Source organism: Pseudanabaena sp. FACHB-2040, from assembly GCF_014696715.1.
Classification (GTDB): Bacteria; Cyanobacteriota; Cyanobacteriia; order Phormidesmidales; family Phormidesmidaceae; genus JACVSF01.
The window spans coordinates 230,190-340,777 of record NZ_JACJQO010000006.1; the positions used below are offsets into that span (position 1 = coordinate 230,190).

90 protein-coding genes, 2 tRNA genes and 1 pseudogene (1 of these 93 only partly in view) are annotated in these 110,588 nt (G+C 54.3%); 42 read left to right on the top strand and 51 right to left on the bottom strand.

Going from position 1 to position 110,588, the window contains the following annotated elements; all coding sequences use genetic code 11:
- The 3 genes from H6G13_RS10445 to H6G13_RS10455 form a co-directional block, all read left to right on the top strand.
- Positions 1-178: the end of an SDR family oxidoreductase gene (locus H6G13_RS10445; RefSeq protein ID WP_190483146.1), read on the top strand. It extends 710 nt beyond the left edge of the window; 178 of the gene's 888 nt are visible here — the last part of the coding sequence; its start codon lies off the left edge, out of view; its stop codon occupies positions 176-178.
- 386 nt (positions 179-564) lie between these two features.
- Positions 565-810 carry a hypothetical protein gene (locus H6G13_RS10450; protein ID WP_190483147.1) on the top strand — a complete coding sequence of 82 codons (246 nt, stop codon included), beginning with the start codon at positions 565-567 and terminating at the stop codon, positions 808-810.
- Positions 811-818: 8 nt separating this feature from the next.
- Entirely contained in the window at positions 819-1,550 is a 732-nt protein-coding gene (locus H6G13_RS10455; protein ID WP_190483148.1) for a TVP38/TMEM64 family protein, read from the top strand.
- 184 nt (positions 1,551-1,734) lie between these two features.
- Here H6G13_RS10455 and H6G13_RS29395 read toward each other — a convergent pair whose 3' ends face one another.
- On the bottom strand, positions 1,735-1,845 hold the full coding sequence (locus H6G13_RS29395) for an NAD synthetase (RefSeq protein WP_190483149.1): 111 nt from the start codon (positions 1,843-1,845) through the stop codon (positions 1,735-1,737).
- Between the two features lie 66 nt (positions 1,846-1,911).
- Positions 1,912-3,096, bottom strand: coding sequence for a caspase family protein (locus H6G13_RS10465; protein ID WP_190483150.1), 1,185 nt, complete (start codon positions 3,094-3,096; stop codon positions 1,912-1,914).
- A 185-nt stretch (positions 3,097-3,281) separates the two neighbouring features.
- Here H6G13_RS10465 and H6G13_RS10470 point away from each other — a divergent pair, with 185 nt between their 5' ends.
- Entirely contained in the window at positions 3,282-4,691 is a 1,410-nt protein-coding gene (locus H6G13_RS10470) for an AAA family ATPase (protein WP_242028254.1), read from the top strand.
- Positions 4,688-7,633 (top strand): hypothetical protein, encoded by a 2,946-nt coding sequence (locus H6G13_RS10475; RefSeq protein ID WP_190483151.1) that lies wholly within the window; start codon positions 4,688-4,690, stop codon positions 7,631-7,633. The genes H6G13_RS10470 and H6G13_RS10475 overlap by 4 nt, the downstream gene beginning before the upstream one ends.
- Before the next feature lie 50 nt (positions 7,634-7,683).
- Here the strand turns inward: H6G13_RS10475 and H6G13_RS10480 are convergent, their stop codons facing one another.
- The 3 genes from H6G13_RS10480 to H6G13_RS10490 all read right to left on the bottom strand — a co-directional run bounded on the left by H6G13_RS10480 (position 7,684) and on the right by H6G13_RS10490 (position 10,942).
- A complete protein-coding gene (locus H6G13_RS10480; RefSeq protein ID WP_190483152.1) occupies positions 7,684-8,310 on the bottom strand; it encodes an NADPH-dependent F420 reductase in 627 nt (208 codons plus the stop codon).
- A 27-nt stretch (positions 8,311-8,337) separates the two neighbouring features.
- Entirely contained in the window at positions 8,338-9,342 is a 1,005-nt protein-coding gene (locus tag H6G13_RS10485; RefSeq protein WP_347277464.1) for a gluconolactonase, read from the bottom strand.
- Between the two features lie 124 nt (positions 9,343-9,466).
- Positions 9,467-10,942: an aldehyde dehydrogenase family protein gene (locus tag H6G13_RS10490; protein ID WP_190483153.1), complete on the bottom strand. Its 1,476-nt coding sequence runs from the start codon at positions 10,940-10,942 to the stop codon at positions 9,467-9,469.
- 223 nt (positions 10,943-11,165) lie between these two features.
- On the opposite strand from H6G13_RS10490, the gene H6G13_RS29110 reads away from it, so the two are divergent.
- Positions 11,166-11,870: a winged helix-turn-helix transcriptional regulator gene (locus H6G13_RS29110; protein WP_190483154.1), complete on the top strand. Its 705-nt coding sequence runs from the start codon at positions 11,166-11,168 to the stop codon at positions 11,868-11,870.
- 29 nt (positions 11,871-11,899) lie between these two features.
- On the opposite strand, the gene H6G13_RS10500 is transcribed toward H6G13_RS29110, so the two are convergent.
- Together H6G13_RS10500 and H6G13_RS10505 are read right to left on the bottom strand one after the other, a co-directional pair.
- On the bottom strand, positions 11,900-15,826 hold the full coding sequence (locus tag H6G13_RS10500) for a hypothetical protein (protein WP_190483155.1): 3,927 nt from the start codon (positions 15,824-15,826) through the stop codon (positions 11,900-11,902).
- A 192-nt stretch (positions 15,827-16,018) separates the two neighbouring features.
- The gene (locus tag H6G13_RS10505) at positions 16,019-17,047 is read right to left on the bottom strand and encodes a hypothetical protein (protein WP_242028256.1); all 1,029 of its coding nucleotides are present in this window, start codon (positions 17,045-17,047) and stop codon (positions 16,019-16,021) included.
- A gap of 188 nt (positions 17,048-17,235) precedes the next feature.
- On the opposite strand from H6G13_RS10505, the gene H6G13_RS10510 reads away from it, so the two are divergent.
- From H6G13_RS10510 to H6G13_RS10525, 4 genes are read left to right on the top strand one after another with little or no spacing between them, the layout of a single operon-like run.
- Positions 17,236-17,850, top strand: a complete 615-nt coding sequence (locus tag H6G13_RS10510; protein ID WP_190483156.1) for a CDP-alcohol phosphatidyltransferase family protein — start codon at positions 17,236-17,238, stop codon at positions 17,848-17,850.
- Complete coding sequence (locus H6G13_RS10515) at positions 17,841-18,794, top strand: phosphatidate cytidylyltransferase (protein ID WP_190483157.1); 954 nt, start codon at positions 17,841-17,843, stop codon at positions 18,792-18,794. The genes H6G13_RS10510 and H6G13_RS10515 overlap by 10 nt, the downstream gene beginning before the upstream one ends.
- On the top strand, positions 18,791-19,450 hold the full coding sequence (locus H6G13_RS10520) for a lysophospholipid acyltransferase family protein (RefSeq protein WP_190483158.1): 660 nt from the start codon (positions 18,791-18,793) through the stop codon (positions 19,448-19,450). The genes H6G13_RS10515 and H6G13_RS10520 overlap by 4 nt, the downstream gene beginning before the upstream one ends.
- A 42-nt stretch (positions 19,451-19,492) precedes the next feature.
- The gene (locus tag H6G13_RS10525) at positions 19,493-20,353 is read left to right on the top strand and encodes a class I SAM-dependent methyltransferase family protein (RefSeq protein WP_190483159.1); all 861 of its coding nucleotides are present in this window, start codon (positions 19,493-19,495) and stop codon (positions 20,351-20,353) included.
- A 157-nt stretch (positions 20,354-20,510) separates the two neighbouring features.
- On the opposite strand, the gene H6G13_RS10530 is transcribed toward H6G13_RS10525, so the two are convergent.
- From H6G13_RS10530 to H6G13_RS10540, 3 genes are all read right to left on the bottom strand, one after another.
- On the bottom strand, positions 20,511-21,830 hold the full coding sequence (locus H6G13_RS10530; protein WP_190483160.1) for a dihydrolipoamide acetyltransferase family protein: 1,320 nt from the start codon (positions 21,828-21,830) through the stop codon (positions 20,511-20,513).
- 140 nt (positions 21,831-21,970) lie between these two features.
- Entirely contained in the window at positions 21,971-22,423 is a 453-nt protein-coding gene (locus H6G13_RS10535; protein WP_190483161.1) for a YlqD family protein, read from the bottom strand.
- A 116-nt stretch (positions 22,424-22,539) separates the two neighbouring features.
- Complete coding sequence (locus H6G13_RS10540; RefSeq protein WP_190483162.1) at positions 22,540-24,513, bottom strand: long-chain fatty acid--CoA ligase; 1,974 nt, start codon at positions 24,511-24,513, stop codon at positions 22,540-22,542.
- Between the two features lie 305 nt (positions 24,514-24,818).
- Between H6G13_RS10540 and H6G13_RS10545 the strand changes: the two genes are divergently transcribed.
- Positions 24,819-25,103 (top strand): DUF427 domain-containing protein, encoded by a 285-nt coding sequence (locus H6G13_RS10545; protein ID WP_190483163.1) that lies wholly within the window; start codon positions 24,819-24,821, stop codon positions 25,101-25,103.
- 455 nt (positions 25,104-25,558) lie between these two features.
- Positions 25,559-26,746, top strand: a complete 1,188-nt coding sequence (locus H6G13_RS10550; protein ID WP_199305837.1) for a bifunctional sterol desaturase/short chain dehydrogenase — start codon at positions 25,559-25,561, stop codon at positions 26,744-26,746.
- 108 nt (positions 26,747-26,854) lie between these two features.
- Here H6G13_RS10550 and psaI read toward each other — a convergent pair whose 3' ends face one another.
- The 4 genes from psaI to H6G13_RS10570 all read right to left on the bottom strand — a co-directional run bounded on the left by psaI (position 26,855) and on the right by H6G13_RS10570 (position 29,860).
- Positions 26,855-26,968, bottom strand: a complete 114-nt coding sequence (psaI, locus tag H6G13_RS10555) for a photosystem I reaction center subunit VIII (RefSeq protein WP_190483164.1) — start codon at positions 26,966-26,968, stop codon at positions 26,855-26,857.
- A gap of 110 nt (positions 26,969-27,078) precedes the next feature.
- Positions 27,079-29,043 carry a hypothetical protein gene (locus H6G13_RS10560; protein ID WP_190483165.1) on the bottom strand — a complete coding sequence of 655 codons (1,965 nt, stop codon included), beginning with the start codon at positions 29,041-29,043 and terminating at the stop codon, positions 27,079-27,081.
- 129 nt (positions 29,044-29,172) lie between these two features.
- Positions 29,173-29,529: a Spx/MgsR family RNA polymerase-binding regulatory protein gene (locus tag H6G13_RS10565; RefSeq protein ID WP_190483166.1), complete on the bottom strand. Its 357-nt coding sequence runs from the start codon at positions 29,527-29,529 to the stop codon at positions 29,173-29,175.
- Between the two features lie 106 nt (positions 29,530-29,635).
- Entirely contained in the window at positions 29,636-29,860 is a 225-nt protein-coding gene (locus tag H6G13_RS10570; RefSeq protein WP_190483167.1) for a Calvin cycle protein CP12, read from the bottom strand.
- A 340-nt stretch (positions 29,861-30,200) separates the two neighbouring features.
- Between H6G13_RS10570 and H6G13_RS10575 the strand changes: the two genes are divergently transcribed.
- Together H6G13_RS10575 and H6G13_RS10580 are read left to right on the top strand one after the other, a co-directional pair.
- Entirely contained in the window at positions 30,201-31,442 is a 1,242-nt protein-coding gene (locus H6G13_RS10575) for an FIST N-terminal domain-containing protein (RefSeq protein ID WP_242028257.1), read from the top strand.
- A 428-nt stretch (positions 31,443-31,870) separates the two neighbouring features.
- The gene (locus H6G13_RS10580; RefSeq protein ID WP_190483168.1) at positions 31,871-32,116 is read left to right on the top strand and encodes a helix-turn-helix transcriptional regulator; all 246 of its coding nucleotides are present in this window, start codon (positions 31,871-31,873) and stop codon (positions 32,114-32,116) included.
- Positions 32,117-32,124: 8 nt separating this feature from the next.
- Here the strand turns inward: H6G13_RS10580 and H6G13_RS10585 are convergent, their stop codons facing one another.
- From H6G13_RS10585 to H6G13_RS10635, 11 genes are all read right to left on the bottom strand, one after another.
- On the bottom strand, positions 32,125-32,682 hold the full coding sequence (locus H6G13_RS10585; protein WP_190483169.1) for a chemotaxis protein CheW: 558 nt from the start codon (positions 32,680-32,682) through the stop codon (positions 32,125-32,127).
- Between the two features lie 19 nt (positions 32,683-32,701).
- A complete protein-coding gene (locus H6G13_RS10590; RefSeq protein ID WP_190483170.1) occupies positions 32,702-35,926 on the bottom strand; it encodes a hybrid sensor histidine kinase/response regulator in 3,225 nt (1,074 codons plus the stop codon).
- 125 nt (positions 35,927-36,051) lie between these two features.
- On the bottom strand, positions 36,052-39,543 hold the full coding sequence (locus tag H6G13_RS28305) for a methyl-accepting chemotaxis protein (RefSeq protein WP_199305838.1): 3,492 nt from the start codon (positions 39,541-39,543) through the stop codon (positions 36,052-36,054).
- A gap of 31 nt (positions 39,544-39,574) precedes the next feature.
- Positions 39,575-40,102 carry a chemotaxis protein CheW gene (locus H6G13_RS10600; protein ID WP_190483171.1) on the bottom strand — a complete coding sequence of 176 codons (528 nt, stop codon included), beginning with the start codon at positions 40,100-40,102 and terminating at the stop codon, positions 39,575-39,577.
- Positions 40,099-40,485, bottom strand: coding sequence for a response regulator (locus H6G13_RS10605; protein ID WP_190483172.1), 387 nt, complete (start codon positions 40,483-40,485; stop codon positions 40,099-40,101). Before H6G13_RS10605 ends, H6G13_RS10600 begins: the two co-directional genes overlap by 4 nt.
- A gap of 134 nt (positions 40,486-40,619) precedes the next feature.
- Positions 40,620-41,663: a response regulator gene (locus tag H6G13_RS10610; protein ID WP_242028258.1), complete on the bottom strand. Its 1,044-nt coding sequence runs from the start codon at positions 41,661-41,663 to the stop codon at positions 40,620-40,622.
- Between the two features lie 964 nt (positions 41,664-42,627).
- Complete coding sequence (gene bcsA / locus H6G13_RS10615; RefSeq protein WP_190483173.1) at positions 42,628-45,240, bottom strand: UDP-forming cellulose synthase catalytic subunit; 2,613 nt, start codon at positions 45,238-45,240, stop codon at positions 42,628-42,630.
- Between the two features lie 11 nt (positions 45,241-45,251).
- On the bottom strand, positions 45,252-47,663 hold the full coding sequence (locus tag H6G13_RS10620) for a cellulose biosynthesis cyclic di-GMP-binding regulatory protein BcsB (RefSeq protein ID WP_190483174.1): 2,412 nt from the start codon (positions 47,661-47,663) through the stop codon (positions 45,252-45,254).
- A gap of 45 nt (positions 47,664-47,708) precedes the next feature.
- Entirely contained in the window at positions 47,709-49,028 is a 1,320-nt protein-coding gene (locus H6G13_RS10625) for a glycosyl hydrolase family 8 (protein WP_199305839.1), read from the bottom strand.
- 30 nt (positions 49,029-49,058) lie between these two features.
- On the bottom strand, positions 49,059-51,353 hold the full coding sequence (locus H6G13_RS10630) for a tetratricopeptide repeat protein (protein WP_190483175.1): 2,295 nt from the start codon (positions 51,351-51,353) through the stop codon (positions 49,059-49,061).
- On the bottom strand, positions 51,350-52,789 hold the full coding sequence (locus H6G13_RS10635; protein ID WP_190483176.1) for a porin: 1,440 nt from the start codon (positions 52,787-52,789) through the stop codon (positions 51,350-51,352). Before H6G13_RS10635 ends, H6G13_RS10630 begins: the two co-directional genes overlap by 4 nt.
- Positions 52,790-53,829: 1,040 nt before the next feature.
- Here H6G13_RS10635 and H6G13_RS10640 point away from each other — a divergent pair.
- Positions 53,830-54,585: a hypothetical protein gene (locus H6G13_RS10640; protein ID WP_190483177.1), complete on the top strand. Its 756-nt coding sequence runs from the start codon at positions 53,830-53,832 to the stop codon at positions 54,583-54,585.
- Between the two features lie 142 nt (positions 54,586-54,727).
- Here the strand turns inward: H6G13_RS10640 and H6G13_RS10645 are convergent, their stop codons facing one another.
- Together H6G13_RS10645 and H6G13_RS10650 are read right to left on the bottom strand one after the other, a co-directional pair.
- A complete protein-coding gene (locus H6G13_RS10645) occupies positions 54,728-55,774 on the bottom strand; it encodes a pentapeptide repeat-containing protein (RefSeq protein ID WP_190483178.1) in 1,047 nt (348 codons plus the stop codon).
- Between the two features lie 121 nt (positions 55,775-55,895).
- The gene (locus H6G13_RS10650) at positions 55,896-56,774 is read right to left on the bottom strand and encodes a hypothetical protein (protein WP_190483179.1); all 879 of its coding nucleotides are present in this window, start codon (positions 56,772-56,774) and stop codon (positions 55,896-55,898) included.
- Positions 56,775-57,135: 361 nt separating this feature from the next.
- On the opposite strand from H6G13_RS10650, the gene H6G13_RS10655 reads away from it, so the two are divergent.
- A complete protein-coding gene (locus H6G13_RS10655) occupies positions 57,136-57,870 on the top strand; it encodes a pentapeptide repeat-containing protein (RefSeq protein WP_190483180.1) in 735 nt (244 codons plus the stop codon).
- Positions 57,871-58,004: 134 nt separating this feature from the next.
- Here H6G13_RS10655 and H6G13_RS10660 read toward each other — a convergent pair whose 3' ends face one another.
- Complete coding sequence (locus tag H6G13_RS10660; RefSeq protein WP_190483181.1) at positions 58,005-58,373, bottom strand: hypothetical protein; 369 nt, start codon at positions 58,371-58,373, stop codon at positions 58,005-58,007.
- A 141-nt stretch (positions 58,374-58,514) separates the two neighbouring features.
- Here H6G13_RS10660 and H6G13_RS10665 point away from each other — a divergent pair, with 141 nt between their 5' ends.
- The gene (locus H6G13_RS10665) at positions 58,515-59,903 is read left to right on the top strand and encodes an alkaline phosphatase family protein (RefSeq protein WP_190483182.1); all 1,389 of its coding nucleotides are present in this window, start codon (positions 58,515-58,517) and stop codon (positions 59,901-59,903) included.
- Positions 59,904-59,908: 5 nt separating this feature from the next.
- Here the strand turns inward: H6G13_RS10665 and H6G13_RS10670 are convergent, their stop codons facing one another.
- Entirely contained in the window at positions 59,909-60,721 is an 813-nt protein-coding gene (locus H6G13_RS10670) for an SDR family oxidoreductase (protein ID WP_190483183.1), read from the bottom strand.
- A gap of 88 nt (positions 60,722-60,809) precedes the next feature.
- Here H6G13_RS10670 and H6G13_RS10675 point away from each other — a divergent pair, with 88 nt between their 5' ends.
- Complete coding sequence (locus tag H6G13_RS10675) at positions 60,810-61,169, top strand: MerR family transcriptional regulator (protein ID WP_190483184.1); 360 nt, start codon at positions 60,810-60,812, stop codon at positions 61,167-61,169.
- A 219-nt stretch (positions 61,170-61,388) separates the two neighbouring features.
- Here the strand turns inward: H6G13_RS10675 and H6G13_RS10680 are convergent, their stop codons facing one another.
- The 4 genes from H6G13_RS10680 to psaB all read right to left on the bottom strand — a co-directional run bounded on the left by H6G13_RS10680 (position 61,389) and on the right by psaB (position 64,614).
- Positions 61,389-61,565 carry a hypothetical protein gene (locus H6G13_RS10680; protein ID WP_190483185.1) on the bottom strand — a complete coding sequence of 59 codons (177 nt, stop codon included), beginning with the start codon at positions 61,563-61,565 and terminating at the stop codon, positions 61,389-61,391.
- 159 nt (positions 61,566-61,724) lie between these two features.
- On the bottom strand, positions 61,725-62,027 hold the full coding sequence (locus H6G13_RS10685; RefSeq protein WP_347277460.1) for a Uma2 family endonuclease: 303 nt from the start codon (positions 62,025-62,027) through the stop codon (positions 61,725-61,727).
- Positions 62,011-62,178 (bottom strand): hypothetical protein, encoded by a 168-nt coding sequence (locus tag H6G13_RS29400; protein WP_347277461.1) that lies wholly within the window; start codon positions 62,176-62,178, stop codon positions 62,011-62,013. The genes H6G13_RS10685 and H6G13_RS29400 overlap by 17 nt, the downstream gene beginning before the upstream one ends.
- A 219-nt stretch (positions 62,179-62,397) precedes the next feature.
- Complete coding sequence (gene psaB, locus H6G13_RS10690; RefSeq protein WP_190483186.1) at positions 62,398-64,614, bottom strand: photosystem I core protein PsaB; 2,217 nt, start codon at positions 64,612-64,614, stop codon at positions 62,398-62,400.
- 534 nt (positions 64,615-65,148) lie between these two features.
- Here psaB and H6G13_RS10695 point away from each other — a divergent pair.
- The 8 genes from H6G13_RS10695 to H6G13_RS10730 all read left to right on the top strand — a co-directional run bounded on the left by H6G13_RS10695 (position 65,149) and on the right by H6G13_RS10730 (position 74,124).
- Positions 65,149-65,997 (top strand): MBL fold metallo-hydrolase, encoded by an 849-nt coding sequence (locus H6G13_RS10695; protein WP_190483243.1) that lies wholly within the window; start codon positions 65,149-65,151, stop codon positions 65,995-65,997.
- Between the two features lie 302 nt (positions 65,998-66,299).
- Complete coding sequence (locus tag H6G13_RS10700; protein WP_190483187.1) at positions 66,300-67,340, top strand: mechanosensitive ion channel family protein; 1,041 nt, start codon at positions 66,300-66,302, stop codon at positions 67,338-67,340.
- Between the two features lie 76 nt (positions 67,341-67,416).
- Positions 67,417-68,772, top strand: coding sequence for a DUF2254 domain-containing protein (locus H6G13_RS10705; protein ID WP_190483188.1), 1,356 nt, complete (start codon positions 67,417-67,419; stop codon positions 68,770-68,772).
- 41 nt (positions 68,773-68,813) lie between these two features.
- Complete coding sequence (locus tag H6G13_RS10710) at positions 68,814-69,428, top strand: hypothetical protein (protein ID WP_190483189.1); 615 nt, start codon at positions 68,814-68,816, stop codon at positions 69,426-69,428.
- Between the two features lie 8 nt (positions 69,429-69,436).
- Complete coding sequence (locus H6G13_RS10715; protein WP_190483190.1) at positions 69,437-70,255, top strand: potassium channel family protein; 819 nt, start codon at positions 69,437-69,439, stop codon at positions 70,253-70,255.
- A gap of 548 nt (positions 70,256-70,803) precedes the next feature.
- Positions 70,804-71,700: a hypothetical protein gene (locus tag H6G13_RS10720; RefSeq protein ID WP_199305841.1), complete on the top strand. Its 897-nt coding sequence runs from the start codon at positions 70,804-70,806 to the stop codon at positions 71,698-71,700.
- Between the two features lie 120 nt (positions 71,701-71,820).
- Positions 71,821-73,221: an Nramp family divalent metal transporter gene (locus tag H6G13_RS10725; RefSeq protein WP_190483191.1), complete on the top strand. Its 1,401-nt coding sequence runs from the start codon at positions 71,821-71,823 to the stop codon at positions 73,219-73,221.
- 12 nt (positions 73,222-73,233) lie between these two features.
- Entirely contained in the window at positions 73,234-74,124 is an 891-nt protein-coding gene (locus tag H6G13_RS10730) for an HAD family hydrolase (protein ID WP_190483192.1), read from the top strand.
- A 66-nt stretch (positions 74,125-74,190) separates the two neighbouring features.
- Here the strand turns inward: H6G13_RS10730 and H6G13_RS10735 are convergent, their stop codons facing one another.
- Positions 74,191-75,420 (bottom strand): Ycf66 family protein, encoded by a 1,230-nt coding sequence (locus H6G13_RS10735; RefSeq protein ID WP_190483193.1) that lies wholly within the window; start codon positions 75,418-75,420, stop codon positions 74,191-74,193.
- A gap of 31 nt (positions 75,421-75,451) precedes the next feature.
- Positions 75,452-76,369, bottom strand: a complete 918-nt coding sequence (locus tag H6G13_RS10740; RefSeq protein ID WP_190483194.1) for a vitamin K epoxide reductase family protein — start codon at positions 76,367-76,369, stop codon at positions 75,452-75,454.
- Positions 76,370-76,672: 303 nt separating this feature from the next.
- Between H6G13_RS10740 and H6G13_RS10745 the strand changes: the two genes are divergently transcribed.
- A complete protein-coding gene (locus H6G13_RS10745) occupies positions 76,673-77,023 on the top strand; it encodes a hypothetical protein (protein WP_190483195.1) in 351 nt (116 codons plus the stop codon).
- 64 nt (positions 77,024-77,087) lie between these two features.
- Here H6G13_RS10745 and H6G13_RS10750 read toward each other — a convergent pair whose 3' ends face one another.
- Positions 77,088-80,624 carry a DNA polymerase III subunit alpha gene (locus H6G13_RS10750; RefSeq protein WP_190483196.1) on the bottom strand — a complete coding sequence of 1,179 codons (3,537 nt, stop codon included), beginning with the start codon at positions 80,622-80,624 and terminating at the stop codon, positions 77,088-77,090.
- A 262-nt stretch (positions 80,625-80,886) separates the two neighbouring features.
- Positions 80,887-81,405, bottom strand: coding sequence for an HPP family protein (locus H6G13_RS10755; RefSeq protein WP_242028259.1), 519 nt, complete (start codon positions 81,403-81,405; stop codon positions 80,887-80,889).
- 452 nt (positions 81,406-81,857) lie between these two features.
- Here H6G13_RS10755 and H6G13_RS10760 point away from each other — a divergent pair, with 452 nt between their 5' ends.
- Both H6G13_RS10760 and H6G13_RS10765 read left to right on the top strand, forming a co-directional pair.
- Entirely contained in the window at positions 81,858-82,454 is a 597-nt protein-coding gene (locus H6G13_RS10760) for a cold shock domain-containing protein (protein WP_190483198.1), read from the top strand.
- Between the two features lie 376 nt (positions 82,455-82,830).
- Complete coding sequence (locus H6G13_RS10765; protein ID WP_190483199.1) at positions 82,831-83,403, top strand: transposase; 573 nt, start codon at positions 82,831-82,833, stop codon at positions 83,401-83,403.
- A gap of 98 nt (positions 83,404-83,501) precedes the next feature.
- Here H6G13_RS10765 and H6G13_RS10770 read toward each other — a convergent pair whose 3' ends face one another.
- Positions 83,502-85,145, bottom strand: coding sequence for a thiamine pyrophosphate-binding protein (locus H6G13_RS10770; protein ID WP_190483200.1), 1,644 nt, complete (start codon positions 85,143-85,145; stop codon positions 83,502-83,504).
- A 159-nt stretch (positions 85,146-85,304) separates the two neighbouring features.
- Complete coding sequence (locus tag H6G13_RS10775) at positions 85,305-85,538, bottom strand: hypothetical protein (protein WP_190483201.1); 234 nt, start codon at positions 85,536-85,538, stop codon at positions 85,305-85,307.
- Positions 85,539-85,582: 44 nt separating this feature from the next.
- On the opposite strand from H6G13_RS10775, the gene H6G13_RS10780 reads away from it, so the two are divergent.
- From H6G13_RS10780 to H6G13_RS10790, 3 genes are all read left to right on the top strand, one after another.
- Positions 85,583-85,759, top strand: coding sequence for a hypothetical protein (locus H6G13_RS10780; RefSeq protein ID WP_190483202.1), 177 nt, complete (start codon positions 85,583-85,585; stop codon positions 85,757-85,759).
- An 82-nt stretch (positions 85,760-85,841) separates the two neighbouring features.
- Entirely contained in the window at positions 85,842-86,060 is a 219-nt protein-coding gene (locus tag H6G13_RS10785) for a helix-turn-helix transcriptional regulator (RefSeq protein WP_199305842.1), read from the top strand.
- Positions 86,061-86,209: 149 nt separating this feature from the next.
- On the top strand, positions 86,210-87,421 hold the full coding sequence (locus H6G13_RS10790) for a DUF1517 domain-containing protein (protein WP_190483203.1): 1,212 nt from the start codon (positions 86,210-86,212) through the stop codon (positions 87,419-87,421).
- 77 nt (positions 87,422-87,498) lie between these two features.
- Here H6G13_RS10790 and H6G13_RS10795 read toward each other — a convergent pair whose 3' ends face one another.
- The 3 genes from H6G13_RS10795 to H6G13_RS10805 are packed head-to-tail and all read right to left on the bottom strand — an operon-like array spanning position 87,499 to position 88,591.
- Positions 87,499-87,714 (bottom strand): DUF2283 domain-containing protein, encoded by a 216-nt coding sequence (locus H6G13_RS10795; protein ID WP_190483204.1) that lies wholly within the window; start codon positions 87,712-87,714, stop codon positions 87,499-87,501.
- Positions 87,711-87,965: a hypothetical protein gene (locus tag H6G13_RS10800; protein WP_190483205.1), complete on the bottom strand. Its 255-nt coding sequence runs from the start codon at positions 87,963-87,965 to the stop codon at positions 87,711-87,713. The genes H6G13_RS10795 and H6G13_RS10800 overlap by 4 nt, the downstream gene beginning before the upstream one ends.
- A 20-nt stretch (positions 87,966-87,985) precedes the next feature.
- Positions 87,986-88,591 carry a short chain dehydrogenase gene (locus H6G13_RS10805; protein WP_190483206.1) on the bottom strand — a complete coding sequence of 202 codons (606 nt, stop codon included), beginning with the start codon at positions 88,589-88,591 and terminating at the stop codon, positions 87,986-87,988.
- Between the two features lie 80 nt (positions 88,592-88,671).
- Between H6G13_RS10805 and H6G13_RS10810 the strand changes: the two genes are divergently transcribed.
- Positions 88,672-89,331 carry a Uma2 family endonuclease gene (locus H6G13_RS10810; RefSeq protein WP_190483207.1) on the top strand — a complete coding sequence of 220 codons (660 nt, stop codon included), beginning with the start codon at positions 88,672-88,674 and terminating at the stop codon, positions 89,329-89,331.
- A gap of 3 nt (positions 89,332-89,334) precedes the next feature.
- Here H6G13_RS10810 and H6G13_RS10815 read toward each other — a convergent pair whose 3' ends face one another.
- Together H6G13_RS10815 and H6G13_RS10820 are read right to left on the bottom strand one after the other, a co-directional pair.
- Entirely contained in the window at positions 89,335-91,221 is a 1,887-nt protein-coding gene (locus H6G13_RS10815; protein WP_347277462.1) for a DUF1989 domain-containing protein, read from the bottom strand.
- Positions 91,222-91,299: 78 nt separating this feature from the next.
- On the bottom strand, positions 91,300-92,736 hold the full coding sequence (locus tag H6G13_RS10820; protein WP_190483208.1) for an acyl-CoA dehydrogenase family protein: 1,437 nt from the start codon (positions 92,734-92,736) through the stop codon (positions 91,300-91,302).
- Positions 92,737-93,144: 408 nt separating this feature from the next.
- Between H6G13_RS10820 and H6G13_RS10825 the strand changes: the two genes are divergently transcribed.
- From H6G13_RS10825 to H6G13_RS10835, 3 genes are all read left to right on the top strand, one after another.
- Positions 93,145-95,949 carry a PAS domain-containing protein gene (locus tag H6G13_RS10825; RefSeq protein WP_190483209.1) on the top strand — a complete coding sequence of 935 codons (2,805 nt, stop codon included), beginning with the start codon at positions 93,145-93,147 and terminating at the stop codon, positions 95,947-95,949.
- A 141-nt stretch (positions 95,950-96,090) separates the two neighbouring features.
- Entirely contained in the window at positions 96,091-96,303 is a 213-nt protein-coding gene (locus H6G13_RS10830; protein WP_190483210.1) for a chlorophyll a/b-binding protein, read from the top strand.
- A gap of 56 nt (positions 96,304-96,359) precedes the next feature.
- A complete protein-coding gene (locus H6G13_RS10835; protein WP_190483211.1) occupies positions 96,360-96,599 on the top strand; it encodes a hypothetical protein in 240 nt (79 codons plus the stop codon).
- An 11-nt stretch (positions 96,600-96,610) separates the two neighbouring features.
- On the opposite strand, the gene H6G13_RS10840 is transcribed toward H6G13_RS10835, so the two are convergent.
- Positions 96,611-96,871: a hypothetical protein gene (locus H6G13_RS10840; protein ID WP_190483212.1), complete on the bottom strand. Its 261-nt coding sequence runs from the start codon at positions 96,869-96,871 to the stop codon at positions 96,611-96,613.
- 23 nt (positions 96,872-96,894) lie between these two features.
- On the opposite strand from H6G13_RS10840, the gene H6G13_RS10845 reads away from it, so the two are divergent.
- A complete protein-coding gene (locus H6G13_RS10845; protein ID WP_190483213.1) occupies positions 96,895-98,301 on the top strand; it encodes a PepSY domain-containing protein in 1,407 nt (468 codons plus the stop codon).
- A gap of 159 nt (positions 98,302-98,460) precedes the next feature.
- Here the strand turns inward: H6G13_RS10845 and fba are convergent, their stop codons facing one another.
- Together fba and H6G13_RS10855 are read right to left on the bottom strand one after the other, a co-directional pair.
- On the bottom strand, positions 98,461-99,543 hold the full coding sequence (gene fba / locus H6G13_RS10850; RefSeq protein ID WP_190483214.1) for a class II fructose-bisphosphate aldolase: 1,083 nt from the start codon (positions 99,541-99,543) through the stop codon (positions 98,461-98,463).
- Between the two features lie 219 nt (positions 99,544-99,762).
- Positions 99,763-99,834, bottom strand: a tRNA-Lys gene (locus tag H6G13_RS10855).
- Positions 99,835-100,217: 383 nt separating this feature from the next.
- Here H6G13_RS10855 and H6G13_RS10860 point away from each other — a divergent pair.
- The gene (locus tag H6G13_RS10860) at positions 100,218-100,730 is read left to right on the top strand and encodes a hypothetical protein (protein WP_190483215.1); all 513 of its coding nucleotides are present in this window, start codon (positions 100,218-100,220) and stop codon (positions 100,728-100,730) included.
- A 201-nt stretch (positions 100,731-100,931) separates the two neighbouring features.
- Positions 100,932-101,915, top strand: coding sequence for a porphobilinogen synthase (gene hemB, locus H6G13_RS10865; protein ID WP_190483216.1), 984 nt, complete (start codon positions 100,932-100,934; stop codon positions 101,913-101,915).
- 209 nt (positions 101,916-102,124) lie between these two features.
- On the opposite strand, the gene H6G13_RS10870 is transcribed toward hemB, so the two are convergent.
- From H6G13_RS10870 to H6G13_RS10880, 3 genes are all read right to left on the bottom strand, one after another.
- Complete coding sequence (locus H6G13_RS10870; protein WP_190483217.1) at positions 102,125-104,248, bottom strand: potassium channel protein; 2,124 nt, start codon at positions 104,246-104,248, stop codon at positions 102,125-102,127.
- A 122-nt stretch (positions 104,249-104,370) separates the two neighbouring features.
- Positions 104,371-105,840, bottom strand: coding sequence for a phosphoglucomutase/phosphomannomutase family protein (locus H6G13_RS10875; RefSeq protein WP_190483218.1), 1,470 nt, complete (start codon positions 105,838-105,840; stop codon positions 104,371-104,373).
- Between the two features lie 220 nt (positions 105,841-106,060).
- Positions 106,061-106,507, bottom strand: a complete 447-nt coding sequence (locus tag H6G13_RS10880; RefSeq protein ID WP_190483219.1) for a hypothetical protein — start codon at positions 106,505-106,507, stop codon at positions 106,061-106,063.
- Positions 106,508-106,893: 386 nt separating this feature from the next.
- Between H6G13_RS10880 and H6G13_RS10885 the strand changes: the two genes are divergently transcribed.
- The 3 genes from H6G13_RS10885 (at position 106,894) to H6G13_RS10895 (ending at position 109,825) form a co-directional block, all read left to right on the top strand.
- Positions 106,894-106,967: transfer RNA gene (locus H6G13_RS10885), tRNA-Pro, on the top strand.
- 1,137 nt (positions 106,968-108,104) lie between these two features.
- Positions 108,105-109,205, top strand: a complete 1,101-nt coding sequence (locus tag H6G13_RS10890; RefSeq protein WP_199305843.1) for a ParM/StbA family protein — start codon at positions 108,105-108,107, stop codon at positions 109,203-109,205.
- 113 nt (positions 109,206-109,318) lie between these two features.
- On the top strand, positions 109,319-109,825 hold the full coding sequence (locus H6G13_RS10895; protein WP_190483221.1) for a hypothetical protein: 507 nt from the start codon (positions 109,319-109,321) through the stop codon (positions 109,823-109,825).
- A gap of 568 nt (positions 109,826-110,393) precedes the next feature.
- On the opposite strand, the pseudogene H6G13_RS10900 reads toward H6G13_RS10895, so the two are convergent.
- Positions 110,394-110,588, bottom strand: a pseudogene (locus H6G13_RS10900) (photosystem II q(b) protein); the annotation flags it as partial.

Sequence of the window (110,588 nt, forward strand, 5' to 3'; positions counted from 1 at the left end):
GCTTGCCCAAGGTCTAAGAATTTTTGGGGCAACACCAGAGCAGGCAGCACAAGGCTATCCGATCAAACGAATTGTGGCACCCCAAGAGATCGCTAGCGTTGTCATGTGGTTAAGCGAATCAAGTTCCTGCGTTGTAGGCACTGATATTGATGTGACAGGCGGCTATTTAACGCAATAAGTTATACCAATTGCGAAAAAAGTGCTGCAGATAGGGGGAGGGAGAGCGGACGGGTAGATGAGTGGATGAGTGGATGAGTAGCGGCTAGTTAAAGAATTGGTGTTACACAGTTTTAGCCTCCTAGCCCTCCATCTTTTGGAAAAAAAGGAACAAAGCCCCAGAATATAACCTCTCCCCCTAGGCATACCCCTGCCAAAAGTAAGCAACAAGAAAGGAGATTCAAACGGCTAACAGAATTTGCACGCCCCACCCATCCACCCATCCACCCTTCTACCCCCACCTACCCTCAAGCTCTATCCCCAGCAGGAAACACCCTCAGCAGCAGGAGAGAGGTTGATTCAGGCTTTACCTGGTTAGCTAGAGAATAGTCTCTGCTATTGGCTTCAATGCAACACACAACCGCTACCCACGACCACGAACATCGCGAGAGAGAACGAATTCGGCGGCGGGATCTTCTCAATAGCCTAATGATTGGCACTGTGCTGGGTGCAATTTTGATTGGTGCTCCGGCTGGCTGGTTCGCCCACCGAGCCTATGCTCAGCAGCGAATGGCGCAGGTGCTCCTGTGCCGCCAGCAGAATTTTGGTCTTCCCGAAGCTCAGTTACAATCTCGTTGCGGCAATCCGCTCTAACGCACTCTATGAAATTTAGCTGGCTGCGCAGCCGTCGATTTTGGCTGCTGGTGCTGGTGGGTGTCTTAATTGCTGTGATTGGCAGTAGGCTACCTCTAGCTGAGTGGTTTGTTGCTGTCAACAGTGGTCTGGCATCACTGGGATCTTGGGCATTGCCTGCCTTTATCCTGGTGTATTTAATCGCAACTATTTTAGGCTTGCCCAATGTCCTGCTGATTTTGGTGGCGGGGTCGCTTTTTGGGCTGGTGCAGGGCGCGATCGCAGCTTCGATTGCCGATACGTTGGGTGCGATCGCATGTTTTTTCATTGGCCGCACCGTGGCCCGTAAACGGATCAAGCGCTGGATGGAGAAGCATCCTAAATTTGCCCAGATTGACCAGGCGGTTGAGCGCAAGGGTTGGAAAATCCTGCTGCTGACTCGTCTCTCGCCGCTGGTGCCCTCAAGCGTTTTGAACTACGGCTTTAGCTGCACCCAGGTCAACTTCTGGCAATATGCCTTCTTCTCCTGGATTGGCATGATCCCTGTGATCTTGCTCTACGCCTATCTAGGGTCGTTTGGTACCTACCTGCTCAATAGCGAAATCACAGTGGAGAAGATCGCGATCCAGGTTGTGGGTCTAGTGCTGGCGCTAGGGGCAGCGCTCTATGTTACGCGCCTAACCCGTCGAGCCATTATCCCCCAATGCCCGGAATGTCCTGAGGAGAAGCCGGCTGAAGCGGTCAAGACCAAGAAGCCCTAGCTCATGACCAGGTGGTTATTCTGTGGAGCTTGCCGCTTGCAGAGTGTGCAGTGCGGCAAGCTCCACAAAAGAGTTGTTTGACGAGATAGCTGCGTTGCGATCGCAACCAACAGCAACATGTCGTTTTAGCCTGCGAATGGCTGTTAGGTCGCGCAGCGCTTGACACCAACCTACATGAGATTGCCTACTTGTTGTTCATGCCGATAACGCCGTCGAGCAGCATCCAGAGGCCGCCCGCCAAAATTGACAGCGCCAATCCACCCAGTATCCAGTCCATCCAGGGGGCTGCTTCCATTGATCTAATCCCTATCTATCCGCTGCTTCCCACTCTAACTGCTAGCGGTCGAAGAAACTGCTTCGCCTAGCCAACCGTACCAGTGCGATCGCTGTCGATAGGCGTAACCCTACCCCCCGCAGGCTCAATTCGCGCAGGCTCTAAACGCTGGGGTTGGCGGTTGAAGGGAAGAGTATTGGGGGCCATGAGCCGGGCTTCAACCTGGTTGACCTCCTCATAGGTAAGTCCTAGCGTTTGTTGCTGGTGCCGCAGCCAGCGGCGCATTGATTTTCTGGGGGGATTTTCTAGCTCAATGGCCTCGGCAAAAATCTGCTCATAGCGCTGCAGCCGCTCCTGCCGCTCTTTATAGGGGCGCAGCACATCAGCTTCAATCGCCTGCCCCACCGACCCAGGAACCCCCAAGTTTTGCTGTAGGTAATTGAGAATCTGACGGCTCCGCTCAGAAATGTTGCCCTGGTCCTGAGTAACATAGTCTTCCACACTGCGCCGGTACTCCTGCTCGGGCCTAAACTGGGGGAGCTGAAATAGCTGAATATCAGCGCTCCGGCCTGGGGCAAAAAGCATTGCCTGCACAGGAGACTGGAGCTGATCCAGGCTCTGTTCAATATATTGGTGCAAATCGGCAGTAGAAACAAAGCCATCAGCACTCACATTTGCCAGCCCAGTAATCAGTCCTTCGATCAGGCATTGGGTATAGTCAGAGAGCCCAGTAGAGGCAAGCGACCAGCCTGCACCAAAACCATTTTGGGCCATCAGCACAGCCCGATACTCTCCTGCTAGCTGCGCTACTAGCCGATGGGTGTGCCCGCTACCAAGTGCTTCTGACACATCAGCACCCGTCACAGCCCAACGGGCATCAAAAATCATAATCTGTTCGCGGCAGTGGCTCGCGTTCAGCATACCTCGCAAGAAATCCTCCGAGACTGCCGTCGCCATCGGGTTATGCAGGTAAGTGTCGTATCCAGCTAGATAAAGCCCGCCCGTTGGCAGATCGATCAGGCCCAAGCCACAAAAATAGAGCAACCGCAGATCATCGGGCCGACAGTGAGAGCTTAGCCGTTCAATGGCCTGCCGGATCTGCTGAGTATCCGGATTTATCAAAGTTTCGACTGCATCTTCTGGAAACTGGCCGATGTCGGAGTGTAAAACCTGTTTAAGCGTCTTCAGGTTTTGCAGCGCCGGAGACTCCTCAGGTTCACCGCCCATAAAGCTGTAAACGTTGAGCCCGACCAGCAGTGCCTTTCTGCCCATGCTTGCTGCCCCCCTATTGCGAAATTTGTGTAGCCGACATGTTCAGCCGTCACATAAAGCTTTCGCAGGCAGGGTTTACCATTCAGGATTTTTGATCAGGATTATGAGAATTTTGCTGAACCTGTTGACTTAGGGTGAAGGTTGGATGTTGAAAGGTGGATGGGTTAAGGGGGGAGGAGAGGTGGATGAGTAGATGGGTGGATGAGCATCCCACCCCTCCTCCCTTCCCAAAAATCCTGCGATACCCTGGGGGTAAATCCTGCTTTGGCGTCTTTATGCTGGATCTTCCTCGCTTCTATCAGGCCTGCAACCCCAGTCGCCCTCTGGCGGTTTCTAACCCGGAGGACCAGCGCTACTTTATTAACTTCTCAGGGGTGCGGGGGGGCGATATTGTGCAAGAGTTGGGTCGCTCTATTGCCCTGCTTTATCCCAATCAGGCGACGGCTCAGCTATTCACGGGGCATGTGGGGAGCGGCAAGTCTACCGAGCTGCTGCGGCTCAAGGCCAACCTAGAGAGCCAGGGGTTTCATGTGGTCTATTTCCAGTCAGACCAAGACCTGGAGATGGGCAATGTGGAGGTGACGAACGTGCTGATGGCGATTACTCGGCGGATCAGTGAGAGCCTAGAGGGTATCGGCATTCGGCTGCGGCCTACTTACTTTGAGCGGCTGCTGGAGGATTTGTCGCAGCTGTTTCAAACGCCTGTGAATTTAACGGAGGTAAGTTTTTCGGTGGGCATGGCCTCGGTGACTGCCGAAGCTCGCGCCAGCACCGAGCGACTGAGCCAGCTGCAGCAGTACCTGGAGCCACGCACCCGCAGCATCATTGAAGCAATCAACAATCAGCTGCTGGGGCCTGCGATCGCACGTCTCCCCCAGCAGGGCAAGCGCGGTTTGGTGGTTATCGTCGATAACCTCGATCGCATGGATACTGTGCAGAAGGTGGGCAACCGACTGCAGTCAGAATATCTGTTTGTGGGGCGGGGAGAGCAGCTTAAGGGATTGGCCTGCCATGTGGTTTACACCATCCCTCTAGAGCTGGTGTTTTCGGATGAGCTGCCCCAGCTGATCAACCGCTTTGGCGATCGGCCTAAGGTGCTGCCGATGGTGCCTGTCCAAACCCGCGATAACGAACCCTACGAGCCGGGACTGGTGCTGCTGCGGCAGATGGCGCTGGCTCGCGCCTTTCCAGAGTTTTCGCCAGAGCAGCGGCTGGCCCACATCACTGAAGTGTTTGAAGACGAGGCTACGCTAGATCGGCTCTGCTACATCAGCGGCGGCCACATGCGCAACCTGATGCGGCTAATGTACGGCTGCCTGCTCAAGCAAGACCCACCCTTCTCCCGCGCCACTTTAGAAGCCGTGATCCGCAACGAGCGAGACGACCTAGCCAGCCTGATCGATGACCACGAATGGAAAATGCTGATGGAGGCGGTCGATCGAGGTCGGGTCAACACCAGCGATGACTATAACAAGCTGCTGCGTAGCCTCTACCTACTGGAGTACCGAGCCCCGGAGGAACGCTGGTTTGGCATTAACCCAGTGCTGACAGAGACAGACGCTTACCAGCGGCTGCGACCTCAGGTTAACCCATGACTGCTCAACTGCCCCTGCCCGATCTGCTGTCTTTTAATCAGGAGGCTTTGCGTGATTTGGAGCGTGCGATCGCACTCCAATCCAACCGATTTACCCTGATTTTGGTTCGCTGCAACTACCAGCGGCTGCAGAGCACCCTACTCGATCACCTGCTCAAGCTCTACCCCAACCTGCAAGTGCTAAATCTGTCCCAGCACCTGCCCAGCCTGCTAGAAGCCATTCAAATCCATCTGCGGCTCAACCCGTCCGATGCCCCCACGCCCATCGCTCTGATGGTAAGCGACCTCGATACCGTCGAAAACCTAGAGGCCATTCTCAAAGCAGCCAACCTGGCCCGCGACAGCTTCCGCGAACAGCTATCCCTGCCCCTAGTGCTTTGGATCGACGACTACGTACTCTCTCAGATGAGCCAGCTGGCCCAGGATCTCAAAAACCTAGGCCCCCCTACCATCCGCTTTGAAATGCCTCCCGACGAACTGATCGCCGGACTGCATCGCGAAGCCGACGAGCTATTCGTGCGCTTTCTCAAGGGCCTCCCCGATGCCATTCCAGCTAACCCACTGATCGATCTTTCAGGCACCAACCGCCTCGGCAACGAGCTCACCTACGCCCTACGCGACCTCGAAACCTACGGCAGCACCCTCAGCGCTGACCTCGACGCCAGCCTGCTCTTTGCCCAAGGGCGACAGGCCCACAGCCGCCTACAAATGGACGAAGCCAAAGACTGCTACGAAGAAAGCCTAGCCTACTGGAAACAACAAGCAGAAACCCCCGAAACCCAATCACCAGACCTACCCCCCACCTCCCCTCACCCATCCACCCTTCTCCCCTCACCCCCTACTCCGCTCCACAAAAAAGCCACCCTCCTTCTCCACCTCGGCTTCTGGTGGCGCAGTCTAGCCGTCCTACAGCGCGCTACCTATCAAGCTTCGCTAAAATCAGCCCGCCGCTACTTCGAGGCAGGACTGGCCTGTTTTCGCCAAACCGAGCAGCCAGAGCTAATCGCTCGCTTTATCCCCTCCCTAGCTGAGGTGCTGCAAAAGCAGCAGGACTGGACCACCCTAGAAACCGTTGCTCAGGAAGCGCTGACGCTACACCAGCAGACAGGCGACTGGGTGCGGCAGGCCCGCGATCATGGTTTTTTGGCCGAAGTTGCGCTCAATCGGCAAAATTGGCAAACGGCCCAGGCCGAAGCGATACGAGCCCTAGATTTGCTAGAGCAAACCGAGCAGCGCCTACAAGATAGCCCCGACAGCCCAGCCTTGGCCGAGGGTTTGCAGATTGCCAAGCGCTTTCAGCGGGGCTGGTACCGCTTCTTGCTGGGAGAAGCCCAGATGGAGCTAGACCAACCCAAAAATGCCATTTCGCTGCTAGACCAAGCCCGTCAAGAAGTTGATCCCGATGCCGACCTGATTCTCTACCTGCAGATTCTGGAGGAGTTGATTCACCACCACTATGAGCTGGGCGACTACCGCCGCGCCTTTGAAGTCAAGCTCGAACGCCGCCGGGTAGAATACCGCCACAACTTCAGGGCTTTCATTGGAGCGGGTGCGCTGCAGCCCCACCAGCGGTCAGTCACGCCTCCTCCCCCAGACAACACCACCACTGTCTCTGCAGAAATTGCCGCTTCGGGCCGTCAGCAAGACGTCGCAAATCTGCTCAACCGCCTGCAAGAAGCCCGCTACCAGATCCTCGTTATCCACGGGCCCTCAGGGGTAGGCAAAAGTTCCATCCTCAATGCAGGGCTCATTCCTGCCCTGCGTTCGCTAACACCCCAGGGCCGCACAACTGTCCCCATCCTGGTGCAGACCTATGGCAATTGGGAGCAGGGCATTGCCGCCGATCTAAGGTCGACTTTTCCTGGACTAGCAGCGCTACCTGCTATCAGCAAACTGCCGCTGGAGCCTGGTCAAGAGACGCCCTTCACAGAATATGACTTCTTCATTTCTGCGCTCAAGACGGCCACTGATAACAACTACTTCGCGGTGCTGATCTTCGATCAGTTTGAAGACTTTTTCTTTGAGCGGGATGAGTTGGCCGCTCGCCAGCCGTTTTACGACTTTCTCTCCCTCTGCTTAAAGCTGCCCTGGGTCAAGCTGGTGCTGGGCCTGCGAGAAGACTACCTGCACTACCTGTTAGAAATCGAGCGGCAGACCGATGTCAGCATTATTGATGGCGGCCTGCTCAGCAGCGACGTGCGCTACCCTCTGGGCAACTTCTCTCAGGCCAGTGCTGAGTCTGTGATTCGGCAGCTCACCGAGTCGGCCCAGTACTATCTAGAAGATGCCCTGATCCGCTGTGTGGTTAAGGAGCTAGCTAGAGAGACGGGCGACGTGCGACCAATCGAGCTACAGGTGCTTGGAGCCCAGCTGCAGCGGGAGAATATTACTACCTTCAAGCAGTACAAAGCTCTGGGTGAGCAGCCCAAAGAAAGGCTAGTACAGCGATTTCTCGCTTCCGCAGTTAAAGACTGCGGCCCACCCAACCGAGAGCTGGCCCAAGTCGTGCTGTATCTCCTGACTGACGAAGACAAAGAGGGTCGCCTCTACCGCCCTCTAAAGACGAGAGAGGACTTGGAGTACGATTTGTCTTTTTTAGACGTTGAGTTCATCCCTGACCAGCTCGATCTAGTGCTGTTTATTCTGGTGGGGTCGGGCCTGGTCTTTGAAATTCCTGAAGACCCCGAAGACAGCTACCAGCTTGTCCACGACTATCTAGTGAAGTACGTGCGCCAGGAGCAAACTCCAGAGCTGCTGCTGCAGCTGGAAGAAGCCCGAGAAAAGCAGCAGCAAACTGAAGCCGAACTCAGGCTGGTATTGCAGGAAAAGAACTTGATTTTGCTACGGCAGCTCAGGCAGCAGAAGCGAGGCATCGCATTCACGCTGCTGCTGCTGACCCTAGCGCTGCTGCTGGAGCTGACGACTTGGGTGACAGCCCAGTAGGGGGAAAGGAATCAGGAAAGAGAGGGAGCCGGAAAGCTTTATGCCTCGTCTTAGTGAAGCAGCTTCATTGCAACGGGGCCCATTTGCTGAGCGTAGGCTAGTTGAACTAGCAGCATCCCTGCAGGTTCGATGTAGCGGGCGTTGCGTAAGGGGCCTGCATCAATGGGGTCACACCCGGTTTCTCGCAGCAGGTCAGCGACGATGGCTTTAGCTTCTGTGTCATCGCCGCAGTAGAACACGCTGGGGGTCTGTCCACTAAGCTGCTGAGAGGGAGCGTGTAGGACTTCGGCAAATAGCGGCATGGCTTCTACGAGCCGAGCTTTTGGGATAAGTTTGGCGATCTCTTCAGCCGCAGAGGTGGTCGTGCCTACGGCTAACCCACTCATGTCGGGCAAGAGGGCATTGACGCAGCTAAACACAATCTTGCCGTCTAGTGAGCCTGCCTGCTGCAAAGCGTCTTCAACCGCTGCCCAGGCGATCGACAGCACGACAACATCGGCAAACTGTACCGCCTCTGAGGGGGTGCCCACCTGTACTCCGAGCCCAACTGATTCAGCGGCGGCCTTTAATTTTTCTGGGCTGCGGGAATAGCTGAACATGAGCTTGTGGCCGTTTTTAGCCCAAAACTTGCCCAGGCCCGTGCCCATATTGCCCGCGCCGATAATGCCAATTTTCATAGTGATTGTTCCTGGTTAGGGTTTGATTTAGTCTGTGGCTAATGCTGCTTTACCGACTTCTAAGCGCACCACCTCGGCGGGGACGACGCCTGTTGGGGGCGGCAAAAACATGCCGCCATTGGTAACGACATAGAGGGCGGTGCGATCGCAATCCATGCGACCAAAGGCCAAAGCTGTGCTGCCAGTCACGCCCTGTTCGGCCTGGGCAATTACGGTGATGGCCCCCTCGGGCGCAATTTGAATCACGCTGTTGTAGATGTGGGTCGTCCCGTACAGGGTGCCATCTGCGGCAAAGGCGAAGTCATCAATGTTGACCTCTTCTAGCAAAACTTCTGGTTCACCGGCTGCGCCTTGGCCGTCAATGGGAATGGTGAGCAGCAGCATCTGGTCTGTGTTGGAGACATAGAGCGTGTCTTCAAACCGCTTGAGTCCATTCACTGCAGGGATAGGACTGTCTGCGGAACGACGAGCCAGTAAAGGATGCTCTAGCCAAATCTCAACCCTGCCTGTCTCAGTGTCTAGCTGCCAGATAGCCCCGCGATAGGAGTCAGCAATTAGATAGCGATTGGCCGAGATTGGGGTAATGCCGTTCAAGAAAACGGCCTCGGGCAGGGTCGCCAACGTTGTGACGGTGCCATCTAAAGCAACTTGCGAAATTACCGGCACGTTCTCAGCAGTCCAACCAGTAACCAGCAGCGTGCCATCGGGCGCGAGGGTCGAAGCCCCACCTTCAGGGGCGATCGCAACTCCTGATACTTTGCCCTCTAAGGTGGCGAGTTCCGAAACAGTCCCATCGGGCGTGATTTTTAGGAGGGTGCCTGTTTCGTGACTGGTGACAAATAGCGTTCCATCGGTATCGATAGCGATATTTTCTAGGAAGGTGTTGACCGGAAACTGGGCCACCGTTGTACTGGGCACCAGCGCTACTGGATCGTCAGCAAAAATTGGCGGCAGTTCCTGAGCAGTGGCGACTAGGGGCAGTGCGATCGCACCCCCCAGCCAGCCCGTAAAGACAGCAGCCCAATGTTTCATTTTCATGACTTAGTTGCTTAGGATTTTCCGTCACATACTTAAAGCATTGTGCAAATGACTGATTCACAGCCCAGTAGAAGCTTTCAAGTCTTCTTGATTGCTGTGGTTTGAGCACTGCTAAATACTAAGCCAAGTTCAACCAAACAGATTTGTATTGGGTGTAGCTTTCTAGCGCTTCTGTACCCTGTTCGCGGCCATATCCTGACATCTTGTACCCGCCAAAAGGCGCATTAGGATGGTATTTATGCCAAGTATCCGTCCAGATCGTGCCCGCTTTAAGGTGGTCAGCTAGCCGCAGGGCGCGGCGAATATCGCTGGTTTGAATGCCTGCTGCCAGACCGTAAGGGGTATCGTTAGCAATCCGAATGGCCTCTTCTTCGCTGTCAAAGGGAATGAGCGGCACTACAGGACCAAAAATTTCCTCACGGGCGATTTTGATATCGTTAGTAGCATCGGCAAATACCGTTGCTTCAATAAAATAACCTTTGCTATTGATTTGTTGAGTACTGCCACCAGCGACTAGACGGGCTGTTTCTTTACCGCTATCGATGTAGCCAAGAATCTTTTCATACTCTTTGCGATTAGCAATTGGGCCAATCTGAGTGGCCGGATCGAGCGGATCTCCCAACACCGATTCTTTCGCCATAACAGCGAAGCGGTTGACAAACTCATCATAAATTGAGCGTTCCACCAGAATGCGGGAACCAGCAACGCACACTTCCCCCTTATTCCAAAAGATGCCCCAAAAAGCTGCCTGTAGGGCTGACTCTAGATCTGCATCTGCAAAGATAAGGTGCGGCGCTTTACCCCCTAACTCCATTGTGGTGTGCTTGAGCGTATCGGCACTGTTGCGGATGATGTTTTGACCCACCCCAGTAGATCCGGTAAAGGCAATTTTTTCTACCAAGGGGTGCTTCACTAAGGCATCTCCTAGAGAGCCACCTGGGCCTGTCACCAGGTTGTAAACCCCCTCAGGCAAACCGGCATCTAGGGCAATTTGCGCTAGCGCCAGAGCCGATAGGGGCGTATCAGAGGCGGGCTTGTGAACCACGGTATTTCCGGCGGCCAGGGCCGGAGCAACTTTAGAGCAGGTGAGCGCAAAGGGGAAGTTAAAGGGCGTAATAGCAGCCACCACACCGAGAGGCTCCCGCCGCGTTAATATCCGCACGTTTGACTCATAGGAACTACGGTAACTGCCGTTCATAGCGCTCATGGCCTGCCCCGCAAAAAAGCGAAATAGCCCAGAACAGTGGGGCAGAATGATCTCCATAAAATCTCGGTAGGGCATGCCCATGTCCATTGACTCACGCAATCCGATATCTGCACCGCGCTCGTCGATCAAGTCAGCCATGCGAAAGAGAATCTTGGCCCGCTCCTCATGGTGCATTCGCGACCACGGGCCTGACTCAAAGGCTCGATGGGCCGCTTCAACCGCCGCATTGACATCCTCAACCGTGGCTTTAGCGACTTCGGTAGTGACTTCTTCAGTCGTGGGGTCAATAATCGGCAGGATTTCGCCATTGGAAGCGTCTCGCCACTGATGATTGATCAGCAGTTGACCTTTTGGCAAGGGTTGACGTTGTGGTGAAACAATCGGCATAAGTTTTAAAGGAGAGGCTTGAGTGAGTAGAAAGCAGAGATAGAGAAGAGCGGTTGGCCCCATCCCCTGCGAAGTCTAAGGGTTTTAGAACTCGCTATAGTGGCATGGGCACTTTCTTAAAGATTGGAGAGAATTTGAAGATAAACAGCTTTGCAACGCTTCATTGAGGCACGCTATCATGCCCGTTCAATCGTTACCAAATGGATACCTTTAGACACTGAAGATGGCAGAAAAGCAGTACGGGTGCCCGGTCGAAGTAACGCTTGAATTGATTGGGGGAAAATGGAAATGCACCATTTTGTGGTGGTTAAGGCGAGGAGCCAAGCGCTTTGGGGAACTGATGCAGCTGATGCCGGGGATTACTCAAAAGGTGTTGACCCAGCAGCTGCGTGAGTTAGAAGCAGGCGGCTTAGTTCACCGACAAGCCTATCGGGAATCTCCGCCTCGGGTTGAATATTCGTTGACTGCCTACGGCGAAACCCTGCGCCCGATTACCGAATTAATGTGCGATTGGGGCAAAGCCCATGCACCAGGGTTTCAGTTTGGCATGATGGGGTTGACCGGCATCCGAATTTTGGTGATTGCTGACAGCTCAGAACAATCTCGGCTTCAGCGTGAGCTAGGGCAGGTTCGGCAGGCGTTGGTAAATACGGCCTCTGCTGCCGCTGCCCTCGCTGCCCTGAACCACAACCCGCCAGACATTGTGCTAGTTGATGTTCTCTGCAGCGACGACTTTAGTCTCTTAATTCAAGAAGTTAGGCAGCTAGAAACCAGGACTCAAAAATTGATTCCGGTCATTGCCCTAGTGCCTACTAGCGAAGATCTCGATCGCATTTTTGCCCAAGGGTTTCGCATTCATCTGGTAGAACCCGTTGAAATCTCTGAGCTAGTAGCGGCAATTGCTAACCTAACCGGGCGTTTGGGGTAAGTTTTGCTGCTTTTAGGCTCTAACGGCCTCTAAGACCACCGATCTAACTCCTGCACCCAGCCCTGGGTCAGGATGAGCCACTGGTCGCGGCGGCGCTCGAAGTCGGCGGCAATCCAGATCAGGGCGACGCCGACCACGATGCCGATTACCCATTTGATAAAGGGATAGGTCGCGTTTAAGAGCACAAGCTGGTTAATGGCATTGAGGCCAAAGATGACGGTGCCGATGTAGAGAAAGGCGCGGGTGCGCAGCAGCAGGCCAAGTGCGATCGCACCCAAGCTCCCCACGCCCACCGGCAGGCCCGTCCATCGTTCTGAAAACAGGGCCACGACCAAGATGATTCCCAGACCCATCACTCGAAACCAGTGGCGGGCTTCTCGGTGCTCGTCGCTCTGGAGAGCCGGATCAACCTGGGCCGCATACAGCAGCGCTAGCCCGCAGGGGCCAACCTGGGCCAGCCCGTCGGAGATTGAGCGCTCCCACAGCCAGTACCAAATCGCCCAGATGCCCAGCCCCACCGATAGATAAGACAGCCGCACCCGTCGAGATGACCAGGCCAGCCAGCCATAAAAGCCTGCCGTGATCCACAGCGAGGGTACGTGGTTTAAGCCGCCTGTGATAATCAAAGTTGCCAGCGGCAGAATCACCGCCGTCACTCGCCAGGGGCGTTGGGGCCAGCCCCAGCGATGCCAGGGTAGCCAGTAAAACGCTACGGCTAGACCGCAGGCGACCACTCCCCACCAAGGGTCTAGGAAAACCAGGCGGTAAAAAGCTAGGCGCAGATAGGCAATCCAGCCGACTAGCTCGACCAGCCCCAGATAAATCCAAAGCGGTTGGATGTCAGCCGCCGCTGGAAATCGTCCTTGCCAGAGCGCATAAAGCACAAAGCCCAGACCAATCGCTAGCGCCAACCAGGGGAGTCCCGGCCCGCCGCTAATCAGGGCAGACGCCGCCGACAACAGCATCAGCACACTGCCCACGACCCAATGCGCGTGAGCCGCTACCCGTAGCTCTCTCTGAGGCAGCCTCAAATGCTGCTCTACCCGTCCGGCAGAGAGGCGGTAAATGCCCATCAGCAGCAGGGCCACTCCGGCCAACATCACCAGCCCATCGGCCGCATACCCGCCACTGGCTTGGGAGAGCCGATAAACCACCAGCTCGTACCAGCCCAGGGAAATGCCTACCAGACCCAGCCACCGCAGCCAGGGCCGGCGCTGTCGCCCCACTTCTAGAGCAATTAGCGAAGCCGCTAGCGTGAGCCAGCCAGACCAGGCTGTAAAATAGCCCGTTCGCAGACCCAGGCTGAGCAGGGCATAGGCCAATCCCAAGTGATGCAAAGCCGGAAGCAGGGCGGGTAGACGCGATCGCAACCCATACCCCAGAGCCAGCGTGAGCCCTCCTAGAGCTAGAACTGCGATCGCAAGAGTCAATCGAGTGCCGTCCTGCCAGCGCAGCCCTTCTGCCAGCAGCAACACCGTAGCCCAGCCCAGGCTATAAACCGCCAGCGGCTGAGGCTGCCTCCAAAAGCGGCAGAAGAGCGCCCCGATCAATCCCAGCAGCGCCAGAGCGTAGGTCAGGTAGGCAGGCCGCAGATCGCTGTAGAGCAGCCCCGATTCTACCGTCAGCCCTAGGAGAACCACGCCGCTGAGGATAAAGCCCCAGCGATCGCACGCGATGCCATACAGCCCTTGCCAACTTTCGGGGACTGGCTCTAGCTCTACTGCCGACAGGCGACGCCAAGCCAGCCAGAGCACCAGGGTCACGACTGCCCCCACCAAGTACCAGTAGGTATTGTCGGGCAGCAGCCCCGGCACCCCGTCGTGCAGCAGACTAACCACCCAACCCAGAGCAAAGCCCAGGGTCAGCATTGCCACCCCCAACTCTTGCCGAAAACGGCTGTTGACGCCCGCCAGAATCGTCGCTGTGCCGAGCCCCACCAGCCGGGTCAGCGGCAAACCTAGAGTCAACGGAGCAGTCAGGCCGAGAGCCAGCACACTGCCGGAGTAGCCCCGCACCAGCAGCAGCACCAGGGGAATGCTCAGGCCCAGCAGGCTCAATCGAGTTTGAAAGTTAACCTCAATCAGCCGCTCCAGCAACAATAGATAGGCCAGTCCAGCCAGCAGCCGTCCCAAAGTCCAGGCGCTCTCCTGCCATAGGTTGCGCCGCCCCCGGCTGAGCAACAGTTCTGCGGCCATCAGGCTAAAGACCACAGCAGTCCAGCGGCTAGGCGAGAGTGCAGGCCAGCGATCGGCAACAATTACCGCCACGGTCAACAGCGCTAGAGCATTAGTGGCATAGACCCGCCAAGGCTGAAGCGGCTGGCGGCGCAGGGTGGCAGTCAGAGCAGTCATGCTGGAGGCAATGAGATTGAGCACCAGCACAGTTGAATCAAAGCTGCTGAGAAGCGTTAGCGCCCCGCCCAACCCGACTGCAATGCCCTCGCTGGCAGCGCCTAATGGGCGACGGCTGCTGCGGTAAAAGGTATCAGCGACCCCTACCATCAGCACCACGTAGGGAAATAGGGTAATGCCCAGCAAAAGATCAGGATTTTCAGCGGTGCCGGTCAGGTTAGTTAAGGGCATGACCAGCCGCGTTTGCAGGGCTAGGGGCACAAGCTCCCAGACCAGGAAGGGGATGTGCAGTGCGATCGCAAATGCCGCCACCAGATCCCAACGCCTGCCACCCTGTCGTAGCTGCAACAGCCGCAGGCCCAAACCCAAAATGCTGACCCCCAATGCCTGAGCAGGCCACTGGGCCAAAGCCAGCAGCCAGCCCCACCAAAGCAATGCCCGCCCACCCCATAGACTCCACTGGGCTAGAGGTAGACGGGGTTGAGATGGGGAGGAATTTGCCCCCTCCGCTCCGGCAACATCAGGAGCAGGCGGCGCGCCCCAGTGCCGCAGACCCAGCCACACGAGCGAAGCACCATACAGGCCAAAGGCTAGCCCTAGCTGACCCCACTGATCGGAGGGGAAAACAGTTAGCGATCGCAACAGCAGCAGCCCCAGCGCAAAAATCACCAGCAGCAGCGGCAGCCGTACCGAACGGCGATCAGAAACAGCTACCCGCGGATCGCTCAGCGTGGCTAGGGCACTGCCGGTCGCACCGACATAGGCAGCCAACAGCGGCACCCAGGGAAGCGACCAGCCCAAATGCAGATAGGCCAACCCCAAAAAACACACCCCCTGCACGAGTGGCGCAGACAGACGACGCAGCACCTGCAACGCCATAAGAGACAGCAGCAGCAGCGCGATAACGCTGACCAGCAGCCCCCCGCCCGTTCTCCCCACCCTTAAGGCATCGATAGCCCACCCATTGAGCGGCACCAGCAGCAGCGACATAATCTGCAGCGTTTTAGAAGTAAGCTGCAGCCGGGCATGGGTCGTACTCCATAGCCCAATGGCCCAAAAGACAGCAGTATAGGCCAGCAAAATCAGGTACTGGCCCACCGTATTGAACTGGCCCCACTGAGTAGCTGCCAGCACCGCCGAAGACAGCACCACCAAAAACACGCCCAGCCCCAGCAGCCAAACGACGCTGAGTTCGCCCATCAGCTGCTGCAGCCAAATATTAACCGGCTGGGAATGGCGGACACGAGGAGCGGGGCGTTCCCCTCGCTCCCGGCCTCGATTGGGCCGCCCCTGGGGCTGGGCCTCGGGCGGGAGGAAGCCTCTCAACGGTTCGGAGGAGGGCTCTGCAGAAGGCGCAGTTACTTCGTCGTCTGCGGGCCAGTCTGCTCCCAACCCTGCAAAGTCTGATTCTGATTCTGGGCCTGACGCCTGAACCACCGGAACCGGGGGTAGGGCGCACACTAGGCGAGACTGGCAGAGGTCACGCACCTGCTCTTCGGAGATCAGGCCGAGCGCTAACCAGGCTTCTAACCCGGCTAACAAACCCGATTGATCAGGAGATAGTTCAAGTTCAAGTCGAATCCGGGATTGAGGATTCTCGACCATGCTTTTCCCTTAACCGCCAGTCTCCCGATAATACCCTCGACAGGCTGAGCCATTCGTTAAGTCAACCATTCGCTAAAAAATATGTAGAGACGTCACTGATGTAGTGTTGCTGTTATTTGCAGCTGGGAATCTGAAAGACGTTACCGGCAATCGCTAGATTGGTTAACTCAAGTAACCAAAGAGCCAGAAGTACTACATCAGGATTTGCCGCATATCGAGCTGCTGAAATCGATCTACGGCTTGATACATCCAATAAAGCGGCAATTTAGGATCAGAGCTAGTTTTCTGAAATCCCAGAACTCGCGCCAGTTCTGCATAGCTGGGGTGAATAATCAGGGTATACATATCCCATAGATTGGGAAAGTCCTGCTTCATCTGTTCAAGCGTTTGCTGCGCGTCTTCTAACAAGCTAGTTTGAGCCTGTTTCTGATAGGTACTATCAATCATCCAGCTACGCACAAAAACGGACCGACATTCTTCATCGCCAGGTAAAGCCATTTCAAAGGGATCGGCTTCAGCTACCTGGCTTAGGTGCAGCCCTTGGCTGGGCGGGGCAAAGAACCTAACTTCCGATGCTCGCCGGGTCGGGTAGAGCGCATAGAAACCGACTGGATTTTGATTGTCACAGCGCCGCAATACGCGCATTCCGGCTGCATACTGACTAGCCCAGTCTCGCAAAATATTGGCAATCCGGTAGGGCAACGTATCTGTGTTGCGATTGAGCCAGTTATAGTTGCTGGCTAACAAGTTAGCGATAGGAATGGCATCGCAGCGTGGGTCAAAGACATCAGGTTTAACGATTGCTGGAGCATCCAAATCATCCCACTTAAGCAGCTCTGGCAAGGGCTGTATTTCAATTTGGGTGCAGTTGCCATCAAACTGTTTTTTGATCAGTCCCAGAGCAGCTAGCTTGTCGAGCATCATGCCAGCTGAGCGATCGCCGCCCCGCTCTTGATCGCCATAGAATAGCTCGGCTGCCTCGCTACAGCTACACTCAACCCAACCCTGGGGAAACGCCAATCCTGTCAAGGGCGGCTTGGGCAGCGCCCGCCGAGTTTGGCAATCTTTTAGGAATAGATAGAGCCAAAGTCGGATGAAGCACTCAGTCCGCCGCCGGGTCATGCCCACCCGCCGCATCATCAGCGACACATACTGTTGATGCAGGGTTGGGGGAAGCCATTGCGGTAAGACTTCGGGACGAAAGGCGGGAAATGCTGACATAGTGCCTACCGATGGGTGAATGCCCCTAACGCCGACTATAGCAGGGCTTCGAGAAAAACTTCGCACTACTTCGTTCTACTTCGTTCTCTTGCTTTTCCCTTCGGGGGCTGTGCAGGTTGCTCGATTGACTCATTCTCATTACAGAGGCACAGCTTGCATGATTGGCTCATGAGTTGTCTACAGGGCTAATGCACACGCTATATCAATGCAAACCGGCATTTCAAAATCGACTGCGGCCACTGGTTGACCAATTGGCGATCTGGCGGGTTTCCCCCAATCACGTCACGGTATTGGCACTGGGGCTATCTGGGGTTATGGGACTAGTCATCACAGCCTGCCCTCAATCGCCAGGGGTGCTTCTGGGCTTACCCGTCGTCCTCTTAGGGCGAATGGGGCTGAATGCAATGGATGGCATGCTAGCTCGTGAACAGGGTCAAACCACCCCTTTAGGATTTCTGCTGAACGAGTTGGGGGATGTTCTTTCTGATGCTGCACTCTATCTGCCGTTCTGCCTGATTCCGGGGGTTGCTGCCCCGTGGGTCGTGGGGGTTGTCATGCTGGCCATGCTGAGCGAAATGACTGGGGTATTGGGCCTTGCGATCGCACAGAAGCGCGGTTACGAAGGCCCAATGGGCAAGAGCGATCGCGCCTTCGTTTTTGGGGCTGTAGGGCTAGCGCTGGGGCTGGGCCTAGCACCGGGCACTTGGCTAACGGCTACCTGGGCCGTAGTTATCTGCTTGCATCTCTGGACTGTCGTCAACCGCGTTCAAGGGACTCTTCAGGAGGTAGCCCCGTGCAGCTAACCCTGCCTCTGCCGGTGATATGGACCCTGGCTGGCGTTTATGGTCTGCTGGCAGTGGCTACGGCGGTCATCTTTGGCCTGGCCTACTGTAATTCTGAAAAAGACTACAGCGAGTTGAAAGACCGCATCTGGTCGTGGTGGCTCATGGTGACGGTGTTTAGCCTGGCACTACTGCCCAATCGCACTGTTTCTATTCTCTTTTTTGCCTTTCTGAGCTATCTGGCGCTGAAGGAATATCTCTCCCTAATCCCAACCCGCTCTGCCGATCGCCATGTGCTGCTGTGGGCCTATCTAGCCATCGCGCTCCAGTATTTCTGGATTTACATCGGCTGGTATGGCATGTTTCTCATTTTTATTCCCGTCTATATGTTTCTGTTTCTGCCCATGCGCATGGTGCTGGTGGGAGAAACAGAAGGGTTTTTGAACGCCATCGGCACGCTCCATTGGGGGCTAATGCTGACCGTGTTTACCCTTAGCCACCTCTGCTATTTGTTGAACTTGCCCGCAACGGGGGATGCGATCGCAAATGGCACTAGCCTCCTGGTGTATCTGGTGCTGCTCACCGAAATCAATGACATTGCCCAGTACATCGCAGGTAAGCTATGGGGCCACCATCAGATAACGCCCAAAGTGAGCCCCGGCAAGACTGTTGAGGGGTTACTAGGAGGTCTTTTAGTAACAGCGGGACTTGCGATCGCATTGGCTCCCTGGCTAACACCGTTCAACCCGCTGCATGCACTCTGCCTGGGGCTGCTTCTCAGCCTGACCGGATTCATTGGCGATGTCACCGTTTCTGCACTGAAACGAGATCTGGGCATTAAAGACAGCGGCACTTTGCTGCCCGGTCATGGCGGCATTTTAGATCGCATTGACAGCCTCACCTACACTGCCCCTCTGTTTTTCCATCTCACCGTCTACTTCTATTACCGGGGGCAGTGGTTATGACCCGAGTTTGGAAAGTGATCTTTCTCCTCATGGCCAAGGCAGTAGTGTGGCTTCTTCTCGGCCTCCGCATCCAGCATCGGCAACGATTACCCCGCTCTGGCCCTGCTATCTTAGTGGCCAACCACAACAGCCATCTAGATACCTTTGTCATCCTGTCTCTGTTCCCGCTGTCAATGGCGCATCGCCTGCGGCCTGTAGCCAACGAGGAGTACTTCCTCAAGCAAAGCTGCTGGCTCGCCTGGTTCTCCCGCCACGTTTTAGACATCATTCCAGTTTCCTGTGAGCCAGAAGAAAGCCGCTCCCACCGGGCCAGTTGTGGCTACCGAACTTTTCTCAGGAGCTGTGCAGCAGCGCTCGCCCAAAACCAAATCCTGATTCTGTATCCCGAAGGCTCTAGGGGAAAACCAGAACACTTAGGCGAGTTTAGAAGCGGCATTGCCCACTTGGCCAAGCAGCACCCAGAAGTCCCCATCGTGCCCATTTTTCTGCAGGGACTGGGCAAAGCCTTGCCCAAAGGCGAAAGGCTGCTGGTGCCCTTTCTGTGCTGGACCTACATCGGCGAACCGCTCTACTGGAGCGGTCAAAAGAAAGCATTTCTCGAACAACTGACAGCGCACATACAGGCTCTATCAACAGAAAAAAAGCTTCTTACCTGAATGCAGTTCCGATTCCAATTCAGTCCTTAATTAGAGGTCAACATGTTGCAAAAATCACTTCCTGCTTACGAAGATCTTCTGCGCCCACTGCCCGCCTGGAATCCCAAAACCTGGTACTACAGATTGCTGGGTCTCTCCCTCAAAACAGCTGGCAAGTTATCCAGCGGCATTCGCCTTGGCTTTCGCTATGGGTTTGATTCGGGAGTCATGCTGGAATATGTCTACCGCAACCAGCCCAGCGGCATCACACCAGTAGGGATGTTAATTGATTGGATTTATTTGAACTCCCAGGGGTGGCGGGGTATCCGGCAGCGGTCAGAACTGCTAAAGAACACCCTGCGGCAGGTATTGCAGACCTACCGGCAGCAGGGGCTTCCCTGCAACCTGCTAGACGTCGCCTGTGGCGGGGGTCGTTACGATTTAGAGGTTTTGCAAGCGTTTCCCCCAGAAGCGATCAAGGCGACCCTACGCGACTATAAGTTAGAGAACGTCTCCAAAGCCCGTCAACTCGCCAGGCAGCTTGGCGTAGCGGCTCACATCGAACAGGCAGATGCCTTTAATGATGGCGACCTGAACCAGGTACATCCCCGCCCAACGGTCGTGGTAGTGTCTGGACTGCATGAAATTTTGCCAAACGATGCTCTGATCCGGCATCACTTTCAGCAGCTCTACCGCATCATGGATACGCGCAGCACCTTGATCTTTACCATTCAGCCCCACCATCCCCAGCTAGAGCTGATTGCCCGTACCCTACCCGCCCATACAGGTCGTCCCTGGGTGATGCGGCTCCGTTCTTGGGAACTGACTCACCAGTGGGCCGAAGCGGCAGGGTTCCAGAATTTTCAAGTTTGGATGGAGCCCAACGGTATTTTTGGAGTAGTTGTAGCAGAGAAGCAGCTCTAGGAGACAGGCTTCTTAGGGAATGGACATCTTGCCCGCCTGGAGCCTGGGACAGGCAAGACGCCTATCCCACAAGCATTGCCCAGGGCAATGCCCACTAGCCTTAATTCTGCGGATCCTGCATCAGGCGCATGCCTCTGCGCCCATCAAAGGTCATCTTCTACAGCGTCAGCGACTGCGGGTCATTTTCGATCAGGTGAGCCAGATCTTTTAGAAAGGCAGCGCCATCTGCACCATAGATAATCCGGTGATCGGCGGTGAGGTTCACCTGCATCTGCCGCTTCACGCCCATTAAGCCATCTGCCGTAGCCACTACCGTAGGCCGAGAAGCACCGATGGCTAGAATCCCACCCTGACCAGGAGGCAAAATCGCGTCAAAGCGATCTACCCCAAACATGCCCAGGTTAGACAGGGTGAAGGTGCCTGAATTGTACTCTTCTGGCTGAAGCTGCTTGCTGCGGGAGCGGGCCACCAAATCCTGCCAGCTACGAGATAGAGAGTAGATATCGAGCTGGTCAGCGCCACGTAGGACAGGCGTAATCAGGCCGCCATCATCCATCGCCACAGCGACTGCGACGTTGATACTGCCGTTGTACTGAATGCCTTGTTCGGTATAGGCCGCATTGACAATGGGGTGCTTCTTCAGCGTGACAGCGACGGCTTTAGCTAGCAGCGCCGTCATGGTGACGCCTTTGGACTTGATCTGCTTGTAGAGCGCATCCAGATTGTCGGTGGTAATGGTGTAGCCGACGCGGAAGGTAGGCACCGCTAAGCTGGCAACCATGCTGCGCACCACCGCCTGCTGCAGGGTGTTGAGCGCGACTACCTGACCGGGAACTGCTGGAACTGGAGCTGGAGCGGGAGCTGCCACAGCAGGCCGGGGAGCCGGAGCTGGGGCTGGCGCAGCCACCGCGGGGGCGACTGGAGCGGGCGCGGCCGGGGTAGGCGTTTTGCCAGCGGCCTGTTCGACGTCTTCAGCGACAATGCGACCGTGGGGGCCTGAGCCTTGCAGGCTGCTGAGGTCAACCTTAAGTTCTTTAGCCAGCTTGCGGGCTCTAGGGGAGACAATGGGGCGATCGCTGCGGGTTGTTGCAGCAGACGAACCGTTTTGAGCCGTTTCAGTGGCGACAGCCGCCGCCATTGTGGCCGCAGGTTCGGCGCTGTAGGCCTCAGCAGCGGCAGGCTCAGCCCCGCCAGCAGTACCAGAGGCAGCTCGCTGTTTGGCTTCTTCGATTTCGGCTTCGGTTTCGGCTAGCAGTGCGATCGCATGTCCGACCGGGGCCACGCCCCCCGCTTCGACGACAATGGCCGCCAAAATCCCTTCGTGGAAAGACTCTACGTCCATGTCTGCTTTGTCAGACTCCACGATCACCACCGTATCGCCCCTTTCAATCTTGTCACCAGGAGACTTGACCCAGGAGACAATCTTGCCTTCTGTCATGGTTGAGCTTAGGGCAGGCATGAAAACTTCACGAATCATGAGGTGACTTCCGAGACAGCCAAAAAACGACAAAACGGCAAAGACGCCAAGGATTCATTGTATCTCCTTGGCGTCTCTGTAATGGTTGTTAAACAACAAATTCCGGCAGAGACCGGCAGTTGAGAAACGGGCTAAGAGTGCTACAGCTCACCCCGAATTTCCTGGATGATGCCGTCTCGAATCAAGATCTCCACCTGGAGCTTTTGCACCAGGTTGTCGCCCACGTTGACGTTGAAAAAGCTCTCAACCTTGCCCTGCTCAACTTCGTTTTCTAGCTCTAGAGTCTGAACCTGTTGGAGCTGTTGCAGGGTCTGATTTTTCTGCTGCAGCAGTTTGCTCTTGTCCTGGTTTAGGCGGGTTTGCACCTCGCTAAACTGCTGCTGCAGAGCGGCATTGTCAGGCTGGGTTTCGGCCTGCTTCTGCAGCTCCGACATCATCCGCTGACCCTGCATTTCAAGCTGTTGGAGCCGACTGTCAACCTGGTTAATCTGAGTCTGCAACTGCTTTTGGGCTTCTTCTTTCCACAAGGGAGTAACAATCGCTTTGATGTTAACCACCCGCTTAAGCAGCAGTTGGGATTGCGCTACGTCCATAAAATCTTCGGCTGGGTGAGGAATTCGACAGGAGTTCAATGCTATGGTTACAGGCTCTGAGGCAGCCTGTACCAGTTGCTTGCGAGATTCGCCAAAACTTCAATGAAATGGCGTCTTTAGGCAAACATCGCGTCGATCATACCTCGATACCGTTCCGTAACGATGTTGCGGCGAACTTTTAGAGTTTGAGTCAATAGACCATTATCTATGGTAAACGGTTCGCTAATTAGGAAAATTGGGCCAATGCGATCGTCAGGGCGATAGCCAGGTCGGTTCTGCACTTCCCGGTTTAGCTCTGAGCGAAACAGCTTCTTCACCTGCTCATCTTCTAAAGTGATCAGCGTGGAGCCTGCCGGGGCCGTCGCTTCTTCATCGGGCAGGTCAATGAACAGAGACTGAGTGGCAGCCCACTGCTGCAGCGCCTCTAGGTTAGGCACGATGAGGGCTCCTAGCGATCGCTGATCTTGCCCGACTAGCATGATCTGGTCGATGTAGGCACTGCGCACACAGGCATCTTCAATCGGCTGGGGTTCAATGTTTTCCCCGTTGGTCAACACAATGGTGTCTTTGGCTCTACCGGTTAGCACCAGGTTGTAGTCGCGGGTAATCCAGCCCAGGTCGCCTGTATCAAACCAGCCTTCGGGGTTAATGGCCTTGGCCGTAGCTTCAGGATTTTTGTAGTAGCCAGACATGATCTGCGGCCCTTTGGCCAGCACTAGGCCCTTTTCGCCTTGGGGCAGATCTCTGCCGGTTTCGGGGTCAACAATTTTGAGTTCGGTATCGAGGATGGGTTGTCCGGCGGCTCCTCGCAGGTTGCGCCAGGGTCGCCGAGCCGAGAGCACTGGAGCCGTTTCGGTGAGACCGTAGCCTACAAGCAGCGGTACGTTAATCACCTCAAAAAACACATCGATATGACGGGCCAGCGAGCCGCCGCCGCTAATTAGCTGCTTAACCTCGCCGCCGGTCGCCTCTCTGACCTTGCTATAAACCAGCTTTTTCCCCAACAGGTGGCCGGGCCAGTTGGCCAAAGCTACCAGCCCCGCTACTAGCCGCTGTAAAGGCGATAGGTTGGGTTCATCGAGCTTGAGATCTTGATAACGCCAGAGGTTGGTGACGTAGCGGTTGCTGATGCCAAAGAAGGTGTTGATCAGCTTTTGCTTGTTCTCGGGCTGCTCTCGAAACTGCTTTTGCGCGCCTTCATAGATCGACTCCCACAGCCGGGGCACCCCCACCATGTACTGCGGCTTGACGCTGCGCAGATCGGCTTTGACGTGGCGAATGCTGGTGTAGGTCTGGGTGCAGCCCTGGGAGTAGAGGTAGTACTCTACGGTGCGCTCAAAGACGTGCCAAGAGGGCAAAATGCCTAGAACTCGATCTCCTGCCTGGGGCTGCACTACCCCGCCTAGCGTGTTGATCTGCTGCAGCAGGTTGGCGTGGGTGAGCATGACCCCTTTGGGCTTGCCAGTGGTGCCAGAGGTGTAGATCAAAGTCGCCAAATCCTTAGGACTGAGGCTGACGGCTGATAGCGGTCGGTTGTTGCCCAGCTCCAGCAGTTGCGGAAAGTTCACGACTTTAAGCTGGTCGTTAGCAGGAGGCAACTCGTCAGACAGCAGTACTACTAGGCGAATGGGCAGGCTATCGAGCCGGTCTCGCAGTCGATTAAACAGCTTGAGATCTTCGACTACTAAAACGGTGCTATCGCTGTTTTCAGCAATGTAGAGCAGCTCTTCTTTTTCTGCTGTGGCGCTACGAACAGCATCGACTCCACCAGCGGTCATGATGCCCTGGTCGGCAATAAACCAGCGATGGCTGTTGTCGGCAAACAACGCCACGTGGGCATAGGGCTCTACACCTAGGGCCTGTAGTCCACTGGCAAAGGTTTGAATGCGATCGCACAGTTCCCGATAGGTCAGCGAGGCAGGCGGTGTGCCATGAGGATCGTGCATTGCCATCGTGCCCCCAAACCGCTGCGCCGCAACCGGCCAAATCTCCGGTAACGACTGAGCCGTCTCGTAACGACGCTGAATATTAATAAAGCTGAGGTCGCGATCGTGGATCGATTTAAGGACGAGAGGACTTGGCGCGTTCATAGCACAAACACAGGTTAATGGGGGACCTTGCGGTTATCGTACCGCAGCTTAGGATCAGCCTAACTCTGAAGCAATTGCTCTGGAGGCGGGAGCAGGACAGATTTGGGAGTGGATGAGAGATCGCCATTCAAAAAACGTAGCCAAACCCCAAAAAACTTAATTCCCCTTCAAGTTTCCTAACCTCCTCACCACCCCCATCTCCCCCCCCCCCTCACCACCCCCATCTCCCCACCCTCCTCACCACCCCCATCTTCTCCAAATTTGTTACTTAATAAAGAGAAACAACTTATTCAAGGAAACCGATTATGACGAAAGCTATTTGGAAGGGTGCCGTAATTGCTGAGAGCGATCAGTGTGAAGTAGTCGAAGGAAATCAATACTTCCCCCCCGATGCCATTAAGCAGGAATATTTTCAGCCCAGCGATACCCATACCAGCTGCCCCTGGAAAGGAACTGCCAGCTACTACAGTGTGGTGGTAGACGGCGAGGTGAATAAAGATGCTGCCTGGTACTATCCCGAACCTAAGTCTGCTGCTAACAATATCAAGGGGTATGTTGCGTTCTGGCGTGGCGTGAAGGTTGAGGTCTAAGGTTTAGGGTTTAGGGTCTGCTGGGGTCAGTCGACCTCAGCCTTTATCGGCCTTAACTTTTGGCTTGAGGCCCTAAGCGGCTCTGGCACTATCCTGCTAGAAATCACTCACTAGGGCTATGAGGTTGAACCTACTGAAGGACTTCCACTCCTGAATCTAACTGGCCTCTTTTAGTCCAGTCCCCCCAAACCTGCTGCTAGGCGAGCTTCGCCTGGCAGCATTTTGCTATTTCAGCCTTGATCTTACGGAGTGGGGATTGAGCAACTGGCTGTTCCAATGAATAATGTCAGAGGATCTGTAACGGACTGTAACGCTCTGGTTTAGGCTACCCTGCGAAGGAGGGGCTTAATCACCGGTTAAGCCTACTTAAGGGGCAAAAACCGGGCAAAAAGAGCTGGTCTGGAAACTCTAGATTTTGAATCAATGGGCGCTGTGTGGCGTGAGGTATTGTCGGAATGGCATTGAGCATGTGGGTGGTGCAGGGACTTTGGGGGATAGTCTCGATCTTGCTGGTCGAGCTGGTGCGCGATGGATACCATGTTGTCAGCCATACTTGGCCGCCTTTGATTAGGCTGCACAACTGGCACCACAAGGCATTTAAGAAAGACTTTACGCCCGTCAGTGAAGAGATTTACCGCAAGGCCCAGATCTACAACGATGTACCAGAATCGCTAGTGATGATGACGGTGATGGGTGCGATCGCACTTCTCACCCCTCTCTGGGGCTTTTGGGTGGGCTTTATCTACGCCTTTGGCTTTTTGGCATCGGCCCTAGCTCGCTCCCAGGGGTGGCTGCTGGATACTGACCTAACCCATGAGCCGGGAGAGCTAACGGCCCTACCTGGCGGCTGGCAGGTCAACCGCACCTATCACTGGCGGCACCACTTCGACGACACCAACGCCTACTACGCTGGACACTTTACCATTAGCGACAAACTCATGGGGACTGCCGTTTCTCTCAAAGGCAAAACCGTTGCCGTTACCGGCGCGTCTGGCACCTTAGGGCGGGCGCTAATCCACGAGTTGGCCCAGCACAAAGCCAAGCCGATTGCCCTCACCACCTCAGAGCAGGCCGACCTGGGGGCAGGCGTGCCCATCGTACAGTGGAGCCCAGGACAGGAAAGCGAGCTGCGAGATCTGCTTAAAACCGTCGATATTCTTGTTATTAACCACGGGCTAAATGTTAACGGGCAGCGCCACCCCACCGCCATTGAAGCCTCGCTAGAAGTCAACGCCCTCTCAGGCTGGCGGCTGATGGAGCTGTTTTTCACCACGGTCGAAACCTCCCCCGAGCGCGCCACTAAAGAAGTCTGGGTGAACACCTCCGAAGCTGAGGTCAACCCTGCCCTCAGCCCCCTCTACGAAGTCTCCAAGCGGCTCATCGGTGAACTGATCACCCTGCGCCGCCTCGATGCTCCCTGCGTCGTGCGCAAGCTCATATTGGGGCCGTTTAAGAGCAATCTCAACCCGGTCGGCGTGATGGGAGCCGGATGGGTCGCTTGGGCCGTCGTCGCACTGGCAAAGCGCGACATCCGCAACATCATCGTCACAATCAACCCCCTGACCTATCTGGTCTTTCCCCTCAGCGAGTGGAGCAAGGCTCTGTATTTTCGGCTATTTACTCGTGGCGGCAGCGGCTCTTAGCAAGCAGAGGCTTAGCCAACAGAAAGGGGGGTGCAAAGTTTTACTTTGCACCCCCTAATAACCATGACTATGCGAAAAAGCAGAGGTATCGAGCAGGTTTAGGCTGCCTTAAGCAGCGGCATCATCTCGCTCAATGTACAGAAACAGAGCTGCCATCGCAACAGCAGGAAAGATAATGCCGACCATGGGCACCAGAATCGAGGGTAAAAAGGAAGCTGCCATAGGGTTTTTCCTATCTCAACATCAAAATCACAGCATTAGGGATCAGATTACTGCGAATTGCCGGTTTTACTGCAGTTCGTTTACAAACTTTGCGAATCTCTTAACACGCCCTACAAATCAAATTCGTCTAGCGTTGAGGTGCTGATCTCAGGGGGGATGACGGTGCGGCTAACGCTGGTCTTGTAGCTTTCCTGCTGAGTCACCATGTCAACTGCGATCGCTTCAAACCACGCCTCCAAACAGCCCATCGGAACCATGAGCTGAAGGCTGCCCTCTAGATTTCCCTGGCCATCGGGGCTGAGGTTAGTGATTTGTCTCGGCTCGTCTGCCAGAGTGCGGGTTTGAGGGTCGGTAATCCAAACCTTGAGGTAAAGCCGATTGGGGTAGTAGGGAATGCGCAGCGTAATCGATACCCGATCTCCCGATCGCAGTTCCCCTTCTGGCACCTCCAGCATCGGTGGCGGCGGGCTGAGAATGTCGTCTGTTTCGGGGGCGGCTTCCTCGGGGATGGGGGCAGGCGCTATTGGCTCCTCTGGATCTTCATAGATCACCACTTCACCGGCAAAAGGCTCTTGCCCTGCAGCATCTCTAGCAAAAGACTCTTCCCAGGGGTCGCTTAGGGGCGACAGATCAGTCGCAGGGGTGGCCAGATCTCTGGCAGCCTGAAGCTCGGCCTGACGGCGAGCAGTGGCTTCATGGGCCTCTATCGCCAGAGAATTAAGCCGCGACCAAAACCGCTCCTGCAGGTTTAGGGTGCGAAACTCGCTATCGATGAGGGAAAGGGGCTGAGGCTCGGCAGTCGGCACTAGGGCTGAGCTATCAGTCTCATCGGCGGGATTGGCTGCTGGCCGTTTTTTAGGGGCCGCTTTAGTCTGGAAGAACGGCAGAGTAGGCTCATGAGCCCCGGTTTCGGGGGGATCGGGGTGGTGAATTTTGGGCGGCAGGATTAATCCTACTTTAGGCCGCAGCAGAGTCGGCACGGCTCTGGGTGGCGGTTCTGGCAGGTCTGTTGTGGGTGGCGGTGGCGGGGCCAGATCTAGCCCAGCGATATTTCTAGCCGGGTCTTCCGGGAACGCCGCTGGATCGGGGGGAAAGACGATATCTAGGTTCTCATCGGTTTCGGCCTGATTTGCGATCGCATCAAACAGCGCCACCAAATCCACCGTTACCGTAAAGCGCTGCAGCGCCTTGACCTGGGCTGCAGCTCCAGCGGGCATCACCAAAATCAGCTCGCCCAGCAACAGCCGCGTCTCTAAGTCAACCGGCAGCGTCACCGGAATAGCAAAGGCAGCGGGCAGCGGTTGGGCCTCTAGCGGGTGCTGCAGCATTGTAATTACAGTGCCGCTTTGGGGGTCGAGCAGGCGCAGCGCCAGGGTTAAAGCCTCTACCGAACCTGTTGACAGCGCCTCCACGGCCTTGACCTGGCCTACCACCATCAGCACCTGCCCCTGGTTCACCATAAAGGCAGACTGAGCCAACTCCAAACGATGCGTTGTGCTCAAGACCAAACCCTGGGCAGCACTTTCCTCCCCGCTGACCATCGCTTCAGAGAGAGCCTGGTCAATCGCACCAAAAGCTTCTACCAAAGCCGTTTGGGAAATGAGCGCCGAGTCGGGGCTGATCAAAATGTCAGAGCTTGCCTCTGCGCCGGCAAAAGAAACCCGATCCTCCGAGGCTGAGCTATCAGCAGTCCAGTCTTCTGGAAACCACTCATCGCCCTCGTTAATTTCCTGCGGCAAAACCCTCAGCTGAATAGCGTACTGCCAGCCCGCAGCGTTGCCTGTCTGGCTGTCGTCGGCACAGTGAATCTCCCAAATGCCTGCGTTTAGCCAGGTAAAGGGCATGACCACCATCAAGCCCGCTTCATTGGTCTCACCTGTGCGCTTCATCAGCCGCCGCCGAGGCGTTGCCTGGTCTTGAATAAGCTGGCTAATGCGAACTCTGACTGGGCTCAAAAGCTGGCTGCTGTGGGCCATAACCCGGTAGCGCCCCTCTAAGATCTCTACCTGGGCAGACTCTAGGGGTAGCCATGCCTGATCTCCCTCTTTTTGCAGTAGAAACTCCCAGTACTCCATAATCCACCTGCAACAGGGACGGCAAAGACGATTTCAGAACACTCCTAAGAATATACTCCCTGTCAAAATCAATCACGTCGAGTTTGAGCTACAGCAGGGGGAGAGGCGTCTCCCCTTTCCCCCGTCTCCCTAAAGCCCCAATTTCTGCCGCAGTTCCTCATCCGTGCCGCGAAAACCTGCTAAAACAGCTTGACCCGCTTCTACAAAGAGGGGGCGCTTGAGCAGCATGGCATCGGCGGCAAAGGCGTCTACCCACTGGGCATCGCTCCAGGTTTGCTTTTCTGCTCCCAAGGCTCGGTAAGACTGGCCGGAGGTATTACGCAAGGGTTTAGCGCCCAAGGTGGCAACCCAGCTTTCGATCTGCGATCGCAAAGGCGGTGCTGCCTTGGTGTTGATAAATTCGTAGCTCACGCCCTGACTGTCGAGCCAGGCCAGAGCTTTTTTGCATGTGCTGCAAGTAGGGATGCCGTAAACGTGTAGGGTCATAAAAATTCGTGAAAAAGCGCCCCGTTAACCACAGGACGCTTCAACAAAAGATGCTTATTAGAGGCGGTTGCCGAAGCTTAAGGCCATTCACAGGACAAAGAACCGCTTAGGTGTCGTAGACGCGGCACTCGTCAGCTTCGGGGTTGGTGTCGCAGTACTTCTCAAAAGAAGACTTGACAGGGCCTTTGTCCCGCTGGTGGGAAGCTTCTGCCTGTAGCTCTTCAACGGCGTCCCAGGCAGCAGCACACTCTTGAGAACTAGAACCTGTGGCATCGCAGGCGGCGCGAGCGCTTTCAATTTCTTCGTGGATTTTGTTTTGGATATCGCTCATGGACTTTTAGGGGTGTTATTGATAAACAACAGGAACGCTTCAGGGAGATCGTCTCTAAAAGCGCGATGTCTAACCTGCAACTTCTCTGCCCAGTATAGTGTACTGGTTGGGTTCGGTATGGCCGTAAAAACCACACTGGCTAAGGCTTTATGTTTTTTGGGGCTGCAGATTGTTTTTAGGATGGTAAGAGAGAAGTAGGCCCCCGCCTTAACTTTCCTTAATCTTACCCTGCGATCGCAAATCGACATCTGTCCTGAGAAATGCCTAGTTCGGTCGTTTCAGGCTCTGTCAGAATCCCGTTAGAATCAAACATTGAGGTTTATTCAGAAGGTGCGCCAGCATGGATGAGACGTATGAACCCATGAAGTGGGTCAGCGCCCTATCTACTCGAGCCTCCCTAGAGGGCGCTGTTGGGGAGGTGGTTGAGCACATCCAGGCTCGCTTTTCAGGCCAGCCAGACCTGGGGTTGCTCTTTATTTCATCGGCTTTTGCCAGCGAACTTCCTCGGCTGTTGCCCCTGCTGCAAGAAGCCCTACCAATGCCTGCTCTGATCGGCTGTAGCGGCGGCGGGGTAATCGGCATGAGCCCCGACGATCTGGCCCTGGAAGTTGAGGGCAAGCCCGCCCTCAGCCTCAGTGTCGCCTCTCTACCGGGAGTCAAAGTTCACAGCTTCCATCTTCCTAGCGGAGCATTGCCTGACCTCGACAGTCCACCTGGCAACTGGATTGATCTAATCGGGGTAGACCCGGCAGACAACCCCCAGTTTATTCTGATGGCCGATCCCTTCGCCTCAGGCATCAATGATCTGCTGCAGGGTCTAGATTTTGCCTATCCCGGAGCCGTTAAGGTGGGTGGCTTGGCCAGTGCCAACGGCCTCAACCGCAGCAGCGGACTATTTTGCGATCGCACTCTGCACCAAGAAGGCATTGTCGGGGTCGCCCTCTGCGGTCACGTTGTTCTAGATACAATCGTGGCTCAGGGCTGTCGCCCGATCGGCAATCCCTACCGAGTTGCCGAAGCCGAGCGCAACATCTTGCTCAGGCTTGAAGACCCCGACAGCAATAATGAACTGCGCCCCCCGCTAGAGATTTTGCAGGAGCTGTTTCAAATCCTCAGCGAAGAAGACCGCAGCCTCGCTCAGCACTCTCTATTCATAGGTGTTGCCCAAGACGGCTTTAAGCTCACCCTAGAACACGGCGACTTCCTCATCCGCAACCTGCTCGGCGTAGATCCTAAAGCCGGGGCCATTGCCATTGGCGATCGCATTCGCCCCGGCCAGCGAGTGCAGTTTCACCTGCGCGATGCTCGAACCTCCGCCGAAGACCTAGAAACCCTGCTCAGCCGCTACCAACTCCAGTCGCAGTTTCAAACCGCCTCTCCAGTAGGAGCCCTGCTGTTTTCCTGCATGGGCCGGGGCGAAGGTCTATACAAAGAGCCCAACTTCGACTCCCGGCTATTTAACCGCTTCCTCGATCAGGTACCGCTTAGCGGCTTCTTCTGCGGCGGCGAAATTGGCCCCATTGGAGGAACCACATTTCTCCACGGGTATACCTCGGTATTCGGCATTTGTCGGCAGCCGTGAGGGAGGAGCAACCCCGTAGAGAAAAGACCTGGGGGTGCGATCGCATTTACCCGACCACCCAATTCCACTCACTCATCCACCCTAGGACGCTGCATCAAGCTGATCAGCTCATTGGGCTTACGAGTAGGCATTAATCGCGACCAACTCCTAATCTCCGTGATTTGGGCAGCGTGCAGCAAATGAATAACTCTCTTAACCCAACCCGGCGCACCGATCAAAATCATTCGATTGGTGTGTTTCTAGGTATTCGTAAACACCTCAATTACCGTGCTATCAAACGAATCATCAGATTGAGCAAGTTGATCTTCTGACATAGGGACAGCCCCTTAAAGGATGAGAGTGTACAAAATTTTGTACACTCTCATCCTAGCCCAATGTGCAGAATTTTGTACATTTACTTGGTTATGTTCCTTTGACAGTATTGGGGCATGGGTAAAGCAGGAAAAGCACTCAGGCAAGTGCTTGAGAAGTACAAAATCAGCCAAAACCGCTTAGCGGTAACAATGGGAATCGGGCGCTCTACCGTTAACCAATGGTTCAACGAGTCTAGCGATCCCTCTGCTGAAGCGGTCACTGAGATCTTTGCTGCCCTGGAAACCCTAAATCCAATCGCTGCAAGAGAATTTCTCACCCTCTACCTAGGCCGTCCGATCTTGGGGGACGACCCATCCTGAACTATTTTTTAGACATTGACTGGAGAGGGCGGCAGCAGCGGGGGCAAGACCTGCTCCAAATCCAGCAGAAAAATAGGATCCTCTTGTTGCGGTAAAGAAATAACAGCATTTACACAGCGCATCTGGCTCATGCTCAGAAAAGCCACCGAAATCGGGGCAAATGCCGATTGAGGCACCCGCCGAAGCACTGGGGCATGGCTCACCACCAGACCCAGCACTTCAGCAAGTTGGGGCAATTTAATAATCACCACATGGCGGGGGTCGATCAGTTCCGGCAAAGGTAGCTTGGCTGAATAACCGACAGCAGGTAAGACGGCCTGGGGCACATCTCGGTAGATGTGGCGCTCTAGATCAATCGTTGGCACCCGGTGGCCATCAATCAAAATCAGCCCCAAGCCATGGGCATGTCCGCTGCTGTGGACTGCAGTCAGGGGCACCACCTTTTGCGCCGTCTGAATTGGCAGGGCAAACCAATCCTGACGGACAGGAAAGGTGATCATTTGGTGAATAGGAGCCCTCGGCAGGGCCTTGAGGTTGCGGCGAGCAGCTCTTCTCGAAGAGGTCATGGTAAGGGCTCCGGCAAGATTAACTGACTACGGCCTGCTCAACAAGCGCTGCCAGCGTCTTGAGCAGAAACTGTTCGTTGTAGGGCTTAGTGAAGTAAGCAGCGGCACCTAAGTTGGCAGCCAGCTGCCGGTGTTTTTCGCTGCCCCGTGACGTGAGCATGGCAACCGGCAGTAAGTCATGGACCGGTTGGGCCTTAATTTGAGCCAAGAACCCATAGCCGTCGAGTCGCGGCATCTCCACATCACAGAGCACAGCATTAACCGTTAATCCTGCATTCAATTTGTCCAAAGCATCTTGCCCATCTTTAGCCTGAGCCACTTGATAGCCTGCTTTTTCAAGCGTCAGGGCCAACAACCGCCGCACATTAATCGAGTCGTCGATGACCAAAATCGTTGGCCTTTGGGGCCGCTTCAGCATCGTTCCTTGGAAAGGCGTACCAGCAGCTTCCGAGGCTGGCAAATACCCAGCCATTGCGGGCCGATTAGAAACAGGTTGATTGGGTTGCTTGCTGTCGCCATTTACCTCAAGGCTGGCCACCCAGTAGAGCAGTTCAGGCACATTAACCAGGGGCACCACCTGACCATCGCCCAAAATGGTGCAGCTGTTAAAGCCAGGAGGCATAGGCAAGTTGCCCTCAATCCGGCGAATCGCCACCTCTTGCTCACCCCAAGACCGCTCTACCTGAATGCCAACCAGCCGACCGTTATGTTCGACCAGCAGCACTGTAGGAGCAGAAATAGTCGGCGCAATTTCTGGGGTTTCTAGCTGCACCGGGCAGTTAAAGACCAGCCAGCGGGCCAGGGGCACCAGCTGCACAATCTGGTCTTCCCACTCAAACATCTCTTTGCCTGCGGTAGACATAATCTGCTCTGAGGCCAGCAAAAGCAGCTCCTCAATAGCATCCACCGGAAACGCCATCCGCATCCCGTGGCTTTCGACGACCAGCACCCGAGTCACCGAGAGCGTATACGGAATTGACAGGGTAAAGGTCGTGCCCAGCCCCGGTTGAGTATCCACCTGGATATCGCCCCGAATGTCTTTTAATCGACTGCGGACAACGTCCATACCAATGCCTCGACCAGAGAGATCGGTGACCCGACCAGCAGTGCTAAACCCAGGCTCAAAGATGAGCGATAACAGTTCCTGGTTGCTAGCTGCGCTCAACAGCCCCTCGTCTAAGCCCATCTGGCGAGCCTTAGCCCGGATTTTTTCGGTGTCGATGCCGCCACCGTCATCACGGATGGTAATCAGAGTGCGGCTGCTCTGCTGGTAGGCTCGAATTTCAATCAAACCCTTTGCCGATTTGCCCTGGGCTAGCCGGGTCTCGCTGTCTTCAATCCCGTGGTCAAAGCAGTTGCGAATGATATGAGTCAGCGGCTCCTGCAAAGCCTCTAGGACGTTGCGATCGACCAGGGTGCGCCCTCCCTGGATTTTAAGATCAACCGGCTTACCATACTGCAGAGACATCTGCCGCAGAGCCCGGGGGAAGCGATCGAAAGTGTCTGAGAGGGGACGCATCCGCAGCTGCGTCAAATTCTTCTGGAGCTGACGGGCCGTTTTACGCAGATCACGGCAGGTCTGCTCCGTGTTGTCGAGGGACAGGTCAATATCGGCCCCGACCTCCTGAAGCTGCACGATGGTCTCAATAGTTTCTCGAAAGGGCAGATGCACATCCCGGTAGCGATCTAGCTCCAGCACGTCAAACTGGTCCCGAATCGTGGTCTGACTGAGAGACTCTTCTAATAGCGTTAGAGTGTGGCCGTTGTGGGCCACTTCCCGTTCAGCCGCAGCCGCCAGCAGAGGCTGCTGTAGAGCAGAGTTAGTCGTCTGGGTAGCTACTCGGTCGTAGGCGGAGCGCAACTCGCCGTTGATTTGGTCCATCACCCGCAAGCGATCTTGTAGGTTCATCACCAGGTCACGCAGGCGCTTGACTTCCAGCTCAAGCCGGTTGCGCTCAATGGTGAGTTCACCAAAGAGGTCACTGAGCTGGTTAATCTGCAGCACCGGCACCCGCACTGTGTTCTCCTGAAGCGTCTCGGTAGGAGTAGGCGCTTCAGTCCAGGCAGTGTTAACAGCAGGTTCGGGCCGAGAAATGGCCTGTACCTCAGTGGGCTGGTTAGCGGCGGCTTCTGCTGCCTCGGCAGCCAACCACTGGGCCAAATCTGCCTCCAGGGTGTCGGTTGGCAAATCTAGTTCAGAGGCGGCCGCTGGGGTACTGTCAGCCGCATCAAAGCTATCAGTTAGGCCTAGGCTCTCAACTGCATCAAAGCTGTCAGCTAAGTTGAGATTTTCAGTGTCGAGACTTTCAGCCTCAAAACCCTCAGCGTCAAAACTGTCAGCGTTGAAACTCTCAGCCGCATCAAAGTTATCAGTCAGAGCGAAACTCTCAGCGGCGTCAAAGCTATCAGTCAGGCCCAGGCTCTCAGTCAAGTTCAGACTCTCCGCAACCTCAACTTGGCTGAGCGGCAGAGCGTTGGGGATAGTCGCCAGATTACCTGTCACCACTAGGGCTTGGGTACGCCTCCAGACTTGCAAAGAGGCTTGGGCCACCGAAACAATCTGGTCATCGTTGACACTTTCAATTTGCTGGGCAATGGACTGGCAAAGCTGCACAAAGGCTTCTATCTGCAGCATTTCGCCCAGACCCTCTAGCTCCTGAGCCAGAATGGCGACTTCTTCTTTGAGCCGCGGGTCTTGACGGTCGAGTACTGACTCTAGCCGCTGCAGGCAGCCTTCGACTTCGGTTTCAAACAGCAGCGGAATGATGTCTTGACCGTCTTCTGGAGAGAGCATGGAGTGAGCATCTTCTTCCTGAGGCTCACCTAGTCGCTCATGCAGCTGCAGAAACAGGGGGTTGGCTTCTTTTTCTAACCAGTCAGGGGGCAGCTCATTTGCCCTACCCCCTGACTGAGATTGAGGCCGATCGCTGGCAATTACCCGGCCCATGCAGTCTATACACCGCAAAAGCAGCTGCTCCAGACTGGCATCGACGGTAACCGAGCCCCGCTGAATTTTTAGAACTTTCAGCCCATCTTCCAGACGGTGGGCCAGGTCGCTTAGGGTTTGAAAGCCCATCAGACCGGCTCCGCCTTTGATCGAATGGGCTGCTCTCAACGCCTCGTTAATCTTTTCTGCTTCGACTACCTGGGCCAAACCCAGTAGCCGAGATTCTAGAGTCTCCAGGTATTCCTGGGCCTCGTCTAAAAACTGCAGTCGAATTTCAAGTTCCTTATCTTGGGCCATGATGACTTTCTTGAATGGCTGATGGACGGGGCAACAGTCACAGCAAAACAGGCTGCTAGGCACGCTTAGGGGCAACGAACCTTTGGGCAGCGCGGCTGGGTGGGCAACAGGGGCCCACCCGGCACCTAGACCTGATCTCCAGTGTTGAATGTCCCTACCGAAGCCTGCAGCTCTCGGGCAACTTCCACGGTTTCCCGCAGAGCGCCAGAGATCTGGCGGGACGAGTCAGAGGTTCGCTCTGAAACCTGAGCGATGTCGTGCATCAGGCGCGAGACAGCTTGGGAAGTCTCTACCTGAGACACAGTTGCAGTAGAGATCGACTGCACCAACTCATCAATCTGACGAGACACCTCTAGAATCTGGCCCAAGTTACGCTTGGCGTCTTCGACGAAATGCGTACCCTCGACGACTCGGCTGGTGCTTTGCTCCATCGCGTCAACTACCTCAGCCGTCTCCCGCTGAATGTTTTCCACGATGCGCTCAATTTCCTTGGTGGCGTCTGCTGAACGGGCAGCCAGTTCACCAACTTCTTCAGCGACCACTGCAAAGCCCTGGCCTTCCTCTCCGGCCCGAGCTGCCTCAATTCCGGCATTGATGGCCAGCAGGTTGGTCTGCATAGCAATCTGGTTAATCAGCGATACGGCCTTAGAAATCTGCTGCGAAGATTCACCCAGGCGCTTCACCTTCTTTGAAGTCTCCCCGATAATTTCTCGCAGATTGAGAATGTTTTGCACCGTCAGGTCCATCGCGTTGCCGCTGGTTTCAGCCGTAGCAGATGCGCTGTGAGCTACATCAGCCGCCTGTCGGGCACTGGTAGCCACTTGCTGAATAGACTGAGTCATGATTTCCACCGAGTCGAGAATTCGGGTGGTTTCCTCTGCCTGTTCTAGGGCAGCCTCAGCCAAGGTGGTAATGGCGCTTTCGTTTTGCCCCAAGGACTGGTTGACCTGCTCGGCTGACAGCTTCACCTTGGTAACAATCTGGCGCAGACTTTCAACGATAGAGTTGAAAAAGTCAGCAACTGTACCAATTTCACCTGCCGTCACATCAGCCCGCACCGTCAGGTCGCCACGAGAAGCTCCTTCAACATCGCTCAACAGCTCTACCAGCTGGCGCTGCAAAGACTCCTGTTTCTGACGGCTCTCTTGTGAAAGAGTCTCTGCCTTAGTCAGCAGGCGAGCTTGTTCTACAGCAAAGCCAACCTGTCTAGCCACCTGCCGATAGAAGTTGACATCTAGAGCAGTCCAGACCCGAGGCCCGTCGCACTGGTGAGCAATCAATAGGCCAATCAGCGCGTCTTGTACCAGGATAGGCGCTACCAGGTTAGCTCGCACCTTGTAGGGTTCGAGCTGCTTGAGGTGACACTCGGTCAAGTCAGAGCCCTGAATATCTGTGGTAGCCTGCACCCGCCCTTGCCGGTACTGCTCTACATAGCGTTCGGCAAAGCAGGGATCGTAGATTGAGTCGGTCAGGGCTGTTGGCCAGCCCGACTCTACGGACTCTGCTACGAAGGTGCCTCTCCATTTTTCATCGAAGAGGTACACCAGCACGCGCTGGTTATTCAAAACCCGCCGGGTTTCAGCAACAGCTGTGCGGAAGATGTATCCTTCCTCTAGGCTCTCCCGCATGCGTAGGACGATTTCGTTCAGCTGCCGTTCTTTATCTGCTGCTTGCTGCTGCTGGTCAAGCAGTTTGGCCTGACCTAGGGCGTAGCCAGTCTGGATCGAGATTTGCTGCAGCAGGTCGATCTCCTCTTGCTGCCACTGGCGCGGCCCAGAACACTGGTGGACACAAATTAGGGCTACCAGCTCATCAGCACACATGATAGGGGCTACCATATTGGCTCTGACTTCCATCCGCTCCAAAATGTCACAGTGACACTGGCTGAGCTGAGCTGTCTCCCGGTCATTCATGTAGGTCACGCGTCCGGCGTAGTAGCGCTCGATAGCATCTGGGCTCAGGGGATCGTCAATGATCTGGCCCATAGACCGCTTCCAGCCCCGGCGAACCGACTCTGCCGTGACTTCACCGCCCTTGAGATCGCTATTGAAGCGATAAACGACGACCCGGTCTACATTGAAGAGTTCTCGTACGCCTTCAACGGAGGTGCCCAAGATAGTGCGTTCATCCAGGGACTGACGAATGTCGTTGGTCAGTTTCGTCACTAGCTGAGCCCGTTCTACATTCTCTTGAGCAGTGGTGTATTGATCTTGCAGCAACTGCTCTGAGTAGGTGATGTTGTCAGCCAGTTGGTTGAAGGAGTGAGCTACTCGACCTACCTCATCGCGAGAGAAGATAGCGGCACGCGCCTGCCGATCACCCATGCCAAATTTCCAGGCGGCCTGCTGCAAATGCCGCAGCGGCCTAGCGATGGAGCGAGCCAACAACTGGGCCAGAATCAGGTTGGCGGCCACAGCCAGCAGAGCCACCAGAAGCTGAAGCCTCAAGCTGTCGCCAAAGAGACTGTTGAGGGCTGTTTCGGACGTACCGCGTACCAGAATAGCGGCGGGTTCTCCGGTAAAGGTGGGCAGGGCTTTGGCAGCTAGGGTGTAGGTGCGATCGCCTACCACATCTCGCTGGGCTACCACCCCGCCATTGGCGGCGGCGGCCTGCTGCAACAGGGCTGGGCTAGAAAGCTCTACCGCCGATTGAGCCTGGCTCAAATTAGAGTTGTCTTGACTATCGAGAGCCGTTGCCAGGGCGAAGCTGCCGTCTTCCTGCTGCTGATAAATGGCGCTGTAGCCATTGCCAACAGTGGATAGCGTCTCCTCAAGAATGGTGGTTTTATTATTAACCACATCACCTGCTACCAGGGCAGCAATTACCTGATTGGTGGCGGGGTCTCTAACGGGGGTGATCGTATAGCGGATCAGGGCATCTTGACCGGCAAAGCCCTCTGGAAGAGGCGGTGCTTCTCGCTGCAGCTCCTCCCAGCTAACGACGGCGCTGGCCTTGATTTGCCGGGGGTTTTGCAAGACCGTGCCGACCAGTCCTTCTGGGTCAAACCGCTCACCTGTACGGTTGGCATTGGCGTTGACAATAATATTTAGGTCGTTGCCGACTAGAGTGGCATATTCGATTTGGCGCGCCTGAATTTCGTTCTGCAGAATGCGCTTGACTTCCTCCTGGTTTGCAGGAGGAACGGCTCGCCCATTGGCATAGGCAACAGCCAAATCGATAACAGCTCGGTTGTCTGACTGCCCTCGGAAACCAAACGCCATCTGGTCGACTTTGATGTTGTAGGTTACTTCCGTGACCGCTAGCTCTGCTTTGGCCTGGTCTAAGAGCTGACTACGCCCCCCATTGACTATTAGAAAGGAGCCAACCCCAACCAGACCGACGACCGAAATAGCCTGAGTGGTTGCTAGGCCCAGCGCCTGCTTCTGGCGAACGCTTAGGTTGTAAAACCACTGCGTAAGAGGCCATTTGCTTTTTTCTGTGACCACAATGGGGTCTTTAGCGGCAGCGTTATAAGCTGTACCGCGATATTTTGAGGAATCCTGTCCAGGCTGGCGGATTATTGCATTGGAGTCGCCGTAGCCGTTTGTTTCACTGGGTTGGCCTAGGCCAGGTTTGCCAGACTGAGCAGGAGAAACTGGGTGGAATTCAGTGGTCATAGAACCAGCACCTTTAGCAGAGGATTAGGGATTAGGCTGAGTGGAATTGCAGAGCGGAGGACTGGACAATAGCTTCAGCATTGAGAGCCAGCAGCACTTCGGCAGGTTGAAGAATGCACCCTCTCAGGTAGGGAATTAGGGTGGCAGGAATATGCGCCGGAGGAGCTTGAATCATCTCTGGACTGATGCTGAGAATGCCGTCGATTTCGTGAACTCGCATGGCCAGAGAGACTGTGCCCACCTGCATCAAAATCAGGTTGTACTGGTGCGATAGGGCTTGAGCAATGGGCAGACCCAGGAGCAGTGCTAAATCAGCGACCCAAACCACACGGCTGCGGCGGTTGATCAGGCCAAGCATGCAGGGCGGCATATTCGGCATGGGAGACACTCGCTGGGCCGGAACTGTGATGGCCTCCTGAATGTGCCGAGTAGGCATGACTGCGGGCGTCTGCAGACCCAGGTGAAATTTCAGGTGTGTGTTGCCCGACTTGCCGAGCAGGGCCGGAGCTAAGGTTCCCTGAGCAGTTTCTCGGCGCAGGATGAGGGAAGTTGTGTTCATAGACCTACTCCCAACAGGGACACGACGACGCGCAGCAGCTGTTCGCGGGTATAGGGCTTGGTGAGATAGGCATCAGCACCTTGTCTCATACCCCAAAGGCGGTCAATTTCCTGATTCTTAGAGGTGCAAATGACAATGGGGACTTTGGCGGTTTCTGGGTTCTTTTTCAAGCTGCGGCACAGCTCAAACCCGCTCATGCCGGGCATAACGACATCGGTCACGATGACATTTGGCTTGTACTGAGTGGCCTTGTCTAGCGCTTCTTTGCCGGTCACGGCATGAATGACAGTGCAGCCACTTTCTCTTAGGTAGTGGCTCATCAGCTCCATTTCAGAAGGAGTATCTTCAACAATCAAAATAGTTCCTGTCAAAGTAATCGCCATAGTTAGTCCCCTTTGTTAGTGAGAGAGATGTTGGCACCGGGCCAAAGAAACGTGTTTTCTGATGCCAGACTGAATCAGAGGGCCATTGCAGACCGCACCTGTGGTTGGAGTCGTTGTTCTATTCGCGAGTAGGTTCAACTTAGATGCTTAAAGATGATTTTGAGCAAATCGGATTGGTTAAAGGGTTTGGTTAAGTAACCCGAGGCTCTTACCAGCTTGGCTTTGGCTCTATCGATAAAGCCGGTATTGCTTGTCACCATAATGATTGGTACATGCTTAAAGTCAGAATGACGCCTCAATAGAGAACACAGCTCATACCCATCCAGGTTGGGCATAGTAACGTCTAACAGGATTAGATCAGGCTTGTTTCTAATTACTTGCATCAGCGCTTTAACCGGGTCGCTGATCATTAGAACAGAAAACATCTTGTCATCTAGAAAGTCGTTGATGGCTCTTAAAACCGTTGGACTATCGTCAATACAGGCAATGGTATAAGTACTCTTGCTGGAGGGCTTTAAGATGCCTGAATCAGGCCTCGAAGGGGCCGGAGTATCGGGGGCTGTATACGGAGCGGGGGCTGTGGGTAGGGTGGTGGTGGCGTTGCGGTAATCTCCGTTGCGCTGCAGCATTGGAGAGGACGGTTGAGCCGATGAGCCATTGCCTTGGCGCTGTTTTAAACGGTTGTAGCAGTCCTCAACCATTGGCCTGAGGCTAAATTGCCCCAGTCTAGGTAAGCCCAACAAAAAGTCTGTTTCAAGCAGTTCCGGAGTGCCTTCTCGAATGCCTAAAAAGCCCTCTAGAACTTCTTTAGATAGGGTTTCGATCAGGGCGACAGCTTGATCGGAGGGAAGGTGCTGCTGCTCCACCAGCCAGCAAATGGCTCGGTAGTCGGGACAGGCATCGGTAGGTAGGTCTGCCTTTTCAAACAGCAGCCGCACCTGTACCCGGACAGCACTAATCAGGGTGGGAACTTGGCCGCTGAATCGCCTGAGATAGAGGTCTAGGCGGTCAAATGGCTGGAAGGATGTGGTGGCATAGGTCAGTTTGCCCCGTTCCAGATACAGTAGCCAGGCCCCCTGCTCAGCGGTCACTTTGAGGCATCCGGTAGCCTGACGACTACTCATCTGCGCCAATAAGCTCAAGGGATGCAGAATTTGAGAGGGGCGATAGGTAGTCATAGGGACTGGATTGAGAGAAGGGTACATTTCCGTTCAAGACTACTCCCATGACAGGGAACCACGTTTACGTCAGCGGCATGGGCAATTTTTTGGCAAAGCGAACAGTTTCAAGCTCCAGTAGAGTTGAACTGTAATGGCCCTAAAGGACCAGTCTTTGGCCATCTTGTATCCCATGCACCACTCGCTTAGCCACACACAGACACCGGCCTGGGTACAGCTAAAGGCAATCATTTGGGGAGACGGTTCTTTGAAGTGGCGTAATAACCACAGGGCTCAAGTACAGAGCAATAGGCTATAAAATACCTGCTTTAATATCGATATCTGGAGGTAGATTTAAAGCGGTTGCAGCCTGATTCAGTAGCAAGGTTCGGCGCGGATATCTTTAACTAGATATCTTTATGTGGCCAACCGATGAGTGCAGCTAATGAATAAAAAATACAGGGAATGCACATACCGTTTACAAGGACGCTTCACAAGGATTTGATGCTTTTATCTGATTGCTTGAAGGAGATTGGGTAGTGCAGCCTAGATCAGTAATCAAGATGCCGTCAATTCATCTTGAACTGTATAGGGTAATTATATCCAATTAATTCTCATAAAGTCTGCAGAAGAATGAATAACCAGCGAAGAATCAGAATTAAAGTACCAAGTTTCGATAAACATACTTTTCGGTTTTTAAGGAAATAAACATATACATTTTTTGACCGGATAGCAATTTTTCGCTGCTAGACAACCGATGTTGCATCGATTTCTTAAGAATTGCCGTGGTTTTCAATAAAAGAAGCTGGTGATCCTAATAGCCTTAAGCTCGTTTTTGCCTTCCTTAACAGGTCTACAATCCGCACGCATTTTGGGTTAAGCAGAGTGAGCGATGTTGCCTTACATTAACTATCTTAGTTTTAAAGATTTTCAGGGGCAAAGGTGAAGACTTTTGCCCCTGAAAATCTTTATTGGAGTAGCAGCCTTAATCGAGCGACTTAAGCATTGCTCGAATTTTGCCCCGCTGCTGGCGATCTAGTGAGGTGGGAAATGTTAGCTCTAGCGCCACTTTAGGATCTTCTAAAAAGGCGTTGCCCTCCAGCCAGACAACTTGGGGATTTAGCACATTGACTTCGCTCACCTGGGCCAGCAGGCTCTGGGCATCGCCCTGATAGCTGGGAAGCAGTAGACCCAGCATTGGCCGATCCTGACGCAGGGTGTCGAGGTCTAGGTCGCTCAGCCCGACGACTTCCAGCCGTAGGTCGCGGGTGCCTAGGGCTACCACTTCGGCCTGGTAGCTCTGGCCCATCCAGCCGTCCCAAACCAGCTGCACAGGAGCCCGCATCTGTTTGCGCATCTTAATGCCCAGCTCCGGCTTAAATTCGCTAAAGACTCGCCCTAAGCTGGTAGAGATAAAGCGCAGGGAGTCGAAGGGGCGATCGCTGTGGATGCGGTGCTGGGCATACCACTCTTTGACGTCGGAGAAGATTACTAACGACAGATCGTCGGACTGGGTGCGGCTAATATTGATGAAGTCTAAAGAGATCAGCGTCTGGAGCTTGCTGGTGGCAACAGCCCGGATAATTTTGGCATCAAGCAGAACTCGGGCATCGTAGTCACCAATCAGCTCAACTCGCACTTGATCGGGAACGTTGGGCCATTCATCTAGCAGCAGTTGAGCACCGGACTCGCTGACGTTGACCGTTTTGCCCGGCCAGCTGCGATCGTCGCTGTAAACTACGGCTGTGAGCTCACGGGGCAGTCGGTGGGCACGGCGCAGCTGGGGCTGCTCAAAGGCGACTAGGCAGGCCGACAGCACCAGCACCAGGTTAAAGACACACCAGAGGGCGTTGATCAACACGGCTTGGCTGTCTTCGGGGCTGAGAATTAGCCAAAAAGGCACTGCGACGAGCGAAGCGGCAGTAATAACTCCCAACATGACCAGATAGCGCACGCTATCGAGGTCAAAGTTGCGCTTATCGACCGTTAGGCCCTTGGCGGTGACATTGAAGCTGCCCAACTTGGGATTGATCAGAGCCAACAGGGTGACAATCCCGGCCTGAAAGGAGAGGGAAAATTCGTAAATTTCGTTCCAGAAGGAAAATCGGACGTGCTTGTAGGGGATGTGGTTGGTCTGCATCGACAGTGCGATGTGGGGCAGGGCGTAGAGCAGTGTCTCTAGACCCAAGCCTTTAACAGAGTTGATGCTGAATAGCAGAAAGAGGTTAGGTGCGATCGCATACATCAGCCGGGGAAAGCCGAAGAAGAAGTGCGAGGTCGCGCTGAAGTAGCAGACCCGCTGGGGCAGGTTGAGATTCAGTTTGCGGTTAAACAGTGGGTTCTCTAGCCGCAGAATCTGAGCCATGCCGCGAGCCCAGCGCACCTGCTGCCCTACGTAGGCCGAAAACTTTTCGGGGGCCAGCCCGGCCACCATAATTTTGTCGTAATAGACCGTCTTATAGCCCCGCGAGTGCAGCCGTAGGGAGGTATGGCAGTCTTCGGTTACGGTTTCGGTGGCAATGCCGTCAATTTCTAGCAGATACTTGCGCCGTACTACCGCTGCCGAGCCGCAGAAAAAAGCTGCGTTCCAGGTATCGTTGCCCTTTTGCAAGACCTTGTAAAACAGCTCGTTGCCGACCGGCACTTGCCCCTGGGTCAGCAGGTTGCGCTCAAACGGGTCGGGGTTGTAGAACCAGTGGGGGGTCTGCACCAGGGCCACGGCAGTGTCGTAGAAAAAGCCCACCGTCTCCTGTAAAAAGCTTCGCACCGGAATGTGATCGCAGTCGAGGATCATCACCAGATCCCCCTCGGTGCGCTGTAGGGCGGTATTGATGTTGCCCGCTTTGGCGTGGTCGTTGTCGTCGCGGGTCAGCATAACGCAGCCTAGGTCTTCGCAGGTGCGGGCCAGCTCAGCCCGACGTTCCGGGAATTTGCGCCCATCATCGAGCACATACACCTGCTTTTTGTAGGCCGGATAGTCTATAGCGAGGGCTGCCAGCGCCGTCTTGCGAACGATTTCGACCTCTTCGTTATAGGTGGGAATGTAAATATCGACCGTGGGCCAGCCTAGCTCAGGCCACTGGGCGAGATCCACAGACCGCCGCTGCCGCAGGCTCAAGGTCTGAAAGTAGGAAAGAAACAGCGTACCTAGGGCGTATAGCTCAGCTAGAAATAGCAGGATGGAAAAAAACGCATCCAGCGGGCTATCAAGATTGAGCGTGTAGTTAGTGCGGTAGTAGAGATAGCGCAGGGTCGTCAACGAGCTGAGCATTACTAGAAAGAGGTGCAGATACTCCCGCAGCTTGGGCTGGCTGGTATAGCGGTCTTCTAGGCGCTGCACCACAGCTCCAATGCCAATCAGCATCAGTGCCACTAGCAGCTGCTCATAGACCCCCGAGTGCAGCGTAATTAGCGGCACCGTCATCAGGCCCAGACAGGCCATCATCAGAAGCAGCTGCCAGGTATTGAGCCACTGCACCCCGGCATTGACAGCCTGCGGCCAGGTTTCGGTCAACCAGCGCGTCAGCCGCTGTGGCCCCTGGCCCGATCTGATCCGGGCACGAGACTGTTGATAGAGGCGAAAGGGAAAACCCGTCATGTCAACTCCCGTTAGTCGTCCTGGGTAAGGGTGCGATTTAGATAGGACTGAGCCACACCGTAGAGCAGCAAGGCCATGATCACGGTCCCCGGCACAACCAGCAGCCAGTTGGCTCTGAGCAGTCGCCAAATCCAGGGAGGCGTTGGCGTGGTGGCCAGCTGCACTTGGGGCGACTCGCGCAAAAAGGCTAGCCGGTAACCGTGAGGATCGTTGGGGTCGGCGTCGGGTGCATTGGCGCTAACCAGGGCGGTATCACCTTCGATCTGGTAAAACAGGGCATCGTGACGCACGAGGTCGGTGAGACTGGCTAGACCTTGCTCGTCTTGGCCGCTCAGGGCTAGAATCACCCGCTGACCATTCCAGGGGGAGATCAGGGTTTTCATGACACCTTCAGGGTCCGGTAGGGCCTGCACTTGGCTGCCGCCCCACTGCCGCGATAGCCGATCTCTGAGGTTAAAACCCTCGCTGCTAAAGACTTCTGGGAAGGGAAACTGGGCGCGGGTGCCGATGGCGATTAGGTTGCGATCGCGCTTTACCTCCTCGGGCAGCGTTTCCACCCGAAACACCTGGAGCTGCACTGACTCGGCCCGGCTCAACCGCCCTAGCCGTTCCGCCATCTCTAGCAGCAGGTTGAGGTCGGCAGGCCGAGGGCTATCGGGCAACACCATCGCCGTAGTTGAAAGGTCTTGCGGTGCGGTAAAGGGAAAGCCGGTGCTGAGCAGCTTGAGATCGGGCAGATTTGCGATCGCTTGCCGGTTCAGCTTGAACTGGCTATCGCCATGAATCGTGCCCCAGAGCTGCTGATCGGTGACCCGGCTGCAGGAGCGGCGTTCCCGAGGATCTAGGCGAAAGTTGACGCGCAGGCGGGAGTAAGGCGTAATTTTTTCAGCAGGCAGCGCCACTTTAAGGGTTTCTCGATCGGCCCCTTCTAGCGCCGTCAGCCGCTTGCCATCTACGGCCACCCCATCTAGCTCAACCTCAACCAAGGAAGTCAAGGGGTTCACCTGAGGGCCGTAGCTGTAGTTCAGCACCAGCTCATTGCCGGGCTGAAACTGATCGTCGGGCAGCGCCTTGAAGTCCACCTCCAGAGCCGGTGCATGGGAACCTCGCACCGTCACATCCCCCAGGGGCTGCTGAGTAGACGTCTGCAAATCCTTTAGCTGAAAGCTCTCTGACGTCGGCAGATAGCCAGGCCACTGCCGCGCTGGCGGCGACTCTAGCTGAGATACCTGATTGACCAGCAGGCCATGACCTACCGCAATTTGATGGTCGCCAGGTTGGGCCAGAAACTGCACAGCCTTAGCGACCCCTGCCGGTCCATTACCAGAGGCCACCAGTACCGGCACCCGGTTCTCAGCGGTGGTGCTCCACATCAGCACGCCCACCTCGGGAGCCAGGGGTTTGCCGCTGCCGTCCTGAAACTTGCCATCTTTGAGGGCAAAGGGCAGTGCTAGATCTGCCAGAGCCGGTTGAGTTTCTGGTGTGCCAATTACCACCAGCCGTTCATCCGGGTTAACGGCCCCGATAGAGTCAATCAGGCGCGTGTCGAGCGGGCGGTAGTGGGCCACTCGCCCCAATGCCGCCTGCAGCCGAGCCGCATCGGTCAACCAGGCATCTTCGACTGTCGTGGGCAGCAGGTAGACAACCTGGTTAGTCTGCAGACTGAGGGTGTCGAACAGCGGGTAGGGAAACTGGTCAAAGTTAGGCGTTACCGGCTGGGGCTCAAAGTTAAACACCAGCTTGGAGTCGGGCAGCACCTCAGTCCACAGAGAAGGATCGTAGGGGTCTTGGGTGCAGGTAGGGGAATTGTTTTGCAGGGCTGCTACCACCAGCTCATTGTGGTCTTGCAGCAAATCCAGCGGCACGTCAAACACCGCCTCGCCAATTTCGCCCTCCAGTTGGTTCAGCGGCAGACTGCCGACGCTGGTGCCGTTGAGCAGCACCGTCAGGTTAGAGCGAGTGGCATAGAGGGCAGGCGAGTGACGGTAGCGCAGCAGCACCTTGACGGTTTCTGCCTGCCAGTTGCGAGGCCGGGTAAACTGCAGCCGCCGCTCGTCATAGATACCGCTAAAGCGCAGGCGAGTGCCCACCACCGGACTGCGATTAAACTCCAGCACATACTGGCCCTTGGGCGCAGGGCTGACCACTGGGCTGGCCGGCAGCGCCTCGGGCAGGGGCAGCAGTTCGGCAGTCGGGGCAGCAGTTGAGGCAGCAGCCGGAGCAGCATTCTGAGCGGCAGCGGGCGGGCGGGTGGCGGGCGGAGCAGCATTCTGGGCCAGCACTGCGGGCAGAGGTAACCCAGTGAGCACCGCCAACGTCAGACCCATCAACAGCCCTAACGAACGGCGGCAGACGCGATGAGAAAACCGTCTAGAGGCCACAAGGGCAGACGACCGAGAGGGGGGAGAGGAGTTGGTAGACATGGCATTGCAGAGGATGCAGGCGAAACGGCAGAAGAAAAAGACGGGCTAGCGAGAGCCAGTAGCGGTGCGGAACACAATGTCAGGGGGACTTTTGGGCAAGAGGGCAAACCAAGCCAGATTTTGGGTGTAGTAGGCCGTGTCGTTGTCCCAAAAGCCGTTGCGGTAGGCGGGTGCCAGCTTTTGCCGATAAATCTGCAAAGCTAGCAGTGGCGAAACCTGCTGCAGGGCGGGATAGAGCATGGCGTATTGGGCCGTAGCTTCGTAATCCACCAGCGCTTCTCCCGCTAAGCTGATGCGGGCAGGAATGCGCCGATCTTGCCGCCAGCGAGTCTCTAAGTGATCGAGCGAGGTGGACAGATAAGCCCTGGCCCGAGGTTCGGCGAACCAGGCCGAGTCGAGCGCTATCCGCCACCACACCCGGAAGGCGTCGAAGCTGTAGTTGCTCTTCACGGGGCTGTCTGGGGGCAAGGGCCGATAGGTGCCGGAAGCTGGGTCGTAGGCAATCCAATCGGCTGGCAAACCCGCAGGTGAAATGGCGGAGGATGCCTGCAGCATGGCGTAGCCACTGTCTACCAGCCTCAGCCAGGGTCGCTGCGGGTCTACCTGGGCAAACAGGCGGTAGGCGTAGGGCGAGAAGTAGGAGGGATTGAGAATCAGAGTATCGGGCTGATTCCAAAACGCCTCTGCTGGGCCGGGCAGGAGCTGGCGGCTACCGTCGGGCAACTCCACGGTGGAGTAGGCCCAGATGTCGGCCAGCTTGGCCCGAGCCGCCTCTAGATAGGCAGGACAGTTCCAGCGGCGGGCCGCCAGGATCAACGCGGTGGCAGCATCGATATCGGCATCGGTAGCGAAGTTAGGATCTAGGGTCTGCCATGCGCCCGTTTCACTGCGGCCCCAGTGCCAGGACCAGAGAGTATCGCTGGGCTCGCCACTGGGGCCCCGGCGAGCTAGGTTGCCTTCGGCCCAGGCATAGGTGCGCTGGAAGGTATCGGGGTCGTTGATCAAAACCGCTCGCCACATGGCATAGGCTTGACCTTCTGAGGTAGAGCGGTCGTTGTCTTCCCGGTCGATCACTCGGCCATCGCCCTGGATAAAGCGGTCCCGGTAGGTCTGCCAGCTTTCTCGCAGCAGCGCCTCCTGAGGGCTGCTCTGCAGCAAAGACAGCTCGGTATTAGCCACAGAACAGGTGGCCACATCAGCCGCAGCCACGGCTGGGGCCAGCGCCGCCAAGCCCAGGCTCAGCGGCAGCCCCAGAGCGACCTGGTAAAGCCGCGTGAGCCATCTACGACGGGCAGAGTATTTCAGGGGGTAAACAGAGCGAACGTGTGGGTAGCGCATCGTTGATTCGGGTTTGGTGGAGTTCATGGCTGAATTGGGATGAAGGGCCTGAATTCCTCAATACCGTTCCCAGTGTGGCTGAAACCCGCGGCGGCGGAGCAGGTCGACCTGCAGTTCCTCAATTCGCTGATTGACTGAATCTGTCTGCGGATTGGGCGGCAGGTTTTGCATTTGCTCCAGGGCGGTCAGTCGATAGTCTTGGGCGGCATTGAGTTCTGCGATCGCAAGTCGTGCCCCCCAATCTTCCGGTTCCCTGGCCAAGACTGCTTCATACAATCTTCTGGCTTCGCCATAGCGGCCCTGCTGAAATCGCACCCCAGCCAGCGCATTGGTGGCCCCGATCTGATTGGGGTCGAGCGCCAAAATCGTTTCATAGGCTTGGCTAGCCCGCTGCAGGTCGCCCTGCTGCTGCGCCAGCTCGCCCTGGAAAAAGTAAACTGTGGGATCTTCGGGCGAGTCGGCCACCAGCGCTGCGACTTCAGCCTCAGCCAGAGCCGGATCGCGCTCGGCTAGCAGCTGAATCTGCCGCCAGCGAATCCCTGCAGCTTTGGGGTCAAGGGCTAGCAGCGCCTCGTACAGGCCGGCCCGCTCTGGCGTTGCGGCTAAAGCTGCCGTTAGCTGCCACACCTCTGGCGGCGGATTATCATCCAGTGAGTTGGCAGCCAGCCACTGATCTAGGCGCTTGCCTGCCTCGGCTTCCGACAAGGCTCCGGTTTTATGGGAGAGGTAGGCCCAACCCAGCGGCCAGGTCAGGTTTCCAGGGTCGGCCTGCATCACCTGTTCGTAAACGGCGATGGCCCGCTCTGGCTGGCCCTGCAGCGTGCGAACGTAGGCTAGTCCCCGCAGGGCATCGCCGAGAATAGCCGAACCCGGATTCGCAGCGACCAACGTCTCATAGCGTTTGCCGCTGGCTTCCAAATCGCCCATTTGCCGCTCCAGGTCTGCCAGCAGCAGATCAACGGCCAAGTCGCCGCGCCCAAAAGAGGTTTCCCGATAAGCGGCCAGAGACGACTGGGCTGCAGCCAGGTTATTTTGCTCAAGCTGCATCTGAGCCACGCGGAAGATGAGCAGCGGCTCATCCAGGCCAGCTGCGATCGCACCTTCGTACACCGGCAGCAGTTCCGGCTCTGGCTGCTCCAGGCGAATCAGCGCTAGCGTAATCGCCCGCCGCTCTGAGGGTGCTTCTGGCAGCGGAGTCACCAGCGGGGCAAGCTGGGCGGCCAGATCGGCGGCAGGCAGTTCGCCCAGGATGTAAGCCAGGGTCAGGGTTTGGACCTGTAGGCTAACCGCTGAGGGGTTATCTTGAGCCAGCTGACGCAGCAGAGCCAGCGCCTGGGGTTGGGTCGGCGGCCACTCGCTCAAAACATCGGCCACTTCGCGCTGTAGGCCGAAGCTAGGAGCCGTTGTCTCGCTCAACACCTGCTGATAAAGTGCAGCGGCCTCTTCAAATAGGGCCGAGTCACCCTGACGCCGACCCAGAGCACTAAGGGCGCGGGCCAGAGAGAGGCGAGCACTGGACTGGCCGCGCAAGGGGGCCAGGGTAGCCAGCGCCTGGTCAGTCTGACCATTGCTGCCATAGGCTACGGCTAGAAACGTGCGAATCTGCACCGCTACCGGATCAAGCTGAGCGGCAGGCTTCAGCCGGGGGGTGAGGACAGCAATGGCCGCTTCGCTCTGACCGCTTTCCTGCAGGGCCAGGGCATAGGCCGAAACAGCATTGTCGGGCACCGTGCGGCCCCCGGTCATGTAGCGCCGAAACAGGCTTAGCCCCTGGGCATAGTCGCCGCTGTAGGTATAAATTTGGGCTGCGCCCAGCACGGTATCGGGGCTGGGATTATTTGGCAGCAGGCGCTCATAGTCGGCTAGGGCAGCAGGAAACTGGCCCTGGTAGCCGTAGAGCAGCGCTCGCTGAGCGCGAGCTGCAGCGTTGGCCGGGTCTTGATCGAGCAGGGTAGTCAGCGCTGCAATGCCCTGGGCCTGCCACTCAGGTCGGTAAGCGCCCAGCTGCCCTACTGCCGCCAGCGCTTCCGGCTGACTAGGAGACTGCTGCAGCACCGCCTGAAATGCCTGCCAGGCATTGGCATCTTGCCCTGCCCGCTGATAGGCCTGGGCCAGGCCCAGCTTGGCTTCTAGTGACTGGGGGTAGCGCTGTAGGGCTTGCCGGAAAGATGCGATCGCATCCTCCACCCAGCCCCTTTCCAGGTGGCCATATCCCTGGCGCACCTCAGCTGGCAAATTTTGGGCCGCAACCGGCAGCATGAGCGTCAGCCCGGTCATGATCGCTCCTAAGAGAGACGTGATCAGTCTCGTCCCTGCGCCCCACTGATAAAACTGTGTCTGCTTTTGGCTCATTCGAAGGTTCTCCTGATTTCTTGCCAGGACAGGTCATAGCGAACGCGTAACCCTAGGTAGGTTTCGCTAAAGGCATTGCGCTGCTGCACCGAGGCCCCCGCCCGCAGGTTAGGCGTCAGGCGCACATCGTAAAACAGCTCCAGCACATCCGGCTGGGGCTGGCCGCTAATCTGCTGCAGCGAAGCATTAGAAAGCTGTCGGCCATAGGCCAACCCCAGCCGGTCCTGCGGCAAAAACACATCCAGGGCATTCACACCGAAGCTGAAGGTGTTGCCCCCCTCACCCAAATCGAGGTTGTTGTACCAGCCGTAGCGGCCAAACAGGCCCAGTTTGAGTTCAGGAATAAAGTATTCTGCGTTGAGGCCAAAGGCCGATTCCCGGTCGCCCGGCTGTGGCCCCAAGCCCGAACCACCCTGGCGCGGCACCGCAAAAACCTCCTCAAAGCCCGTGCCAAACCCAGCGTCGCGCCCGGTAGCGTAGGTACCGCGCACAATCGCATTGCCAAAGCGCACCCCCACTTCCCCAGCAAAAGCGTCGAGCGTAAAGCTGCCCAAATCGCGGGAGGAAGAAAAGGCAGTAGCCGTCAGCGATAGTTCATCTAGCGGCGTCCAATTCACCAGCACACCAGGCCGAGAGGAAATGTTGGCCGCGCTCAGAGCCGGGTTAGTTTGAAATACGGGGTTAAAAAAGTGGGTCACCGCATCTTTAGCAAAGCTGTTGCGGTCAAAGTAGGAGGTCAGATCCATCAGCCCCACCGTGAACCGCAGCTCCGGCAAATTAGCAGGAGAGGCTGTAACATACAGCTCATTCACGCTCAGGCCCGTTTGGGGAGAATCGGCAAAGGAGTTGCCTGCAGTCAGGTCTACCACCGCCCCGGCAAACACCGAGGGGCTAAAGGTGTAAATGCCGCCCACTCGCAATCGGGCCGACAGATCATCGCCCTGCAGCAGCGCGGCTCCCTGCAGGTAGACTTCTGGCTGCCCCACCACACCCGTCGTCAGCCGATCGCTAGAGCGCACCGCTGGGTCAGTCTCTGGCACCAATGGATCGGAGGAGGCACCCGCTGGCTCAGTCTGCAGCTCAGGCGTTGTTTGAGCCAACTCTATTAGAGCTGAAGCGGTCTGATCCGAGACAGTTTGGTCTAAAGCAGTGTCTTCTGTGGTTGGGACTGGGGTTTCTGTCGCTAAAGCTTCTGGGGCAGCAATTGGGGCCAGGGCCAGATTTGCGAGAGGCGCAGTGATTGCTGCCAAGGGTCGTTCTAAAGCGACCACTTTAGCCGGAACTTTGACAAATTTGGGCGGCCTGCTGGAAACGGGTAGGGGTGCGATCGCACTTGGCCCAGTCGCCTCTGTCGCTGTACTCAAAGCAGCTGATGGCGGCGCGCCAGCTTCAGCGCGAACAGGCCGTAGATCTAGACCTACTGCCATTAGCGCCATCGCAAATAGACAAATTAATTCAAGACCCCAAGACGGATCTAAAGAATTTCTATTTAACATAATGGACCCAAAGATTGCTCAGAATAAGGTTGATCTAAATGTTGATCCGTGCGCCCAATGGTATTCAGTAGTCTTGCCTGATCAAAACCTGATTAGAAATCTATGAAAATGCCACAACAGCTATCGCTAAACATTCCGTAGATGCGCGAAACGCTGTCTTTTAGAAACCTGTTGTAGCCCTATCCAAGTATTGACTTGCATGATTGCAGGCCAATTTCAGCCTGACTCCAGGCTTGAATCAGAATTTAATGAGTACTTAGAAGCAAAAATATGAAATTACTCTATGGCGAGCTCATGGCAGCACAAATCCCCTAATTCCAAAGACGCTCAATACGGCTCAAATCTAAAAAATCAAACTCTTCAAGGGCAAACTAGCCTTGACAGACGATTCTCAAGCATTTTGAGCTTAAAACTAAATCAGGCAGCCCACACAACAAGCTGACAGTGACGACGACGGGCTGGAAGAACTCTCAGGAAACTCAGGAACTTCGATTGTAAAAAAGTAGTTACTTTTAATGATCTATTCAGACCCAGGTAGATTCATCAGGAGGTTTTTTGAGCTTAGGGCAAAAATAAGCAAGTAGTTTTTCGAAGTGCCTGAAGGCATAGCCCACAACCGCTGCCAACCCCAGGAAAATTTAAATTACAGCAAGATTCAGCTTCAACTTCTTAACCTAGAAAATACATAAATTTGCTAAAAATCCTGCATAAATATGATGTAAACCTTCCTGTCAAAGGCAGCTTAGAACGAAGTCTACAAAAGATGGTTGGTTCCCTTAAACATCAGGCTCTCATAAGATTCTGATGAATTGAGAAATCCAATTTGTAAACTGCTGACAAAAAAGTCCAAAAAGCCTGACATTGACCTTTTGTCAATGCCATCTTACGCGAAGGACAAAAGCCCTATCAGCAGGTTTCCCTCTCAAAGCCGTTTATTCAAGCATCTATTTCAGGTCTGTCTTTTACCGTTTGGCAAAGCTATGGAAATGTCTTGGCCCATCCTCTCCTGGAAAACACTAGCCCGCTGGAGCAGCCTAGCGGGAATTGTTTTCGGCCTAGCAGGCTGTGAGCAGCTCCCCTCTCTAATGCCATCCTTGAAAGAGGTAGACTTAAGCCTTCAAGTTGAGCCTGCCGAGCAGCCAGGGGAGTTTGCGATCGCAGGTCAGACCAACCTACCCAACGGCACGCAAATGGTCGTTTTAGCCGTTCGTCAGCTCCAGCCTAGCCAACCTGTTGCAGCAGCATCTGCGGCTCAGCCCACCTACGCTATCTTGGCCTATCAGCCAGTTCAAGTAACCGCCGGACAATGGCAGGCCAACCTCAATCTTTGGCAAGTCTCACCTGAGGGGGCCTACCGCGAACCCTGGCAGCTAGAAGCAACCAAGCTCAATCTAGCAGTAGAGCCTGCTCCCGAAGTACAGTTTATCGTCACCCTAGCTCCCCAGGGACTGCTGGCCTCTCTAGAAGACCAGCTCAAGCAGCAGGGGCTACGGTTGCCGCAGCCCCTGCTCCGAATCACCCAGCAGGGCGATCGCTTTCTCCAAACAGAACAGGTACGGCTAGTCACCCTGCCCACAGGCAGCACCACTCCCCCCGGCGTGCGCCCCGAAGATGTAAACGGCGGCTGGGGAGAGCGCTACCGACTGGTGCCAGAACCGCCTCTGCCTTACACTCTCGATCCAGAAGACGAACGCAAGACCGATGCACCAGCCGCCATTGAGGAATACTTGTTCTAGCCTAGAACGGGTTCAGAAGATGCCGGGAAGCGGGAGAGCCAGAAGCCAGGAATAGAAGAGAGGGAGAAGTAAACAGAAACTTCAACCTCTCACCTGAAGATGCAGGACTATTTAACCCCCTTGCCCCTCTTGCCCCTATTTCTTAGCTGAGAGAAACCTGCCCCGGCGGATCAAACAGTAGATGGGGCAAGATTGCCCCCGCAAGCTGAGCATCTTCTAAAATAGCGTCCTCTAAATTAGCGCCCGTGAGATTAGCCCCACTCAAGTCCGCTCCCATCAGATTGGCCCGCATTAAATTAGCATCGCTCAGATCGCTTTCTCGCAGGCAGGCTCCCCATAGATCAGCGCCCATTAAGTTTGCGCCGGCCAGGTTCGCTGTCTGCAAATTAACTCCAGCCAACTGAGCACCACTCAAATCGGCCCCCCAGAGAGAAGCGCCTGGAGCAATCCGGTAAAGCTCCTGTTCCAGAAGCAGGCTGCTCTCAGGAAAAAGCGTGCTGTCGCTGTAAATCGCTCCCTGCAAATTCGCATCCGTTAGACTGGCATGCTGCAGGTTAGCGGCCAAGAACTGGGCTCTGCAACCATTAATCTGGCTCAAATCAGCTCCGGTCAGGTCGGCTCCATTGAGGTTGGCCTCGGCCAAATCTGCACTCGAAAGATCGGCCTCTCGTAAGTTTGCGCCCGTCAGGTTGGCTCGCCGCAGCGCCGCACCAAATAGGTTAGCTCGGCTCAGGTTGGCCTGGCTCAAATCAGCCTCAGAAAGGTCACTGCCGCTCAAATCTTGGCCCCGCAGGTCACTGCCAGCCAGCTGACTGCCCGGTTCTATCAGGTACATGCCAGCTTGGTCGGGGCGGAAGCCTACCGGAAACTGGGTCTGCCCGTTGTAAAGCGCGCCCGTTAAGTCTGCCTGCTCTAGCTGAGTTTGTTCTAGACAGGCTGAGCGCAGGTCGGCCTTTTTCAGATCAGCCTGGTGCAGGTTGGCCCGGGTCAATTGAGCCTCACGCAAATTGACCTGCCGCAGTGAACTGCCGCTCAGGTTAGCCCCCTGCAGGTCAACCCCCCACAGGTCGGCCTGGTCGAGGTTGATGTGGCTCAAATCGACCTGCTGCAGATTCAGGTCGCTAAAGTCTCGTTCTCCCGAGGCGTAACGCTGCCTTAGCTCCCCCGTTTTCATTGTGATTGAACGCATAGTCCTTAAGGACGTCCGATAATTACAGGAACGTTTTCTAAGCTATGCAAACACAGAAACTGTTCGACAGGAGAAAATTAATAAAGAAACAGCTTACTTGTGTGTAGTTTTCATGATCAAACTACGCGATCATTTGCCACTGTTCCCAGGTAGATTTGTCGGCTTTGGCCTGGGTTTGTTTTACCCAAACAACATGCCCCTTAGCGTGGGGAGTAACAATAGCCGACTCGCCTCGCTTAGCCAGAGTATTGACCATCGCCAAAGCCTGTTCTCGGGTCGGGCGCAGCCGGAAAAAGCTGTAGTACTCTCCCTCTACCTCCATGGCCAGCACCCGCTGGTCGCTGCCCGGCAGCTGAATTCGGCAGGGTTGCTCGCCTGCCTGGTCTGATGAGAGTGCCTGTGAGAAGCTATCGCTTTGGGCAACCGCTGAACGGTCCGCCAGATCGGGCTGAATTTCTGCCTGAGGCGTATCAGAAATGTGCCAGGGGTGACTGGGACTCGCTGTAAACAGGGATCGATGGGTTTCTTTGGAGGGCTCATCCCATCGGGCTGAAGGCCAACCAGGTAAAGGCTCCTGAGCCAATCCGTCTAGCCAGTTCAGAGGCTGTGTCGTGCCCCAAGTCGCCTCATCAGATTCTGGCGTAATTTCAGCGGGAAAGTCGGCAGCAAAAAAGGACTCAGAAGATTCAGGTTCTGGTTTTGTTAGAAGCTGCAGCAGGTCGTAACTGCGCTGCTGCCGGTTTTGGTTGAGGCGCATGATTTCAGCCGTTCCTACCCCAGCAACTACGCTAGAAATAATGGAGAAACCAATATAGCGAATTGATACTTTCTTCTGCTCGTGCTGCAGCAGCGGCGAGAACCACTGCTTGATTGGGCCAGGTAGAGGAGCCGCAGCCGGACTGCCGCCCACGGAGGCTAGCGGTACGGTCAGGGAAGCAAAAACGGCACTAGAGGCCAGTATTGCTGGAAAAACAATTTTTTGAAAGGGAGAAGCAGTCATGGCAGAGAAATTTATAGAGCTGTAGGGGATTAGCAGCAAACCAAACTGTTTTGCAGGAAAAAGCCAAGCGCTTACCCGTTCATACTAGGTAAAGAGATAAGGCAATAGGCAAACTTTTGATTTACTCTCTGTAAGTTTTATATGAAAAATGACTTGTTCAAATTCTTACCCTGCAGCAGGTTGCAGTCAACTCAATCACTTCTTAGTAACTTTTTCTAGCGCTTTTAATCTTTAAGAAAGCAATACCTGAATTATCCTGAGCAACGTTTGCCCTTAAGTAGGAGTTGACAAGACAAAGCGTTTTCAAAGCTAGATGAAGATGCTTGCAGATGCTTATTTGGGTTCTTTATCGGTAAGTCTTATGCAGTGGAATGTGGTGCTGACTTTACTGGTGCTCATGGGTGCGATCGCACCTACCGCCTACCGCCTAGCCCTAAACAAACTAGCGGAAGCGCCTCAGACTGCAGCCGGGGCGACCGTCGCTCAGCCAGGTCAGAACCGCCGCGAGGGCTGCCCTGGCTGTGACTTAGCCAACGCCAATATGCAGGGTAAAGATCTCAGCCGCCACAATTACTCAGCCGCCACGCTGACTGCTGCCAACCTAGCCCAGACCCAGCTGATCAATGCTCTGCTAGCCGATGCCAACCTAGAGCGGGCCAATCTGCACGAAGCCAATTTACAGGGCGCTGACCTAACCGCCGCTAACCTACAGAAAGCTGACCTGAGCCAGGCCCAAATGCTCCATGCCACCTTCATTCGAGCGAATCTGGAAGGAGCTATCTTGAGCCAGGTGGAGCTGCGCGACGCGGGCCTATGTTCAGCCAATCTCAAAGCCGCAGACCTGTCAGAGGCCAGCCTGTATGGGGCCATCTTGCGGGGAGCAGACTTGTCAGGGGCAGATCTGCGGGGGGCAGATTTGCGCTACGCAGATCTATACAAGGCCAAGCTAGACAACGCCAATTTGACAGGGGCCAGGATGGAATTCGCCACCCTGCCCGATGGCAGCACAACAGATCCAGGGTTTGTTAATTCTGTGAATCATACGCAGGGATGCGAACCGGTTGCCGAGCCTGAGGATTCATCTGAAAATTCTTAATTTGAAAAGAGTCATCCTAACTTTTAAATCCCCCCTCAAAGGAGACTCTTAAAACCCCCCTTGATAAGGGTAGCAGGGGGGATTGGGTAAGCCCTGCTACCCTCGAATAGCCTCTAATCTCTACAAGAGGTCTATTAATTAGTAGCGTTATCTATCAGTTCTCGCAGGCGGCTGACGGTAGTCTCAAGGGCGCTGGTTTCGGGGACTTCTTTCGTTTTATCTGCCAAGCTAGGCACGCGCTTATAAGGATCAGGCATGGTTTCGGGGTTTTCTCCCTCCCTCAGGCGCTGCTGATATATTTCTTCCTGGGCACCCGTTTCCTGCCCATATACGTTGTAGGCCCGCTCCACCTCCTGATTAACTGCTGGGTTAGGAGGTTCGGCGGCGGCGTAGCTGGGTTGCAGGCCTGTGCCTAGGCTGATGAGAGTCAGCAGTCCGGCTAACACAACTGCCGCTAGCCCTCTGCGGCACACACCCAACACGCGTTCTGCAAAGCATTTCATCGTCTTATCCTAGATTCTAAGAAAAAGCTGCCTGGAGTGTATCAAGGTGCGATCGCACCGCCTTCTCTCGAAAGTAAGGACGCCACCCCAATTGCAGTTGCCCCTCCTAGAATAGGCAAAAGACACCTACCCCCAGCCCCTATGCCCACTCCTCGCCTGCTGATCATTGGCCTCGACTGCATGGAACCGTCGCTGGTATTTGAGCAGTGGCGGCAGGACTTGCCCAACTTAGATCGGCTGATGCGTCAGGGCAGCTATGGCCGCTTAGAGAGCAGCATTCCGGCGATTACGGTGCCCGCCTGGAGCTGCATGATGACCGGGCGCGATCCGGGCGAGCTGGGAATCTATGGATTTCGCAACCGGCGCGATCGCACCTACGACAGCATGGCCATCTCCGACGGTCGCGCCGTCAAATTTCCCCGGCTGTGGGACATTCTGGGCGAGGCTGGCTGGCAGGTAGCGGCCCTCAGCGTGCCCGGCAGTTCACCACCCTACCCAGTCAACGGTTCTCTCGTCTCCTGCTTTCTCACCCGCAGCATGGACGTGCCCTTTACCCATCCGCCGGAGCTAGCCGACCAGATCCGCACCTGGCTGCCCGACTTTATGATGGATGTGCCCAACTTCCGCTCCGACGAAAAGCAGCGCATCCTCGAAAACCTCTATACGCTCTGCGACCAGCGCTTCACCCTGGCTGAAAAGCTAATTGACCAAGATGCTCCCGACTTTTTGATGCTGGTAGACATGGGCGTTGATCGCATTCATCACGCCTTTTGGAAACCAATGGATCCGCGCCACCCCCAATACGAACCGGATTCTCCCTACGCCAACGCGATTCACGACTACTATGTCCACGTCGATCAGCGCGTTGGAGAACTGCTCAACCGCTGCGACGACGATACCGCTGTGCTGGTCGTCTCAGACCACGGAGCCCAACCGCTGATGGGCGGCATCTGCGTCAACGAGTGGCTGATTGCCAACGGCTATCTAACCTTAAAAGAAACCCCGGCTGAACCCGTTGCCTTAGATCAGGTCGAAGTAGACTGGAGCCAAACCAAGGCCTGGGGCGCAGGTGGCTATTACGGTCGTATCTTCCTCAACGTCAAAGGCCGCGAACCCCAAGGCACCATTTCAATGGCCGACTACGAAAAGACCCGTGACGAACTGGCCGAGCAGCTGTCTCAACTCACTGGCCCTCAGGGAGAACCGCTCCACATCAAAGCCTTCAAGCCCCAGCAGGTCTATCAAAAGGTGCGCGGCGTTGCCCCCGATTTGATTGTGTATTTCGACGATTTGGCTTGGCGCTCAGTGGGCAGTGTTGGCCTCAACAGCTTCTTCACCGTAGAAAACGACACTGGCCCCGACGATGCCAACCATGCGCCCTATGGCCTGATGATCTTCCACGATCCCAAGCAGCCCCAGCAAGGTCAAATGCTAGAAGGCGCACAGCTCTACGATATCTTGCCTACCCTGCTAGGACACTTCGGCATCACACCTCCAGCAGGCCTGCGCGGCAAACATCTGCCCGTTTAAGCCAGTCAGGCTCCAGCGTGAGTATTAAGCGCCATGCCAACAACCGTTCGCCAAAGACGATCTGGCAGAAACTGCCGCATCAGCAGGTAAGGACCGGGCTGGGCGGGGTAGCGGAGTTTGTCGGTGCGATCGCAGGCCGCTCGATAAACAACCCTTGCCACTGCTTCTGGACCCGGGAGGTTGTCGTTTAGGCGAGTGGTCATCTCCATCGTGTTGCTCAGTTCGGGTTCATAGGCAGGGTGGGTCGCCCACCGCTGTGAGCGGGTAATAAAGTCAGTTTTAATGCCGCCCGGTTCCACCAGCTTGATTTGAATGTTGTGGCGTTTGAGCTCAAAGCGCAGTGACTCAGATAGACCCTCAACAGCAAACTTTGAGGCATGGTAGGCACTGGCAAAGGGAAACGCAAGACGACCTCCAATGGATGAAATATTCACAATGGTGCCGTGATTTTGACACCGCATTATCGGCAAAACCATTTGGATCACCGCCACCAGACCAAAGACATTGGTTTGAAACTGCTGTTCTAGCTGATCAGCCGAAATCCCTTCCAGTGGGCCTGTTAGCCCATAGCCTGCATTGTTGACCACCACATCAATGGCACCAAACTGATCGGTTGTTTTCTCGATAGCATTTGCAATCGACGCTTTATCCGTGACGTCAAGATAGGGTGTGATGAGGTTGGGCGCATTTGCCCAAGCACCTGTCTTATGGGCAGACCGCATGGTCGCCGCTACGTTCCAGCCTTGCTGCACAAAGTACTGAGCCGTTGCTCGCCCAATCCCAGTTGAAGCGCCTGTAATTAAAACCGTTTTCTTCATAGAAGCCTCCAAACGTTGGCCTCCATACTCTAAACTGTGGAGCATACTCCACAGTCAAGCCCTTACTCAGTCGATTTTGAAAGCTGCCATGCTAATCGGTGAGCTAGTCAAAAAAACGGGTCTGCCCAAAGACACGATTCGCTTTTACGAGAAAATTGGGCTCATTGCGGCTCAGGAGCGGCAGGCAGGTACACGCAGCTACAAGGACTACGGAGACGAGGCCGTTGAGCACCTTGCCATGATCACCCAAGGAAAAAAGCTAGGCTTTACCTTGAAAGAAATTAAGCAACTTATGGATACCTGGAATACGGCTGCAATGCCAGAAGCCGAGCAGATACGGGTAATCGAGCACAAGCTAGAGGAAATAGCTGAAAAAATGCAGCACTTGAATGTTATGAAAACCTATCTTACTGAAAAGCTAAGTAAACTCAGGCAGAAGCCGTTGTAAAGACAGTCTGGCTCTGCGCGCATTTCGATAATAGATAAATCTCATTCCAGCCTACAACTTTAATCACTTAAATGACACTCTTACAATAGGTCATCTAATAAGTTGGGTAGGGACAATGAAACCTAACATTAAAGAGCTTGTTGGGTTGAGCCTTGGCTCAACCCAACCTACACATTTAACTGCATTAATTCGCTAACTACCAGGCAGTCTAAGGCGTTGCTACTGGGGAGCAATACCGTTATAGATGCTAAAAGACAGCAGAACAATTAATAGAATGCCGATTGAAGTCGACAGTAGAAATAGAACAGAAGGCTTTTTAGGAGTAGGGGTTTCACTATCACGTTGAACGCCTGTAGGTTCAAGCGTTTGGGGATCTATATTTTGGTCAGATTTCATACTGCTGATACCTCATTAAAGCAATAATTTCCATTGTTAGAAATCATCGCTTCTGGCTACGAAATCGACATCTAACTTGTGGTGCATCTCGGAGGACGGGGGTTAGAGGGTGCAGGGTAGAGGGTATAGAGTATAAGTTCTGTGAATTTATTTTCAGATCTAATTTCCTTGCTTCAGTTGCTGTGTAAACGCTGCGTGTTCAGGTGAACTTAATCCCTGCTGAAGCACCTCTAGCACCTGCGGCATTTGGTTGCTTAAAAGAGCCTCTACAGGCAGCCACAACCCTAGGAATACTTGGCTACGAATGATGCCGTCCGAACTAGGAAACAGCGGCTGATACTCCCCATTGGTGAGGCAAAACCATTCAAGCCGATTCTCGTAGGATTGCCAAATTACATACTCTAAAACCCTACTGCGGTGATACACCTGCTTCTTGCTGCCTGTATCAATAGCCGCACTCAATCAGTTCTGCTTTTTTAATGTGGGCTGCTGCATACCGTCGCTCAAACTCAGGGAGGGTGAAGCGATCGCCGCTCTCAAGCGGGGGTGGATAAGCCTTTGGAAAACCAGCCTGGGGGTTAAGGCGACAGGTTTTAGGCCGGTTTGTGTCCACGCTGCACCATGATCAAGTCCTCGGTGACGACGGATACTGTTCACCTTAACAAATTCTAAAATTGCCCTACTATAGCTCGCTATGCTGGGGATTTTTAAACAGAAAAAAGCGGGATTTGTTGCAGCAAATCCCGCCATTCTCACGTTTAATTCTTAGAGACTATGGCATTAACCCGTGAGAAACACTTTAAATTTCAACTAAGTTCGGCCGAGTTCAGGGTCAACCAAATCGACCTGCCGTTGTGGCTATGAGGAAGGCAGCGTAGGTGAGAATGTAACCCACAGTGAAGTGAGCCAATCCGATCAGCCAACCTTGCACAATAGACAGTGCAACGGGCTTATCTTTCCAGCGCACGATGTTAGCAAGCGGTGTGCGCTCGTGAGCCCAAACAATGGACTCAATTAGTTCTTGCCAGTAACCCCGCCAGGAGATTAGGAACATGAAGCCGGTGGCCCAGACCAGGTGTCCGAATAGGAACATCCAGGACCAGACGGCTAGATTGTTCATCCCAAAGGGGTTGTAGCCATTGATGACCTGAGAGGAGTTGAGCCACAGGTAATCCCGCAGCCAGCCCATAATGTAGGTCGAGTTTTCATTGAACTGGGTCATGTTACCCGACCACAGGCTCAGGTGTTTCCAGTGCCAGTAGAAGGTAACCCAGCCAATTAGGTTGAGCATCCAGAACATCGCCAGGTAGAAAGACTGCTCCCAGGCAGAGGTTTGACACGTCCCACTCCGGCCAGGGCCATCGCAAGGGAAGGTGAAACCAAAGTCTTTCTTGTCGGGCATGAGCTTGGAGCCACGGGCATCCAGAGCACCCTTGACGCAGATCAGAGTCGTGACGTGTAGACCCAGTGCGATCGCATGGTGAATCAGGAAATCTCCAGGCCCAATCGAGAGGAACAGAGAGTTGTTGCCATTGTTGATGCCTTCTAGCCAGCCCGGCAGCCAGGCAGCCCCGGTGCGAGCAGCGCTATCGGCATTCGACAGCAACACATCCATGCCGTAGACCATTTTGCCGTGGGAGGACTGAATGAACTGGGCAAAGACCGGCTCAATCAGGATTTGCTTTTCGGGTGTGCCGAAAGCCACTACCACGTCATTGTGGACGTATAAACCCAGGGTATGGAAGCCCAAGAAAAGCGACACCCAACTTAGGTGAGAGATAATCGCTTCTTTGTGCTGCAGTACCCGGTCTAGAACATTGTTCTTGTTGGCAGCCGGATCGTAATCGCGAATCCAGAAGATCGCGGCATGGGAAAAGGCCCCAATCATCAGGAAGCCAGCAATGTACTGGTGGTGCGTATAGAGCGCAGCTTGAGTCGTAAAGCTGCGGGACATAAACGCGTAAGGTGGCATCGAGTACTGGTGCTGAGCCACAAGCGAAGTCACCGTTCCCAGAGCTGCCAGCGCCAGAGAGAGCTGGAAGTGCAGGGAGTTGTTGATGGTGTCATACAGGCCCTTGTGTCCTTCACCCAAAGCGCCGCCAAAGGGGGTGCCTTCGGGAGGACGGTGAGCCTTGAGGATCTCCCGAATGCTGTGGCCAATACCGAAGTTAGTCCGGTACATGTGGCCCGCAATGATGAAGATCACAGCAATGGCTAGGTGGTGGTGGGCCATATCCGTCAGCCAGAGAGACTCCGTCTGGGGATGGAAGCCTCCCAGGAAGGTCAAAATTGCCGATCCCGCGCCCTCAGACGTACTGAAAATATGCTGAGAGGTATCGGGGTTCTGGGCATACGCTCCCCAGTTGCCGGTGAAGAAAGGCCCCAATCCGGCGGGGTGCGGTTTGACCGACAGGAAGTTGTCCCAGCCCACGTGTTGGCCCCGAGACTCAGGGATAGCCACGTGAATTAGGTGTCCGGCCCAGGCCAGGGAGCTGACCCCAAAGAGACCTGCCAGGTGGTGGTTCAACCGAGATTCGGCATTCTTAAACCAGGACAGGCTGGGACGGAACTTGGGCTGGAGGTGCAGCCAGCCTGCAAACAAAAAGAGTGCAGACAGCAGCAGCAGGAACACCGCCCCGGTATACAGGTCGTTGTTGGTCCGCATACCGATGGTGTACCACCAGTGGTAAACCCCGGAATAGGCGATATTGACGGGGTTTGTAGCGCCAGCTTGGGTAAAGGCATCTACCGCAGGCTGACCAAAGTGAGGATCCCAAATCGCGTGAGCGATCGGGCTGGTATGAAGTGGGTCTTTAACCCACTGTGGAAAGTTGCCTTGCCAGGCTACGTGGAACAGGTTGCCAGAAGTCCACAGAAAGATGATGGCTAGGTGTCCAAAGTGGGACGCGAAAATCTTTTGGTAAAGATTTTCTTCCGTCATGCCATCGTGGCTTTCAAAGTCGTGAGCTGTGGCGATCCCGTACCAGATCCGACGAGTCGTCGGATCCTGAGCCAGACCCTGGCTAAATTTTGGGAACTTAGTTGCCATTGTTTTCCTACGCCTTCTAGTTTCGAAGATGCGCGAATGACACTCTCTAAGCTCGCCCCACTAAACAACTGCTCAACCAGGTGCCCGGTGATTAAACCGAGCTAAACAGTTAAAAATGGGACAGCACGCTTATTGATGAGAACGACCGCAAATTGTTTGACCAATTGCTTAGGCGCAAAATTCAAGCAAACTTCACTCGAGCGAACCCCACTGAAGGCACTTCTTATGAATTTCTTGCCAGTTGAATAAACACATTAGTAGCTCTCTCGTGGTCCGCATCTCTATCTAAAGATAGAGAGCGCTCTTGATAAAACTTTACGTATTAATACAGCCTATTACCAATCGAAGCAGCGGCTTTTAAGCGGCCAGACTAGACTTTTTGAATCTCTCACTAGAGATAGATAAACCTGATTCGGGTTCGCCCTAGTTTGGATACTCCAAATAAACTAAAAATTTTCTATTCGAAGAATAAATTTAACAGCTGATATAGAGGTTATACAGGTGCAGACAAACAGTAGCCAGACTCAAGAATGGGTGCTTCCTGCTAACGCAACCCCGCTTAACGGCAGCAGCTATGACAGCGGCTCCATTTTCTTTGTCGGAACGGCAACCGTTATCTTGCGCTATGCAGGCTTTACCATCCTGACTGATCCAAACTTTCTGCATCAGGGCGACCATGTGCATCTGGGCTATGGGTTGCGATCGCAACGCCGCACCAACCCCGCCATCGAAATCGAGGAACTGCCTCCCCTCGATCTGGTAGTGCTCTCTCATATGCATGAAGACCACTTCGACCGGGTAGCCATCGAGAAACTAGACAAGCAGGTGCCCATCGTCTCCACGCCTCACGCCGTTAAATCCCTGCGAGAAAAAGGCTTTAACAAGCTACAAGATCTAGCCCCCTGGCAAAGCCTGACGGTGCGCAAAGGTGATTCTGCCTTGACCATAACCGCCATGCCAGGGCGACACGGCCCCGGCCTGCTAGCAGCCGCCTTGCCACCTGTCATGGGCAGCCTGCTAGAGTTTCAGGAGCAGGGCCAAACCCGCTTCTGTCTCTACATCACTGGCGATACGCTGGTGATTGAGGAACTCAAAGAAATCCCCAAACGCTACCCCAATATCGACATTGCCCTGCTGCATCTAGGCGGCACCAAAGTCTTTGGTGTGCTGCTAACTATGGATGCCAAGCAAGGATTAGAAGCCCTGCAAATCATTGCACCAAAGCTAGCCATTCCCATCCACTACAACGACTACACAGTGTTTAAGTCACCCCTAGAAGATTTCGTCGCTGCGGTAGAAGCAGCCGGACTGGAGAGCAAGGTGAGATACCTCAATCACGGCGATACCTACACCTTTGAAGTAGCTGCAGCTTCGCCTATGTAGGGCAGCTATATCTAGTGCATCTGGTACATCACGTCTTTACATAGCAAAGTATCAGAGATTGGGTAAGGCTTCCGGTCAGGCCTTTTTCTCGAAGAGACCACTGCAGCAGACTATTTGACAGGTGCAACCTTTCTCCAATGACGCACGAGCCTGCACTGCGAGCGTCTAATGAGGCCAATCTTTGCAAAAGGGCTGGTTGCAAGGCATGGCTTAAATGCCCGCGCCCATTAACCTGCTGAAGATAGAGGTTGAGCTCGCAAGTTTTTTGTAAGCTCGACGGGAAGTTCACACCACAAAATCTTATGAGTGCAGAAGTTTCCACCCTCTGGGGGAAAATGCAGGAAATGGTGAACAGCTTCTTCGCCTTGCTGCCAAATATTGTATTGGCCATTATTGTTTTCTTTATCTTCTTCTTTATAGCTAGGGGAATTAAAACAGCGGTCAGAAACTTAACCCGCAATCGCCGCTATGCCCGAAATTTGGGTTTAGTCTTAGGGCGGTTGGCACAGGGAGCGACTGTTCTGGTGGGCCTGTTTATTGCACTTTCAATTGTCATCCCCTCCCTCAAGGCTGGCGATTTAGTGCAGCTTCTAGGTATTAGCGGTGTTGCCATCGGCTTTGCATTCCGAGACATCCTACAGAATTTTCTGGCTGGCATCTTAATTCTATTGACAGAGCCCTTTCAAATTGATGATCAAATTGTCTTCAAAGACTTTGAAGGGACTGTTGAGCACATTGAAACTAGAGCCACAACCATTAGAACTTACGACGGTCGCCGCATCGTCATTCCCAACTCAGAACTATTCACCAACTCAGTTCTAGTCAATACTGCCTTTGAGAATCGGCGGCTGGAGTACGATATCGGCATTGGTTACGGTGACGATATTGATGCTGCAAGGCAGTTAATTTTAGAAACCCTTTATGAAACCGAAGGGATTTTAGAAACCCCGGAGCCCGACGTCATTGTGGTCGATCTGGCTGAGAGCACCGTTAACCTTCGTGCTCGTTGGTGGGTGCAGCCTCCCCGCCGAGCAGATGTGCTGTCTCTGCAAGATCGGGTGCTTACTAACATCAAGAATAAGTTGACGGCCAACGGCGTTGATATGCCCTTTCCAACTCAGCAGATTTTGTTTCATGACCAGACAGAGGAAACCGATGGTGATCGATCTCGCCAACGTGAGGGCTGGCCGGTTGGAAAAGGTAACGCGCCTAAGCCCCGCAGCATTGGCGGCTCTTTGAGGCAGCTTGCTGAGGCGCGATCGCAACGCAATGGCAATGGCAACGGTAACGGCAATGACCATGACAAGGGCCATGCCCAATCTACGAACGACGCCCAAAGATAATTACCCAAAAATAATGGCCTGAAAATTTGACCTGAAAATAATGGGTAAATCGAGCGGCAACTCAACTAAGTCCCGAATGAGAAATATCAGGCTCAGCAAACTTTGGGACACGCTGCAGTCCAGCTACTGGTTCTTGCCAACAATAATGGCGGTAGGTGCGATCGCACTCGCCTTTGGCCTAGTGGCCCTAGATCGCACAACGCCCAAAGACGTACCAGGCCTGAGCTGGCTCTATCAAGGGGGCGCGGATGGGGCGAGAGCCGTGCTGTCAGCTATTGCTGGATCGATGGCGACTGTAGCCGCAACCGCCTTTTCAATTACGATTGTGGCTTTGCAGCTAGCCTCATCCAGCTTTGGGCCACGACTGCTGCGAAATTTCATGCAGGATCAAGGCAATCAGATCGTTCTGGGCACCTTTATTGCCACATTTATCTACTGTCTCTTGGTGCTGCGAACCATTCGAGGAGAGGACTACCAGCTATTTGTGCCCCAGCTGTCGGTCACAGTCGGCGTAGTGTTGGCAATTATTAGCATCGGAGTGCTGATTTACTTCATCCACCATGCCTCTACGATTATCCAGGTGTCTCACGTCATTGCTGAGGTCAGTCATGATCTAGAGCAGGTTACCGACCGTTTATTTCCGGAAAACCTGGGTCAAAACTTCCAAAACCAAGAGGATGGTTCTGAAGAGATTCCAGGTGATTTTGAAGCAAATGCCTATTCAGTGCTGGCAACGGGAACAGGATATTTGCAGGGCATTGATGATAAGACGCTGATGAAAATTGCCTGCCAAGCCAATCTCCTGCTTTGCCTGCAGACTCGACCAGGCGAGTTTATCCTGCAGAAAAGCCCTTTAGTTTTGGTCTACCCTAGCGATCGCATCTCCGACAAACTGGAGGAGCATATCAGAAGCGCTTTTCTGCTGGGCAGAGATATGACCGAGCAGCAGGACGTGGCCTTTCCCATCGAACAGCTAGTGGAAATTTCCCTGCGGGCCTTATCTCCAGCTATCAATGATCCGTTTACGGCAATTCGCTGCATTGACCGCTTATCCGCTGGGCTGGCCCGATTAGCAAGCCGTGAGTTTCCGTCTCCCTACCGGTACGACAAGTCTTACAAGCTCCGGATTATCGCTGAGCCCGTCACTTTTGAGCGACTGGCAGATACTGCTTTCAATCAGATTCGGCACTACGGCTGCTCAGATCGAATGGTGGCAAGTCGGCTGCTAGATGCGATCGCAACCGTCGCCCGCTTTACGCGCAACTCAAAGCAGCGCTATGCGCTGCAGCAGCATGCTGAGGCCGTCTGGTCCGATAGCCAGCGGCAACTCGCCCAAAAGCAAGATTTAGAAGCTGTAGAGCAGCACTATCAAAAGGCTCTAAGCGCACTGCAGCGCCATCAGCCGCTACCAACACCTCACCTAAAAACTTAGTTGCGTTATTGAAATTGCCGTATTGAAATGAGGAACCGACTATGTCCTATACAAGCTGGAAAGGCTACCGATATGCAGCCTGGGTAGGGGAGCTGCTGTTAGGAGCAGCCATTGTATGGGCCTTGATCCAGGGGCAGTGGCAAAATGCTTTGGCCCTGGGACTATTTTGGGTAGCCTCACTCATTTTTGTAATTAGAGATGACAAACTGCCTCCCCTATTTGATCTGCTGTTTGTTTTAGCAGCCTTAGCCAACGCAGGTGGCTGGGTTTGGGGCTGGTTTTACTTACCTGGCCCCTATGATGAGCTGGTCCATGCCTTCACCACGTTTGCGATCGCACTGGCCCTCAGCTTTCTGGTTTATCAATCTATGCTGCCTGTTTTTCGCCAGCATACGCTGCTGTATCTTTTGACCATTACCAGCTTTGGCATCGCCATTGGGGCGCTTTGGGAGGTGGCTGAATGGTCAGCCGGCAAAGTTTTATCGACAGAGGTGATTGAAAGTTTAGATGACACCATCGTTGATTTAATTATGGATAGCCTGGGTGCCGGATTGGCCGCCATCTTAAGCTTAGGGGCGCTGCAGGAGTGGACATCGCCCAACGCATCTAAACAGCATCGTCGTCCTCATGCTGTCAATCGAGGTTTACGCAGGTAGCTAACATTATGACTGAGCGGCTTGATCTCTCTGCCCAACGAGCATTGGAGCAAGAACAGCAGGGCGTTTTGCAGCAGTTAGAAGACTGGCTCGAAATTCCCATGCTGCTTCTAGGCTTTGTGTGGCTAGCCTTATTTATCGTTGAAATCATTTGGGGCTTAAGCTCATTTCTAGAAGCGGCTAGCACAACCATTTGGATTATTTTCATCCTAGATTTTGCCATCAAAATCATGATAGCCCCTCGCAAGTGGGCCTATCTAAAGAAAAGCTGGCTCACCGTTTTCTCCTTGCTCTTGCCTGCCTTGCGCGTATTTCGGGTGGTGCATGTGGCGCAGGCACTCCGAGGCGTGAGAGCCGTTAGAGGGCTGAAGCTCTTAAGAGTCATGACGCGCACCAATCGCGGCATGCGGGCTCTAGCTGCCAGCGTAAATCGACGAGGATTTGGATACATTGTTGGGCTGACTCTGATAGTGGTTCTGATTGGCGCAGCAGGGATGTATACCTTTGAAAATGAAGTGCCAAACGGGCTTGAAAGCTACGGCAGTGCTCTATGGTGGACCGCTATGACCATCACAACAATGGGCTCAGACTACTTCCCAGAAACGCCAGAAGGTCGAGTTCTCTGCTTTTTACTAGCTCTATATGCCTTTGCCGTATTTGGCTATGTCACTGCCACCATCGCCACCTTCTTTGTAGGCCGAGATGCAGAAGATGAGCAGGCAGAAATTGCTGGAGCCAAATCAATCGAGCTGCTTTATTCAGAAATCAAGGCTTTGCGCGCCGAGGTCCAGGCTTTGTCTAGCAAACAGTCTATTGATCAGCAGTAGTTCTTAACGTAGCTAATACCACTTACCTAAGCCCAACTATAGATAGCCTCTAGAAGTCAAACAGACTCTAGAAATGTATGTATCCATGGTTTCTTGTAGACAATTTTCTATAGATAGAATCTATCTAAAGAGGGAACTAGGCTTGTCAAGCCCTTAAACATCTGTAGGAAGACAGAACTTTTTATAGTCAATCTAGCAGAGGGCCTAAAGCAGAAGAACTGGCAATATATTCCTTGAAGGGTAGTCCAGTCTAGAGCTATAGGCTATAGCTACGGTAGTCTGCAGTGAGTTGACTCAGCTCAATCTTTCTTTTGCACCCGTAGCCCTAATCTCTAGAAGATAAAGCTTTTCACCCTGGGGCAGAAACTTTCTTGTTCTTTTTCTTTTGCAGGAAAGCCGACCCCTTAGCCCAGCATCAGTAATTCCGAGTAGCGAAAGCAATCGGCACTAAGTTAAGAGTTTAGCTCACAGCGTAAGGTGCATTTTTGCTGTGGCTTGGTGCTGGCATTGGTGCTGGCAAATGTATTTATTTAATGGAGATTACAGTGATGACACAGCCTCTTAAAAACCTGCCATCTCTGGCAGTAGCGGCTCAAAATAGCAATGGCTTTGCGAAGCGCAGATTCCGTGGGGGTGCGCTTGCCCTTAGCCTCACAGCCCTTTTAATGGTTGCTTGTACTGGGAACCAGCCACAGGCAACAGCACCCGCAGAATCAGATAGTGTGACAGCAGAAGACGTTGCTGAAGACACTAACGAATACATCGGCGAAACCGTCACCATTAGAAGTGAGCCCATTGAGAGCGTGGGTACTGATTCGTTCACAGTCAGCGATGAGCAGTTCTTCGGTAGCGAATCGATTTTGGTCATCAATGCATCGGGCGTTCCCTTTGTTTTGCCCACCGATAGCGGCATCGACGTGCAGGTTACGGGTGAGGTTCGCAACTTAGTTACTGCAGAGGTTGAACGAGACTTTGGCCTGACGTTAGATCCCGCTACCTACGAAGATTACGAAAATAGACCTGCCATTATTGCTCAGTCCATTGCCTTAGCTCCAGAACCTGGTGAAATTACTCAAAATCCTGACCAGTATTACGGCGAGACTTTAGCGGTTACGGGCGAAATCGACAATGTTCAAAACGACCTTGCCTTCACGCTAGATGAAGATCAGCTGCTGGGCACAGAGGATCTGCTGGTCGTATACGCTGTACCCAAGGCAGGCACCGAGCAGCCCCAACCTGCGGCCCAGCCCCCTGCCATTGAAGATGGTGAGACAGTGGCAGTGACCGGCGTGCTGCGTCCCTTTGTGGTGAGCGAGCTGGAGCAAGACTACGATCTGACCTGGGATCTAAATGTGCAGAGCGAGCTAGAAGCAGAGTACAGCAATAGACCTGTTCTGGTCGCTATCGGGGTTTACCCATCGGCTATTCCTGAAGGAGCGCAGTAGCGATGGCTAGGGTAAGTGCGATCGCAGCCCCGCTCTGGCCCATCGCACTTACTAGCCTGTTGTTAAATTTGCGATCGCAAATCGCCTCACCATTGCCCCACTAAGCACACAGAAAGCAGCATGAGCCACTCCACAAAAGCCCAAACCCCATCACAGGAAACCTCGGATAATCCCCAACAGGTACCTCAACCGCCTAAGGGAAAAGACTGGCTGAAATGGCTAGGGCCAAGCTTCATTTGGATGCTCTCTGCAGCAGGATCCGGCGAACTGCTGTTTACCCCTCGCATTGCTGCGCTTTACGGCTATGCCCTACTGTGGGCCTTGGTCGCAGCAGTCGTTCTCAAATGGTTTATCAACCGTGAGGTTGGGCGCTTTACCGTTTGTACAGGCATCACTATTTTGGAGGGATTCAAGCGACTCCCTGGCCCTAAAAACTGGGCTATTTGGCTGATTCTAGTGCCTCAATTTGCCGTAGCAATCTCGACCGTTGCAGGCATGGCTGGGGCAGCAGCAACAGCCTTAATTCTGATGACAGGGGGTACTGTGCAGCTCTGGACAGTCATCATCATTCTAGTAACCGCTTCAATCGTCTTTCTCGGGCAATACGACGGTGTAGAGAAAGTGTCGTCGTACATCGGCATTGGCCGCACCCTAGCAGTCGTTGCCGCCGCCATCTTTGTTTTCCCCAACCTAAGCCGTTTGGGCGGTGGGTTAGTGCCGCAAATCCCCAGCGATGTGCAGTATCAGGAAATTCTTCCCTGGCTAGGCTTCATGCTGGCCGGTGCCGCAGGATTGATGTGGTACTCCTACTGGGTAGGGGCCAGAGGCTACGGCGCGGCTACCGCTAAGCGGGAAAATCCAGTTGACTTTGACCAGCTTGATAGCGACCACCAGCAGCGGCTGCAGGGTTGGCTGAAGCTGATGACGTTCTCAAACACCCTGGCCGTAATAGGGGCTCTGCTAGCCGCCCTCTCTTTCCTAATTTTGGGGGCTGAGCTGCTGCAGCCAGAGGGATTGGTTCCTAAAGAAAATCAGGTTGCAGAAACATTGGGCAGCCTGCTAGGTAACCTGTGGGGTCCCTTTGGCTTCTGGTTCATGGTAGCGATTGTCTTCGTTACCTTCTGCAGTACAGCAATGTCGGTACAGGATGGCTTTGGCCGCATGTTTGCCGACGGCACTCAAATTTTGGTGCGGGGCTTTGGTGGCAATGGCCAATGGACCAACGAAACGTTTCTGCGCAAGTTTTACCTTGTGACCTTGCTGGCAGGGTTGCCCATTGCCGTCTACCTGTGGTTGGGCGAACCGGTTGGCCTGCTGCAAACGGCAGGAGCCATCGAGGCAGCCCACATTCCTATCGTCACCGGGCTAACGCTCTATCTCAACCACCGAATGCTGCCCCAGAGCCTAAAACCCTCTTCCTTAACCTTTTGGGCCACCGTGCTAGCAGGAGTATTTTTTGCAGTCTTTGCCATCATCTATCTGCTTCAGCTAACGGGCCTCATGGGAATGGGAAGCAGCTAAATAGGAAATACCATGTCACTAAACACCCCTTCCACTGCCAAAACGACTCGGTCTACTAAGCCCGTTTGTAACCGCATTGCAATTGTCTTTGACTTTGATGACACCCTGGCCCCCGATACCTTTGATGCACTGATTGAAAGCCTGGAACTGGATGTAGAAACCTTTCGCCAGGAGCGTTATCAACCGCTTCTAGATGCCGGATGGGATAGTACTTTAGCGCGAGGATATGCGCTGCTCCAGGAATCGCAGCGGCGACAGCCCAACCAGCGCATTACCCGCGACTACCTAGTCCAGCTAGGAAAACAGTTTCAGCCCTTCGATGGGCTAGAGGAAATGTTTGACCGGCTGCACCAGATAGTCCGTGACCTAAACCCAAAGATTGACCTAGAGTTTTACGTCATCTCTGGCGGCATTGAAGAAATTGCCTGCCATACCTCCATCGCCCACAACTTCAAAAGAATTTGGGGCTGCCAATTTCACTACGATGATCGAGGCGAAATCGATTTTCTCAAGCGGGTCATCAGCCACACAGAAAAAGCTCGCTACCTAATGCAGATAGCAAGCGGTCAAGAGAGCGTTGAAGGAAACGGTCGCTCCTTTGCCTACCGAGACATGCCTGAAGATCAGCTGCACGTACCCCTTTCCCAGATGATCTACGTGGGGGATGGAGCCTCGGACGTTCCCTGCTTCTCGGTGATTAACGATGAGGGCGGCATTAGCCTAGGAGTTTATAAAGATGCCCAGACATGGGACGACGAAATTCAAGTAAGCGAGAGCCAGCGGGTGGCAAATCTGGCAGAAGCAGATTATCGAGCCGATTCTGAACTCATGCGATCGCTCACGTTAGCCCTAGAAAGCCTCTGTAAGCAGATTACGCTGCGCCAGTTGAGCCTTGATGAATAGCTGAGGGTTGATGAGTAACCTCACTGGCCGGGGAGAACGCGCAGGCTTCCCGGAGCGCGTCCTTAGCTATAGCTGTGCGTTGGGGTCTTCCGAGGGGATTGGCTCGCTTGTGGGGGAAGCATTGCTGGCGTCGACTGGGCTACTCACAGATTCGCCCTGAGCCTCGACTGGCTCGGTAAGACCAGCTAATGCGGCCTCGGACGTGCCTGCTGCACCACTAGCTTCAGGGTCAACTTCAAAGGGCAGATTCTCCCTCATGGGGAGAACATTACTGGCGTCGTCTGAGACGCTTACAGATTCGCCTTGAGCCTCGACTGGCTTGGCAAGACCGGCCAATGCGGCCTCGGACGTACCTGTTGCACCACTAGCTTCAGGGTCAACTTCAGGGGGCATGTTTTCCGTCACTTCGTCGTTCCAAAATTCATTGTCCTCCAGATCCAGATCCTTTGTCACCACAGCAGGTGTGGCCCGGCCAGCAGGTTCTTTTTTGGGCAGCGGAATCGAGGGTTCTCGAGGGGGGATTTCGATCATGGGCCTGCTGGGTTTAGGACGGGAAAACGCCCTAGACAAGTCACCCAGCCAGCTCTTAAGGCTGCTGGCCCCTACGGCTACCTGCGCTATTGCTCCCTTAGCCTGGCTAGAGGTTCGAGGGCGAACAGGCCCACGAGATGAACTAGCAGATGGTCCGACGGAGGCAGCTTTAGGCGGGCGCGAGGGCCTTGTTCTAGGCGTTACAGTCACCACCGCAGGTTGAGGTTTGGGGGGAGAAAAGGGCTGTTGTGATGGACTCAAAGGACTGACCTTTGCCCCCTGTCCCCGCTCAACCTCTTCCTCTAGATCGTCCAAAAACTCGTAACCCACTTCTCGCAGCGAAGAAGCTCGAATACTAAGACCGGCAGCGGGAGTACTGGCTGCCCTAGCAGGTCGCTTGATCCCTAGCCAGCGCCCCAGCGGCGTCTGGCTCAAGAAATCTTGGCTGATATCGGCCATCTCCTGCCGCAAGCTTTTCCAGGCTTCAGGCGTAGCAGGGGTCTGCAGTTCCTGCGGGGTGCACGCGCGCCGCAAGGTCAAGGTCTGCCACCCTAGCCAGCCCAACAGGGCCACACTGGCCACCTGCCCCAACAAAACTGCCCCAGTCATCTGCCGATCGCAGGCCCACAGTACCAGGGCATAAAACATACCCAGACCGCTCCAAAAAAAGTCGTGCCTGCGATGCACTTCGGGGAAGAAAAAAGCGGCCATATACAGGGTAAAGCTACCCAGTCCAACCGCTAGTGCCAGGGTGTGAGCCAGCATAGTCAGTCCTTTACCCTGTTAGAGTGCATTTTTAGAGTGTGTTTTGAAAGTTAGTGGGGCCTTGATAACCCGACAGCTGAGCCAGATCGGTTAGCGATCGAGCGCCCGAATAGCGCTGGCCGTTGATCTCCCAGGTAGGATAGCCGCGCACCTCAGCCACCTGGCAAGCCTGGGTTTGAGTCTGGCCATCGGCCTCGGAGCATTCTTCGTAAGGCAGAATTTGGCTAGCCTCCTGACCAAAGAGCTGCTTTTGGTCATGGCAGTGTGGGCACCACCAGGCTCCGTAAAAGGTGGCTCCGGTATCAGCAAGATGCTGAGCTAGGGCAACTTCGGCAGCCCCGGAGGTACTGGTAATCGGAGGACCAAGCTGGTCGCCTCCAGCCGCTCTAGGATTGTTGACGTTGGCATAAACCCCTAAGGTGGCAATCAACACCACGAATGCCGCAATAAAGGCGGTGAATAGGGGCTGCAGCAGATCTGACCAATCCTGACCAAACAGAGCCAGCGCAAACAGCAGGGTAGAGAGGATTGCCGAACCCAAGCAGTAAATACAGAGTGCCTGAATCTGAAAAGCCAACAGATACATCAGGTAGGCACTAAAAACCATCATGGCGGTGCCGCCAATCAGCAGCAGAGGCTTAGTCCAGTCAGTGAGCTGGCTGCGCAGGTCGCGCTTGTCGGGGCCAGTGACCAGAAGGGGTGCGATCGCAAGTACCGCCATCCCGGTATAAGCCAAAAAGCCAAACAGGGTTAGCGGCAGGCCAAACACAATAGCGTAGGGGCTTGACAGCACAATGTCACAGCCCTCAGTCGGGCAGACCGCAGATCCTCCCGTAAATTTAGTCAGGGTGAGGTAAGCGGTCACCACCGCACCCACCGCTGCAACCCCCGCAATGCTGGGGCGAGCGAAGCGTTGAATCCAGGGGGTAGAGCGTTGACGACGAGGCATAGGACAACCTAGCAATATCCATTGCCTACCCTAGCGTAAACCTGTCAGGATTTGGAAGCTAAAGCAACCAGTTTGACAATCCTTCTAAGCACTGATTTAGCTAACGGCTGCAATCTTCTGCAGGCAAAGGGGTGCCAGTGCTCCTAAGGGATGTTGGTTAGGGTCTGGGCATGGGCAAGCTGAGTCTGTAGCAGTTTCCTCAACAATGGCGGCAGCAGCGACGACAACCGCTGCTGAAGCAGTAGCTCGCCCGTTTATGTGCCCACTAGGGGCAACTGCAACGGCCTCTGCCATAGCCCCATCATGAAACGAAAAACTGCGCTAATGTTTCTTTCTATCGCCACTGCCGTTTTGATCGCAGCCGCCGTTATTGGAGTCTTCCCAGCTGTGATGACGCCGATGATGTTTGACGCGCCTGGGTCAATGGAAAACCCGGCCACGGTCACTTTGGCCATCGGCGTTGCGACCTTTCCCATCGTTTGCGTTCTGGCTGTGGTGCTGAGCTGGACAGTGGCGCTGCTGCCGGTGCTGGCGCAGTTTCCCCAACACTACAGCTGGGCCTGTGCGTTGACGGGGCTGCCGCTGGTTAACGTGGTTGTAGCAGGTTTGGCTCTGGCATGGCTTACCGTTTTCAACGGCGGATCTTTCTCATAACATTGAGCGCGAATAACAGGGCGTACATAACAACAGGGCGCGAAAATCTCGCCCCTACAGGCAACTACCTTGCGGTGATTAGGGGCGTGGCCGTGGCTTTGAAGTCGGCTTTCATGAGTTCCCTAACCGTGATTTCGGGATCTTTCACGCGGAATTGGGCACCGAGTCTGACAAGCTGCCGCTGATTGTTGGCCGTGATTACCGCAATCACCGGCACTCTGGCATACATAGGGTCGTCGCCTTGGTTATTGCGAATTACGTTGCGTAGACGGTGCTGCTGCTCAATGCTGCCCGCCAGGGTAGGCTCTAGCTCCACCATCACCAGGCGCACCGCTTCGACGGGTTCAGCATCATCCACAATAAACTGAGAGCGGTCGTCGCGCCGATCGACCTTACCCCAGACCATGAGGCGGGCATCGGCAATAATGTGCTGGCCAATGCGCTCATAGGATTTGGGGAAGACCACGCCTTCGGCCTGCCCGGTCAGATCTTCGAGCTGAATGATGGCCATGCGATCGCCTTTCTTAGTCACCACTGGTTTAACAGTGGTGAGCATAACAATGGCGCTGATAGTGACATTGTCGGGCTGCTCATGCAGTTCGGCTAGGCTGATCGGAGCCAGAACGCGGGCCGACTTCTGCACCGACTTCAAGGGATGATCAGAAATGTAGAAGCCCAGCAGTTCTTTTTCCTGCCGCAGCTTCTCTTGCGGATCGAAATCGGGCACTGCAGGTGCTTTGGGGGCGGTTTCGTAGCCAGCTAGGGGAGCGGGCTCGTTAGCACTGCCGCCCATCATTATGTCAAACAGGTTGCCCTGGCCAATGGCCCGATCTTTGGCCCGGCCCTGCGCCCAATCAATCACCAGCTCGAGATCCTGCATCAGCTGGTTGCGGTTGGGATTGAACGCATCGAGAGCACCGCTGAGGATTAGCGCTTCTAGAGCGCGGCGGTTAACAGAGTGGAGATCGATGCGATCGCACAGCTCCGGTAGCGACTTAAACGGCCCCTCCGTCTCTCGCTCTTTAATAATGCACTCAATGGCTCCTAGGCCCACATTGCGCACTGCCGACAGGCCAAAGAGAATGTTGGTGCCCTCAGGCGTAAAGTCCACGCCAGAGCGATTTACATCGGGCGGCAGCACCTCAATGCCCATATTGATGCAGTTGGCAATGTGCATCTGCACCTTGTCTTGGTCGCCGCTGTTGGCCGTCAGCAGCGCCGCCATGTATTCGACTGGGTAGTTCGCCTTCAGGTACGCAGTCTGGAAAGTGACGAAGCCGTAGGCTGTCGAGTGGGACTTGTTAAAGCAATACTCGGCAAACTTGACCATCTGCTCCCAGAGGTCTTCGGCCACCTTCTTGGGCACACCTTTGCCCACTGCACCAGTGACGAAGTTTGCCTGGTGCTTGAGCATTTCCGACATTTTCTTTTTACCCATGGCCCGCCGCAGCAGGTCGGCTTGGCCCAGGGAGTAGCCGCCCATATCCTGAGCGATCTTCATGATCTGCTCTTGGTAGACCATGATGCCGTAGGTCTCGTTCAGGATGGGCTTGAGAATGTCGTCGGCGTAGTCAATCTTTTCCTGGCCGTGTTTGCGGTTGATGAACTTGGGAATGAGCCCGGCATCGAGCGGTCCCGGTCGGTAGAGGGCAAGCACCGAAGAAATGTCCTCTAGACCTGAGGGCTTAAGATCCCGCACGATCTGCCGCATCCCCGAAGACTCAAGCTGGAAGATACCGCCCAGATCGCCCCGCTCTAGCAACTTGTAGGTGGCCGGATCGTCCATCGGCAAATTGTCGAGGTCAATCTTCTCGCCCTTGCCGACCTCGATTAGATCCACCGCTTTTTGGATCATGGTCAGGTTTTTCAGACCCAAAAAGTCCATCTTCAGCAGGCCCATTGCCTCGATCTCTTCCATCGAGTACTGGGTAACAACGCCGTCGCTGTCTTTGTTAAGCTGCAGCGGCACAATCTCATCGAGCGGCTGAGCCGAGATCACCACGCCTGCCGCGTGAATGCCAACGCTCTTGTTGGTGCCCTCAATCCGCATGGCCATGTCGATCCAGCGGCGATAGGTGACCTGCGTCCCCGGCACCACACCACCCTCGTCGTACCTGGCTTTGAATTCTGAGTCCGGCGTGTCATCTGAAATCATCATCTTCAGCTTGGCCGGTTTGCCGCGCACCACAGGAATGCGCTTAGTCATTGAATCAGACTCGCCGTAGGGAATGTCGAGCACCCGCGCCACGTCTTTGAGCACCGCGCGGGAGGTCATGCGGTTGTAGGTGATGATTTGCGCTACTCGCTCGCGCCCGTATTTCTCGGTGACGTATTGAATCACCTCGTCCCGCCGATCGATGCAGAAGTCGGTGTCAATGTCGGGCATGGACTTGCGTTCGGGGTTCAAAAAGCGCTCAAACAGCAGGCCGTGGTGTACCGGGTCAATATTGGTAATGCCCATCGCGTAGGCCACCAGAGACCCTGCTGCCGACCCCCGCCCCGGCCCCACCGGAATGTTCTTCTCCCGAGCAAAGCGAATGTAGTCCCAGACCACCAAAAAGTAGGTGGGGAACCCCATCTGGATCATCATCTCAATTTCGTATTCGAGCCGATCCCGGTACTCCTGAGAGATGTCTTCGTACTGGCTGACCTTGAAGCGTTTAACCAGCCCGTCGCGGGCTACGTCAGCCATGTACGTGGCCGAGGTGTGGCCTGCGGGAATGGGGAAGTCGGGAATGCGGGGCTGGCCTAACAGTCCTTCGTAGTCTTCGACTTTCGCAGCGACTTCTAACGTGGTCTGAATCGACTCTTCAATCACCTCGTCGGGCAGGTGATCGCGGAACAGCTGCCGCATTTCATCGGCTGATTTGAGGTATTCGGTGCCGCTGTAGCGCAGGCGCTTGTCTTCGGTGATCAGCTTGCCGGTTTGAATGCACAGCAGCGCGTCGTGGGCCTCGACATCGTTGCAGGAAATGTAGTGGGAGTCGTTGGTGCAGACAATTTTAATGTCGAGTTCGCGGGCAATCTTGATGACCTCGACATTCACAACCCGATCTTCGGGCGAGCCGTGATCTTGGATCTCTAGGTAATAGTCGTCGCCAAAGAGGTCTTTGTACCACTGGGCCACTTTGCGGGCCACATCAGGCCGATTTTGCAGAATGGCCTGGGGCACTTCACCGCCCAGGCAGGCGCTGGTAACGATCAGCCCCTCGTGGTACTGCTCTAATAGATCTTTATTGATGCAGGGTCGTGAGAAAATGCCTTTGCCTTGCACGCCCTTGAGGTGGGAGAGGGTGGTCAGCTTGACCAGGTTTTTGTAGCCCTGGGTGTTTTTGGCCAGCACGACCTGGTGGTAGCGGGGGCGACGCTGCTGCTTTTCGATGTCGCCGTTGATGACGTACATCTCGTTGCCGATGATGGGCTTGACACCTTTGCTCTTGCAGACCTTCATCAGTTCGATCGCACCGTACATGACGCCGTGATCGGTAAGTGCGATCGCAGGCATCCCTAACTCGACGGCCCGATCTACGAGGTCAGGCAGTTGGCTGGCTCCATCGAGCAAGCTGTAATCGCTGTGAACGTGTAGGCCAACAAAGGACATGGGCTGAGCAAACCCCTCAGTACAAATCTACTGCTTCTTGCGAGTCTGGGCCAGAAAAGTTTTGCCCAGCTTGACCGCAAGCTGCCCCTAAGGTTAGCTCATTAACCGCACTATATCTAGTTACTTTTTGAGTATTTCTGAAACTGAGAACTCTAAATATGGGGGCGGCTGTTCTTTCGCTTGCCCTTGGCTTAAGGTATCCACACAGGGTTTTTCTACCCTATGGTCTTAAAACTATTTCACCCACTCTGCCGCATTCCTCTTATATCCAATGTTTCGGGTACGGCCGACCGGGAATCCAATGGCTAAAAACAACGGTACAGAGCACCAGCAAGATAGATCCGACCAGAACGGGAGTCAACACAAACTCCGATGTCGCACCACTCATAACGCCGACAAGGGCTACTGCGCCTCCCGGTGGATGAACCGTGTGGGTCAACTGCATGACTTTGATGGTGGTTGCGACGGCCAGAGCCATTACCCACGGATCGGAGCCAAACCAGCTTACCAAGGCTACGGAGACCAAGGCTCCCATCAGGTTACCACCGATAACATTGCGCGGCTGAGCCAAAGGGCTATCTGACACGGCAAAGACCAACACGGCTGTTGCGCCAAAGGGAGCGGCAATCAGCGGATACCCAGTTCCAGTGGTCAAATACGCCAGCGCTGCAATCCCGACAAAGCTACACAAGTACGAGGTCAAGATAGCTTGAAGGTTGAACTGGGGCTGATAGGGGGAGCGACGATATAGGCGCATCATCCCCTGATTAAATGCTGTCAAAGCGCCACGAGGTGGCTGTTTAGAGGCCCGTTCTGACCGATACCCAAGATATCCCATCGCGCTAGCTTGACCTCTTTTAACTCAGTCGACCTGTTCTTCCGGAATGGAGTGAGTGCTCTTGCTTTGTCAGAATTCTGTCACATTTTGATAGTATTGGGCAAAAAAGTATTTTCTGATACAAAAATAGTGGCTATCTTAAAAATGAGTTCGCTTGCTAGATACCTTTGGTTATTGCAGCTGTCCTAAGCCTCGCCAAATTGGACTTTATTAAGGGAATGCATAGAATTTGTGTTCTGCGCAGTTCATGGCCTCTCTCCCAGTTAGGCATCCGATGCCACAACAAAGGAGTCATATGTCAGGAGGCGACACAATATGCTGAGGTGCTACGGATGTTGGCATCTATGTTTTAGCGTGGGAACAATTTCATGTGAAGGCTGACGTAGGGGTTTGAAATGGAGCCTATTCTGCACCAAGGTCGGCTAAAAACCTGGAACGACGACCGGGGTTTTGGCTTCATCGTGCCTGAGGGCAACGGAAAGGATGTTTTCCTACACATCAGCGCAATCAAGGAAGCCAGCCGCCGCCCTCAGGCTGGGGACATCATTTATTACCAAAGAGTCACCGAGCCAAATGGCAAAGTGCGAGCGGCTAAAGCCTCCATTCAAGGTGTTCCACCCCGTCCAGCGGCAGCTTCAGCCAGACCCAAAACAAGCCAAACGACCAAGACTTCCCGTCGCCCACAATACACTTCCCATCCACACAAGCAATCGGGCTTAATCCAAACCGTCTTGGGTTTTACGGCTGCGATCGCAACCCTCGTATTCGCCCTTAACGACAGCCCCAGCACCTCTCCCTCTCCTATCGCATCTGTAACTCAGCCCAACTGCCTAGTTAAAGGCAACATCTCAATTAGCTCAGGCAAAAAGTGGTACCACGTGCCAGGGATGGAGGATTACGAAGGGACAGTAATTGATCCGAGCAAGGGAGAGCGCTGGTTTTGTACTGAGGCAGAAGCAATTTCAAGCGGATGGCAGAAAGCCCCAAAGTAGGGAGAAGGCCAAGTTAATAGCCCTGTTCAAGTTCTTGGATGAGTGGCTGGGGTGAAGTGCGATCGCACTAGCAATGCCATCCTCCTAGCCTTAAGATCAAAAGAATCCTGAGCGGAGATTCTCGATGACGGCTCTGCTGATTAAGATTCCCCCCTCTACAGCTCTGAGCGAAGATCAGTTCTACGATCTCTGTCGAGCCAACCCCGATATCAAAATCGAGCGCACGCCTACAACGAGGATTAGGCCAAATCCCAGGGTTCTTTGGAGAGCTTGAGATTTCCTTTGCAGCAGCAGCAGAACCCTGGGATTTTTGCGAGGCAGCAGGCTTCTGGTGGGTTTGGGAAGTCTAGGGAATAGATTTTCCAAATAGCTGAATATGGCGCGCCGTAAAACGAGCTTTCTGACAGGGCATTACTACCACGTCTACAATCGCGGCAACAATCACCAACGCGTTTTCTTTGAGCGGGACAACTACCTATTTTTCCTCAAGCAGACTCGATATTACCTGGCAGAGGAAACAGCAGATGTACTTGCCTACTGTCTCATGCCAAACCACTATCACTTCTTGGTCTACCTGCGACAGGATAACCTATCAGAAAAGATGGCTTTCTTGTCTCTATCGTATACAAAAGCGATTAACAAACGTTTCAAGCGATGTGGAGCCCTATTCCAGGGGCCGTTTCAAGCGATTTATGTTGACCAAGAGGAGTATCTTCTAAATTTATCCCGCTATATCCATTTGAACCCAGTGAAAGCCGGTTTAGTTCAAAAGGCAGAGGAGTGGGAGTTCTCTAGCTATCAGGAGTATGTAGAGCTGCGTCGCGGGGTTTTACCTCAATTTAGCAAGGTGCGTCAGCAGGTGAGGACAGCACAGGATTATCGAGGTTTTGTGGAGAGCCAAAACCATCTGGTGCAACCCTATGTGCAGAGTTTGATGCTGGATGAGTAATTATTTGGCGCAAGATTCAGATGTCAAGGTTCTCTAAAGAACTCTGGCATTTTGCGATCGCAACGCTACCCACCGACTTCCCCCAATCCCTGCTGACATCATCCGCTAACCCGCTGGCTCAATCCTGCTGTCAATCGCTTCAGCGCCGTAGACGTATCCTGGGCATCCAAGTGAACATCCAAAATGCAGAAGCTCTCTAAATGAGCGCGGCTCTCCATCAGCGCAGTTTCTAGCTCACCCTCTGTCCACACATCAAAGCCTCGGCCTGCACCCAGTAGATTGGGAATTTGGCTGTACCGCCAGGGCAACACATCATTAAACCTGCCATCTAGCATCGGGCGCTCGGTACCATACCCCCCGTTATTCAAGACCACCACAATGGGATTCAGGCCATACCGCACAGCAGTAGATAGCTCCATGCCCGTCATTTGAAACGCTCCATCTCCAACCAGTACCAGCGGGCGCATCCCTACGCTGGCGACCTGGGCTCCCAGGCTGGCTGGAACCGCAAAGCCTAAAGAAGCGTAATAGGCAGGGGATAAAAAGCGCGATCGCCCATGCACAGACAAATCTAACCCTGCGAATAGGGCATCTCCCACATCTGCAATCACAATCAGGTCATTGTCGAGAAAAAGATTGAGTCGCTCAAACAAGCGAGCAATGGTGATGGGATTGCCTGCAACCGGAGTAAACGGCTGTAACTGCTTGCGGTAATTTGGCAACACCCAGTCATGCCGCTGCTGGATATCGGCTTCGATGAGGTGATGAATGAAATCCTGTAGCCGAATATTTTCATAGGTGTGAAACTGTATCGACGTTCGTTCGCTCGTGACTGAAATGGAGTTTTTTGGATCAAGATTGGCTGTAAAAATTCCCAGATTAATGTCTGTTAGAAAGACGCCCAGCATAATCAGGCAATCGCTTGACTCTACGTATCGACAAGTCAATTCATCGCCCAAGGCACCTGCATAGAGACCGATATAGTTGGGATGGTGCTCGCTGATTACGGACTTTCCTAGCACCGTTTCGGCTACCGGAATATGGGTTTTCTCTGTTAACTCAAGCAGCGCATCTTGCAAGCCAAATCGATGAATCTCAACATCAGCTAAAATCACAGGCTGTTGCGCTGCGTTGATTAGCTTCACGGCTTCTTGAATCGCCTCAGCTAACGTATCTGAGTTGCTCTCCTCAGTCTGGGTTTTTCTAGAGTAATTAGGATTTCCCGCTCGATGCACCATGTCTCGAGGAATCTCGATGTAAACAGGTCGCTTATACCTCAGAGCAGCTGCTAGAACGCGATCTATTTCTGAAAAAGCTACAGAGGGATCATCGAGAATGGTAGAGGCAATTGTCAGTTCTTGAAAAACTTTGTACTGGGTATCGAAGTCGCGTATTTTATGATGAAGCAGTGGATTTTGGGTTCGTTCGTTCGTGCCAGGGGCACCGCTGATGACGACGACAGGAGATTTCTCAGCAAAGGCTTGGGCCGTCGTATTAGCAATTTTTAAACCCCCCACAGAGTAGGTCACGCAAACCGCTCCTAGCCCCCGTAAACGAGCGTAAGCATCGGCAGCAAAGCCCGCCCCCTGCTCATCGCAGGTATTGATGAATTGAATTGGGCTGTCTTCGAGAAGCTTGTCAAATTGGAGAATAAAATCACCAGGTACCCCAAAAACCTGACGGACTCCCTCTTCATAAAGTCTCTGAATCAAATAGGACCCAATGGATGTAGCGAACTCCATGACCGGCTCCCTATATTTTTTGTTGTAATTCCAGTCTGCAAAACTTTTCTGGCTTCGGCCACCTAAGTTTACTTAGCTCAACGCAGTTTTCATCCCTTAGTAGATGATGGGGCTTTAGAAACCGGGGTTCTTAAAGAACCCCGGTTTCTGGGTCGCGGCTCAGCCTTCGCAGTAGCGGGTGAGGATACGCATAATTTCGCCTTCTATAGGCGAGGGCAGAGGTTTGCTCCACTCGCCGACTTGGGCAAAGCCTTCTATGTGGAGCCGCTGGACGATGCTCTCGACTCCCTTAGGAAGGCCGCAAACGAAAATACGAATTGGCTTGCGAGCTGAATCGGCAGCAGATTGAGTATCCCGGAGAATGTCCGGAACGGTTTTGACTGGTTGTATCATAGGTTTCTAGTCCCTTGAAGGTAGGCAACAGGGCGCACTGGCAGATGCCAGCGCTACAGACGCGATCGCAAATCTCAACCTGCGATCGCAATACTGGCAAACGCCAGATCTGCAAGAGCGATCGCAACTCCGGTTATCGAGGCCAAGTTGAGATCGCTCTTGTATTTACTCAGCTTACCGAAACCAGCCAATACATTCAAGCGTTACGGCAAATTATTTAGACGCAACGACCAACAAATACGTTTGGATCTCAGGTAGGTGATAGCATCCCTATGCAATTAAGCCTTCTAATCTTGAGATGCGGTGGTAATTCGTTGGAAATTGGCAGTTGTCATGGCTGAGCGGGGTGTTAGCAACAAGGAACTCGCCACGCTGACAGGTATGCACTACACCACCATTTCTAAACTCAAAACTCGCCGTCGCCTAACCCGCGTCGATGAAGACACCCTCGATGCCCTCTGCAAAGCCCTCAACTGCCAACCTGGTGAACTAATGGTTTATGAAGAAACCTCTGACCCTTAAACCGCCTTATCCAGAAATTAATCACCCTAGGCATTAGAACTATAGGTAGAATACAGGCCCAAATCCCCTAGGTACAGTGATTCTGTGCAGTAGGGCCACGTCCTGCAGCCGCCAGTCCCCTCATAGACAGCGCCAGCAGAGGAACCCCCATGACAAACCCCTTGCGATGGTTAAACACTGATCCCCAAGTGCGATCGCATCCTGGGCACACCCGCAAAGCTCCCCTCTTCTTCATCCTGCTGCTGCTAAGCAGCCTTGGGCTTTCCTTTGGGCCCCCCGCCAAAGCCACTGAAGTAGAGCCAGAACCCCAGCAGAGCACTGTCAGTGAAGAGGATATCCTCCTGGCCTCCTCCGGCGGACGGGCTCGCGGAGGCAGCTTTCGTCGCTCAGCACCGCCCTCCTCTTTACCCAGTGAAGGGCTCCCCAGAACCCTTCCAGGCGGCGGTGGTTATGGCGGCAGTTACGGTGGCGGCTACTACGAAGACTACGGCGGTTACTATCCCCGTGGCCCTCGCCGAGGCCCAGTCATTATTCCGGCTCCTTATCCAGGGGGCTACGGCGGTGGTTATGGCGGCGGCTACGGCTACCCAGGCGGCGGTACCGTTGGTGGCGGTGGCCTGGGGCTGCTGTTTTTCCTAGGGATACTTGGATTTACAGGCTTGCCCATTCTGTTTGGCCTAATGCGGCTGGGAACTGGCCTAATCTTCTCGTCCGGCGGCCGCCGAGGGGGCTACAGTCGCTCTGGCTACAGTAACTACGGTGGTGGGCACCACGCTGCCAATGAAATAGACAACGATACCGTTACCATTACCCAACTCCAGGTAGCACTTCTAGCCCAGGCCAAAACCATCCAGATAGAGCTGACTGAGCTAGCTTCTCGCGCCGATGTAGAAAGCCAGACCGGACTCACCCAGCTCCTCCAGGAAACTGCGCTGGCCCTATTGCGATCGCCCGAATATTGGTCCCATGCTCGGCTCGAGTCCCAGACCGTTCGCAGTCGCGAACAGGCAAGCCAAATCTTCGAGCGACTCTCCATTGCAGAGCGCAGCAAAGTAGCGCGAGAAACCCTGGTCAATACAGGCGGTGAAGTTCGTCGTACAGCCTACACGCCCCGTTCAGACGCCGACCCCTCTGCCTACATCGTCGTCACCCTACTGCTCGGCACCGCAGACGATCGTCCCCTGACCAGCACGTCGATTAACTCTGGAAACGATTTGCAGGCGGTTCTACAGCGACTGGGCTCAGTCCCCCCCGAATATCTAATGATTTACGAATTGCTCTGGTCCCCCCAAGATGCTAGAGACAGCTTGAGCTACGACGATCTACTGCTGGCCTATCCCAACCTGACCCAGATCGCCTAATGTCGAGGACAACTCGCTCAAATCATAATGCTCTACTGGAAGACAATAGGGTACAGCCGATAACCCATCACTCTCCACTATTTTGAAAGCAGCGCTGGAATCAACAGTCCCTGCAAGTCCAAATTCTTCAGATCAACCTTTGACGAAGCGAGGTCAATTTCCAATCCAACCACTCCGCCTGCTTCGTCAAAGTCAATGACCACATCAGGCGCGATTTCCTCCGACTCTACACTAGCGTTGCTGTTTAGCCGGATCGACAATGTATCAGTCTCTGAAAAATACTGAATCTTCATGGTTCTAAGCCCTTCTCCAAGCGAGATCGAAAATTTCGGTCGAAGTAAGCATTATGTAGCGTTTCCCCATCTTCCAGAGTAATAACTCTGAGAACGCGATTGCCATATTCTGGAACGAGAGCCCAATAACTAATCCTGCCATTGGGTTGGGTGAGTGTTTTAAGCGGATTAGCCAGAACTCGCTCACACCACTCCCGTTGAATTTCAGGTCGATCAAGAAGCTTCTGCTCAAAGTAAGCAGTTGTTTTCATTGCTGCCCTCTTAAAAACACCTAACCTCCAAACTGTTGAGGATCAAGCACTTCACCTGTCCGCTGGCTCTCTACACTCTCCACATAAGCCCTTGCCACCTGCGCCGCAGGTAGCCCGCCCGCGCCGTCTTGCCCCATTGCTACCAGCGTTTCGCTGACCCAAGGCGGCGAAACCACATTTACCCGAATCCCTCGCGGAGCCTCCAGCGCCGCCGCCCGCATAAAGCCTTCAACGCCTGCATTCACCAGGCTAATGGCAGCACTTCCCGGCATCGGGTTCTGAGCCAGCACACCCGTCGTCAGCGTAAAAGAGCCATTGTCTCTAACACAGGCTAGCCCCACCCGCACCAGATTGACCTGGCCCATCAGCTTGTTGGACAGACTGAACTGAAAGTCCTCATCCGTCAGCGACTCCAGCGGCCCAAACTTGGCCTGCCCCGCCGCAGATACCACCGCATCGCATTCACCAATCGCTTCAAAGAGCGCCTTGATAGACTCCTTAGACATCAGATCAACCTGGTAGTCTCCGCTGGAGCGCCCTACCTGGACAATCTCATGCTTGGCCGACAACGCACTCACAACCTCCGCACCAATCGTTCCACTTGCGCCAATGATGACTACTTTCATGGGTTGTCCTGTGTTGGGGATTTTTACCTGCGGCCAGCCTCGTCTCCTATGATGAAACCATACCGCTCATGCTAAAAGCCATGACAGCCGTCACGCTTCAAGGCAAAACCTTTCAGCTTCACCAGTGGCAGACTGCCACTTGGGAAGACTATGTTCGACTACGAGACAATCCTGCAATTGAACGGGCGCGGATTTTTTTCAATCAAGGTTGGCTATGGATGGATATGGGCGGCGAAGGCATCAACCACGCTAGTATTGGCGACCTTTTCATCGGCTTTTTCTTTCTCTGGGCAATGTCACACCCAGAGGAGACATACACCTCTATTAGTCGGTGCCAGCTAGAGAAACCCGGAGTTTGCGCAGCAGCTCCAGACTTAGTTTTTTATGTGGGTGAAGAGGTACCTCAGTGGCGACGGGGCGAGTCTCGCTACATCAAGCTAGATTCTGCGCGAGCACCCAACCTAGTCGGTGAGATTTCTGATACAACATTAGCCCTTGATCTAGATGAAAAAAAGAAACTCTACGCTGCCCTAGGAATTGCAGAATATTGGGTAATTAATACTCAAGGAAAGCAGGTCTTTTTCTTCCAGCTTCAGGGCGACGGCAGCTATGAGGAATTTCAGACTTCTCAAGTTTTTCCGGGTCTTTCTGTAGACCTGCTTGAACAAACTCTAGAGCACCTCGACAGCGAGTCAAATACCGCAGCAGCCCTCTGGTTGTCTCAACAGCTCCAGAAGTAACTATCAAGCCCTTACTCGGCTCTTGGTGGGGTCATAAGCTGCCAGCGGCCCGACTGTAGCTTTTACTCGCCGCTTCAGGCCATCCATAAAGCCAACCTCTAGCACAGTACCCGGTGCGGCAAACTCTGGCACTACTTGGGCCATTGCAATGCTGCGGTTCAAAATCGGTGAAAACGTACCGCTGGTAACGTGGCCGACGCGCCAGCGTTCGCCCTCGGCAAATACGCACTGCTCGCCGCAGGCAACCTCGTTGCTCTCCAGCACTAAACCAATAGCTACCTTGGAAGGGTGCGACTGAATTTGCTCCAATGCTTTGCGACCGATGAAGTCGCCTTTGGTCTTCATTGCCACCGTCCAGCCAATACCTGCCTGGTAGGGAGAGGTTAGATCGTCAAATTCTCGCCCTGCCGCTAGCAGTCCGGCTTCGATTCGGGCTCGATCTAGGGCCAGCATCCCCAGAGGCGCTATGCCGTGGGATTTTCCGGCATCGAGTAACCGAGTCCACAGAGCAGTGCCGTCCTGAGGGTGGACAAATAGCTCATAGCCCAGTTCTCCGGTATAGCCGGTACGGGAAATCAGCACAGGTACTCCGCTTAGTTGGCCCTGGGCAAAGCGGAAGTATTGCAGATCAGTAAGGGACTTGCAGCCGCTCTCTTCGTCCAGCACCAGTAGGTCAGAGAGCAGGTCGCGGGATAATGGCCCCTGAACAGCTAGGTTATGCAGCTGGTGGCTGATAGGCTGAATTTTGACCTGAAAGCTGTGCTCATCGGCGACCTGACTGAGCCATAGGGCGTCACTGTCGCAGTTGCCCACATAGCGCAGGTGCGTATTGCTAAAGCGAAAGACAATGCCATCGTCGATAATGCTGCCGTGGGGGCTGAGCAGGCAGCCGTAGGCAGATTGGCCTGGGGCTAGCTTTTCAACATTGCGGGAAAAGGCGTATTGCAGCAGGTTCACGGCATCTGGCCCGATCACCTCAAACTTACGCAGCGCAGAGAGATCCATCATTGCCACTCGCTGCCGCAGCGCCCAGTACTCAGCATGGTCGCCTCGATGGGAAAAGCTGGCAGGTGCCCAAAAGCCGCTGTACTCCACCAAATACCCGGTGTGCTGACGAATGGCTGGGGTGAAGCCGCTGTCCTGAGTTAGCCGCAGTGGTAGATCGGGGGCAACTCGTCGCCCAATCGCTTGAGGAAACGTCTCTGCCGCATCATAAATACGAACGTGGATGGGGGTGGGGTGCCAGCCGTTGGCTGGGTCAATGTCATCGGGACAGGCGGAGCTGGCGCAGAGCAGGTCTTGCTGAGCCTTGAGCAGCACGTAGTCCCCAGGGCGAGACCAGGCTTCGGCAGATGCGATGGTCGAAGACCGGCTCCCAGGAGCCATCGCACCCCCACCTTCCACCGCCGTATTAAAGAAAAAGTTCACTGCAGGCCACCCCGGCCTCGGCGCAATCGCGTAAGGGGCCAAAACCTCGTTAAAGTTGCCGCTACAGCTGATATGCCCCGGGTACCCAGCATCTTCGTAGTAGCGAGCGGTGCAGGCCAGCATGAAGCTGTCGTGGCGATCGCAAGTATCCTGCACCACCTCTATGAGCGGATTCATCAATTGTGAGAAGTATTTGCCGTGTAGCCCCGCCTGGGGCATGGCCCTGCCGTTAAGAGTGCGAGTCACCGTGCCGTCGAGTTCTTCCTGGTAGCCCTCCCCAGCAAAAGCCAGGAAGTCAGAGCATTGGGAGCCTTCGACATCGATCACCTGAATGTATTGGCCTGCTTTAACCAAGTAGGCCAGCGCCGTACAGGCCGCCACGCGATACTCCGCCACTACCTTGCCCAGCGGCGGCGGAACGTCTTGATAGGTGGGCGTGATTGGCTTGGGGGGAACCTGCACAGCGTTCTTTGCAACCTGTAGATTAACTGGGGGTCTAGAATCCCGGTTTCTTTGAGAAACCGGGATTCTGGAGAGGGCTTATGCGATCGCAACTACCTTCCCATTCGTCGCCTTCGCCTCTGTAGCTTCAGCCTCGGCCAACAGCTGAGCCGCCAGCGCCCGCTTCTCGTCTACATCCATCTTCTTCAGTTCATTGTGCAACACCCGTTCATTAATTGACTGGTTCCAGTAGTCCAGAGCTTCAAAGCCACCTAGCAGCGCGTATTTGCCGACAAATTGACGCAACACCTCATTAGTCGGCCCCATCACCCAACCCGCCTTGCCATCGCGCAGATAGCGCTCGATCTCCATGTCCTTCTTAAAGCCGGAACCGCCGCAGGCATGGAGCATCTTGTCGCAAACATGAGCCACATTCTTGGCGGCGATAAACTTGATCTGCCAGTACCAGTGCAGGTATTGGGCGCGGGGCATCGCCGCCAAATCCTGATGAACCGACCAGTCGCAGTTGTCCGTCAGCTCATCCATCAGCTTTGCCATCGAAAAGACAAAGCAGCGGGAGGCGTTGGTATCCATAATTGCCTCACCAAAATAGTCTTGAATGGTCGGGTAGTCGGCCACTCGCATGCCCACGTCAACGTGTTTTTTGCGGGTGACGTGGCGCTTGGCAATATCCATTGCACCTAAAGAAATGCCGTTCCAGCAGGCAGAGGAGCAGAGTAAAAAGAAGGGATCAACCGTTTCATCATTAGAGGAGGCCCCATCGCCTTGGGGGCCGACCATGCGGTTGAGCGGCACCGTCACGCCATTGACCTCCAAGGTGCCTGACTGATTGCCCCGCAGGCCCAGCGCATCCCACTTACTCGGCTCAGCTTTGACCTCGTCTCTGTAGATCAAAAAGCAGGACAGGTCAGAGTAATTACCGTCAAAGTCGGGGCTGGTGGTCTGCACAATGTACCAGTCAGCAAACCCGGCAGAGGTCGTCCACGACGCCTTCTTAAACACTTGCCAGCCGTCGGGCAGCGCCTCAGCCCGCGAAGAGGTGGGATACCAGAAGTGAGAGCCGGTTTCAGGGTCGGAGTAAGACAGGGTGCCGATAAACACGTCTTTGTCCAGCCGCTTGAGCACTGACTGCAGCTCCGGGTTATCTGCCGCTCGAAACAGGGCTGCTGCTACCGCCCCGGTGTGCATGGTGAAGCACATAGCGGTGCTGGGGCAGCCGTAGCGGGCAATCGTCTCGACTACCATCGCGGCGCAGGTGTGATTTTCGCCTAGACCGCCCCACTCCTGGGGCACTAGCAGGCCCAACAGGCCCAGTTCGGCCAGCGCCCTAAAGTTCTCACGCGGATAGATCAGCTCGGCATCTGACCTGATCGCGTTGGGCCGCAGCACCCGCTGGCACAGGTCGATCAGCTTGGCTTGAAGAGCTTGCTGAGCCGGAGTTAGGCACCACTGCGGATCAAGGTCAAAATCGAGTCCCCAGTAGGGCTCGGTGCCCCATTGCTTAGTTGCAGTCATAGGCGTCTTAGGGTGAGTTGCATGGTCGAATTGCGCTTGACTATAGGCGTTTTCCCCAGCTCAGATAGTTAAGCCAGATACCTTGTCATATCAAGTTGAGGGTTTCCTGAGGTTAGGCGGGCAATGACCTCTGAAATGGAGATGGGATGCAGGGTTGCGATCGCAAAAAGCCGCCCCCTCGCTGCTCGCAACCATAATCACCCCCTATGCTGGAAAGTATGATCAAAAACGAGCTATAACCGCCGGATTTCAGCAACATCTCCTTCAACTTGTTGATCTTAAGAACTGGCGCAGGCAGTCGTTTGCCTTGTTCAGCCCCAATTCCTCTGAACCCTTTCCAGCTCAATGCCTAAACTCAGCCCGACAGACTCCGATCGAATGCGTTCTACTAGGTTGGGTAGGGCTCCTTTGCGCCGACCTTCAGCCGTGCTGGCTTACCTGCACCAATCGCCGTACACCACCGCAGTGCTCAGCGTAGGGCTGGCCCTGGTGCTGATGCTGGGGCTCAATCCCGTAGCCGGAATGACTCAAACGCCGTTTCTGCTATTTTTTGGGGCGGTGGTAATCAGCGCCTGGCAGGGAGGCATCCGTTCGGGGCTAGTGGCTACAGGCTTGGCGACGCTGATCAGCAATTACTTTTTTCTGGAACCTCGGTACTCGCTGATCGTTGATCAAAGCAATACGGTGCGCCTCGCCGTTTTTGTTCTAGAGGGCATTTTGATCAGTGTGCTCTGCGGCTCTCTACGCGCCACAAATCAGCAGCTCGATCGCAATTTGCTGCTGATACAGGCCAACGAAGCCTCTCTGCAAAGCGCTAACCAGCGAGTCATCGATGTTTTAGAAAGCATTACCAGCGGGTTTTATATCCTCGATCGGCAGTGGCGGTTTGTCTACGTCAATAGTCAGACCGAGCAGATCATGCAACGAACGCGAGACGAAATGCTCGGCCAATCGGTTTGGGATCTGTTTCCCAGCGCCCTAGGCACCCCCTTTGAGCAAAACTTTAGTCAGGCTGTTAATGAGCAGGTGCCGGTAGTCTTTGAGTGCCTGGGTGTTGCCAATCCATCGCGGTGGTTTGAGGTTCACGTCAATCCTCTGCACGATGGCCTAGCCGTTTACTTTCAAGATGTCACCAACCGCAGAGAAGCCGGAGAAACGCTGCGAAAAAGTACGGCTATTCTCAATGCCATCAATACCTCAACCCCCACCTTGATCTACGTCAAAGACCTTCAGGGTCGAATGATGATGGCTAATTCGGCCCTGCTGCACCGCCTGGGCAAAACCGAAACCGAGGTGATTGGCAAAACCAATGCCGAGATTTTGCTGAACGAGCAAGCTGTAGACGAAATGGCGGCGAACGACCAAAGGGTGATTGATAGCGGGCAAGTCCTGACGTGTGAGGAAGTTTTAGACTTTCCTAGCGGCAGGCGAGCTTACCTTTCTACCAAAGCGCCCTACCGCGATGAGCAGGGCCACATCATCGGCCTAATTACGGTCTCGACGGATATTAGCGATCGCAAGCAGGTTGAAGACGCCCTGCGCCAGAGCGAAGAGCGGCTCCGGTTAGCCCTCGATGCCGGTCGCATGGGAGCCTGGGAGTGGAACTTAGAAACCAACGTCCAACGATGGGATGTCAACCAGTACAAGCTCTTTGGCCTAGACAAAGACAAAACCGAGCTTAAAGCCGACACCTTCTTTCAGTTCATTCATCCCGACGATTTGCCGCCCGCTCAAGCCTTGACAGAAGAGGTCTTGGCGCAGGGGGGCAACTTCTCCACCGAATTTCGTATTATCAGGCCCGATGGCAGCATCAGCTGGCTCTCTAGCCAGGGCATGGTCGTTCAAGGCAGCAACCAGCAGCCCATTCGCCTCATCGGCGTGAACTTTGACATTACCGACCGCAAGCAAGACGAAGCCGAACGCGAACAGCTGCTGCTAAGAGAACAGGCAGCCCGACAAGAGGCCGAAGCCGCCAACCGCATCAAAGATGAGTTCCTAGCGGTGCTCTCCCACGAGTTGAGATCGCCCCTCAACCCGATTCTTGGCTGGGCCAGACTGCTGCGCATCGGCAGGCTCAATGCCGCCAAAACCAGCCACGCCCTCGAAACCATCGAGCGCAATGCCCAGCTCCAAACCCAGCTGATCGAAGACCTGCTAGACGTCTCACGCATTCTCCAGGGCAAGCTCAGCCTTACTACGGCCCCAGTCGATCTCGCTGCAGTGATTGAAGCTGCTTTGGAGACCGTGAGACTAGCTGCAGAAGCCAAGTCTATTGAAGTGAGGTGGGAGGCGGGAGACGAGAGGCGGCAGGACTGCGAGCTTGTATCCCTGACTGTACTGGGAGATGCCGCCCGCCTGCAGCAGGTCGCTTGGAACTTGCTGTCGAACGCCGTTAAATTTACGCCAACCAGGGGTCGGGTTGAGGTGAAGCTGGCACTCATGACGGGGCAAGGGCCAAGGGCCAAGGATCATTCCGCCTTTGACGCCGCTCAATCTAGCAACCCAACCCTCAAAACAGAGAACTCAGGACAGGCAGCAGACAACCCATTTGCCCAGATCACCTTTACCGACACCGGCAAAGGCATCCACCCCGACTTTCTGCCCCACGTCTTTGAGTACTTCCGCCAGGCCGACTCCACCACCACCCGCAAATTTGGGGGGTTGGGCCTGGGTTTAGCCATCGTTCGCCACTTGGTAGAGCTGCACGGTGGCACCGTCCAGGCCGAAAGCCCTGGCGAGGAGCAAGGAGCTACCTTTACGGTAAGACTGCCGCTTGTCCGAGCTAAAACTAGCAGTCCCCAGAAGGGGCAAGACTCCTCCCCCCCTCTCCCTCACGCTTCACCCCTAACAGGAGTGCGGGTGCTGGTCGTAGACGACGAACCCGATACCCGCGACCTGATCGTCTTCATTTTGGAAACTGCAGGGGCCACAGTCACCGCCGCCCCCTCTGCTGCCGCCGCCCTAGAAATTTTCCCGCAACTGCAGCCCGATATCTTGGTTAGCGATATCGGTATGCCTGATCTTGATGGCTACAGCCTAATCCGGCAAATTCGAGCGCTACCTAGCGGTAGCCAAGTGCCCGCCATTGCCCTTACTGCCTATGCCGGAGAGCTAAACCAGGGACGTGCGATCGCAGCCGGGTTTCAGCGCCACTTAGCCAAGCCTATAGAAACCCGTGAGTTGGTAAGTGCGATCGCAGCACTCTTGGGATAGAAGCGACTCCCCAACCTGCAGCCAAATCAAAGAACCAAAATTAAGAAGACTTAGCTCTATCGTCAAGGAGTTTGCAACATTTGTTTACACTTGTCTTTACATTATGTTACATTAATTTCAGAAACCAACGAGAGAACCCCAATGACATCTCACGGATACACTACAGAAGAAGGCGGTCTCCTCAACAACTTCGCCGTTGAGCCCAAGGTCTACGTTGACGATACTCAGCAGTTTGGCTTCAACGAGTACGCTGAGAAGCTCAATGGCCGTCTAGCGATGATTGGCTTTATCTCCGCTATTGCCTTTGAAGCGCTAACCGGCCACGGCATCATTAGCTGGTTAACTCAGCTCTAGGGCGCACTATTCGCCCCAAAGAGTTCGAACCACCGACCCTATCAGGAGAAACCGTGATGAGAAGCGATTTTGACTTTCCCCAAAGAGATCTAGTTGGCCCCGTGGTTTTTCGTCCTAACTTCAATAGTGCTGAAGCCATTAACACTAACCAAGCCTGGTCTCTGTTCTTCACAGCAGGCAAAGAAGACAAAACTTTGGGCTTCAACACCGAAGCAGGCCGGTTTTTCAACAACCTGTTAATTGCTATTAGCGTGATCGGTACTGTCTGGGCAGTTCTGTTTACCACAGCCGCTTAATTAAAGACGCATTAATAAACTAATTCTCTAAGGCGAGAGTCTCGGCAGGTGTCGAGACTCTCGCTGTATTCTTTGCTTGCGATGGTCCCACTGGCCTTCACCGCCCAGCCATCACCAGAGCTTTCTTCCACCATAAACATGACTTTGACGGCCTGTCTTTTGACTTTTCTTAGCGATTGAGAGAGGGTCTTGCTAGCTAATCCGCCAATCGAGGGTTTTTTGAAACCCTGTTGCCGGGATTTAGCCGCTTTCCTCCCTATCGCTATGCCCATAACGGGTGCTCAGAAGACGTTCTATGGCCAAATCCTTATCCGCTGACGTGGCAGTATCAAGTCCAGCCAATCGTCTCTATCAGGCAGTTTGGCGCTGGCATTTCTATGCCGGTCTGTGGGTCATTCCCTTCATGCTGATCCTGGCAATTACCGGGATTATTTATCTGTTTAAGCCTCAGCTCGATACTGTGATGTATCGCAATCTCATGTTTGTGCAGCCAACACCTGCAGCGGTCACCTACACCGAGCAGATGAAGGCGGTGCAGCGGGCCTATCCAGAGGCAGCAGTGACCCAGGTAATTCCCCCCGTTGCCGACAACCGCAGCACAGAGATTCAGATTGCCACTCCCGACGAGCGCAATCTGATGGTGTTTGTGAACCCCTACACAGGGCAAATCTTGGGAGCGCGCGACGAGGACCACAACCTTCAGGCCATCGCTCGCACCCTGCACGGTGAACTGATGATCGGCCGCTGGGGCGATTATTTGGTTGAGTTGGCGGCCTGTTGGGCGCTGGTCTTGCTGATCAGCGGTCTCTACCTATGGCTGCCTCGCCAGCGCTTTAGCGTCTGGGGCACGTTAATTCCCAGGCTTTGGAGCCAGAACAGACGCATCTTCTGGCGAGACCTACACGCAGTTCCTGGGGTCTACGGCACACTGCTGATTGCCTTTTTGATCTTGACGGGGTTGCCTTGGTCAGGCTTTTGGGGTGAGAGCTTTGCCAATGTCTGGGGCCGCTTTCCGGCGCAAATGTGGGATGAGGTGCCGCAATCTACCGTGCTAACCCAGCAACTCAACTACCTTGGCGAACAGGTTGTGCCCTGGGCGGTGGAAAAGCTGCCTATGCCCCAATCGGTGCTGCTGGTGCATACGCACAGTGGAGACTTGCCTGCGATCGCACCTACCCCCATCAGCCTTGATGAGATTGTGACAATTGCCAAGGCCAATGCCGCTCCATCGGGTTACAGCATCAGCCTACCAGGGGGCGAAACCGGAGTTTACACCGTATCGGCCTCTCCCAACGACCCGACGCAAGAAGTCACCCTGCACATTGACCAGTACAGTGGCCAGCTGCTAGCAAATGTGAGCTGGCAAGACTATGGGCTAGTCCCCAAAGCTGTAGAGATGGGAATTGCTATCCACATGGGCAAGTACTTTGGGCTGGCAAACCAGCTCCTCATGCTGCTAGCCTGCCTAATTTTGATCGGGCTAAGCATCAGCGGTGCGATCTTGTGGTGGCAGCGCCGCCCGTCGGGTCGATTAGGCGCGCCCCCCTTTCCTACTGACGGCAACCAGTGGAAGGTGCCACTTGTGATCGCAGCGGTGTTAGGTATTGCTTTTCCTTTAGTCGGTCTGTCACTGGTAGCAGTCCTGCTGCTGGACTATCTAGTCATTGCTCGCATTCCCACCCTCCAGCGCCTGTTAAACTAGCCCCCTTTCTCGTCTCAAGCCCAGATGGAAAAGCGGAGGCGCTGGTTTCCCAACCTGCAGTAGCGTTTGGGTACAAAAAAACATTAAAAAAGCGGAGACCTACTGTAGGTCTCCGCTTATAGAGCTAAGCCAAGTAGCCCAACCCGCTTTTAAGTAACCTTAAACAGTTGCAGGAGACTTAGCAGCCGTAGCGTCGAGTTCACCCTTGCTGTACTTAGCTGCGTAGATCTCGCAAGACTCTTGCTTGATCTTGCTAGCATTACCAGCAGTCCAGAACTCTTGATAGCGGTCAGCACACACCTTCTGCATGTACTTAATAGAAGGCTTAAGGAAGTGACGGGGATCAAATTCCTTAGTGTTGGCAGCCAGAGCTTCACGCACAGCAGCAGTGATCGCCAGACGGTTGTCGGTGTCGATATTAACTTTGCGAACACCGCGCTTAATACCCTTCTGGATCTCTTCTACAGGTACACCGTAGGTTTCGGGGATGGTGCCACCGTACTGGTTGATCACGGCAATCAAATCTTCAGGTACAGAAGAAGACCCGTGCATCACCAGGTGGGTGTTGGGCAACCGGTTGTGAATTTCTTCGATGCGGCTGATCGCCAAAATCTCACCGGTCGGCTTGCGGGTGAATTTGTAGGCTCCATGGCTGGTGCCGATGGCAACGGCCAACGCGTCTACCTGAGTAGCCAGCACAAAGTCAACAGCTTGGTCAGGGTCAGTCAGCAGCTGGTCTTGAGACAGCTTGCCTTCAAAACCGTGGCCATCTTCGGCTTCGCCCATACCAGTTTCGAGAGAGCCCAGGCAGCCCAGTTCGCCTTCTACGCTCACGCCCAGAGCATGAGCCACTTTCACCACTTCTTTGGTGACTTCAACGTTGTATTCGTAGCTGGCAGGAGACTTGGCATCTGCTTCGAGAGAACCGTCCATCATGACGCTAGTAAAGCCGTTCTTGATGGCGGAGTAGCAGGTCGCAGGCTCGTTGCCATGATCCTGGTGCATCGCAATGGGGATGTGGGGGTAGGTTTCCACCGCAGCCAGAATCAGGTGACGGAGGAAGTTTTCACCAGCATACTTACGAGCACCGCGAGAAGCCTGCAGAATCACGGGGCTATCAGTCTCATGGGCAGCCTGCATGATCGCTTGGATCTGCTCCATGTTGTTTACGTTAAAGGCAGGGATGCCGTAACCGTTTTCAGCCGCATGATCCAGCATGAGCCGCATTGGAACAAGTGCCATAAATATCCTCCTAGTGTGTTCTCGCCTTCTGGCAGTTAAGACCTTTTAATAGGTAACCTTACCTATTGATTCTAAGGTAGAACGTGGGTCTATAACGAAATGTTTTGACAAGCTAAAAGCTACCTTAAGAATATCAGGCTCTTCCCCTGGATGTATAGGTAAAGACTACAGCTGATTCAGGGGAGATTTAATCTGTGCTGAGAGAAATCTCAGAAAAAATGGGTCGCCTGGGATTCGAACCCAGGACCAATCGGTTAAAAGCCGAGTGCTCTACCGCTGAGCTAGCGACCCGTATCTTTTAGCTGCACTGCTGATTGAAAAAACCCTCAGCATTTGCTCGCTAGAAGCATCTTTCAGAAGTGTCTGATTTATATCTCGGACACGATTAATAAATCTAGCATACAGACTGCACGTATTACTCAAAATTTCTGAAATTTGTTTTTCAGGCCATCTCAGCAGGTGCTCTAGAAGTCGTTAAAGATTGTGTGGTGCCAATGTGAAGGCTGCCTGTAGCGCCTCTCTCAGGGGATAGTCCTAACTTAGGGTGGGCACCTTGAGAACACGCTAAGCTGGCCCGCCGACGGATTTATTGAAGGGGCCAGGGCAATCAGGCTAAATCTGTCGCACGCTTTTCTGCATCTGCCGTGCTCTTTCGCTGATCTAAATCACTCTTCATGAAAGTCAACGCTCAGGATCAGGTGCAATGGTCAAAAACCGGCCAGAGGCCATCGCACCTCCCCCTAGACACTCTACTACAGCATATTCCTCCTCACATCGCCACTACCTTTGACAACGCCCAGCTAGACGCCCTAGAGCAGGCACTGAACCAACGATCCAGATCTCACCACACAGTTGATATCCGCATTTCCGCCCCTTTCTGGCCCCGGTTTTACCTAGTTGTGCTGGCAGGTTCTGAGCGACGCTCCCCGGCTCGGCGGGCTCAAGAGCGCCAGCTTCACCCCCTGTGGACGCCTGTTCATGGGCTGATTGTCGTAGGCAGCATGGCCGTGAGTTCGCTACTGCTGTTAGGGCTGCTGCTGCTCCAAAGAGTTGATCCCATCCCGCTGCACAAGGCCGCCGCTCCGGCAGGCATTCCCTTTAAGCACGACCCAACCAGCTGTGAACAAAGTGGCCGCATCTGGCAAGCAGGAGAGTGCCTTGACTATGAGCACGACCCAATGTTTTAGAGGCCCTATTCTGAGGCGTCTCCTAGGGTGTCTTCTGGGTTACAGAACGTTACACCCGCTTGTCTTGGGTGCCGCCCCAGGCTTTAGACTTGGAAACAATTCTAAAAATTGAGTGAACTAGCACTTCGCTAAGGTGCCTCTGCTCAAGGCATCTTTTTTTTCTCCTGACTCCTCATTAATGTCGCCTGGTGCAGTAGTCCTATGTTCCCAAACCACCGCCCGCGTCGGCTCCGCAGCCATCCTCAACTTCGCCGTATGGTTCAGGAAAATGTGGTGACCACCGCCGACCTGATCTATCCACTGTTTGCCGTGCCCGGCGAGGGCATTGCGAACGAAGTCAAGTCCATGCCGGGGGTCTACCAACTCTCTGTAGACAAGATTGTTGAAGAAGCCAAAGAAGTCTACAGCTTGGGCATTCCGGCCATCATTTTGTTTGGCATTCCCGAAGACAAAGATATCGATGCCACTGGGGCCTGGCATGACTGCGGTATTGTGCAACAAGCAACGACTGCAGTCAAAGAAGCCGTTCCCGACCTGCTGGTGGTCGTCGATACCTGTCTCTGCGAATACACCTCCCATGGCCATTGCGGCTATTTAGAAGTCGGTGACTTGACGGGCCGAGTCCTCAACGACCCAACCTTGGAGCTGCTAAAGAAAACCGCTGTAGCTCAGGCCAAAGCTGGTGCCGATATCATCGCCCCCTCCGGCATGATGGATGGTTTTGTCCAGGCCATCCGTACCGGGCTTGACGAGAATGGCTACGAGATGATTCCAATTCTCTCCTACGCCGCTAAGTACGCTTCTGCCTACTACGGGCCGTTCCGCGATGCTGCTGACTCAGCGCCGCAGTTTGGCGATCGCCGTACTTACCAAATGGACCCAGCCAACGGCACCGAGGCGCTCAAAGAAATTGAGCTAGATATTGCAGAAGGGGCCGACATGCTGATGGTCAAGCCCGCTCTGGCCTACATGGACATTATCTGGCGGGTTAAAGAAGCAACCAATCTCCCTGTGGCTGCTTATAACGTGTCTGGGGAATATTCAATGGTCAAGGCGGCTGCCCTAAATGGCTGGATCGATGAGCAGCGAGTGGTGATGGAAACCATGCTCGGCTTCAAACGCTCAGGCGCTGATTCGATTCTGACCTACCATGCCAAGGATATTGCCCGCTGGCTAAACGGGTAGAGATTCTGGGATCCTCCCCAACACCTTGATTCAATCTGTAAAGCGTCTCTCAGGAGGCGCTTTTTTAATGAGAATTACGTGTCGCTTCTCAAAGCAAAGCCTGAAAATTATAGAGAATTAGCCGTTCTCTGCCGTGAGCATGCCTATTTTTGCTTTAACCTCTCTTAAGCGCAGTGCAAAAAGTAAACCTGTAGTAGGCCCCAATCCCCCTATCTCCCTAAAGTTTCCTCAGCCGACACCATCTGCGCCTTAACCTGGGCTGCGCTCAGCAGTCGCACCAGCCGCAGCGCCTGATGTCTGTGTAGCTTTGCGGGAAATATTGCGGGCAGCCGAGTCATAAAGTCTCGGGCTAGGCCAATGTCAGAGCCTGAGACCCGGGCCAGTTCGGAAGCCCCATCAAAGCGGGCATCGTTCGTTAGGGCCATCTCCACCCGGATTTGCCAGCGTCGGGGGGCTACATCTGCCTGCTCTACCCGACGCAGCCCACGAATGGTGGCCAGCACTACCAGCCGATCTCCAGGCCGCAGCCGAATATCTTCTGAAGGCATTACGGTCGCTGATTTGTTGGGACGTTGGTGCCAGATTGGCACTACGCCGTAGCCGTAGGCCACTTCAGAGAGTAGGTGACCAGATAGGGTATCGCCCATTTCGATAGTGTATTGGGTCACCAGGATGGTCTGGTTGTAGAGGCGAAAGAGGCTGAGAACATGCTCACCAAAGGCTGCCCCAGCAAACGCTTCAGCCGAGATCGCTGAAGCACACAGCACTTGGGCATAGGGAAAGAGCTGAGCCAGTTTGTCGCTAAACTGCTGGTCATAGGTGCGAATAATCAGGCGGCAGTCAGCATTGACTCGATGAGCCATTAGCCCCATTTCCAGATTTTGAATTTCGTCATCGCTGACGGCAACAACGCTTTTGGCTGTTTCCAGGTTGACTTTCCCTAGGCCTGCTGCAATGTCTCCGGTGACTAAGGGCAGTTGAGGCAGCATGCCGGCATCTAGCGCTTCAGGATTGATGCCAACCACAGGCTGTTTTAGCTCCTCCAGCAACGACACAACTCGCCGCCCGACTCGGCCTAGCCAGATCACTACTACATGGTCTTGCTCAGGCACGGGAGGCCGCCGCGCCAAAAACTCAAATCTTAGAGTCAGTAGTTTCTCGGTTAGCAGGGCATATAGCACCCCGATGAAGGCTGTTCCTACCAAGGTGAGCATCAGGCTAAAAAGCCGAATCAGCTCGGGGTAGCGAACGTCGGGCACTAGGTCGCTAAACAGATCGCCATAGCCTCCTAACAGCAGCACCACTGAGGCATAAAAGGCATCCTGTAGGCGCATTTCTGAGTTGGGAGAAGTCCAGTACAGTAGCCCTGTGCCTAGCAGACAGAGGACTATCACCGTCAGGCCGCACAAGATGGCAACCCGTTTAATCTGCTGCTGGTAGCTGGCCTGCCAAAACTGCAGTAACGCTCGCTCAATATCGGACCAGCCGTGAAGAGCCCACAGCTTCTTCCAAAGTAGGTGTAGAGAGGAGCGGCGCGATGGTCGGAGGCCAGCCCCTTGGGGCCAGCGCAACCGCTGCCGCCCAGATGTAGGTCGTTCGGTCTCCGTCTCGACCACCACAATCTCATCCCCAGCCCGCAGCGTTACGTTGGGCAGCCAGGTGTAAAACTGGCTAGAGGGGCTGTAGGCGTTAAGGACATCCTCCTCGTCCTTGGGGTGACCAAAGGGTCGGTAGCGCAAAATGCGCCGGTTGCGTGTTTCTAGCTCATACAGGCGGCGACGATCGCACCAGGCATCTTCCGGGCGAATCTGCCGCCTCAAGATCTGAAAGCGATGCTCCTCAATGCGAAAAAAGCCCAGCAGTTCCTCCCCAAAAGCCTCTAGGGCAAAGGCAGGAGCGGCCAGTTCTGTCGGTTCAAAGGCAATCAGGTTGCTGAGCTGCAGGCTGAGCAAAGCATTTAAGTTTTGCTTGTCCGAGCGCACTACAATCCGCACGTTGGGATTAAGCACGCGGGCTGTTAACGCCGCCTCTAGATTGACCCGCTCATTCTCAGTCACTAGCAGCACCGCTCGGCACTGCTTTACCCCAGCCTGCTCCAGCACCTCAGCGTAGCGGCAATCACCAATCACCAGATGATCGAGCAAGTCCGGCAGTTGGGGGATTTCCCACTGCTCAGGGCGGGCCAAGTTTACGGCACTGACCTGCACACCAAAGATCTTCAGGTTAGCAACACAGTGCTGGCCCAAACTGCCTAGACCACACACTAGAAATCCAGCTCGTGGAGAGTTGGCATTTGCCGTTGAGGAATCGGCCGAAGGGGAGGGAGAGACCATGCACCGAGAGTAGCCGATTGTGAGGGAGATGGGGGAGCAAGGGAGCGAGAGAGTAGGGGAGATCGGGTAGAGCTGTCTCTATGTCTCCGCCGTCTCCGTGTCCTCCTCCCTCGCGCCCACGCCTAGCTAATCGAGCTAGCCCAGTCCTTAGCCCAGTGCAGGTGCTTGTGCACTTCGTCTAGATTCTGGGCTTCGCTGTAGAGGCGCAGGATCGGCTCGGTGCCGCTGAATCGAATTAGCAGCCAGCTGTCATCCGCTAGGGTGAACTTGTAGCCGTCAATGGTGAGGCAGTCGGTAACTACTTTTCCGGCGACTGCTTCGGGCGGTTGGGTGTCTAGCTGGTGCTGCAGCTTGGCCCGGATCTCCATGCTGGGCAGGGGCAAATCAATGCGGTCGTAGGCTGAGGAATAGCCGGTTTTCTTCTGCAAATTTTGATAGAGATCGCTCAGGTCTTCTTGGGCCATCACCACGGCTTCTAGCACGTACAGGGCTGAGAGTAGGGCATCTCGTTCGGGGATGTGGTGGCCGTAGCCAATGCCGCCCGACTCTTCGCCGCCTAGCAGCACCGCCGATTCTTGCATGCGATCGGCAATGTACTTGTAACCAATGGCAGTCTCATGTAGAGGCAGGTCGTAGAGCTTGGCAATGGCCGGAATTAGATTAGAGCCGCTGATGGTTTTGACCACTTCTCCGGTGTAGCCTCGGCGCGCCTTCAGGTGCTCTAGCAGAATGGGGATAAGAATTTGAGAGCTGAGAAACTCGCCCTGCCCATCGACGGCGGCGATGCGATCGCTATCACCATCAAACACCAGGCCCACCTTGAGCCCTTCGGGGTTGGCGGGCTGGTAGACCTTTACAGTCTCCAGCAGTTCTCCGAGGTACTTGGGCAGTGGTTCGGGAGCACCGCCGCCAAAGAGGGGATCGGCGCTGGTGTTAAGCTCATGCACAGTGTCCTGGCCTAGCAGCTTGGCTAAACCGCCAGCAGCAGCGCCATGCATAACGTCGGCAAAGACAGTTAGCTGACCGTCTGCGATCGCAGCTTGAATCTGACCAACATTGACCTCTGCCTGAAGCGCGCGGCAGTAGTCGGGCCAAGGGTCAAACATCTCTAGGCCGCCGGGCTGACCCAGCGGTGGCGAAAGATGAGGCAACATCGCTTCGACCTGCTGAGTGACTTCGGGCGAGACCGAACCGCCAAAAGCGCCTTTAATTTTTAGCCCCGAATAGGCTGCCGGGTTGTGGCTGGCAGTAATGACAATCGCGCCTAGAGCCTTTTGGTAATGAGCAGCGTAGCTGAAGGCTGGAGTAGGCGCATAGTCGGTAGAAAGCCTCACGTCAAACCCAGCTTCTCTGATCGCCTCGGCAGCGGTACGGGCAAACTCAGGCGACAGAAATCGCCGGTCGTAACCCACAATTACGGTGCGGCTCTGGGTTTCTTCACCAAAGTATTTATAGAGGACGTGGGCGGCAATACTGGCAACGTGGGCAACGCGCTCAAAAGTAAAGTCGGCGGCGATAATACCACGCCAGCCGTCGGTGCCAAACTTGATGGGTTTTGGAGTCGCTGGAACGGGAGCAGAGGCGGCAGTCATGGCTAGTTCCAATCACAGAAAATGGGCTGCTATGAGTTTATCTGCTGTCTCCAAGGGCGGCGAGGGCGCAGGCCGAATCTCTATAGAGATTTCATTGAAAGGCTAATTTCTAGGATTTTTCGTTGAGTAGAACCGTTCAATCCGAACTCAGAAATGCCAAGCATACGCCCGCTGCGTTTCGACGCTGGCGTTTTGAGGATGGCCTGGCTCAAGCCAATCATTAGAAGCTAAAGGATTCCAACACAAACGGGGCCGATGATTCTAGAATCAGCCCGCCTGTGCGGCGACTTTCTACCGTCAGTTCTTCTAAAGGAGCCTTATCGTGCTCGGCATAGCGATAGCGAAAGGTTTTACAGTGGGCTAGGCAGTGACCACTATTGTCGAGGGCCGTTAGCCGAATATCTTTATATCCCCGAACTTTCAAGGAAATGCGGGGCCGTTGATCTTTGAGCGTAATGGTAATTGCATGCCGCTGAGCAATGGGCATCAACACAATACGCGGCACCTGGCTGTAGAAGCTGGGGTTTGAAGGGGTAAGTGCGATCGCACCTTCAAAAATAACCCCCCGCTCAGCAAACTGCTCTCGCACCGACTCAAAGGGCGTGAGTCGATGGAAAGGCAGGCTGCACCGTTGAAGGGGTGCGGACTGACTAGTGGGCTGAGACAACTGCCGATTTCCAGGGAATGAGTTGAGTGGAGAGAACGAGGTCGAGGATATGGCAGAGAGCATGGCAGAAAACCCTGAGTGACGAGAGTTTCTACAGGCTGGGCTCTTTCTTTTGCGTAGGGAAAGCCCATCCCTGTGCCATTTATTCAATTGGCCCTGTTCTAAGCTCTCTAGGGAGGGCGTAATTTGCTGCAGGGGTGCAGACCGCTCGCGATTTAGTTGCTCAGTCATCTGCCTTAACCCGTGATTATGCTTCACAATGGTTAAGACTTCGCCACCTCTAGCTGTGTTCCGGATCGAAAAGTTTAAAGAACTGATGAAGTTGCTTAGACCAAAACCGCTCACCAGAAAGCAGCGGTTCCTGTGTTACCCTAGTTAGAGCATTTCGGGATGTAGCGCAGCTTGGTAGCGCACTTCGTTCGGGACGAAGGGGCCGCTGGTTCGAATCCAGTCATCCCGATTCATTTTTGATGTTAGTTAGTAACCTTAAAGGTCACTAGAGGACGAGCATCCTGCTCATCCAGACCGTCATGCACCCTTGCAGGTCATGCACTCTTATATAAAGTGGGCAGTGCTTACCAGTCCCAACAGTAGAAACAGGCGCTAACCCTCTCATTCCCATTTATCATTCCCCAAGAGCGGGCTGCAGACTTCTGGAGGCGGCACCATATCTGTAAGCTACTTTTGCTTAGCTCCATGTTGCGCGATGACTTCACTCACGAAAACACCGTAAATTTCTCGGTGGACTTTGAACTTGGGGAAGCACCCAGTTATTTAGGTCTTGCGGGCACGGAATATAGAGTCAAGCAAAATCATTGGTGCAAAGCCGACCTACGAACCCCCGGAAGAACCCAGCCCCTATTTCAGAGGCGGGGCGTTAGGTGAAGCTGTTGCGCAATATGAGCAAAATCGACGATCACTTGCTTGGTGTATAGGTTGGATACCACTAACAGAGCAGAACAGATGGCCGGGCAAGAGGCTCTGTAAACATGAGAAATCGTATCGTATTGTTCGTGTCTATTTGATAGAGTACTTTTGGGTTTGCCCAGAGATGCTGGAGTTTAGAGGCTATCGGCTTGTTAAGCAACACTTGTGATGCGATCGCACCTAACAAAACTAGATAGCAATGGTTTAAAGTACTGGGACTGTTCTTAAGCGTACAGGGGGAGAGCTCGGTATCGTTTAGCACCTACTGATTAACTCTGTATCTCTTTGAAGCATTTCTTTTAGACGCTTAGTCAGGCAGGCTTATCTGAAGGAAGTAGGGGAGCAGATTCATCACAGCTCTTTCCCCTATGAATACAGAGTTGGATGATGAATAGAATTGGTGCATGAAACAGGCAAAACTCGCCTGTCGAGATATTTAAATACTTAGCATTGTAATGCACAGAGGCAGCTTCCAAAAGAAAGATTTTTTTGGAACACTCCTTTGGTTTAATAGTCTGGACAATTAGCCATCAAGTCCAAAGCCTAATTCATATCAAAGTTTCTAAAGATTTTTTGCTAACTTTGATGCTGGCACTCGGACTTGGTGTTTTTTTGAAACTTGATAAAGGGTTCGGATCCAATGGCCATGTCACAAGCTGCCTCTATACCTATGAATCAGACATCGCTGGTAAAAACATCTAGCGATGCCGAAGTTCCTAAGGAAAACGGTGGGTTGCCCAAATCCATTTTAAGCGTTGATTTGGGGCGAACCTCTACGAAGACCTCTATCAGTCGCGATCCCAACAGCGTCGTCTTCATCCCTGCTAACGTTAAGCATTTGGCAATGGAACAGGTGCAGGGGGGAGCCTTTGAAGCCCGTGCAACTGAACCCCTTTCAGACATCTGGTTGGTTTACCAGGGCAGTGGCTACGCTGTAGGACAGCTAGCAGAAGACTTTGGCGCTAATCTAGGGGTCGGCCAATCTAAAGTTAACGATGCTTTGGTCAAAGTTCTGGCCTGCATTGGCTACTTCCAACTGCGAGACGAGATTTCGGTGGTGCTAGGCCTGCCCTATCACTCCCAGGACCAGTTTGAGCGCGAAAAAGAACAGCTAATCAGTTTGCTGATGGGCCCGCATGTTATGAGCTACCGAGGTGAACCCATCACCATCACCATCAACAAGGTTTGGGTAATGCCCGAGGGTTACGGCAGCATTCTATGGAGTGAAGTCCAAGAAAAGAAGGATGCCAGCCTCGACTTTACCAAGCTGCCAGTTGCAATTGTTGATATCGGTCATCAAACCACTGATTGCCTGATGGTAGACAACTTCAGATTTGCTCGCGGGGTTTCTAGAAGTGAAGCTTTTGCCATGAGCCAGTTTTATGAACAGGTGGCATCTCAAATTGAGGGGGCAGATAGCCAGTCTCTGGCTTTGATTGCGGCTGTAAATCGACCTAAAGGGGAACGGTTTTACCGTCCTCGGGGAGCAAATAAGCCAACCAACTTAGACGATATTTTGCCTAACCTCAAAGAGAGTTTCTCTCGAGAGATGTGTAACCGATTGTTGGCTTGGTTGCCAGAGCGCGTTACAGATGTCATCCTCACTGGCGGCGGCGGAGAATTTTTCTGGGAAGATATCCAGCGGTTATTGAAAGAAGCCAAGATTAATGCTCACCTCGCTACGCCCTGCCGTCAAGCCAACGCCCTAGGGCAGTATATTTATGGGGAGGCCCAGGTAGCGGCGGCCCGTTCGGCCCGTTCTGTGGCTTAGCCCCTTTTGTTTGCGAGCTAGCTGTGCCTAATCTCTTCCCAACCGCAACTTGATCGTGTTCGCCCTAAAGAGTGTTTTAACAAGGCGATCCTGACATCGGTTGGGAAGAGATTTTGGTCAGTTGGCAGCGCCACCGTTTCAGGACAAAGATGATGTTATTAAAGTGGTTACGTCAGGCGAGAAAAACGGTTTTTTTTAATCAAAATGCGCTTGATCAAACCTTGTTAGCGGCTGTTAAGGCTGAGCTGTCGAGACAGCCAGGTCTGAGTTTTAGCAGCCTTTGTAAAGAAGCCCTTCACCAGCTTTTACTGGGTACTCAGCCTTACTCCAGCCAAACACCATCTCCTATAGAAAACCAAATAGAGTCTCTTCAGGCTCAATTGCTGAGTGTGGAGCAGCGTTTTTTTTCTCAAGAGAAAAAGCGATTGGAGCGATTAGAGACGCAGCTACAGCAGTTGACTCTCCAAGTTGCCCAATTAGGAGGAACTGTCCCGGCTTCCCTAGTTTCTCTTCAGGGAGCCTCGGAACCGATGCCCTACCGAGAAGAACAAGAACCCGAAGAACTTCCTGAAGAAGATCCTGTCCTGGCTCGCTTGAGTGGCTTGATTGATGATTTTTAAGGCTAGGGCCTATCTAAACTTAGGCATAGAGCCATAGGCTGTCTACTACGGCTGGATTGGGAACGCTATGGGGGATTGAGAGACTGATTCTTCCTCTTTCCTCGGTCTAGTCTCTCCTGCACATAAAACCGTATGAGAATCGCTTAGGGAGCCCAACCGCATTCGAAAAAACGCAGTTAAGGCAATAGAAAAAAAATTGCCCCAGGGTCGTCTGGGGCAATGTCGTGTGTTGTTCAAAGCTGAATTAAGAGGGGAGGGTACGGCCTAAGCAACTGCGCGTAAAGCAAATTCAAAGACCTTTTGCTTACTGGGGGTCATAGGAGTGTTCTCCTAGGGGGTTGGTCAGTGGTGTTCCTTGCGTTGTTCCAATAATCTCCCGAATCAGGAAACTGTTGGGTGATATAGCCCCCTTAAGCTTGTGAGATTTTAGGCTGTTGCCTGTGACAACTTTCCAGGAAGAGCACTGACGTAGATCACTGCCTCAGGACAAAAAGTGTGCTCTCTATACTAGGTCAGAGAGCACACTTTTGATTAATACGGATTAGAGACTCAGCTAAAGCCCTTAGATTTAGCCGTTGATGGCAGGAGCGGTGAGCGCTACAGGAGCAGCATCGCCAGCAGCCAGGTCAAGGGGGAAGTTGTGAGCATTACGCTCGTGCATCACTTCCATACCCAGGTTGGCCCGGTTGATTACGTCAGCCCAGGTGGCAATCACACGACCCTGTGAGTCGAGCACGGACTGGTTGAAGTTGAACCCGTTCAG

Coding starts and splice junctions, on each gene's coding strand:
- H6G13_RS10450 (WP_190483147.1), top strand. CDS start 565: ATGCAACACACAACCGCTACCCACGACCACGAACATCGCGAGAGAGAA.
- H6G13_RS10455 (WP_190483148.1), top strand. CDS start 819: ATGAAATTTAGCTGGCTGCGCAGCCGTCGATTTTGGCTGCTGGTGCTG.
- H6G13_RS29395 (WP_190483149.1), bottom strand. CDS start 1,845: ATGGAAGCAGCCCCCTGGATGGACTGGATACTGGGTGGATTGGCGCTG.
- H6G13_RS10465 (WP_190483150.1), bottom strand. CDS start 3,096: ATGGGCAGAAAGGCACTGCTGGTCGGGCTCAACGTTTACAGCTTTATG.
- H6G13_RS10470 (WP_242028254.1), top strand. CDS start 3,282: ATGAGTAGATGGGTGGATGAGCATCCCACCCCTCCTCCCTTCCCAAAA.
- H6G13_RS10475 (WP_190483151.1), top strand. CDS start 4,688: ATGACTGCTCAACTGCCCCTGCCCGATCTGCTGTCTTTTAATCAGGAG.
- H6G13_RS10480 (WP_190483152.1), bottom strand. CDS start 8,310: ATGAAAATTGGCATTATCGGCGCGGGCAATATGGGCACGGGCCTGGGC.
- H6G13_RS10485 (WP_347277464.1), bottom strand. CDS start 9,342: ATGAAACATTGGGCTGCTGTCTTTACGGGCTGGCTGGGGGGTGCGATC.
- H6G13_RS10490 (WP_190483153.1), bottom strand. CDS start 10,942: ATGCCGATTGTTTCACCACAACGTCAACCCTTGCCAAAAGGTCAACTG.
- H6G13_RS29110 (WP_190483154.1), top strand. CDS start 11,166: ATGGCAGAAAAGCAGTACGGGTGCCCGGTCGAAGTAACGCTTGAATTG.
- H6G13_RS10500 (WP_190483155.1), bottom strand. CDS start 15,826: ATGGTCGAGAATCCTCAATCCCGGATTCGACTTGAACTTGAACTATCT.
- H6G13_RS10505 (WP_242028256.1), bottom strand. CDS start 17,047: ATGTCAGCATTTCCCGCCTTTCGTCCCGAAGTCTTACCGCAATGGCTT.
- H6G13_RS10510 (WP_190483156.1), top strand. CDS start 17,236: ATGCACACGCTATATCAATGCAAACCGGCATTTCAAAATCGACTGCGG.
- H6G13_RS10520 (WP_190483158.1), top strand. CDS start 18,791: ATGACCCGAGTTTGGAAAGTGATCTTTCTCCTCATGGCCAAGGCAGTA.
- H6G13_RS10525 (WP_190483159.1), top strand. CDS start 19,493: ATGTTGCAAAAATCACTTCCTGCTTACGAAGATCTTCTGCGCCCACTG.
- H6G13_RS10530 (WP_190483160.1), bottom strand. CDS start 21,830: ATGATTCGTGAAGTTTTCATGCCTGCCCTAAGCTCAACCATGACAGAA.
- H6G13_RS10535 (WP_190483161.1), bottom strand. CDS start 22,423: ATGGACGTAGCGCAATCCCAACTGCTGCTTAAGCGGGTGGTTAACATC.
- H6G13_RS10540 (WP_190483162.1), bottom strand. CDS start 24,513: ATGAACGCGCCAAGTCCTCTCGTCCTTAAATCGATCCACGATCGCGAC.
- H6G13_RS10545 (WP_190483163.1), top strand. CDS start 24,819: ATGACGAAAGCTATTTGGAAGGGTGCCGTAATTGCTGAGAGCGATCAG.
- H6G13_RS10550 (WP_199305837.1), top strand. CDS start 25,559: ATGGCATTGAGCATGTGGGTGGTGCAGGGACTTTGGGGGATAGTCTCG.
- psaI (WP_190483164.1), bottom strand. CDS start 26,968: ATGGCAGCTTCCTTTTTACCCTCGATTCTGGTGCCCATGGTCGGCATT.
- H6G13_RS10560 (WP_190483165.1), bottom strand. CDS start 29,043: ATGGAGTACTGGGAGTTTCTACTGCAAAAAGAGGGAGATCAGGCATGG.
- H6G13_RS10565 (WP_190483166.1), bottom strand. CDS start 29,529: ATGACCCTACACGTTTACGGCATCCCTACTTGCAGCACATGCAAAAAA.
- H6G13_RS10570 (WP_190483167.1), bottom strand. CDS start 29,860: ATGAGCGATATCCAAAACAAAATCCACGAAGAAATTGAAAGCGCTCGC.
- H6G13_RS10575 (WP_242028257.1), top strand. CDS start 30,201: ATGGATGAGACGTATGAACCCATGAAGTGGGTCAGCGCCCTATCTACT.
- H6G13_RS10580 (WP_190483168.1), top strand. CDS start 31,871: ATGGGTAAAGCAGGAAAAGCACTCAGGCAAGTGCTTGAGAAGTACAAA.
- H6G13_RS10585 (WP_190483169.1), bottom strand. CDS start 32,682: ATGACCTCTTCGAGAAGAGCTGCTCGCCGCAACCTCAAGGCCCTGCCG.
- H6G13_RS10590 (WP_190483170.1), bottom strand. CDS start 35,926: ATGGCCCAAGATAAGGAACTTGAAATTCGACTGCAGTTTTTAGACGAG.
- H6G13_RS28305 (WP_199305838.1), bottom strand. CDS start 39,543: ATGACCACTGAATTCCACCCAGTTTCTCCTGCTCAGTCTGGCAAACCT.
- H6G13_RS10600 (WP_190483171.1), bottom strand. CDS start 40,102: ATGAACACAACTTCCCTCATCCTGCGCCGAGAAACTGCTCAGGGAACC.
- H6G13_RS10605 (WP_190483172.1), bottom strand. CDS start 40,485: ATGGCGATTACTTTGACAGGAACTATTTTGATTGTTGAAGATACTCCT.
- H6G13_RS10610 (WP_242028258.1), bottom strand. CDS start 41,663: ATGACTACCTATCGCCCCTCTCAAATTCTGCATCCCTTGAGCTTATTG.
- bcsA (WP_190483173.1), bottom strand. CDS start 45,240: ATGACGGGTTTTCCCTTTCGCCTCTATCAACAGTCTCGTGCCCGGATC.
- H6G13_RS10620 (WP_190483174.1), bottom strand. CDS start 47,663: ATGTCTACCAACTCCTCTCCCCCCTCTCGGTCGTCTGCCCTTGTGGCC.
- H6G13_RS10625 (WP_199305839.1), bottom strand. CDS start 49,028: ATGAACTCCACCAAACCCGAATCAACGATGCGCTACCCACACGTTCGC.
- H6G13_RS10630 (WP_190483175.1), bottom strand. CDS start 51,353: ATGAGCCAAAAGCAGACACAGTTTTATCAGTGGGGCGCAGGGACGAGA.
- H6G13_RS10635 (WP_190483176.1), bottom strand. CDS start 52,789: ATGGCGCTAATGGCAGTAGGTCTAGATCTACGGCCTGTTCGCGCTGAA.
- H6G13_RS10640 (WP_190483177.1), top strand. CDS start 53,830: ATGGAAATGTCTTGGCCCATCCTCTCCTGGAAAACACTAGCCCGCTGG.
- H6G13_RS10645 (WP_190483178.1), bottom strand. CDS start 55,774: ATGCGTTCAATCACAATGAAAACGGGGGAGCTAAGGCAGCGTTACGCC.
- H6G13_RS10650 (WP_190483179.1), bottom strand. CDS start 56,774: ATGACTGCTTCTCCCTTTCAAAAAATTGTTTTTCCAGCAATACTGGCC.
- H6G13_RS10655 (WP_190483180.1), top strand. CDS start 57,136: ATGCAGTGGAATGTGGTGCTGACTTTACTGGTGCTCATGGGTGCGATC.
- H6G13_RS10660 (WP_190483181.1), bottom strand. CDS start 58,373: ATGAAATGCTTTGCAGAACGCGTGTTGGGTGTGTGCCGCAGAGGGCTA.
- H6G13_RS10665 (WP_190483182.1), top strand. CDS start 58,515: ATGCCCACTCCTCGCCTGCTGATCATTGGCCTCGACTGCATGGAACCG.
- H6G13_RS10670 (WP_190483183.1), bottom strand. CDS start 60,721: ATGAAGAAAACGGTTTTAATTACAGGCGCTTCAACTGGGATTGGGCGA.
- H6G13_RS10675 (WP_190483184.1), top strand. CDS start 60,810: ATGCTAATCGGTGAGCTAGTCAAAAAAACGGGTCTGCCCAAAGACACG.
- H6G13_RS10680 (WP_190483185.1), bottom strand. CDS start 61,565: ATGAAATCTGACCAAAATATAGATCCCCAAACGCTTGAACCTACAGGC.
- psaB (WP_190483186.1), bottom strand. CDS start 64,614: ATGGCAACTAAGTTCCCAAAATTTAGCCAGGGTCTGGCTCAGGATCCG.
- H6G13_RS10700 (WP_190483187.1), top strand. CDS start 66,300: ATGAGTGCAGAAGTTTCCACCCTCTGGGGGAAAATGCAGGAAATGGTG.
- H6G13_RS10705 (WP_190483188.1), top strand. CDS start 67,417: ATGAGAAATATCAGGCTCAGCAAACTTTGGGACACGCTGCAGTCCAGC.
- H6G13_RS10710 (WP_190483189.1), top strand. CDS start 68,814: ATGTCCTATACAAGCTGGAAAGGCTACCGATATGCAGCCTGGGTAGGG.
- H6G13_RS10715 (WP_190483190.1), top strand. CDS start 69,437: ATGACTGAGCGGCTTGATCTCTCTGCCCAACGAGCATTGGAGCAAGAA.
- H6G13_RS10720 (WP_199305841.1), top strand. CDS start 70,804: ATGACACAGCCTCTTAAAAACCTGCCATCTCTGGCAGTAGCGGCTCAA.
- H6G13_RS10725 (WP_190483191.1), top strand. CDS start 71,821: ATGAGCCACTCCACAAAAGCCCAAACCCCATCACAGGAAACCTCGGAT.
- H6G13_RS10730 (WP_190483192.1), top strand. CDS start 73,234: ATGTCACTAAACACCCCTTCCACTGCCAAAACGACTCGGTCTACTAAG.
- H6G13_RS10735 (WP_190483193.1), bottom strand. CDS start 75,420: ATGCTGGCTCACACCCTGGCACTAGCGGTTGGACTGGGTAGCTTTACC.
- H6G13_RS10740 (WP_190483194.1), bottom strand. CDS start 76,369: ATGCCTCGTCGTCAACGCTCTACCCCCTGGATTCAACGCTTCGCTCGC.
- H6G13_RS10745 (WP_190483195.1), top strand. CDS start 76,673: ATGAAACGAAAAACTGCGCTAATGTTTCTTTCTATCGCCACTGCCGTT.
- H6G13_RS10750 (WP_190483196.1), bottom strand. CDS start 80,624: ATGTCCTTTGTTGGCCTACACGTTCACAGCGATTACAGCTTGCTCGAT.
- H6G13_RS10760 (WP_190483198.1), top strand. CDS start 81,858: ATGGAGCCTATTCTGCACCAAGGTCGGCTAAAAACCTGGAACGACGAC.
- H6G13_RS10765 (WP_190483199.1), top strand. CDS start 82,831: ATGGCGCGCCGTAAAACGAGCTTTCTGACAGGGCATTACTACCACGTC.
- H6G13_RS10770 (WP_190483200.1), bottom strand. CDS start 85,145: ATGGAGTTCGCTACATCCATTGGGTCCTATTTGATTCAGAGACTTTAT.
- H6G13_RS10775 (WP_190483201.1), bottom strand. CDS start 85,538: ATGATACAACCAGTCAAAACCGTTCCGGACATTCTCCGGGATACTCAA.
- H6G13_RS10780 (WP_190483202.1), top strand. CDS start 85,583: ATGCCAGCGCTACAGACGCGATCGCAAATCTCAACCTGCGATCGCAAT.
- H6G13_RS10790 (WP_190483203.1), top strand. CDS start 86,210: ATGACAAACCCCTTGCGATGGTTAAACACTGATCCCCAAGTGCGATCG.
- H6G13_RS10795 (WP_190483204.1), bottom strand. CDS start 87,714: ATGAAGATTCAGTATTTTTCAGAGACTGATACATTGTCGATCCGGCTA.
- H6G13_RS10800 (WP_190483205.1), bottom strand. CDS start 87,965: ATGAAAACAACTGCTTACTTTGAGCAGAAGCTTCTTGATCGACCTGAA.
- H6G13_RS10805 (WP_190483206.1), bottom strand. CDS start 88,591: ATGAAAGTAGTCATCATTGGCGCAAGTGGAACGATTGGTGCGGAGGTT.
- H6G13_RS10810 (WP_190483207.1), top strand. CDS start 88,672: ATGACAGCCGTCACGCTTCAAGGCAAAACCTTTCAGCTTCACCAGTGG.
- H6G13_RS10820 (WP_190483208.1), bottom strand. CDS start 92,736: ATGACTGCAACTAAGCAATGGGGCACCGAGCCCTACTGGGGACTCGAT.
- H6G13_RS10830 (WP_190483210.1), top strand. CDS start 96,091: ATGACATCTCACGGATACACTACAGAAGAAGGCGGTCTCCTCAACAAC.
- H6G13_RS10835 (WP_190483211.1), top strand. CDS start 96,360: ATGAGAAGCGATTTTGACTTTCCCCAAAGAGATCTAGTTGGCCCCGTG.
- H6G13_RS10840 (WP_190483212.1), bottom strand. CDS start 96,871: ATGGGCATAGCGATAGGGAGGAAAGCGGCTAAATCCCGGCAACAGGGT.
- H6G13_RS10845 (WP_190483213.1), top strand. CDS start 96,895: ATGGCCAAATCCTTATCCGCTGACGTGGCAGTATCAAGTCCAGCCAAT.
- fba (WP_190483214.1), bottom strand. CDS start 99,543: ATGGCACTTGTTCCAATGCGGCTCATGCTGGATCATGCGGCTGAAAAC.
- H6G13_RS10860 (WP_190483215.1), top strand. CDS start 100,218: ATGAAAGTCAACGCTCAGGATCAGGTGCAATGGTCAAAAACCGGCCAG.
- hemB (WP_190483216.1), top strand. CDS start 100,932: ATGTTCCCAAACCACCGCCCGCGTCGGCTCCGCAGCCATCCTCAACTT.
- H6G13_RS10870 (WP_190483217.1), bottom strand. CDS start 104,248: ATGGTCTCTCCCTCCCCTTCGGCCGATTCCTCAACGGCAAATGCCAAC.
- H6G13_RS10875 (WP_190483218.1), bottom strand. CDS start 105,840: ATGACTGCCGCCTCTGCTCCCGTTCCAGCGACTCCAAAACCCATCAAG.
- H6G13_RS10890 (WP_199305843.1), top strand. CDS start 108,105: ATGAATCAGACATCGCTGGTAAAAACATCTAGCGATGCCGAAGTTCCT.